This is a genomic window from Paraburkholderia phenazinium (assembly GCF_900100735.1).
Lineage (GTDB): Bacteria > Pseudomonadota > Gammaproteobacteria > Burkholderiales > Burkholderiaceae > Paraburkholderia > Paraburkholderia phenazinia.
In genome coordinates, this window is sequence record NZ_FNCJ01000013.1 from 1 (window position 1) to 113,312 (window position 113,312).

110 protein-coding genes and 1 tRNA gene are annotated in these 113,312 nt (G+C 62.9%); 41 read left to right on the forward strand and 70 right to left on the reverse strand.

Annotated elements, in window-relative coordinates:
• Nucleotides 1–490: 490 nt before the first annotated feature.
• Nucleotides 491–1,606, reverse strand: coding sequence for an AI-2E family transporter (locus BLQ92_RS25185; protein ID WP_090687879.1), 1,116 nt, complete (start codon nucleotides 1,604–1,606; stop codon nucleotides 491–493).
• 289 nt (nucleotides 1,607–1,895) lie between these two features.
• Here BLQ92_RS25185 and BLQ92_RS25190 point away from each other — a divergent pair, with 289 nt between their 5' ends.
• From BLQ92_RS25190 to BLQ92_RS25205, 4 genes are all read left to right on the forward strand, one after another.
• Nucleotides 1,896–3,110, forward strand: coding sequence for a DUF2863 family protein (locus BLQ92_RS25190; protein ID WP_090687883.1), 1,215 nt, complete (start codon nucleotides 1,896–1,898; stop codon nucleotides 3,108–3,110).
• Nucleotides 3,111–3,404: 294 nt separating this feature from the next.
• On the forward strand, nucleotides 3,405–4,268 hold the full coding sequence (locus tag BLQ92_RS25195; RefSeq protein WP_090688517.1) for a LuxR family transcriptional regulator: 864 nt from the start codon (nucleotides 3,405–3,407) through the stop codon (nucleotides 4,266–4,268).
• 144 nt (nucleotides 4,269–4,412) lie between these two features.
• Entirely contained in the window at nucleotides 4,413–5,087 is a 675-nt protein-coding gene (locus BLQ92_RS25200; protein ID WP_090687887.1) for an energy-coupling factor ABC transporter permease, read from the forward strand.
• A 172-nt stretch (nucleotides 5,088–5,259) separates the two neighbouring features.
• Nucleotides 5,260–5,913 carry a BspC domain-containing protein gene (locus BLQ92_RS25205; protein WP_090687890.1) on the forward strand — a complete coding sequence of 218 codons (654 nt, stop codon included), beginning with the start codon at nucleotides 5,260–5,262 and terminating at the stop codon, nucleotides 5,911–5,913.
• 263 nt (nucleotides 5,914–6,176) lie between these two features.
• On the opposite strand, the gene BLQ92_RS25210 is transcribed toward BLQ92_RS25205, so the two are convergent.
• Entirely contained in the window at nucleotides 6,177–7,331 is a 1,155-nt protein-coding gene (locus BLQ92_RS25210; protein ID WP_090687894.1) for a M14 family metallopeptidase, read from the reverse strand.
• 82 nt (nucleotides 7,332–7,413) lie between these two features.
• Complete coding sequence (gene yaaA, locus BLQ92_RS25215) at nucleotides 7,414–8,196, reverse strand: peroxide stress protein YaaA (RefSeq protein WP_090687898.1); 783 nt, start codon at nucleotides 8,194–8,196, stop codon at nucleotides 7,414–7,416.
• Between the two features lie 56 nt (nucleotides 8,197–8,252).
• On the opposite strand from yaaA, the gene BLQ92_RS25220 reads away from it, so the two are divergent.
• Nucleotides 8,253–8,753, forward strand: a complete 501-nt coding sequence (locus tag BLQ92_RS25220; protein ID WP_090687902.1) for a putative toxin-antitoxin system toxin component, PIN family — start codon at nucleotides 8,253–8,255, stop codon at nucleotides 8,751–8,753.
• 78 nt (nucleotides 8,754–8,831) lie between these two features.
• The gene (locus BLQ92_RS25225; RefSeq protein WP_090687905.1) at nucleotides 8,832–10,004 is read left to right on the forward strand and encodes a pyridoxal phosphate-dependent aminotransferase; all 1,173 of its coding nucleotides are present in this window, start codon (nucleotides 8,832–8,834) and stop codon (nucleotides 10,002–10,004) included.
• Nucleotides 10,005–10,152: 148 nt separating this feature from the next.
• On the opposite strand, the gene BLQ92_RS25230 is transcribed toward BLQ92_RS25225, so the two are convergent.
• A complete protein-coding gene (locus tag BLQ92_RS25230) occupies nucleotides 10,153–10,800 on the reverse strand; it encodes a glutathione S-transferase family protein (RefSeq protein WP_090687908.1) in 648 nt (215 codons plus the stop codon).
• Between the two features lie 126 nt (nucleotides 10,801–10,926).
• On the opposite strand from BLQ92_RS25230, the gene BLQ92_RS25235 reads away from it, so the two are divergent.
• The 6 genes from BLQ92_RS25235 (at nucleotide 10,927) to BLQ92_RS25260 (ending at nucleotide 17,299) form a co-directional block, all read left to right on the forward strand.
• Nucleotides 10,927–12,492 carry a 3-hydroxyacyl-CoA dehydrogenase gene (locus BLQ92_RS25235; protein WP_090687911.1) on the forward strand — a complete coding sequence of 522 codons (1,566 nt, stop codon included), beginning with the start codon at nucleotides 10,927–10,929 and terminating at the stop codon, nucleotides 12,490–12,492.
• Nucleotides 12,489–13,277, forward strand: a complete 789-nt coding sequence (locus BLQ92_RS25240) for an oxepin-CoA hydrolase, alternative type (protein ID WP_090687916.1) — start codon at nucleotides 12,489–12,491, stop codon at nucleotides 13,275–13,277. The genes BLQ92_RS25235 and BLQ92_RS25240 overlap by 4 nt, the downstream gene beginning before the upstream one ends.
• A 32-nt stretch (nucleotides 13,278–13,309) precedes the next feature.
• Nucleotides 13,310–14,029: a histidine phosphatase family protein gene (locus BLQ92_RS25245; RefSeq protein ID WP_090687919.1), complete on the forward strand. Its 720-nt coding sequence runs from the start codon at nucleotides 13,310–13,312 to the stop codon at nucleotides 14,027–14,029.
• Nucleotides 14,030–14,052: 23 nt separating this feature from the next.
• Nucleotides 14,053–15,159, forward strand: a complete 1,107-nt coding sequence (locus BLQ92_RS25250; protein ID WP_090687922.1) for a phosphotransferase — start codon at nucleotides 14,053–14,055, stop codon at nucleotides 15,157–15,159.
• Nucleotides 15,160–15,189: 30 nt separating this feature from the next.
• The gene (locus BLQ92_RS25255) at nucleotides 15,190–16,449 is read left to right on the forward strand and encodes an acyl-CoA dehydrogenase family protein (RefSeq protein WP_090687925.1); all 1,260 of its coding nucleotides are present in this window, start codon (nucleotides 15,190–15,192) and stop codon (nucleotides 16,447–16,449) included.
• Between the two features lie 148 nt (nucleotides 16,450–16,597).
• Entirely contained in the window at nucleotides 16,598–17,299 is a 702-nt protein-coding gene (locus BLQ92_RS25260; RefSeq protein ID WP_090687928.1) for a glutathione binding-like protein, read from the forward strand.
• A gap of 134 nt (nucleotides 17,300–17,433) precedes the next feature.
• On the opposite strand, the gene BLQ92_RS25265 is transcribed toward BLQ92_RS25260, so the two are convergent.
• The 28 genes from BLQ92_RS25265 to BLQ92_RS25400 form a co-directional block, all read right to left on the reverse strand.
• The gene (locus BLQ92_RS25265) at nucleotides 17,434–17,898 is read right to left on the reverse strand and encodes a MaoC family dehydratase (RefSeq protein WP_090687931.1); all 465 of its coding nucleotides are present in this window, start codon (nucleotides 17,896–17,898) and stop codon (nucleotides 17,434–17,436) included.
• On the reverse strand, nucleotides 17,895–18,353 hold the full coding sequence (locus tag BLQ92_RS25270; protein ID WP_090687935.1) for a MaoC family dehydratase: 459 nt from the start codon (nucleotides 18,351–18,353) through the stop codon (nucleotides 17,895–17,897). The genes BLQ92_RS25265 and BLQ92_RS25270 overlap by 4 nt, the downstream gene beginning before the upstream one ends.
• Nucleotides 18,354–18,387: 34 nt before the next feature.
• Nucleotides 18,388–19,524, reverse strand: coding sequence for an acyl-CoA dehydrogenase family protein (locus BLQ92_RS25275; RefSeq protein WP_090687938.1), 1,137 nt, complete (start codon nucleotides 19,522–19,524; stop codon nucleotides 18,388–18,390).
• 10 nt (nucleotides 19,525–19,534) lie between these two features.
• Nucleotides 19,535–20,728 carry an acyl-CoA dehydrogenase family protein gene (locus BLQ92_RS25280; protein ID WP_090687941.1) on the reverse strand — a complete coding sequence of 398 codons (1,194 nt, stop codon included), beginning with the start codon at nucleotides 20,726–20,728 and terminating at the stop codon, nucleotides 19,535–19,537.
• 48 nt (nucleotides 20,729–20,776) lie between these two features.
• Nucleotides 20,777–21,202: a DUF1178 family protein gene (locus tag BLQ92_RS25285; RefSeq protein WP_090687944.1), complete on the reverse strand. Its 426-nt coding sequence runs from the start codon at nucleotides 21,200–21,202 to the stop codon at nucleotides 20,777–20,779.
• Between the two features lie 248 nt (nucleotides 21,203–21,450).
• Nucleotides 21,451–22,041: an NUDIX domain-containing protein gene (locus BLQ92_RS25290; RefSeq protein WP_090687947.1), complete on the reverse strand. Its 591-nt coding sequence runs from the start codon at nucleotides 22,039–22,041 to the stop codon at nucleotides 21,451–21,453.
• Between the two features lie 41 nt (nucleotides 22,042–22,082).
• On the reverse strand, nucleotides 22,083–22,379 hold the full coding sequence (locus BLQ92_RS25295; RefSeq protein WP_090687951.1) for a DUF2818 family protein: 297 nt from the start codon (nucleotides 22,377–22,379) through the stop codon (nucleotides 22,083–22,085).
• Entirely contained in the window at nucleotides 22,379–23,851 is a 1,473-nt protein-coding gene (gene nuoN / locus BLQ92_RS25300) for an NADH-quinone oxidoreductase subunit NuoN (protein WP_090687955.1), read from the reverse strand. Before nuoN ends, BLQ92_RS25295 begins: the two co-directional genes overlap by 1 nt.
• Before the next feature lie 25 nt (nucleotides 23,852–23,876).
• Nucleotides 23,877–25,367: an NADH-quinone oxidoreductase subunit M gene (locus BLQ92_RS25305; RefSeq protein WP_090687958.1), complete on the reverse strand. Its 1,491-nt coding sequence runs from the start codon at nucleotides 25,365–25,367 to the stop codon at nucleotides 23,877–23,879.
• A 24-nt stretch (nucleotides 25,368–25,391) separates the two neighbouring features.
• A complete protein-coding gene (nuoL, locus tag BLQ92_RS25310; protein WP_090687960.1) occupies nucleotides 25,392–27,458 on the reverse strand; it encodes an NADH-quinone oxidoreductase subunit L in 2,067 nt (688 codons plus the stop codon).
• 18 nt (nucleotides 27,459–27,476) lie between these two features.
• Nucleotides 27,477–27,782 carry an NADH-quinone oxidoreductase subunit NuoK gene (gene nuoK / locus BLQ92_RS25315; RefSeq protein WP_090687962.1) on the reverse strand — a complete coding sequence of 102 codons (306 nt, stop codon included), beginning with the start codon at nucleotides 27,780–27,782 and terminating at the stop codon, nucleotides 27,477–27,479.
• A 20-nt stretch (nucleotides 27,783–27,802) separates the two neighbouring features.
• Nucleotides 27,803–28,513, reverse strand: a complete 711-nt coding sequence (locus tag BLQ92_RS25320; protein ID WP_090687963.1) for an NADH-quinone oxidoreductase subunit J — start codon at nucleotides 28,511–28,513, stop codon at nucleotides 27,803–27,805.
• Nucleotides 28,514–28,652: 139 nt separating this feature from the next.
• Nucleotides 28,653–29,141, reverse strand: coding sequence for an NADH-quinone oxidoreductase subunit NuoI (nuoI, locus tag BLQ92_RS25325; protein ID WP_012432383.1), 489 nt, complete (start codon nucleotides 29,139–29,141; stop codon nucleotides 28,653–28,655).
• 15 nt (nucleotides 29,142–29,156) lie between these two features.
• Nucleotides 29,157–30,215 carry an NADH-quinone oxidoreductase subunit NuoH gene (nuoH, locus tag BLQ92_RS25330; protein WP_090687965.1) on the reverse strand — a complete coding sequence of 353 codons (1,059 nt, stop codon included), beginning with the start codon at nucleotides 30,213–30,215 and terminating at the stop codon, nucleotides 29,157–29,159.
• On the reverse strand, nucleotides 30,216–32,549 hold the full coding sequence (nuoG, locus tag BLQ92_RS25335) for an NADH-quinone oxidoreductase subunit NuoG (protein ID WP_090687968.1): 2,334 nt from the start codon (nucleotides 32,547–32,549) through the stop codon (nucleotides 30,216–30,218). It lies immediately after the preceding gene.
• A 111-nt stretch (nucleotides 32,550–32,660) separates the two neighbouring features.
• Nucleotides 32,661–33,989 carry an NADH-quinone oxidoreductase subunit NuoF gene (gene nuoF / locus BLQ92_RS25340; RefSeq protein WP_090687971.1) on the reverse strand — a complete coding sequence of 443 codons (1,329 nt, stop codon included), beginning with the start codon at nucleotides 33,987–33,989 and terminating at the stop codon, nucleotides 32,661–32,663.
• Nucleotides 33,986–34,471, reverse strand: a complete 486-nt coding sequence (gene nuoE / locus BLQ92_RS25345) for an NADH-quinone oxidoreductase subunit NuoE (RefSeq protein ID WP_090687975.1) — start codon at nucleotides 34,469–34,471, stop codon at nucleotides 33,986–33,988. The genes nuoF and nuoE overlap by 4 nt, the downstream gene beginning before the upstream one ends.
• Nucleotides 34,472–34,605: 134 nt before the next feature.
• Nucleotides 34,606–35,859 carry an NADH-quinone oxidoreductase subunit D gene (locus tag BLQ92_RS25350; protein WP_090687985.1) on the reverse strand — a complete coding sequence of 418 codons (1,254 nt, stop codon included), beginning with the start codon at nucleotides 35,857–35,859 and terminating at the stop codon, nucleotides 34,606–34,608.
• 9 nt (nucleotides 35,860–35,868) lie between these two features.
• Nucleotides 35,869–36,471 carry an NADH-quinone oxidoreductase subunit C gene (locus tag BLQ92_RS25355; protein ID WP_090687991.1) on the reverse strand — a complete coding sequence of 201 codons (603 nt, stop codon included), beginning with the start codon at nucleotides 36,469–36,471 and terminating at the stop codon, nucleotides 35,869–35,871.
• A 20-nt stretch (nucleotides 36,472–36,491) separates the two neighbouring features.
• Entirely contained in the window at nucleotides 36,492–36,971 is a 480-nt protein-coding gene (locus BLQ92_RS25360) for a NuoB/complex I 20 kDa subunit family protein (protein WP_006052903.1), read from the reverse strand.
• A gap of 63 nt (nucleotides 36,972–37,034) precedes the next feature.
• Entirely contained in the window at nucleotides 37,035–37,394 is a 360-nt protein-coding gene (locus BLQ92_RS25365) for an NADH-quinone oxidoreductase subunit A (protein ID WP_074265311.1), read from the reverse strand.
• Between the two features lie 158 nt (nucleotides 37,395–37,552).
• Nucleotides 37,553–37,637: transfer RNA gene (locus BLQ92_RS25370), tRNA-Leu, on the reverse strand.
• 112 nt (nucleotides 37,638–37,749) lie between these two features.
• Nucleotides 37,750–38,127, reverse strand: a complete 378-nt coding sequence (gene secG / locus BLQ92_RS25375; protein WP_090687996.1) for a preprotein translocase subunit SecG — start codon at nucleotides 38,125–38,127, stop codon at nucleotides 37,750–37,752.
• An 81-nt stretch (nucleotides 38,128–38,208) separates the two neighbouring features.
• The gene (tpiA, locus tag BLQ92_RS25380) at nucleotides 38,209–38,988 is read right to left on the reverse strand and encodes a triose-phosphate isomerase (protein WP_090687999.1); all 780 of its coding nucleotides are present in this window, start codon (nucleotides 38,986–38,988) and stop codon (nucleotides 38,209–38,211) included.
• 238 nt (nucleotides 38,989–39,226) lie between these two features.
• Nucleotides 39,227–40,252: an NAD(P)H-quinone oxidoreductase gene (locus BLQ92_RS25385; protein WP_090688520.1), complete on the reverse strand. Its 1,026-nt coding sequence runs from the start codon at nucleotides 40,250–40,252 to the stop codon at nucleotides 39,227–39,229.
• 126 nt (nucleotides 40,253–40,378) lie between these two features.
• Entirely contained in the window at nucleotides 40,379–42,526 is a 2,148-nt protein-coding gene (gene pnp, locus BLQ92_RS25390; protein WP_175772595.1) for a polyribonucleotide nucleotidyltransferase, read from the reverse strand.
• A 316-nt stretch (nucleotides 42,527–42,842) separates the two neighbouring features.
• Nucleotides 42,843–43,115, reverse strand: coding sequence for a 30S ribosomal protein S15 (rpsO, locus tag BLQ92_RS25395; protein WP_090688003.1), 273 nt, complete (start codon nucleotides 43,113–43,115; stop codon nucleotides 42,843–42,845).
• A gap of 274 nt (nucleotides 43,116–43,389) precedes the next feature.
• Nucleotides 43,390–44,685, reverse strand: coding sequence for a branched-chain amino acid ABC transporter substrate-binding protein (locus BLQ92_RS25400; RefSeq protein ID WP_090688525.1), 1,296 nt, complete (start codon nucleotides 44,683–44,685; stop codon nucleotides 43,390–43,392).
• Nucleotides 44,686–44,841: 156 nt separating this feature from the next.
• Here BLQ92_RS25400 and BLQ92_RS25405 point away from each other — a divergent pair, with 156 nt between their 5' ends.
• The 3 genes from BLQ92_RS25405 (at nucleotide 44,842) to BLQ92_RS25415 (ending at nucleotide 47,929) form a co-directional block, all read left to right on the forward strand.
• Nucleotides 44,842–45,399: a hypothetical protein gene (locus BLQ92_RS25405; RefSeq protein ID WP_090688006.1), complete on the forward strand. Its 558-nt coding sequence runs from the start codon at nucleotides 44,842–44,844 to the stop codon at nucleotides 45,397–45,399.
• Nucleotides 45,400–45,635: 236 nt separating this feature from the next.
• Nucleotides 45,636–46,271 (forward strand): carbonic anhydrase, encoded by a 636-nt coding sequence (locus BLQ92_RS25410; RefSeq protein WP_090688009.1) that lies wholly within the window; start codon nucleotides 45,636–45,638, stop codon nucleotides 46,269–46,271.
• A gap of 80 nt (nucleotides 46,272–46,351) precedes the next feature.
• Nucleotides 46,352–47,929 (forward strand): SulP family inorganic anion transporter, encoded by a 1,578-nt coding sequence (locus tag BLQ92_RS25415; RefSeq protein ID WP_090688012.1) that lies wholly within the window; start codon nucleotides 46,352–46,354, stop codon nucleotides 47,927–47,929.
• 128 nt (nucleotides 47,930–48,057) lie between these two features.
• Here BLQ92_RS25415 and BLQ92_RS25420 read toward each other — a convergent pair whose 3' ends face one another.
• The 6 genes from BLQ92_RS25420 to BLQ92_RS25445 form a co-directional block, all read right to left on the reverse strand.
• Nucleotides 48,058–49,611, reverse strand: a complete 1,554-nt coding sequence (locus tag BLQ92_RS25420) for a 2-isopropylmalate synthase (RefSeq protein WP_090688016.1) — start codon at nucleotides 49,609–49,611, stop codon at nucleotides 48,058–48,060.
• Between the two features lie 386 nt (nucleotides 49,612–49,997).
• On the reverse strand, nucleotides 49,998–50,867 hold the full coding sequence (gene pssA, locus BLQ92_RS25425; RefSeq protein WP_090688021.1) for a CDP-diacylglycerol--serine O-phosphatidyltransferase: 870 nt from the start codon (nucleotides 50,865–50,867) through the stop codon (nucleotides 49,998–50,000).
• A gap of 23 nt (nucleotides 50,868–50,890) precedes the next feature.
• On the reverse strand, nucleotides 50,891–51,535 hold the full coding sequence (locus BLQ92_RS25430) for a phosphatidylserine decarboxylase (RefSeq protein WP_090688024.1): 645 nt from the start codon (nucleotides 51,533–51,535) through the stop codon (nucleotides 50,891–50,893).
• 135 nt (nucleotides 51,536–51,670) lie between these two features.
• Nucleotides 51,671–52,687, reverse strand: a complete 1,017-nt coding sequence (ilvC, locus tag BLQ92_RS25435; RefSeq protein ID WP_090688028.1) for a ketol-acid reductoisomerase — start codon at nucleotides 52,685–52,687, stop codon at nucleotides 51,671–51,673.
• 123 nt (nucleotides 52,688–52,810) lie between these two features.
• A complete protein-coding gene (ilvN, locus tag BLQ92_RS25440; RefSeq protein WP_074301882.1) occupies nucleotides 52,811–53,302 on the reverse strand; it encodes an acetolactate synthase small subunit in 492 nt (163 codons plus the stop codon).
• A 114-nt stretch (nucleotides 53,303–53,416) separates the two neighbouring features.
• A complete protein-coding gene (locus tag BLQ92_RS25445; protein WP_090688031.1) occupies nucleotides 53,417–55,180 on the reverse strand; it encodes an acetolactate synthase 3 catalytic subunit in 1,764 nt (587 codons plus the stop codon).
• Nucleotides 55,181–55,531: 351 nt separating this feature from the next.
• On the opposite strand from BLQ92_RS25445, the gene BLQ92_RS25450 reads away from it, so the two are divergent.
• The 10 genes from BLQ92_RS25450 to BLQ92_RS25495 all read left to right on the forward strand — a co-directional run bounded on the left by BLQ92_RS25450 (nucleotide 55,532) and on the right by BLQ92_RS25495 (nucleotide 62,984).
• Nucleotides 55,532–56,095, forward strand: coding sequence for an RNA polymerase sigma factor (locus tag BLQ92_RS25450; protein WP_090688034.1), 564 nt, complete (start codon nucleotides 55,532–55,534; stop codon nucleotides 56,093–56,095).
• On the forward strand, nucleotides 56,092–56,526 hold the full coding sequence (locus BLQ92_RS25455; protein WP_090688037.1) for a DUF3619 family protein: 435 nt from the start codon (nucleotides 56,092–56,094) through the stop codon (nucleotides 56,524–56,526). Before BLQ92_RS25450 ends, BLQ92_RS25455 begins: the two co-directional genes overlap by 4 nt.
• A gap of 16 nt (nucleotides 56,527–56,542) precedes the next feature.
• Nucleotides 56,543–57,292 (forward strand): DUF3106 domain-containing protein, encoded by a 750-nt coding sequence (locus tag BLQ92_RS25460; protein ID WP_090688040.1) that lies wholly within the window; start codon nucleotides 56,543–56,545, stop codon nucleotides 57,290–57,292.
• 50 nt (nucleotides 57,293–57,342) lie between these two features.
• Entirely contained in the window at nucleotides 57,343–57,873 is a 531-nt protein-coding gene (locus tag BLQ92_RS25465) for an RDD family protein (RefSeq protein ID WP_244106299.1), read from the forward strand.
• A 78-nt stretch (nucleotides 57,874–57,951) separates the two neighbouring features.
• Entirely contained in the window at nucleotides 57,952–58,896 is a 945-nt protein-coding gene (locus tag BLQ92_RS25470) for a UDP-2,3-diacylglucosamine diphosphatase (RefSeq protein WP_090688045.1), read from the forward strand.
• Between the two features lie 30 nt (nucleotides 58,897–58,926).
• The gene (locus BLQ92_RS25475; RefSeq protein WP_090688048.1) at nucleotides 58,927–59,958 is read left to right on the forward strand and encodes a glycosyltransferase family 4 protein; all 1,032 of its coding nucleotides are present in this window, start codon (nucleotides 58,927–58,929) and stop codon (nucleotides 59,956–59,958) included.
• Between the two features lie 20 nt (nucleotides 59,959–59,978).
• A complete protein-coding gene (locus BLQ92_RS25480) occupies nucleotides 59,979–60,653 on the forward strand; it encodes a diacylglycerol kinase (RefSeq protein WP_090688051.1) in 675 nt (224 codons plus the stop codon).
• Between the two features lie 195 nt (nucleotides 60,654–60,848).
• Nucleotides 60,849–61,574 carry a TetR/AcrR family transcriptional regulator gene (locus BLQ92_RS25485; RefSeq protein WP_090688054.1) on the forward strand — a complete coding sequence of 242 codons (726 nt, stop codon included), beginning with the start codon at nucleotides 60,849–60,851 and terminating at the stop codon, nucleotides 61,572–61,574.
• A gap of 2 nt (nucleotides 61,575–61,576) precedes the next feature.
• Nucleotides 61,577–62,161: an LOG family protein gene (locus tag BLQ92_RS25490; protein ID WP_090688058.1), complete on the forward strand. Its 585-nt coding sequence runs from the start codon at nucleotides 61,577–61,579 to the stop codon at nucleotides 62,159–62,161.
• A 76-nt stretch (nucleotides 62,162–62,237) separates the two neighbouring features.
• A complete protein-coding gene (locus BLQ92_RS25495; RefSeq protein ID WP_090688061.1) occupies nucleotides 62,238–62,984 on the forward strand; it encodes an SDR family oxidoreductase in 747 nt (248 codons plus the stop codon).
• A gap of 121 nt (nucleotides 62,985–63,105) precedes the next feature.
• Here the strand turns inward: BLQ92_RS25495 and BLQ92_RS25500 are convergent, their stop codons facing one another.
• The 16 genes from BLQ92_RS25500 to BLQ92_RS25575 form a co-directional block, all read right to left on the reverse strand.
• Nucleotides 63,106–63,741, reverse strand: coding sequence for a DUF924 family protein (locus tag BLQ92_RS25500; protein WP_090688063.1), 636 nt, complete (start codon nucleotides 63,739–63,741; stop codon nucleotides 63,106–63,108).
• Complete coding sequence (locus tag BLQ92_RS25505) at nucleotides 63,738–64,469, reverse strand: alanyl-tRNA editing protein (RefSeq protein ID WP_090688066.1); 732 nt, start codon at nucleotides 64,467–64,469, stop codon at nucleotides 63,738–63,740. The genes BLQ92_RS25500 and BLQ92_RS25505 overlap by 4 nt, the downstream gene beginning before the upstream one ends.
• Before the next feature lie 172 nt (nucleotides 64,470–64,641).
• Entirely contained in the window at nucleotides 64,642–65,052 is a 411-nt protein-coding gene (locus BLQ92_RS25510) for a group II truncated hemoglobin (protein ID WP_090688069.1), read from the reverse strand.
• Between the two features lie 53 nt (nucleotides 65,053–65,105).
• A complete protein-coding gene (locus tag BLQ92_RS25515; protein WP_175772607.1) occupies nucleotides 65,106–67,640 on the reverse strand; it encodes an ABC transporter permease in 2,535 nt (844 codons plus the stop codon).
• A 56-nt stretch (nucleotides 67,641–67,696) separates the two neighbouring features.
• The gene (locus BLQ92_RS25520) at nucleotides 67,697–68,308 is read right to left on the reverse strand and encodes a DUF4126 domain-containing protein (protein ID WP_090688072.1); all 612 of its coding nucleotides are present in this window, start codon (nucleotides 68,306–68,308) and stop codon (nucleotides 67,697–67,699) included.
• A gap of 300 nt (nucleotides 68,309–68,608) precedes the next feature.
• On the reverse strand, nucleotides 68,609–68,929 hold the full coding sequence (gene sugE, locus BLQ92_RS25525) for a quaternary ammonium compound efflux SMR transporter SugE (protein WP_090688075.1): 321 nt from the start codon (nucleotides 68,927–68,929) through the stop codon (nucleotides 68,609–68,611).
• Nucleotides 68,930–69,025: 96 nt separating this feature from the next.
• A complete protein-coding gene (gene kdpE, locus BLQ92_RS25530; protein ID WP_090688078.1) occupies nucleotides 69,026–69,724 on the reverse strand; it encodes a two-component system response regulator KdpE in 699 nt (232 codons plus the stop codon).
• Nucleotides 69,717–72,731, reverse strand: a complete 3,015-nt coding sequence (locus tag BLQ92_RS25535) for a DUF4118 domain-containing protein (RefSeq protein ID WP_244106300.1) — start codon at nucleotides 72,729–72,731, stop codon at nucleotides 69,717–69,719. The genes kdpE and BLQ92_RS25535 overlap by 8 nt, the downstream gene beginning before the upstream one ends.
• Nucleotides 72,732–72,946: 215 nt before the next feature.
• Nucleotides 72,947–73,525, reverse strand: a complete 579-nt coding sequence (gene kdpC, locus BLQ92_RS25540; protein WP_090688534.1) for a potassium-transporting ATPase subunit KdpC — start codon at nucleotides 73,523–73,525, stop codon at nucleotides 72,947–72,949.
• Between the two features lie 51 nt (nucleotides 73,526–73,576).
• On the reverse strand, nucleotides 73,577–75,661 hold the full coding sequence (gene kdpB / locus BLQ92_RS25545; RefSeq protein ID WP_090688080.1) for a potassium-transporting ATPase subunit KdpB: 2,085 nt from the start codon (nucleotides 75,659–75,661) through the stop codon (nucleotides 73,577–73,579).
• A gap of 30 nt (nucleotides 75,662–75,691) precedes the next feature.
• A complete protein-coding gene (gene kdpA, locus BLQ92_RS25550; RefSeq protein ID WP_090688086.1) occupies nucleotides 75,692–77,497 on the reverse strand; it encodes a potassium-transporting ATPase subunit KdpA in 1,806 nt (601 codons plus the stop codon).
• Complete coding sequence (gene kdpF, locus BLQ92_RS25555; RefSeq protein WP_063495262.1) at nucleotides 77,494–77,586, reverse strand: K(+)-transporting ATPase subunit F; 93 nt, start codon at nucleotides 77,584–77,586, stop codon at nucleotides 77,494–77,496. The genes kdpA and kdpF overlap by 4 nt, the downstream gene beginning before the upstream one ends.
• Nucleotides 77,583–77,696 carry a potassium ABC transporter ATPase gene (locus BLQ92_RS40770; protein WP_090688089.1) on the reverse strand — a complete coding sequence of 38 codons (114 nt, stop codon included), beginning with the start codon at nucleotides 77,694–77,696 and terminating at the stop codon, nucleotides 77,583–77,585. Before BLQ92_RS40770 ends, kdpF begins: the two co-directional genes overlap by 4 nt.
• A 272-nt stretch (nucleotides 77,697–77,968) precedes the next feature.
• Nucleotides 77,969–78,943: a quinone oxidoreductase family protein gene (locus BLQ92_RS25565; protein ID WP_090688093.1), complete on the reverse strand. Its 975-nt coding sequence runs from the start codon at nucleotides 78,941–78,943 to the stop codon at nucleotides 77,969–77,971.
• A gap of 60 nt (nucleotides 78,944–79,003) precedes the next feature.
• Complete coding sequence (locus tag BLQ92_RS25570; protein ID WP_090688096.1) at nucleotides 79,004–79,393, reverse strand: methylglyoxal synthase; 390 nt, start codon at nucleotides 79,391–79,393, stop codon at nucleotides 79,004–79,006.
• A gap of 87 nt (nucleotides 79,394–79,480) precedes the next feature.
• Entirely contained in the window at nucleotides 79,481–80,260 is a 780-nt protein-coding gene (locus BLQ92_RS25575) for an SDR family oxidoreductase (RefSeq protein ID WP_090688100.1), read from the reverse strand.
• A gap of 243 nt (nucleotides 80,261–80,503) precedes the next feature.
• On the opposite strand from BLQ92_RS25575, the gene upp reads away from it, so the two are divergent.
• Nucleotides 80,504–81,154 carry a uracil phosphoribosyltransferase gene (upp, locus tag BLQ92_RS25580; protein WP_090688103.1) on the forward strand — a complete coding sequence of 217 codons (651 nt, stop codon included), beginning with the start codon at nucleotides 80,504–80,506 and terminating at the stop codon, nucleotides 81,152–81,154.
• A 53-nt stretch (nucleotides 81,155–81,207) separates the two neighbouring features.
• Here upp and BLQ92_RS25585 read toward each other — a convergent pair whose 3' ends face one another.
• Nucleotides 81,208–81,630 (reverse strand): type II toxin-antitoxin system HicB family antitoxin, encoded by a 423-nt coding sequence (locus tag BLQ92_RS25585; protein WP_090688106.1) that lies wholly within the window; start codon nucleotides 81,628–81,630, stop codon nucleotides 81,208–81,210.
• A 69-nt stretch (nucleotides 81,631–81,699) separates the two neighbouring features.
• Nucleotides 81,700–81,876 carry a type II toxin-antitoxin system HicA family toxin gene (locus tag BLQ92_RS25590; protein WP_090688110.1) on the reverse strand — a complete coding sequence of 59 codons (177 nt, stop codon included), beginning with the start codon at nucleotides 81,874–81,876 and terminating at the stop codon, nucleotides 81,700–81,702.
• 518 nt (nucleotides 81,877–82,394) lie between these two features.
• Here BLQ92_RS25590 and BLQ92_RS25595 point away from each other — a divergent pair.
• From BLQ92_RS25595 to rng, 8 genes are all read left to right on the forward strand, one after another.
• Nucleotides 82,395–83,123: a YebC/PmpR family DNA-binding transcriptional regulator gene (locus tag BLQ92_RS25595; RefSeq protein ID WP_090688115.1), complete on the forward strand. Its 729-nt coding sequence runs from the start codon at nucleotides 82,395–82,397 to the stop codon at nucleotides 83,121–83,123.
• A gap of 144 nt (nucleotides 83,124–83,267) precedes the next feature.
• On the forward strand, nucleotides 83,268–84,542 hold the full coding sequence (gene purD / locus BLQ92_RS25600; protein ID WP_090688119.1) for a phosphoribosylamine--glycine ligase: 1,275 nt from the start codon (nucleotides 83,268–83,270) through the stop codon (nucleotides 84,540–84,542).
• A gap of 65 nt (nucleotides 84,543–84,607) precedes the next feature.
• A complete protein-coding gene (hemF, locus tag BLQ92_RS25605; RefSeq protein ID WP_090688122.1) occupies nucleotides 84,608–85,531 on the forward strand; it encodes an oxygen-dependent coproporphyrinogen oxidase in 924 nt (307 codons plus the stop codon).
• Nucleotides 85,532–85,610: 79 nt separating this feature from the next.
• Nucleotides 85,611–86,318, forward strand: a complete 708-nt coding sequence (locus BLQ92_RS25610) for a nicotinate-nucleotide adenylyltransferase (protein ID WP_244106306.1) — start codon at nucleotides 85,611–85,613, stop codon at nucleotides 86,316–86,318.
• Nucleotides 86,319–86,322: 4 nt separating this feature from the next.
• The gene (gene rsfS, locus BLQ92_RS25615; protein ID WP_090688130.1) at nucleotides 86,323–86,787 is read left to right on the forward strand and encodes a ribosome silencing factor; all 465 of its coding nucleotides are present in this window, start codon (nucleotides 86,323–86,325) and stop codon (nucleotides 86,785–86,787) included.
• 69 nt (nucleotides 86,788–86,856) lie between these two features.
• A complete protein-coding gene (gene rlmH, locus BLQ92_RS25620; RefSeq protein ID WP_090688133.1) occupies nucleotides 86,857–87,327 on the forward strand; it encodes a 23S rRNA (pseudouridine(1915)-N(3))-methyltransferase RlmH in 471 nt (156 codons plus the stop codon).
• Nucleotides 87,328–87,535: 208 nt separating this feature from the next.
• Nucleotides 87,536–88,165 (forward strand): Maf family protein, encoded by a 630-nt coding sequence (locus BLQ92_RS25625; protein ID WP_090688136.1) that lies wholly within the window; start codon nucleotides 87,536–87,538, stop codon nucleotides 88,163–88,165.
• Between the two features lie 9 nt (nucleotides 88,166–88,174).
• Nucleotides 88,175–89,644: a ribonuclease G gene (gene rng, locus BLQ92_RS25630; protein ID WP_090688139.1), complete on the forward strand. Its 1,470-nt coding sequence runs from the start codon at nucleotides 88,175–88,177 to the stop codon at nucleotides 89,642–89,644.
• 91 nt (nucleotides 89,645–89,735) lie between these two features.
• Here the strand turns inward: rng and BLQ92_RS25635 are convergent, their stop codons facing one another.
• The 4 genes from BLQ92_RS25635 to BLQ92_RS25650 all read right to left on the reverse strand — a co-directional run bounded on the left by BLQ92_RS25635 (nucleotide 89,736) and on the right by BLQ92_RS25650 (nucleotide 94,471).
• Nucleotides 89,736–91,535, reverse strand: a complete 1,800-nt coding sequence (locus BLQ92_RS25635; RefSeq protein WP_090688142.1) for a chloride channel protein — start codon at nucleotides 91,533–91,535, stop codon at nucleotides 89,736–89,738.
• On the reverse strand, nucleotides 91,532–91,954 hold the full coding sequence (locus BLQ92_RS25640; RefSeq protein ID WP_090688144.1) for a MarR family winged helix-turn-helix transcriptional regulator: 423 nt from the start codon (nucleotides 91,952–91,954) through the stop codon (nucleotides 91,532–91,534). The genes BLQ92_RS25635 and BLQ92_RS25640 overlap by 4 nt, the downstream gene beginning before the upstream one ends.
• 92 nt (nucleotides 91,955–92,046) lie before the next feature.
• A complete protein-coding gene (locus BLQ92_RS25645; protein WP_175772597.1) occupies nucleotides 92,047–93,213 on the reverse strand; it encodes an HPP family protein in 1,167 nt (388 codons plus the stop codon).
• Nucleotides 93,214–93,448: 235 nt separating this feature from the next.
• Nucleotides 93,449–94,471 (reverse strand): aldo/keto reductase, encoded by a 1,023-nt coding sequence (locus BLQ92_RS25650; protein ID WP_090688147.1) that lies wholly within the window; start codon nucleotides 94,469–94,471, stop codon nucleotides 93,449–93,451.
• Nucleotides 94,472–94,583: 112 nt separating this feature from the next.
• On the opposite strand from BLQ92_RS25650, the gene BLQ92_RS25655 reads away from it, so the two are divergent.
• Nucleotides 94,584–95,504: a LysR family transcriptional regulator gene (locus BLQ92_RS25655; RefSeq protein ID WP_090688150.1), complete on the forward strand. Its 921-nt coding sequence runs from the start codon at nucleotides 94,584–94,586 to the stop codon at nucleotides 95,502–95,504.
• Between the two features lie 139 nt (nucleotides 95,505–95,643).
• Nucleotides 95,644–96,384 carry a response regulator gene (locus BLQ92_RS25660; RefSeq protein ID WP_090688153.1) on the forward strand — a complete coding sequence of 247 codons (741 nt, stop codon included), beginning with the start codon at nucleotides 95,644–95,646 and terminating at the stop codon, nucleotides 96,382–96,384.
• Nucleotides 96,385–96,395: 11 nt separating this feature from the next.
• On the opposite strand, the gene BLQ92_RS25665 is transcribed toward BLQ92_RS25660, so the two are convergent.
• Nucleotides 96,396–96,662 carry a hypothetical protein gene (locus BLQ92_RS25665; RefSeq protein ID WP_090688156.1) on the reverse strand — a complete coding sequence of 89 codons (267 nt, stop codon included), beginning with the start codon at nucleotides 96,660–96,662 and terminating at the stop codon, nucleotides 96,396–96,398.
• A gap of 226 nt (nucleotides 96,663–96,888) precedes the next feature.
• Here BLQ92_RS25665 and BLQ92_RS25670 point away from each other — a divergent pair, with 226 nt between their 5' ends.
• From BLQ92_RS25670 to BLQ92_RS25680, 3 genes are all read left to right on the forward strand, one after another.
• Entirely contained in the window at nucleotides 96,889–97,401 is a 513-nt protein-coding gene (locus BLQ92_RS25670; RefSeq protein WP_090688539.1) for an arsenate reductase ArsC, read from the forward strand.
• Nucleotides 97,402–97,746: 345 nt separating this feature from the next.
• Entirely contained in the window at nucleotides 97,747–98,622 is an 876-nt protein-coding gene (locus BLQ92_RS25675) for an AraC family transcriptional regulator (protein WP_090688540.1), read from the forward strand.
• 2 nt (nucleotides 98,623–98,624) lie between these two features.
• Nucleotides 98,625–99,743, forward strand: coding sequence for an alpha/beta hydrolase family protein (locus BLQ92_RS25680; protein WP_090688160.1), 1,119 nt, complete (start codon nucleotides 98,625–98,627; stop codon nucleotides 99,741–99,743).
• 12 nt (nucleotides 99,744–99,755) lie between these two features.
• On the opposite strand, the gene aspS is transcribed toward BLQ92_RS25680, so the two are convergent.
• The 6 genes from aspS to BLQ92_RS25710 form a co-directional block, all read right to left on the reverse strand.
• On the reverse strand, nucleotides 99,756–101,027 hold the full coding sequence (gene aspS, locus BLQ92_RS25685) for an aspartate--tRNA(Asn) ligase (protein ID WP_090688163.1): 1,272 nt from the start codon (nucleotides 101,025–101,027) through the stop codon (nucleotides 99,756–99,758).
• Between the two features lie 299 nt (nucleotides 101,028–101,326).
• Entirely contained in the window at nucleotides 101,327–102,097 is a 771-nt protein-coding gene (locus BLQ92_RS25690; RefSeq protein WP_090688168.1) for an ATP-binding cassette domain-containing protein, read from the reverse strand.
• A complete protein-coding gene (locus BLQ92_RS25695) occupies nucleotides 102,097–103,095 on the reverse strand; it encodes an ABC transporter permease (RefSeq protein ID WP_090688171.1) in 999 nt (332 codons plus the stop codon). Before BLQ92_RS25695 ends, BLQ92_RS25690 begins: the two co-directional genes overlap by 1 nt.
• Nucleotides 103,095–104,189, reverse strand: coding sequence for a sugar ABC transporter substrate-binding protein (locus tag BLQ92_RS25700; RefSeq protein ID WP_090688174.1), 1,095 nt, complete (start codon nucleotides 104,187–104,189; stop codon nucleotides 103,095–103,097). Before BLQ92_RS25700 ends, BLQ92_RS25695 begins: the two co-directional genes overlap by 1 nt.
• A gap of 440 nt (nucleotides 104,190–104,629) precedes the next feature.
• Nucleotides 104,630–105,358: a FadR/GntR family transcriptional regulator gene (locus BLQ92_RS25705; protein WP_090688177.1), complete on the reverse strand. Its 729-nt coding sequence runs from the start codon at nucleotides 105,356–105,358 to the stop codon at nucleotides 104,630–104,632.
• 183 nt (nucleotides 105,359–105,541) lie between these two features.
• Nucleotides 105,542–105,928, reverse strand: coding sequence for a DUF488 domain-containing protein (locus tag BLQ92_RS25710; protein ID WP_090688180.1), 387 nt, complete (start codon nucleotides 105,926–105,928; stop codon nucleotides 105,542–105,544).
• A gap of 100 nt (nucleotides 105,929–106,028) precedes the next feature.
• Here BLQ92_RS25710 and BLQ92_RS25715 point away from each other — a divergent pair, with 100 nt between their 5' ends.
• Complete coding sequence (locus tag BLQ92_RS25715; protein WP_090688183.1) at nucleotides 106,029–106,571, forward strand: dihydrofolate reductase; 543 nt, start codon at nucleotides 106,029–106,031, stop codon at nucleotides 106,569–106,571.
• A gap of 11 nt (nucleotides 106,572–106,582) precedes the next feature.
• Here the strand turns inward: BLQ92_RS25715 and BLQ92_RS25720 are convergent, their stop codons facing one another.
• From BLQ92_RS25720 to BLQ92_RS25730, 3 genes are all read right to left on the reverse strand, one after another.
• Nucleotides 106,583–107,941, reverse strand: a complete 1,359-nt coding sequence (locus BLQ92_RS25720; protein ID WP_090688186.1) for an MFS transporter — start codon at nucleotides 107,939–107,941, stop codon at nucleotides 106,583–106,585.
• A gap of 127 nt (nucleotides 107,942–108,068) precedes the next feature.
• Entirely contained in the window at nucleotides 108,069–109,748 is a 1,680-nt protein-coding gene (locus tag BLQ92_RS25725; RefSeq protein ID WP_090688543.1) for an ATP-binding protein, read from the reverse strand.
• A 7-nt stretch (nucleotides 109,749–109,755) separates the two neighbouring features.
• Nucleotides 109,756–111,258, reverse strand: a complete 1,503-nt coding sequence (locus BLQ92_RS25730; protein WP_090688545.1) for an ATPase domain-containing protein — start codon at nucleotides 111,256–111,258, stop codon at nucleotides 109,756–109,758.
• Nucleotides 111,259–111,635: 377 nt separating this feature from the next.
• Between BLQ92_RS25730 and BLQ92_RS25735 the strand changes: the two genes are divergently transcribed.
• Entirely contained in the window at nucleotides 111,636–113,297 is a 1,662-nt protein-coding gene (locus BLQ92_RS25735; RefSeq protein ID WP_090688189.1) for a tannase/feruloyl esterase family alpha/beta hydrolase, read from the forward strand.
• Nucleotides 113,298–113,312 lie beyond the last annotated feature (15 nt).

Genomic DNA, 113,312 nt, shown 5'->3' on the forward strand with positions numbered 1-113,312 from the left:
CAAACTCTTCAGTTCAATTCCTGTTACTGTTTTCGGTTGTTTTACCAACCGGTCGCTCACTCAACGTACTGACGAATGATTAACCTGTCCAGAGACAGGAAAACCTTCCTTTCATTACTGTGTGAGACTTGATACTTTCGCTTGTCGACAGACTCCGAAGAATCCATCATCGCGTCGCCATCAAGCGCCCACACTTATCGGCTGTTAATTTTTAAAGATCGATTACGCACTCACCACCGAAACCGCACCAACTTCACCTACCCGGCACCGCTTCGTTCTGCGTCGCTGCATCAGCAGCAGAGAAACGAGATTATGAAGAACTTTCGCTACGCCGTCAACAGGTTTTTTCAACTTCCTGAACCTGCCCACTTCGCCGAAAGCCTTGCCACTGCTGGCTCTCCCGCTTCTCCGCGCTCCGTTTTCCGGAACGCGAAAGAACGAGATTCTAGCGAGCCGACCTGCAGCTTGCAAGCCCTATCGGGAATTTATTTCAAGGTGCCTTTTGAACCGGTCGCGCGTCGTCTACAGGCGTTGCTTCGACCTCCGGCGTCAAGCTTCGAGCAGTCGAAGAACCGATCGTCCAGTCATGCAAAACGGTGTAGGCAACGGCCAGCAACGTCGGTCCAATAAATACGCCAAGGAAGCCAAACGCGAACGCGCCGCCAAGAATCCCCAGCATCACCAGAATCAACGGCATGTCGCTGCTCTTGCCGATCAAGATCGGCTTGATCACGTTGTCCGACATACCCACCGCGACCACACCCCAGATCACCAGGAAGATCGCCCAGCCCGTCGCGCCACCGTGGTAAAGCCAGATTGCCGCGGGCAACCAGACAATCACCGGACCGCCCGGCACCACGGAAAGGAAAAAAGTCGCCAAGCCAAGCAACGCAGGCGCCGGCACGCCGGCAATCCAGCAACCGAAGCCAGCCAGCACCCCCTGCACCAGCGCGGTACCGAGAATGCCGTAGACGACGCCGCGCACGGTATTGCCTGCCAGCGCCAACAGATAATCGGCGCGCTCGCCAGTGATGCGGCGCATCCCGGCGTTCAACCATGCCGCGGCGCCCTCGCCTCCTGTATAGAAGAAGAACGCCAGCACAATACTGAGCGCAAGCAACCCCAATCCGTGTGTCACCGCAATGGCTGCAGCCAGAATCCACTTGCCGGCCGGCGCCGCCAAGGTTCGCATCTGCGCGATCAACTCCGAGTTGCCGCTCGTCAGATGCGCCCAGAAAGCCTCGATATTCGGACCCACCAGCGGTATCCGCCCAACCCAGTCCGGCAGCTCCGGCAACCCATCTTCAAATAGCTTTTGCACCAGCGCGACGATCTCATGCGCATGCGCGCCGAAAGCGAACCCCGCGTAAACGAACGGCCCAAGAACCACAATCAGGATAATGAAGACGATCAGCAATGCCGCCAGCTTGCGCCGGCCGCCGACCAGCGTGGTCAGCCTGCGATACAGCCCCCACGAGCTATAGCTGAGAATCGCCCCCCACAGCAACGCCGTGGTGAATGGCGCCAGCACCAGTAACGAGCCGCCCACCAGCACGATCAATGCAAACACAGCGGCAAGCCGCTCGATCAATTGGTCCGATTTCACTATGAATCCCCTCGATTGTTTCAGACCACAACGACGCCAACGCCCGCGCTCATTGACGCAGTGCTGGAGGTCGCCTATATGGAAGTCCGTCGCGCAGCAGCCCCTACCTTGGGTCAATCAGGTGGTCCACGTCAACCCGCCGATCGGCATATAGCGCGCCGCCAAGGCCCCCTCGACCACGCCTGCGCCATGCCGCGGACAGCCCGATTCATCCAGCATCACGCGCAATTCATGGGGCGGCACAGAAAAGACTAGAATATACGGTTCTGTGCACCCCATTTCTGGATTTATGCGCTCGCGAATCGCCAAACGTCTCCCCCCCGATGCCGACAAGCTTGTCGGTCTCTCGCTCGCGCTATTCGCGTCGGGCAGCCGCACCGAAGACCGCTTCTGGGAAGCGAAGCTCGATGCGCTGCTGGCCAAGATCGTCCGCAACGCCAACCAGACAACCCTGGATGCGGCGCTGGACCATCTTCAGCAGAATCATCCGGATGCCTACGGTGCGCTCGCCGACATGGCGGAAACGCATAGCGAATCGTTCATCGTCGAGCACGACGGCGTGCCGCATGAGGCATTGCTGATCGCCGCGCCCGTGCTGGCCTGGACCCGCTACGCGATCCCCTCCGGCCCGCTGAAGAGCGACGCCGCGGACGCTTTGCGCGCCCATCTGCAGGCACACGTCCTCGCCGCCGATACCCGCGTGGCGATGGCGCCGTTCCTGTACAGCATTGACCAGTTGCCGCGCCATCACGTCGAAACCTGGCGCATCGCGCAGCAACTTGCGCAGGCCGCGCTCGGCGGCGGCACGGCGAAAATCAACTTCGGCGAACTTCCTGAGACCTCGCCGATTCTGGCCGACCCGCGCTTCCTGCTGGCGGTGGTCGCGGCCCCCCTCGGCGCGCCAGTGTTCCGCTGGCAGGAAGAGGAGCACGGCAACCGCATCGAACGCGGCCAATGCCTCGAGCAGTGGGCCAGCCAGGGTGGCGCCAATCTGTCACTGGCTTTGCCCGGCTGCGAATTCGAGTGCCTGCTGCCGGACGCCTACTACTCGGCCTGCCGGGACGCCGATGAACGCGTGCGCCCGCATACCGTGCGCACCGCAGTACGCTACCTGTTCGACACCATCAGCGCCGCGCCGGGCGACCTGCGTGCGGTCGTCGCGGGTTTCGGCGAGCGCCGGATCGACGAATATCGCGTCGGCTTCACGCGCCGCGGCAGCAACGAGGTGATCTATGGCGTCGTCTGGCCCCTGTATGGCCGGGAGAACGGCGAATCGGGCATTGATGAAGAACCGCAAGAGACCAGCGCCGTCAACGGCCCGCTCGAAGAAATCGTCGCACTGCTGAAGGAAACCGGCGTGACCGATATCCGGCGTCATGCGGGCCGCTTCGAGCCTGAATATTGCGATGATTGCGGCGTGCCGCTATACGCCGACCCGCTCGGCGAAATCGTCCATGCGGAAATGCCGGAAGACGCCGAACCCGCACAACCGCATTTCCACTGATACGCCCTGCGGCGGTCTTGCCGGCCACGGCCCTGCACCCTAGCAGGCCTGGGCGGCGAGACCGCCCGCCAGACCTCTACGGCCCAATCGGCTTACGCTGATTGGGCCGTTTGCGTTTCCGCACGGCCGGGCGTCGGGGGTCCAGGCATGTCACTTGTCTTATGCCATCCGGCCAGGCCGTCAAAACGCAAGGAATTTGTCATCATGACGCTGGTGGCGCATCGCAATCAAACCGGCTTCCTCTGCCGCTCGCTAGCATCGCGCCATCACGATCGATTCATCTGGAGGCATGGCATGCGATTCTCGGTTCTCAACTCGGACGCGGAACGACGCGACGGACTCAAGGCACTGCTGCGGCAAATCGACCGCCAGGCGCGTTTTAATGAAGCACAAGACTGGCGCCAGATTGACCGCGCGCTGCGCCGGCAAACGCCGGATCTGCTAGTGATCGATTGGCAGGACTGGATGTCCTCGGCCGCCATCCTCCGCTTGCTCGCCGAACACCCCGGCCTGCGGATCGCCGTGCTCACGGGCGACACCTCACCCGAATGCGTGTGCGACCTGCTCGACAAAGGGGTGCTCGGTGTCGTCCCGCGGGACACGGACCCGCGCCTCATTGTGCGGGCACTCGAAATCGTCCTGCTTGGCGGCCACTACGTTCCAGCGGGCGCGCTGGCGCTGCCGCCTCCGCCGCCGCCCGAACCCGTCCCGCGCGAACCGGAGGTTGTCGTCAACCCACCGCCCAAGCGGGCCCGGCTCGCGAGCGGCCTGTCGCCGCGTCAGGAGCAGATCATGCGCTGCGTCCACATGGGCAGCACGAACAAGATGATCGCCCGCACGCTCGGCATCAGCGAAGGTACCGTCAAGATCCACCTGGCTAGCATCTTCCAGCAACTCGGCGCCCCTAATCGCGCCGCCGCCGTCGCCCTCTATAACGGCTGGCTGTCGGCCCAGCTCGAAGTGCTGCGCACCGATCAAAACAACCCGCCGCGACCGGTGATGGGTGAGCAGGGCGCCGTTCCGCTGCGCCGCCGCAACCAGCCGCCGTTCGCGTACCCGTTGCCGGCAAACGACGCCACGCAAGAGCAACTGATGGCGGCAGAACCAACGACGCCATTCGGCGAACCGGTCCCGGACGAATCAACCGAACCGGAGTGAGCCGGGCGCAAGGCCGCTCGCTGCTGGCCGCTTGCCGGCCCGTTCGACGGGAGGGTTTGACCGCCGACAGGAAATCCGCCCTCAGTCACCGCTGGCATGGAATCCGCTCACACCTTTTTCCATCCAACGAGTAATATGAGATTTATGGGTTTCCTCTACACACCGCTTCCGCTATGGGTCGCTGTCGGTGGCTGGGTCGCCACCGCGCTGCTGCTCGCGCTCGCGCTGTGGAAAAACCCTTTCAAACGACTGCAAGACGCGACCCTTCAACACGTCTGGCTGGCGATCATCGTTGCCGTCTCGGTGCTCTGGGCCAGCAATGCATGGCTCGACGACGGCACGGTGATGCATCTGCTCGGCGCAACGCTCGTGGTCACGCTGTTCGACTGGGGGCTCGCCCTCATCGCCATGGCCGCGGTCACTGGGCTTGCGGCGGTCGTGTTCGATGCTCCATGGCAGGGCATCGCGCTCACCTTCGTCATCTACGGTGCATTGCCAGTTGGCATCTCCGCCTTGCTGCAGCGCGCCTGCATAGCGTGGTTGCCGCGCAACCTGTTCATGTTCATCTTCGGCCAGGGCTTTGTCTCCCCCGCCATCGCGGTCGCGCTTACGGCAGGTGCTGCGGTGGGCACCCATATCGCCATCTCCGGTGGCTCGATGACCGTCGTACCCGTCGGTTATGCGTTCAGTGTGTTTCTGCTGGCGACTGGCGAGGCATGGTTCACCGGCATGTCCACGGCGCTGATCGCCGTCTACCGGCCGGCATGGGTCACGACATACGACGTGCGCCGTTACCGGCTAGGCGGCCCACGCATCTAGACGAGGCGGCCCCGGCGCGCCAGCAACGCCAGGCGGCAATCAGTCCGCATCGCGCACGCGTAATTCGAGACTGCGTACCACGACAGGGCAAAATATTTGTGTCAGGATTGAACTCCTTCCAGTCGTTGGGCATCTTACGTGCCTGATGTCTCAATAGCGTCTACCGAACTAGATGGATCGCACCAACGTACCGCGCCGATTGCTGCGGGTGGTCGGCCGGTTAGCGGCATGTGCAGCGAGTGCCTCGCTCATGTGTGCCGCTCCCGCATTCGCCGATCAGCTCGAACAGCACAACGAACTCGTCGATAAATTCGTCAACGACATGCATGCCGACCCGCTTGTAGCGGATTGCGCCGCGCATGGCAATTTTGTCGCCAGCACCTCCACCGCTTTCGACCACGTCGAATTCCCACCCAGCTCCTTCGATAGCGCGCACTCTTCGGTCACGCCGTGGAACGACTCGTTCGACGAAGGCAAACAGAAGGTCAAGGTCGACAACATCGTCACTGTGGAAGGGCTTGGCGTACGCCAGGACGGCAGTGGCGATCCGGCCGACCTGAAATTCCGCTGTGGCTATGTGGGCAACCAGATGCTCGCGTTTAGCTGGAACGATCCGGTGCCGCCAGCCAAACCGCGCGCCGAGCCGTCGTCCGTCAAAGGCAAACACAAAGGAGTCAAGGGCAAGCACTCCACCGGCAACAAATCAGCTACCAAGAAGTCGCCCGGCAAGAGTTCGAAGAAAGCCACCTCGAGCAAGTCGTCATCCAGTAAATCGAGCAGCCAAAAAGCGTCGGCGAAGAAGACGTCGGCGAAGAAGCCGCAGTGACGCCTTGACGCATTAGCGCGCGAGGACGCAGTTGCGGCGGCCGGCGCTCGGGTGCCCGCCGGAACGCCCGCCACCGGAATGCCGGCCACCGGAATGCCGGCCACCGGAATGCCGGCCACCGGAACGCCGGCCGATCCAAACGCTCAGACAAAAGCAAAGCGAGGCATGCGCTCAACGCACATGCCTCGCTTTTTGTTGCTACGAAAACCGTTACGGCGAATGCTCGTGAGCGACCCAACGCCGCTGCACCAGCATTAGCCGCGTCAGGCGAACCTCTCCACATGCCGCAAGATTGCCTGCAGCATCGCAGCGCCCAGCGATGCACTGCGCTCGCCATTCCAGCCTACCCGCTCATCCGGCAGATTCGCGTTGTCCTTGAACGGCATTTCGAGCGTCAGCGACAGACAACCGAATTCATTGCCGATGTATTTCGACGCCAGCTTCAGCGCATCTTCGCGATATTTGCTCGCTGCGTAGCCATACTTGTCCTGGAAGTCGGGACTCGCGTGTTTGAAGGCCTCGATAAACGCCTTCTGCTCCTCGCCCTGGCGCTCCGTAAAACCCGGCAACATTTCCGAGCCCGCCACGAACACATACGGCAGCGCCTCGTCGCCGTGAATGTCGAAGAACAGATCGCAGCCGGTCGCATGAATGGCGTCGCGCACCAGCAGCACTTCGGGGCTGCGTGCCGCATCGGGCTCCATCCACTCGCGATTCAGATTCGCGCCGGCGGCATTGGTACGCAGATTGCCGTGCACGCTGCCATCGGGATTCATGTTCGGCACGATGTAGAACACCGCGTGGTCGTAGAGCTTACGCGCGACCGGGTCGCCCGCCCAATCACCCCAACCGGCGAGGCGCTTCACCATGCCTTCGACGAACCATTCCGCCATTGTCTCGCCCGGATGCTGACGCGCGATGATCCAGATCTTCTTTTTCGGCGTCTCACCGGTTTGCGGCGTGCCGAGCGTGAGCAAGGACATCGGCCGGCCTTCGACGCTGAGGCCGAGTTCGGTCAGCGACGCCTGCGGCATCTGCTGCACGGCGCCCAGAAACTCCGAGTGACGCTCTTCGCTATACGGCTCGAAGTACGCGTAGTAGATACGGTCGAAGTCGGGCGTGTGGTCGATCGTCAGCACCCGGCCGTCGTACGAGGTCGGCACGCGGAACCAGTTTACGCGGTCGTAGCTCGCGGCCGCCTGATAGTCGCGCCAGCCTTCCGCGAACGCACAGTCCGCGGCGTTCTCGAAAGTCATCACGCAACGCTCGCCCTGCGCGCCGGACAGGCGGAAGTAGAACCACTGTGCAAACTCGGCGTGGCTGTCGGGCCGCACGCGCAGACGGATGTTGTCGGCCTGCTCGCAGGAAAGGACTTCGATCGCGCCTGCGTCGAAGTTGCTCGTAATGGATAGTGTCATGATGTTTTTCCCGGCTTAGGTGCCCATTGCAGTCGGTACGGTACGTTTCGCTTGCCCGCTCGAATCAGCGCTCATCTGGCGCTCACTCGGCAATACGCCGGCGGAATACGTAAGTCGAATCGTTCGATGCCTCGGCGTCGAACGCATAGCCCTCGCTATCGAAGCCCTGCAACTGCTCCGGCGCATCAAGGCGGTTCTCGACCGCATAGCGCGCCATCAGGCCACGGGCGCGCTTCGCGTGGAAGCTAATGATCTTGTAGCGTCCGCCCTTCCAGTCTTCGAACACCGGCGTAATCACCGGCGCGTCGAGCAATTTCGGCTTGACCGACTTGAAGTACTCACCCGATGCGCAGTTGACCAGCACCCGCGCAGCGCTCGCGTTCTTCTTTAATTGCGCATTCAGTGCCTGCGTGATGCGCTCGCCCCAGAACGCGTACAGATCCTTGCCGCGCGCATTGGCAAAGCGCGTCCCCATTTCGAGCCGGTATGGTTGCAGCAGATCGAGCGGACGCAGCAGCCCGTACAGGCCCGACAGCACGCGCACGTGCTTTTGCGCGAAGTCGAGATCGGCTGACGACAGGCTCTTCGCGTCGAATCCTTCATACACGTCGCCGTTGAACGCCAGCACCGCCTGCTTCGCATTGCTGGTGTCGAACTTGGGCGACCACTCGGCGTAACGCTGGAAGTTGAGCTGGGCGAGCGGATCGGAAATGCTCATCAGCGTGCCGATCTGCTGCGGCGACAGGCGGCGCAATCCACCGATCAATTCGGCGGCGTCATCGACAAAATCGGGGATCGTATGTTTCTTGACGTGCGGAGGGGTTTCGTAGTCGAGCGATTTCGCCGGCGACAGAACGATTATCATAGAGGCTTGCAGGCACGCCGTGCCTGGCGTTAATGACGAAAGCCAGATTGTAACGAATGCCCGCCTCCCCTGCCGCACCCGCACTGCGCGTGGTCCTCGATTCGAACGTATGGATCGACATCCTCGTATTCGACGATCCGCACACGCGGCCCATCCGCGCCGCCCTCGAGAGCGGCGCGCTCGTAGCGTTGATCGACGCCCGCTGTCTCGCGGAACTCACCTACGTGCTCGACTATCCGCAGTTCGCCAAACGCGAGGTCGACAAGTCGGCAGCGCTGGCCACGGTGACGCGCCTCGCGCAACGGGTCGAACCGCAGCCCACGCCCGCGGAGACGCCGGCCGACAATGCACGCCCGCTGCCGAAGTGCAAGGACCGCGACGACCAGAAGTTCCTTGAACTGGCCCACGCCGCGCAAGCCGACTGGCTGGTGTCGAAGGACCGCGCGGTGCTGAAACTGGCGCGCCGCATCGCCCGCGACTTCGATTTCCAGATCGCCCAGCCGGCGCCGTTCGTGGCCGCCTGCGCGCTGCAAGCCGAGGAGCCCGCGCCGGCCTGACGCGCGCGTTGCGCGCCGATTCCCTACAATCGAGCTTCACCCTGTCTTCAAGACCACCGCCTAAGCACCGATAGCGCCATGAATGCACCGCACGACACGCCGATGATCCCATCGTTTCCGTCCCGTCTGCCGGACGTGGGCACCACCATTTTCACTGTGATGAGCGCGCTCGCCGCGGAAAAAGGGGCCGTGAACCTCGGCCAGGGCTTTCCGGACTTCGGTTGCGATCCGCGGATCGTCGATGCGGTGGCAACGGCCATGCGTGACGGCCACAACCAGTACCCGCCAATGGCAGGCGCGGCGCCGCTGCGCCAGGCCATCGCGGACAAGATCGCCAGCCTGTACGGCCGCCGCTATGACGCGAACAGCGAAATCACCGTTACGGCGGGGGCCACCCAGGCGCTTCTGACCGCGATTCTGTGCACGGTGCACCCGGGCGACGAAGTAATCGTGATCGAGCCGAACTACGACAGCTACGTGCCCTCAATCGAGCTGGCGGGCGGCAAGCCGGTGTTCGTCACGCTGGAAGCGCCTGAGTACCAGATCCCGTTCGACAAGCTCGCCGCCGCGATCACGCCGAAAACCCGCCTGTTGCTGATCAACACGCCGCACAATCCGACCGGCACAGTCTGGCGCGCCGAGGACATGCGCAAGCTCGAAGAAATCGTCCGCGGCACCAACGTGCTGATTTTGTCGGATGAGGTCTACGAGCACATGGTGTACGACGGCGCGCCGCACGAGAGCGTCGCGCGCTATCCGGAGCTTGCGCAACGCAGCTTCGTGGCGTCGAGCTTCGGCAAGACCTATCACGTAACGGGCTGGAAGGTGGGCTACGTGGCCGCGCCCGCTGCGCTCACCGCCGAATTCCGCAAGGTCCATCAGTTCAACGTGTTCACGGTGAACACGCCGATGCAGGTCGGGCTCGCCGAGTACATGCGCGACCCGGCGCCGTATCTGGACCTGCCCGCCTTCTATCAGAAGAAACGCGATTTCTTCCGTGCCGGCCTCGCCAACACGCGCTTCAAGCTGCTGCCGTGCACTGGCACTTACTTCCAGTGCGTCGACTATTCGGCTATCAGCGACCTGCCCGAAGCCGAGTTCGCGCAATGGCTGACCGGCGAAATCGGCGTGGCGGCGATTCCGGTGTCGGCGTTCTATCACGAGTCGCATAACTCAGGTGTGGTGCGCTTCTGCTTCGCGAAGCAGGAAAGCACGCTCGCCACCGCGCTCGACCGGCTGGCGCGCCTCTAGGATGATACCCGCGATGCCGCGAACGAAACTGCGTTCTGCGCCATCGCAAGCGGCAGCGGCGCGCGCTTACGCGCCGCTGCCTTACGGAAGGGGTGCAAGCCGTTCAGGCCTATCGGACGAACGAGGCAATTCGAGCTGCACCAGCCCCTCACGCCTTCGCCGTTGCCGCGATATAAGCCTTGCGATCCGCCGTCACGCGCTGTGCCGCGGGCCGTTCGCCGATCACCTTCACATAACGCTTCCAGTCCACGCCGGCATCGAGCAGAAAGTCGCGGCCGTAGATGGTCTGCGTCGCCATGCCGACCAGCGGCAGGCTCACGAACGCAGCTATATCAGCCGCACCGAATTTGGCCCCGCGCAGAAACGGGTCAAACTTCGCGAGCCGCTTGAAGCCAGTGATATGACGCGTCAGCAGCTTTTCCACCCGTCCTTTGGTCGCATCGGTCACCGTGCCGCCGAAAAAGGCTTCCTTGTAGAGATCGCGCGCCACCAGTTCCAGGTGAAGGTCGACGAACGTAATCAGCTCGCGCTCTTTGGCGGCTTCCCACCGATCGGCGGAAAAAATCCCCTTCTCGGGAAAGCGCGCGTGCAGGTACTCGACGATCGCCTGCGATTCGCACAGGTCGCCCTGCTCGGTCTGAATGAACGGCACCTTGCCGAGCGGCGAGTGCATGAGCAGCGACTCTTCCTGGCTCGTCATCACGAAGGACTCCTCGAACGGAATGCCATGTTCGAGCAGCACGAATTTGACTTTGTTGTAGTAGTTAGACAGCGCAAAGCCGCACAGTTTGATCATCGGGTGTCTCCTTCTGACTGGTGGTCGGAACCGCTCATTGAAATCGAACCGGCGGCCTTTGTATCAATCATCCAGTAAATTGCACGATCGTGCTATTCTAAAATAACCATGGAGTCGAGTAACCCAATGACCTCTCGCAATTACAGCATCGAGACTATCGGCATTGTCGGAACAGGCGCGATGGGGCGCGGCATCGCACAGATCGCGGCGCTAGCGGGCCTGACGGTCCGTTTGTACGACACCAATCCGGCCGCCGTCGGTGCGGCGCGCGACTACCTCGCCGAGACCTTCGCCAAGCTCACCGCCAAAGGCAAGCTCGACCAGGCCCGCTCGCTCGCGGCGCTCGCCAACGTCACCGGCGCACAAACCGTCGGCGATCTCGCGGACTGCGATCTGGTGGTCGAGGCCATTGTCGAAAAGCTCGACGTCAAGCGTAATCTCTTTCGCGAACTGGAAACCGTCGTCAGCGGCCGTTGCGTGCTGGCGTCGAATACCTCGTCGCTGTCGATCACGGCGATTGCGGCGGGCTGCACCGACCCGTCGCGCGTGGTCGGCTATCACTTCTTCAATCCGGTACCGCTCATGAAGGTCGTCGAAGTAATCGACGGCTTGCGCAGCGACCCCGCCGCCGGCGATGCGCTGATGGCGCTCGCGCGCCGCATGGGCCACACACCGGTGCGCGCGAAGGATATGCCGGGCTTCATCGTCAATCACGCCGGCCGCGGCATGAATACCGAGGGCCTGCGCGTAGCGGGCGAAGGTGTCGCGAGCTTCGTTGAGATCGACCGCATCATGCGCGAGCAGGCGGGCTTTCGCCTCGGGCCGTTCGAACTGCTCGACCTGACTGCGCTCGATGTATCGCATCCGGTGATGGAATCGATCTATCACCAGTTCTACGAAGAGCCGCGCTTCACGCCGTCGCCGATTACCGGCACGCGGCTCGCGGGTGGCCTGATCGGCCGCAAGACGGGCGAAGGTTTTTATCGCTACGACGACGGCAAGCAGCAAGTGCCTGAAGAAGCGCCCGCGCCGACGGAATTGCCCACGCGCGTGTGGGTCAGCAAGCGCTACCCCGAAGCAAGCGAAGCTTTGCTGCAACTGATCGCCAAGACCGGTGTCGCGCTCGATGAAGGCGACACACCGGCCGCAGACTCGCTCATCCTCGTCACACCGTTTGGTCACGATGCGACCACGGCTGCCGTCGACGAAGGTCTCGATGCGCGCCGCGTCGTTGCCGTAGACACACTGTTCCCGCTCGTCGCCGCGCAACGCCGCACCTTGATGACCACACCTGCTACGACCCGTAGCGCACGCGACACCGCGCACGCGTTGCTGGCCGCCGACGGCATTCCCGTAACCGTGATCCGCGATTCGACCGGTTTCGTGGCGCAGCGCGTGGTGGCGACGATCGTCAACATCGGCTGCGATATCGCGCAGAAGCAGATTGCCACGCCCGAAGACATCGACCTCGCAGTCACGCTCGGTCTCGGCTATCCGCGCGGCCCGCTCGCGCTCGGCGACGCACTCGGCGCGCAAACCATTCTCACGATTCTGCGCAACATGTTCAGCGTGCTGGGCGACCCGCGCTATCGTCCGTCGCCGTGGCTCGCGCGGCGTGCGCAACTGGGTCTGTCGCTGACCCAGGGCGATGCAGCAGATGCTATCGATGCACAGCCGGAGAGCCAGTCATGAGCGCCGAACTGCTCACCTCGCGCCCCGCTGAAAGCGAATCGACACTCGTCCTGACGCTCTCTAACCCCGGTGCGCGCAACGCCCTGCATCCCGACATGTACGCGGCGGGCATCGAGGCGCTCGACAGCGCCGAGCGCGACCCATCGGTACGCGCCGTGGTTATCACGGGTGCGGACCAGTTCTTCTGCGCCGGTGGCAACCTGAACCGGCTGCTGGAGAATCGCGCGAAAGATCCTTCTGTGCAGGCACAAAGCATCGACCTGCTGGGCGAATGGATCGCGGCCCTGCGTTCGTCGTCGAAGCCAGTGATCGCAGCAGTCGAAGGCGCTGCGGCCGGCGCGGGCTTTTCGCTGGCGCTGGCGTGCGACCTGCTGGTCGCCGCCGACGATGCGAAGTTCGTGATGTCATACGCGCGCGTCGGCCTGACGCCGGATGGCGGCGGCTCGTGGTTCCTTGCCCAGGCGCTGCCCCGCCAGCTCGCCACTGAAGTCCTGCTCGAAGGCAAACCGATCGGCGCCGCACGCCTCCACGAACTCGGCGTGATCAACCGGCTCGCCAAACCCGGCACGGTGCGTGAGACCGCCATCGCCTGGGCCGACGATCTCGGCAAGATTTCGCCGAACGCCACAGCCCGCATCAAAAGCTTGATCGCCGCGGCCGGCACGCAGCCGCTCACCGATCATCTGGTGGCCGAACGCGACAACTTCGTCGCTTCGCTGCATCACGGCGACGCGCTCGAAGGCATCACCGCGTTCCTCGAAAAGCGTGCCCCCAAATACAAGTGAGCCCAACCCGCGAGCGAGCCAGCGAGACCGACATGCCTGAATACCAACTGCCGAAGCGGCGCCGCATCTACCTGATGCGCCATGGCGACGTGACGTACTTCGACGCCAGCGGGCGCGCCATCGACCCCGAAACGGTGCCGCTGAACGCCCACGGCCGCGACCAGGCGAGCGCCGCCGGACATGCGTTCGCTGCCCACCAGATTCGTTTCGATCGGGTGATCGTCAGCGGCTTGCCACGCACCGTCGAAACCGCACAGCGCGTGCTGGCCGAAACCCATCAGCACATCGATCTCGAAGTCGAATCTGCGTGGCAAGAGATTCGCGGCGGCAAACTGAGCGATATCCCGGCCACCGACATCGAAGCGGCGTTCCTCAGCGTATTCGATGGCGTGGTCCCCGAGAGCACACGCTTTCTTGGCGGCGAGACGATCGGCGAGCTGTTCGACCGTGTGCTGCCAGCGCTTGCGACACTGCGCGAGGATCCGTCGTGGGACACCGTGCTGCTGGTCCTGCATGGCGGCGTGAATCGCGCCCTCCTCTCGCACGCCGTCACGGCAGGCGGCCGCACCTTCTTCGGCCATCTGTCTCAAGCCACCGGCTGCATCAATGCGCTGGACGTAGGCGACGCTCCGCACGACTGGGTGCTGCGCATGCTCAACTACTCCCCGCCGTCGCCGCTGCATCGCGACGTGCGGAACACGACAATGGAAATGCTCTACGCCCAGTTCCTTCAATACAAGCGCGAGGCGTAGCGAACACTCAACTGGAGGAGACAATGGGCGAAGCCACGAAGACGGGCGAACCTGAGCACAAACCGGACTACTCTGCATTCGAGGGCACGCGTCCGGTTACCGAGCGGCAACGCTTCGACAGCGACGCGCTCGCTGCATGGCTGGCACAGCATGTAGACGGCTTTGCCGGGCCGCTCACCGTCGAGCAGTTCGCGGGCGGCCAGTCGAATCCCACCTTCAAGCTGATTACGCCGTCGCGTACCTACGTGATGCGTGCCAAGCCCGGACCCACGGCGAAACTGCTGCCGTCCGCGCACGCGATCGAGCGCGAGTACCGCGTCATGCATGCGCTCGCCGGCACGGATGTGCCGGTCGCGCAGATGCTCGCGCTGTGCGAGGACGAAAGCGTGGTCGGCCGTGCGTTCTACGTGATGGAGTTCGTCGAGGGCCGCGTGCTGTGGGATCAGTCACTGCCCGGCATGACGCCCAATGAACGCGGCGCCATCTACGACGAGATGAACCGCGTGATCGCGGCGCTGCATAGCGTCGATGTGGCCGCGATCGGTCTCGCCGACTACGGCAAGCCGGGCAATTACTTCGCGCGGCAGATCGGCCGCTGGAGCAAGCAGTATCTCGCCTCCGAAACCGAACCGATCGAAGCCATGACACGCCTGATCGAATGGCTGCCGCAGCATATGCCGGATGAGACCGGCGCGCGCGTCTCGATCGTCCACGGCGACTACCGGCTCGACAACCTGATCTTCCATCCGCATGAGCCGCGCGTGCTGGCCGTGCTCGACTGGGAGCTGTCGACGCTCGGCGACCCGCTCGCCGACTTCGCCTATCACTGCATGGCTTGGCACGTCGATCCGGCGCAGTTCCGCGGCATTGCAGGGCTCGACTGGGCCGCGCTCGGCATCCCCGACGAAGCGCAGTATGTGGTGCGCTACTGCGCGCGCACTGGCCTCGAAATTCACGGCGACTGGAACTTCTATCTGGCCTACAACATGTTCCGGATTGCGGCGATCCTGCAAGGCATCATGAAACGCGTCGTCGACGGCACCGCGGCGAGCGCCCAGGCGCTCGATGCAGGCCGGCGCGCAAGGCCCATGGCGGAGCTCGCCTGGCGCTACGCGCAGAAAGTGCGCTAACCGACACCCCCGTCATCCGCGAGGTTTCACATGAATTTCGATTACACCCTGAAGGTTCAGGCACTGCGCGAGAAACTGCTCGCCTTCTTCGACGAACACATTTATCCGAACGAGAGGGCTTTCGCCGACGAAATCGCGCGCAACCGCGCGAACGGTAACGCCTGGTTGCCGACCGAACTGATCGAGCAGTTGAAGCAGAAAGCGCGCGACGCCGGCCTATGGAATCTGTTCCTGCCCGACTCCGCACGCGGTGCCGGCCTGACGAACCTCGAATACGCGCCGCTCTGCGAGATCATGGGACGCGTGCCCTGGGCGCCGGAGGTGTTCAATTGCAATGCGCCCGACACCGGCAATATGGAGACCATCGAGCGCTACGGCAGCGCGGAGAACAAGCGCGAGTGGCTCGAACCGCTTCTGCAAGGCCAGATTCGCTCGGCATTCCTGATGACCGAGCCGGAAGTGGCCTCGTCCGACGCGACCAACATCCAGACCAGCATCGTGCGCGATGGCGACGACTATGTGATCAACGGCCACAAGTGGTGGTCGTCGGGCGCGGGCGACCCGCGCTGCAAGGTGTATATCGTGATGGGCAAGACGGACCCCGACGCGCCGCGCCACCAGCAGCAATCGATGATCCTTGTCCCGGCCGACGCTACCGGCATCACGGTGCATCGGCCGTTGACCGTGTTCGGCTACGACGACGCGCCGCACGGGCACATGGAGATCACGCTCGAAAACGTGCGCGTGCCGGCGTCCAACATGCTGCTGGGCGAAGGCCGCGGCTTCGAGATCGCCCAGGGCCGCCTCGGACCGGGCCGAATTCACCACTGCATGCGCCTGATCGGGCTAGCCGAGCGCGCGCTCGAACTGATGGCGAAGCGCTCGCTGCAACGTGTGGCATTCGGCAAGCCTGTCGCGGCCCAAGGCGTCACGCTGGAGCGTATCGCCGAAGCGCGCTGCATGATCGAACAGGCGCGGCTGCTGACGCTCAAGACCGCGTACATGATGGACACGGTCGGCAATAAGGGCGCGCGTGGCGAGATTGCGATGATCAAGGTGGTGGCGCCGAACATGGCCTGCCAGGTGATCGATTGGGCCATGCAGGCGCACGGTGCAGCCGGTCTGAGCGAAGACTTTCCGCTCGCCTATGCCTACACCTCGGCGCGCACGCTGCGCTTCGCCGACGGCCCGGATGAGGTGCATCGCAACGCCATCGCAAAGCTCGAACTGGCTCGTTATATGGATGCCGGTGCAGCAGCGCGCGTGGAGACGCCGATTACGCGCTCGTGATCATTCGGCACCGACCGCCACGCGGTGGCCCCGCGGCGGTCCGGCAGCCGCTCTGCAGCATTGCCCGATCTATGCTCTAATTTTTGCCTGCTTCGGCGCCGCGTGATGCGGCGCCGCTTCCATGCAAGTAACCTAAATCGGAGCCACGATGATCGACGTCTATAGCTGGGCGACCCCGAACGGCCATAAGGTTCACATCATGCTCGAAGAGACGGGGCTCGCGTATACCGCGCACCCGGTCGACATCGGCGCCGGCGACCAGTTCAAGCCTGAATTTCTCGCCATCAGTCCGAACAACAAGATTCCCGCCATCGTCGATCCGGACGGCCCGAAGGGCGCCGACGGCAAGCCATTCTCGCTGTTCGAGTCGGGCGCGATCCTGATCTATCTGGCCGAGAAAACCGGCAAGTTCCTGCCTGCCGATCCGGCCGGGCGCTACGCGACACTGCAGTGGCTAATGTTCCAGATGGGCGGCATCGGTCCGATGCTCGGGCAGACGCATCATTTCCGCATCTACGCGCCAGAACCGATCGAATACGCGATCAACCGCTATACGAATGAAACGCGGCGTCTGTATGGCGTGATGGACACGCAACTCGGCAAGACCCGCTATCTCGCTGGCAACGACTATACGATTGCAGATATTGCGTCGTTCCCCTGGACACGCTCGTGGCAAAACCAGGGTATCGAACTGGATGCGTTTCCGAATGTGAAACGCTGGCACGAAGAGATCGCCGCGAGACCGGCTGTGCTGCGCGGCGTCGAGGTGCTGGCTTCGGCGCGCAAACCGTTGATGGACGATAAGGCCAGAGAAGTGCTGTTCGGTGCGACGCAGTACGCCAAGCACTGAGATTCAGCGGAGAACGGATTGCGTGGACGGCAAAGAAGCCGTCGGCGCAATCCATAAGAGTCGTATCCCGCGCTGCGAATCTGTAGGGACGCTATTAAGGAGTGGCTACGAAACTGCCACTCGTCCGGCCAGCGCTAGAAGTAATGCCGCGTGATGAATTCTGCCACGCACACCGGCCACTCACTGCCCTGCCGTTCGAGCGACACGTTCCACACCACCTGCACGCCAGCCTCCTCCACATCGTCCACGCTCGCCACGGCGAACCGCGCCCGAATCTCGGAGCCGACCGGCACCGGAGCAGTAAACCGCACCCGGTTCAGACCATAGTTGACGCCCATCCGCTGCTTGAGCGTCACGGTCTTTTCCAGCAACCCCGGAATCAACGACAAGGTCAGAAAGCCATGCGCGATCGGCCCGCCAAACGGCGATTCGCGCCGCGCCCGTTCCGGGTCGACGTGAATCCATTGATGATCGCCGGTTGCATCGGCAAACCCGTTCACGCTCGCCTGCCCGATGCTCAGCCAATCGCTCACGAGCGGCTCGCCGCCCACTAGCGAACGGAGTGCCTGTGCATCGAGCGCGACCGCCTCGCGCTTCATGCGCTTGCCCCCGGATGCCGCAAGCCAAACAGCGCTTTCGAGCGCACGGTAATGACCGTCTCGCCGTGCTGGTTGATCCCCGCCCATTCGGTGGAGACGATGCCACGGTCCGGCTTGCTCGACGACACGCGCTTGTCGAGAACTGCATTCGTCATGCGGATCGTATCGCCGACCCGCACCGGCTTGAACCAGCGGATTTCATCGACACCCGGCGAACCCATCGACGTCGAGCCGGCCAGCACATTGCGCACCAACAGCCCCATCAACACCGAACAGGTATGCCAGCCGCTCGCGATCAGACCGCCGAACTGCGACTCCGCCGCAGCAGCGTCGTCGACGTGAAACGGCTGCGGATCGAACTGTTCGGCAAACCGAACGATCTCGTCATGGGTGAACGTATGCTCACCGCATTCGACCACCGATCCAACCTGCATATCCTCGAAACTCAATCCCATTCTGACACCTCACTTGTTCTGACTAGCCACGCGATCATACTTCAGCGGTAGCAAAACCGGGCAGCGTGGCAAAGCGCGCCAGGTGATGATCGACATCGCCGAGGGTGGTTTCGATGATCGCCAGACGTTTGAACAGATGAGCGGCCGCCACTTCGTTCGTCACACCCATGCCGCCGTGCAATTGCACCGCTTGCTGACCGACGAAACGTGCTGCCTGGCCTACCCGCACCTTCGCAGCCGAAACCGCACGGCGTCGTGCATCGGCATCGCTGCCAGCGTAACGCACCGTGGCCAGGTACGTTGCCGAACGCGCCTGCTCGGCGTGAATCAGCATCTCGACCATGCGGTGCTGCAGAGCCTGAAAGCGTGCGATCGGCTGACCGAATTGCTGGCGTGTCTTGGTGTATTCGACGGTGGCGTGATTCAGCGCGTCGAGCGCGCCGACGGCTTCCGCGCACAGCAACAGCGTGCCGTAGTCGGCGATCTGCTCGAGCGCCGCCGCGCCGGCGTGCTGGCCGCCAAGACGCCGCGCCGGTGTGCCTGCGAATGCCAATGACGCAGCCCGTTGGCCGTCGATGGTGCGGTAGTCGGTGACCTGCGTCCCGGCGGCGTCGCGTGCGACGACGAACAGCGCGATCTCGCCGTTCAGACGAGCGGGCACAATCCACTGGTCCGCCTGAGCACCGTGCAACACCACCGATTTCTTGCCGCTCAGTGCGTAATGCTCACCTTGCTGCGTAGCCGTCGTTTCGATTGCGAACAGATCGTAGCGGGCATGTGGTTCGTGAAACGCCACCGCGAGTTTGAGCTCGCCTTGCGCCGCGCGCTCGAGCAACGCGGCATCTGCGCCCTGCCCAGCGCCTGCCGAACCGGCAATGCGCAATGCCTCGATGCCCACCGCCGTCGCCCAGTACGGTTCAATCACCAGCGCGCGGCCCAGCTCCTGCATCACAACCAGCATATCGACAGGACTGCCATTGAAGCCGCCCTGCTCTTCCGGCACTGGCAAAGCAGTCAAGCCGAGTTCGGTGAAAGCTGCCCAATGCGTATCCGAAACACCCGCGTCCGAATAGACGATCGCCTGGCGCGCTTCGAAGCCGTAGTTCTTGTCCAGATAACGGCGCAGTGCGTCGGTGAATTGCTGTTGTTCGTCGGTAAAAGTGAAGTCCATGCGCCGCTCCTCAGAGTCCGAGAATCATCTGCGCGATGATGTTCTTTTGAATTTCGTTCGAGCCACCGTAGATCGACGTCTTGCGGAAGTTGAAGTAGTACGCGGCCAGCGGTGCGGCGTTATCGTCGCCGGCAATGCTGTGAGCGCGTTCGCCTTCGAGGAACGGCACATCGAACGGTGCCGCCATCGGTCCAACGGCTTCGAACATCAGTTCGGTCAAAGCCTGCTGGACTTCGGTGCCCTTGATTTTCAGCATCGACGCTTCCGGTCCCGGCCCGCGCCCGCCCGTCTCATTGGCGACCACGCGCTGAACGGTCACTTCCAGCGCCATCAATTCGATTTCGAGACTCGCGACCTTCGCAGCGAACACCGGGTCGTGCAGCAGCGGCTTGCCATTCTTCTGTTCGAGCGCGAGACGCTTGAGGAACACGAGTTCGCGCTTCGACTGGCCGACGCGCGCAATACCGGTGCGCTCATGACCGAGCAAATACTTCGCGTAAGTCCAGCCGCGATTTTCTTCGCCGACCAGATTCTCGAGCGGCACCTTCACGTCCTCGAAGAACACCTCGTTGACTTCGTGATCTTCGTCGAGCGTGATGATCGGGCGCACGGCGATGCCCGGCGTCTTCATGTCGATCAGCAGGAACGAGATGCCCTCCTGCTTTTTCGCCCCGCTGTCGGTGCGCACGAGGCAGAACATCATGTCGGCGTGCTGGCCGAGCGTGGTCCACGTCTTCTGGCCGTTGACGACATAGTGATCGCCGACGCGCTCGGCGCGCGTGCGCAGCGACGCCAGATCCGAGCCCGACCCCGGTTCGGAATAGCCCTGGCACCACCAGTCCGAGCCGTCCAGAATGCGCGGCAAATAGTGGCGCTTTTGCGCTTCATTGCCGTATTTCATCAGCACGGGTGCGACCATCGAAACGCCGAACGGCAGCACGGTCGGTGCGCCGACGCGGGCGCACTCTTCGTCCCAGATGTGCCGTTGCGTGGCGTCCCAACCCGGGCCGCCGTATTCCTTGGGCCAGGCGACGACCGACCAGCCGCGCGTGCCGAGCAGCTTGTGCCAGTTCGCGAAGTCTTCGCGATTCAGACGCTTGTGATTGAGTACTTTGTCGCTCAGCTCGCGAGGCAAATTCGCTTCGAGCCAGGCGCGGATATCGGCGCGGAACGCGTCGTCAGCGGGGGAATAATCCAGATTCATGCGCAGTGTCTCCTGGCCGCGGCTGCCCGCCGCCAGTGAGCCGCTGCGCTATTGCAACGGTTCCTTCAGAACGGCCGGGATCGGCAACGGCATCACTTCAATGCCTTCTTCGACCAAGGCTTTCGCATCTTCCGCTGTGGTGACACCGCGAATGTTGCGAGCGGGCGCTTCGTTGTAGTGAATGCGCCGCGCTTCCTCGGCGAAGCGGTCACCCACGTTCTCGGTCTTTTCCAGTACCTCGCGCAGCGCGTGCATGACGCGCGCCTGCAACTCCCCAGCGCCCGCAGGGGCTGGCGCCGCGGTCGCACCCGACAGGTTCAGTCGGGGCGCCGACGGCAAACGGCTCACTTCGGTCGCGCTGCAAATCGGGCATTCGACGAGCTTGCGGGACAACTGCGACTCAAAGTCTTCGGCGGAAGCAAACCAGCCTTCAAACCGATGGCCGTGCGGGCACTGTAAATCGAGGACCTTCATGTGGAATCAGGGCTTGCGTATGAGTTTAGCTCAAAATGGAAATTTGTGAACGGTCGTTCGTAAATTTTGCGAGGGGCGACTTTGGCACGTGGCTTTGGCACATTCCCGCATCTGGGAACAATCGAGCGTGCGTGCGCGATTCTAACGCTTTGGCGCGATGCTCGCCGATGCACCATAAATGACAACGGCAGCCGCGCGGGCTGCCGTGGTTTCCTGGGTGCCGGTTTGGGGCACCCCTTTGCCGTCAATCAGTTGGGCTCGGGCTCAGCGGCGGGCCATGCGCCCGACAACACCTTCTCCAGCCAGAACGTGCCGATAATCGTCTTCACGTCGGTGATCTTGCCGGTGCGCACCCATTCGGAAACCTCGGGCACGGTCGCCGTGAACAGTTCGAGGAACTCGCCATCATCGAGCTTGCGCTCGCCAGCGGTCAGCCCGCGTGCGAGGTAGATGTCGATAAACTCGGTCGAATACGAAATGATCGGATGAATCCGCGTCAGAAAAACGTATTCGCGCGCCGTATAGCCGGTCTCTTCGTGCAACTCGCGCTTGGCACAGGCGAGCGCGCCTTCGTTCGGATCGAGCTTGCCGGCCGGATACTCATACATCACCTTGCCGATCGGATAGCGGTACTGGCACTCGAGCAGCACGCGGCCGTCGTCGAACAGCGGGATCACCATCACGGCGCCCGGGTGTTTGACGTACTCGCGTGTTGCGCTCTTGCCGTCCGGCAAGCGCACGGTATCGCATTTGAGCGTGAGAAACGGGCCCTGATGGAGCGTCTTGCTCTCGAGACAGGTCTCGGTAAGCGCTGCGTCGTGATCGGGAAGTTCAGCCATGTGCAACCTCAGGACAGCGTGGTGCGCGACGGCTCGAGCCGTCAGCGCCGTTTGACGAGATACTGGAAGGTAAAGCCGGGAAACGCGAACACCAGGAACAGGCTGAAGGTGATCGCGTAGAACTGCCAGCCTTGCTCGAAGCGATTACCCGCGCGCGCTTCAAGCATGAAGCCGAATGCGCCCACCACGAAGTACAGCGCAATCAGCTCGGCAATCCGCAGCCACGCACTCTTCTTCTCCGTCTTGAGCGGCACGAAGGCGAAGAGGCGTTGATTCAGGAACGGCAGGTTGGCGCCCGCAAGCGCCAACAACACAATAAACCAGCCAGCAGCGGACATCAGAGCGGCAGCGTATGGGTGATCGCTTGCAAGCAAACCTTCAGCAGCGGGTCCGGCACGATGCCGAGCACCAGCACCGCGAGGCCGTTCAGCGCGAGCAGTGCACGATTGCACGTATCGGCCTGGATCGGCGTGGTGTCGAGCGGGTCGTCGAAGTACATGAGCTTGACGATCCGCAGGTAGTAGAACGCGCCGAACAGCGAGGTAATGACGGCCAGCACGGCCAGCCACGTCAGACCGGCGTTCATCGTCGCTTGCAGCACGGCGAGCTTCGCGTAGAAGCCGACTGCTGGCGGAACGCCCGCGAGCGAGAACATCATGATCATCATCACGAACGCGAACACCGGGCTACGCTGATTCAGGCCCTTGAAGTCGTCGAGCGTCTCGGCTTCGAAGTCGCGGCGGGCCAGCAGCATGACGATACCGAAGGTGCCGAGCGTCGTCACGAGGTAGACGATGCTGTAGAACATCGCCGAACCGTAGGCGCTCGCGGCGCCGGCCGTCTTGCCGTCTACGACCCCCGCCAGCAGGCCGAGCAGCACGAAGCCCATGTTGGAGATCGCCGAGTAAGCGAGCATCCGCTTGACGTTACGCTGCACGATACCGGTGATGTTGCCGACGATCAGCGAGAGCGCCGCGAGGATCACCAGCATTTCCTGCCAGTCGACTGCCAGCGGCAACAGACCCATCACGAGGAAGCGCAGGCCCCATGCGAAGGCCGCAACCTTCGGGCCACCGCCGGTCAAGAGCGTCATGGCAGTCGGTGCGCCCTGATACACGTCAGGCACCCACATATGGAACGGCACGGCGCCCATCTTGAACGCCACGCCGGCCACGATGAAGATCACGCCGAACAACAGAACCACGTCGTTGATACGGCCCGAAGCCACCGCCTTGAACACTTCGTTGATGTCGAGCGATCCCGTTGCACCGTAGAGCATCGAGATGCCGTACAGCAGGAAACCGGAAGCCAGCGCGCCGAGCACGTAGTACTTCATGGCCGCTTCGTTCGACTGGGCCGCGTCGCGGCGCAGTGCGATCACCGCATACAGCGACAGCGACATCAGTTCCAGACCGAGGTACAGCGTCAGGAAGTTGTTGCCCGAGATCATCACCAACTGGCCGAGCAGCGAGAACATCCCCAGCAGGAAGAAGTCGCCGCGGTACAGCTCGCGATCTTCAAGATACTTGCGCGAATAGATGATCGACACCGTATAACCGAGCGAGACCACCGCCTTCATCGTGCTGGCGAAAGCGTCCACCACGTACATATGCCCGAAGAAGTAATGCACTTGCGGGTCGAAAGCGTTCACGCCGAACCAGACGCCGGCAATCAGCGTCGAGAACAGGGCGATGAAATACGTGGTGCGTCGGGCCGCCTGGCCGAAGAACGTGTCGTTGAGCCACGCGAGAACTACGGCGAGCATCAACAGGCCGTCGGGCAACAGGGCAGTCATAGGTGCGTTTTGCATGGTGTTTAAATTCCTCCGCTCTGCGTTACTGAGGCAACGGCAGTTTCGACTGCGCAACGTGGGAGAGGAGGTTTTCCACGGATACGTGCATCACATCGGTAAAGGGCTTCGGATACAGGCCCATGAACAGCGTCAATGCGGCCAGCACGATCAGCATGAAGAACTCGCGATTGTTGATATCGAGCAGTTTCTTCACGTGGTCGTTTGCCACCGCGCCAAAATACACGCGCTTGTACATCCACAGCGTGTAGGCCGCGCCCAGAACGAGCGTGACCGCGGCGCCGCCTGCAATCCAGAAGTTGTACTGGACCGCAGCCAGAATCACCATAAATTCGCCGACGAACCCGGATGTTCCCGGCAGGCCGCAGTTGGCCATTGCGAACAGCATCACCAGCGCCGCGAACTTCGGCATCGTGTTGACGACGCCGCCGTAATCGGCGATCTGGCGCGAGTGCATCCGGTCATACAGCACGCCGATACACAGGAACATCGCGCCCGAGACAAAACCGTGCGAGATCATCTGCACGATCGCGCCTTCTGCACCAAGCTGGTTAAAGATGAAGAAGCCGAGCGTGACGAAGCCCATGTGCGCGATCGACGAATACGCCACCAGCTTCTTCATGTCGGACTGCACCATCGCAACCAGACCAATGTAAATAACCGCAATCAGCGACAGTGTGATGACGACCGGCGCCAAAAAGTGGCTTGCATCCGGCGTGATCGGCAGCGAGAAGCGCAGGAAACCGTACGCCCCGAGCTTCAGCATGATCGCCGCCAGCACCACCGAGCCGCCGGTCGGCGCTTCCACGTGGGCGTCAGGCAACCAGGTGTGGACCGGCCACATCGGCACCTTCACCGCGAAGGCGAGGAAGAACGCTATGAACAGCAAAATCTGCGGCGTCATGGCGATCTTCGTGGTCTGCCAGGCCGCCAGATCGAAGGTGCCCGTCTGCGTGTACAGGTACAGCAGTGCGACCAGCATCAGCAGCGAGCCCATCAGCGTGTAAAGGAAGAACTTGAACGCCGCGTACACGCGGTTCGCCCCGCCCCACACGCCGATGATGATGTACATCGGGATCAGCGTCGCTTCGAAGAACACATAAAACAGCATCCCGTCCGCTGCGCTGAACACGCCGACCATGATGCCCGAGAGGATCAGGAAAGAGGCGAAATACTGCCCCACGTTCTTCGTAATGACCTGCCATCCGGCGATCACCACGATCACCGTGATCAAAGCGGTCAACACCACGAACCACATCGAGATGCCGTCGACCCCGAGGTGGTAGGCAATGCTGAAGCGGTCGATCCAATGCACATTCTCGACGAACTGCAGATCCGCCGTGCTCGAATCGAAGCTGGTGAACAGCGGAATCGTGACGATGAAACTGAGAACCGAACCCACCAGCGCCAGCCAGCGCGCCGGGCCAGGATTCTTGTCAGAACCGATAGCAAGAACCAGCAGGCCAAACAAAATCGGCAACCAGATGGCAATACTTAAAATCGGATACGTGTGCATTGTGTGGTGTCCCCTCGCCTTCTCTTATTTGCCGCCAAGCGTTACAAACAGGGTCAGGAGCCCCAGCATGCCAATGATCATGGCAAACGCGTAGTGGTAGATGTAGCCCGACTGGAGGAAGCGGATCACGCCGGCAAACCAGCCGATAAAGCGCGCGCTGCCATTGACGATACCGTCGATGACCACCACGTCGCCCTCTTTCCAAAGGCCCCGGCCGATCGCCACCGCGCCGCGTGCGAACACGACTTCGTTGATCTTGTCGAGGTAGTACTTGTTATCGAGCAGCGTATAGATCGGGCCAAAGGCGCGGCGCACAACCGCCGGCAGGTCCGGACGCTTCAGGTACAGGAACCACGAGGTCACGACACCGGCGAGCGCCAGCCAGACCGGCAGGCCCGACACCGAGTGCAGGCCCATCAGCGCCCAGCCCTGGAATTCTTCGGCCATCTCCGACACTGCCGGGTGGTTCGCGCCGATGTAGATCACCTTGTCGAACACCACGCCGTGCGCGAAGAAGTCGCCGAACAGCAGCGGACCGACTGCAATCGCGCCGATGATGACCGACGGAATCGCCAGCAGCACCAGCGGCACCCACACCACCCACGGGCTTTCGTGCGGCTCGTGTGCATGGCCGTGATCGTCGTGGCCATGGCCATGATCGTCGTGACCGTGCGCAGCGTGAGCAGCAGCTTCGATCGCCATCGGCGATTCCGGATGCTTCGGCTTGCGGAAACGCTCTTCGCCGTGGAAGACCAGGAAGTACATACGGAACGAGTACAGCGCCGTGACGAACACGCTCGCCACCACCGCGAAGTACGCGAAACCCGAACCCGGCAGATGCGACAGCTTCACTGCGTCGATGATCGAGTCTTTCGAGTAGAAGCCCGAGAAGAACGGCGTGCCGATCAGCGCCAGCGAACCGATCAGCGACGTGATCCACGTGATCGGCATGTACTTGCGCAGGCCGCCCATGTTGCGCATGTCCTGATCGTGGTGCATGCCGATGATCACCGAACCCGCGCCGAGGAACAGCAGCGCCTTGAAGAACGCGTGCGTCATCAGGTGGAACATGGCGACCGGGTAAGCAGAGACGCCGAGTGCCACAGTCATGTAACCGAGCTGCGATAGCGTGGAATACGCCACCACCCGCTTGATGTCATTCTGGACAATCCCGAGGAAGCCCATGAACAGTGCGGTAATCGCGCCGATGATCGTAACGAACGACAGCGCCGTATCCGACAGTTCGAACAGCGGCGACATGCGCGTGACCATGAAGATACCGGCCGTCACCATGGTTGCTGCGTGAATCAGTGCGGAAATCGGCGTCGGGCCTTCCATCGAATCCGGCAGCCAGACGTGCAGCGGGAACTGCGCCGACTTACCCATTGCGCCGATGAAGAGGCAAATACACGCCACCGTCAGCAGACCCCAACTGGTGCCCGGGAAATTCATCGCCGCGAGTTCGTGGCTCTTCGCGAACACGTCGCCGTAGTTCAGCGAGCCGGCAAACGCCAGCAACAGGCCGATACCGAGCAGGAAGCCGAAGTCGCCGACGCGGTTGACGATGAACGCCTTCATGTTGGCGTAGATCGCACTTTCACGCGTGAAGTAGAAACCGATCAGCAGGTACGACACCAGACCCACCGCTTCCCAGCCGAAGAAGAGCTGCAGCAGGTTGTTGCTCATCACGAGCATCAGCATCGAGAACGTGAACAGCGCGATGTACGAGAAGAAGCGCTGGTAACCGTCGTCGTCGGCCATGTAGCCGATCGTGTAGATGTGCACCATCAGCGACACGAAGGTCACCACGCACATCATCATCGCCGTGAGCGAGTCGACGAGGAAGCCGATTTCGAACTTCAGCTTGCCGACCGACATCCACTCGTAGATCGTCGCGTTGAAGCTCGCGCCGTTCATCACGTCGAAGAAGACGATGGCCGAAAGAATGAAGGAGATCGCGACGCCGAGAATCGTGACCGTGTGGGCCCCTGCGCGCCCTACCGCGCGGCCGAACAGCCCCGCAATCAGGGAGCCGGCCAGCGGTGCAAGCGGTACCGCCAGCAACAGGTTTTCGTTGAGTGTCGTTGACATAACAGTCTTGCCTCGAGATTAACCTTTGAGCTGATCGAGATCCTCGACATTGATCGTGTCGAGGCTACGGAACAGGGTCACCAGAATCGCCAGGCCGATTGCCGCTTCCGCTGCTGCAACCGTCAGCACGAAGAAGACGAAGATCTGGCCATGCACGTCGCCGAGGTAGTGCGAGAACGCGACGAAATTGGTGTTCACCGCCAGCAGCATCAGCTCGATCGCCATCAGGATAATGATGACGTTGCGGCGGTTCAGGAAGATGCCCACAACGCTGATCGAAAACAGGATCGCGCCGAGCACAAGGTAATGGGCAAGGGTCAACATAATTTCTCTCCTGTCTCCTCTCAGCTATTTTTAGCCGTTGCTGCGGCTGCCGATGCAGCCGCGGCGGCCGCAGCTTCTGCTGCAGCGGCTGCTTCTTCCGCCGCGATAGTAGCCGCGGTCTTTTCCGAAGGCATCTTCACCACGCGCACGCGGTCTTGCGCACGCACCTTGACCTGATCGCTCACGCGCTGGCGCTTGCTGTCCTTGCCGTGGCGCGTGGTCAGCGCGATGGCGGCAATAATCGCCACCAGCAGCACCAGACCTGCGACTTCGAACGCGAAGATGTAGTCGGTGTAGATCACTTTACCGATCAGGCGCGTATTCGACCAGCCCGCCATCGCGCTGCCGGCTGCAACCGTCGTATCGCGCAGCGGCGTCACCGTCGCGCCGAAGCCGTGCCAGAGGATCAGCGCGGTCTCGATCACGATGATCCCGCCCACGATGGTCGCCATCGGCACGAAGCGTTTGAAGTCGCGTCGCAGCACGTCGATGTTGATGTCCAGCATCATCACCACGAACAGGAACAGCACCATCACCGCGCCCACATACACCAGCACCAGCAGGATCGCGAGGAACTCCGCCTGCAGCAGCATCCAGATGGCCGCCGCGTTGAAGAACGCGAGCACCAGGAACAGCGCGGACGCCACCGGGTTGCGCGAGGTGATCACCTTCAGCCCGGACACCACCAGGAGCAGAGCGAAGATGTAGAACAGTACGGTCGTGAATTCCATGATTACCGGTTCATCGTTAGGCCATCGTCAGGCATTGTTCTTTGGCGCATTCGCACCACGCTACAGCGGTCAAGCAGCAGCCTACGGCCTGACTGCAGGCCGGTACAACCTAAAACGTCAAACTAAAGCGTTTTCGACATCAACGATACGGCGCATCGGCTGCCTTGTTCGCGGCGATTTCCGCTTCGTAGCGATCGCCCACGGCCAGCAGCATGTCCTTCGTGAAATACAGGTCGCCGCGCTTCTCGCCGTGATACTCGAGAATGTGCGTCTCGACGATCGAATCGACCGGGCAGCTCTCTTCGCAGAAACCGCAGAAGATGCACTTGGTCAGGTCGATGTCGTAACGCGTCGTGCGACGGGTGTTGTCCGCGCGCGTTTCCGATTCGATCGTAATGGCGAGTGCCGGGCACACCGCTTCGCACAGCTTGCAGGCGATGCAGCGCTCTTCGCCGTTTTCATAGCGGCGCAGCGCGTGCAGCCCGCGGAAACGCGGCGAGATCGGCGTCTTCTCCTCGGGGAACTGCACCGTGACCTTGCGCTGGAACGTATAACGTCCGGTCAGCGCGAGGCCCTTGAGCAGTTCCGTCAGGAAGAAGGTCTTGAAAAAGTTTTGGATTGCGGTCATGAGTTCGTCCGCCCTTTATTTCCAGATATTCAACGGCGACATGATCCAGAAGCCGACTACGATCAGCCACACCACGCAGACCGGAATAAACACCTTCCAGCCCAGACGCATGATCTGGTCATAACGGTAGCGCGGGAACGTGGCGCGTGCCCAGATGAATACCGACAGCAGCAAGAACACTTTCAGCACCAGCCAGAAAATGCCCGGGATGAACGACAGGAAGCCAAACGGTGCGCTCCAGCCGCCAAGGAACAGCGTTGATGCGAGCGCCGAGATGACGATCATGTTGATGTACTCGGCGAGGAAGAACAGCGCGAACGCCATCCCCGAGTAATCGATCATGTGACCCGCGACGATTTCCGACTCCCCTTCCACCACGTCGAACGGGTGGCGGTTCGTTTCGGCGATGCCCGAGATGAAGTAGACGACGAACATCGGCAACAGCGGCAGCCAGTTCCACGAGAGGAAGGTCACACCGTAGCTGGCGAAGATGCCGCGTTCTTGCGACGTGACGATGTCCGACAGATTCAGGCTGCCCGAGGTCATCAGCACGACGACCAGCGCAAAGCCCATCGAAATTTCGTACGACACCATCTGCGCGGCGGCGCGCATGGCGCCGAGGAATGCGTACTTCGAGTTCGACGCCCAACCGGCGAGAATCACGCCGTACACGCCGATCGACGAAATCGCCATGGCGTACAGCAGGCCCGCGTTGATGTCGCCGAGCACCGCGCCCGCCTGGAACGGAATCACCGCCCAGACCGCGAAGGCCGGCACCACCACCATGATCGGCGCGATCAGGTAGATCCAGCGGCTCGCCTGCGCGGGCTGAATCACTTCTTTCAGCAACAGTTTCAGCACGTCGGCAATCGGCTGCAGCAGACCTGCGGGGCCGACGCGGTTCGGACCGAGACGCACGTGCATCCAGCCGATCAGCTTACGTTCCCACAAAATCAGGTAAGCCACGCACAGCAGGATCACGACGGCCACGACCAGGATGCGCACCAGTGCCCACACCGTGGGCCATGCCGCACCGAGAAGTTGAGTGCCGCCCGAGTTGATCGATTCGAACATTTACGCCTTCTCCACCAGCAGTTCACCGAACAGGCTGCCCAGCGCTGCACCGGCAGGCGTGGCCGCCGATACGCGGACGACCGTCTCCGCAAGATTTGCATCGCGCACGGCCGGCAACTGGACCGAGTGCTCGCCCTGGCGCACGCGCACCGCGTCGCCGCTTTTCAGACCCAGCTTGTCGAACAGTGCAGCCGGCAGGCCGACGGTGTTCGCGGCGCGTGCAGCCGCCGTCAGATGCAGCGATTCCGCACGACGCACCAGCGGGTCGGCGTGGTAGATCGGCACATCGGCGATGCGTTCGAACGCGCCTTCGGCCGCCTTCTGCGCCGTGCCGCGAGCGACTGCCACACCCGTCTGGTTCGACAGGCGCGCGCTCAGATCGCCGTCGCCCAACGCTGCTGTGCGTACTTCTTCCGAGGTATCGAAGTCGAAACCGGGCACGCCGAGCAGGCTGCCCAGCACGCGCAACACCTTCCATGCCGGACGCGTGTCGCCGAGCGGGCGCACTACGCCGTTGAAGGTCTGGACCGTGCCTTCTGCGCTGACGAAGGTGCCGGCCGTTTCCGTGAACGGTGCGATCGGCAGCAGGACGTCGGCGTAGTCCGCACCGGTCTGGAACGGCGACAGCACGACAACCATTTCAGCCTGGTTGAGCGCAGCCAATGCCTGCGCCGGGTTGGCCGTGTCGAACTCCGGTTCGACGTTGAGCAGCACATAACCCTTGCGCGGCTGTTCAAAGGCTTCGCGAGCATTCAGGCCGCCCTCGCCAGGCAACGCACCGACGAGGTGAGCACCCACCGTGTTCGCCGCTTCCGTGAGGAAGCCGAGCGTCGCGCCGGTGGTCTCTGCGATCCATTGGGCCGTAGCATGAAGACGCGCAAAGTCCGGATGACGGACCACGCCGTTGCCGAGCAGCACGAAGCGCAGATCGCCCGAGGCGAGCGACGCTGCTACCGCACGCGCAGCATCCGAAGGCTTCGCGCCGGCAAACGCCTGCGGCAGCGCGACGCCGCGTGCTTCGAGAATGGCGGCAGCGATGCCAGCCAGTTCGTCGAACCATGCCGACGGAGCCGCAACCACGCGCCGTGCTTGCGGGATCAGCGCGTCGTCATTGGTAGCTTGCACGAAGGTCAGTTCGGCGCCGTTCTTGGCAGCCTGACGCAGACGCGCAGCGAACAGCGGATGATCGCGGCGCAGATCCGAGCCGATGATGAGCGCAGCGTCGACGTTCGACAAATCAGCGATCTTCGTGCCGAGCCACGGCGCGCCATTCACTGGCGCCGAGAAATCGGACTGGCGCAGGCGGAAGTCGACGTTAGGCGTGCCGACCGCTTGCGCGAACTGCTTCAACAGGAACAGTTCTTCGACGGTGCTGTGGGCGCTACCGAGTGCGGCCAGCGCTTCTGCGCCGCGGTCGCCCTTGATGCCCTTCAGACCCTTGACGACGTAGTCGAGCGCAGTCTGCCAGTCGGTCTCGACCCACTTGCCGCCTTGCTTCAACATAGGCTGCGTGAGGCGTTCCGGGCTGTTCAGGCCTTCGTACGAGAAGCGGTCCTTGTCCGAGATCCAGCATTCGTTGATTGCTTCGTTCTCGAACGGCAGCACGCGCATCACGCGGTTGTTCTTGACCTGCACCACGAGGTTCGCGCCGACCGAATCGTGCGGGCTCACCGACTTGCGGCGCGACAGTTCCCACGTCCGGGCGCTGTAGCGGAACGGCTTGCTGGTCAGTGCGCCGACCGGGCACAGATCGATCATGTTGCCCGACAGTTCGGAGTCGACCGTCTTGCCGACGAACGAGGTAATTTCCGAATGCTCGCCGCGGCCCAGCATGCCCAGTTCCATTACGCCGGCCACTTCCTGGCCGAAGCGGACGCAACGCGTGCAGTGAATGCAGCGCGTCATTTCTTCCATCGAGATCAGCGGGCCGACGTTCTTGTGGAACACCACGCGCTTTTCTTCGCTGTAGCGCGAGGACGATTTGCCGTAGCCCACCGCCAGATCCTGCAACTGGCACTCGCCGCCCTGGTCGCAGATCGGACAATCGAGCGGGTGGTTGATCAGCAGGAATTCCATCACGGCTTGCTGACCCTGCACGGCCTTCTCGGACTTGGTGCGCACGATCATGCCCGCCGACACCGGCGTGGCGCATGCAGGCACGGCCTTCGGCATCTTTTCGACGTCGACCAGACACATCCGGCAGTTGGCCGCAATCGACAGCTTCTTGTGATAGCAGAAGTGAGGAATGTACGTGTCGACCTTATGCGCAGCCTGGATCACCATGCTGCCTTCAGGCACCTCTACTTTCTTGCCGTCTATTTCAAGTTCAACCATGATGGTCAATCTTCCTTAACCTGTTACCGCTCAATCGTTCGCCCGTTCATTCGCCACATGGCGATGAATCCCGCGGTTGACGCTTCTGGTGTCTGGGCCGCTTATTGCTGTTTAAGCCGCCACCGTTTCCGAAGCCGTTGCTGCGCCGGCATGACCGCCTACGAGGCAGCGCTTGTTGGCGACGTGATATTCGAATTCATCCCAGTAGTGCTTGAGCATGCCGCGCACGGGCATGGCCGCTGCATCGCCGAGCGCGCAAATCGTGCGGCCCATGATGTTGCCAGCCACTGAGTTCAGCAGGTCCAGATCTTCCTGGCGCCCCTGGCCATGTTCGATACGATGCACGACGCGATACAGCCAGCCGGTGCCTTCGCGGCACGGCGTGCACTGTCCGCAGGACTCTTCGTAATAGAAGTACGACAGACGCAGCAGCGAACGGACCATGCAGCGCGTCTCGTCCATCACGATCACCGCGCCCGAACCGAGCATCGATCCCGCCTTGGCGATCGAGTCATAGTCCATGTCGGTATGCATCATCATCTCGCCCGGGATCACCGGCGCGGACGAGCCGCCAGGAATCACGGCCTTGATCTTCTTGCCGCCGCGCATGCCGCCGGCGAGTTCCATCAGCGTCGCGAACGGCGTGCCGAGCGGAATTTCGTAATTGCCAGGACGTTCGACGTCACCCGAGACCGAGAAAATCTTGGTGCCGCCGTTGTTCGGCTTACCCATTTCCAGGTAATTCTGCGGGCCGACCGCCAACAGGAACGGCACGGCCGCAAACGTCTCGGTGTTGTTGATGGTGGTCGGCTTGCCGTACACGCCGAAGCTCGCCGGGAACGGCGGCTTGAAGCGCGGCTGGCCCTTCTTGCCTTCCAGCGACTCGAGCAGCGCGGTTTCTTCGCCGCAGATGTAGGCGCCGTAACCGTGGTGCGCATGGAGCTGGAACGAGAAGCCCGAGCCCATGATGTTGTCGCCGAGAAAACCCGCGCGGCGCGCTTCTTCCAGCGCCGCTTCGAAGCGTTGATACACCTCGAAGATTTCACCGTGGATGTAGTTGTAGCCGACCGTGATACCCATCGCGTAAGCGCCGATCACCATGCCTTCGATCAGGGCATGCGGATTCCAACGCAGGATGTCACGGTCTTTGAACGTACCCGGCTCGCCTTCGTCCGAGTTACAGACGAGGTACTTCTGCCCCGGGAACTGGCGCGGCATGAAGCTCCACTTCAGGCCGGTTGGGAAGCCCGCACCGCCGCGGCCGCGCAGACCCGACGCCTTGACGTCGGCAATCACCTGCTCGGGCGGAATCTTCTCTTCCAGAATACGGCGCAGCTGGGCGTAACCGCCGCGCGACACGTAGTCTTCGAGATGCCAGTTGTCGCCGTTCAGGCCGGCGAGAATCAGCGGTTTGATGTGACGATCGTGGAGAGACGTCATTTCGAAAGTTCCTCGAGCAGCTGGTCGATCTTCGCGCGGCTCATGAAGCTGCACATGCGGTGGTTGTTCACCAGCATCACCGGTGCGTCGCCGCACGCGCCCATGCATTCGCCTTCTTTCAAGGTGAACTTGCCGTCTGCCGTGGTTTCGCCGAAGTCGATGCCGAGCTTCTGCTTCAGGTACTCGGCAGCGCTTTCCGAGCCGCCGTCCGGACCGAGCTGGCACGGCAGGTTCGTGCAGAGCGTGATCTTTTGCTTACCGACCGGCGCCGTCTCGTACATCGTGTAGAAGGTCGCAACCTCCTGCACGGCGACGGCGGGCATGCCGAGATAGTCCCCGACGAACTGCATCAGTTCGGGCGACAGCCAGCCATGCTCTTCCTGAGCCACGGCCAACGCCGCCATGACGGCGGACTGTTGCTGACCGGCGGGATACTTCGCGATCGCACGATCGATTTCTTTCAGGCCTTCAGCTGAGATCATTTTCAGACACGACTCTTTCAATTCCTACCGAACGAAAACCTGTCGCGTGCTGCAGGTTGCGACAGACCCGGCGTTCCTTTGCTTGACGCGCGCCCACTACGGCTGCGACGCGCACGCCACGATGAAAACCGCTCTTAACGATCGATTTCGCCGAACACGATGTCCTGGGTGCCGATAATCGTCACGGCATCCGCAATCATGTGACCACGCGCCATTTCGTCGAGCGCGGACAGATGCGCATAACCCGGCGCGCGGATCTTCAGGCGATACGGCTTGTTGGCGCCGTCCGAGACCAGATAGATGCCGAACTCGCCCTTCGGATGTTCGACAGCTGCGTACGCCTCGCCTTCCGGCACATGGAAGCCTTCCGTGAAGAGCTTGAAATGGTGAATCAGCTCTTCCATGTTCGACTTCATACCGACGCGCGACGGCGGCGCAACCTTATGATTGTCGATCATTACGGGGCCCGGATTGTTGCGCAACCACTCAATGCACTGTTTCGCAATTCGTGTCGATTGACGCATTTCTTCGACGCGAACCAGATAGCGGTCGTAACAATCGCCGTTCACGCCAACCGGAATGTCGAAATCCAGCTTGTCATAGACTTCGTAGGGCTGCTTCTTGCGCAGGTCCCACTCGATGCCCGAACCGCGCAGCATCGCGCCGGTCATGCCGAGCTGCAACGCACGCTCCGGACTCACCACGCCGATCCCGACCAGACGCTGCTTCCAGATCCGGTTGTCGGTGAGGAGGGTTTCGTATTCGTCGACACAATGCGGGAAACGGGTGAAGAAATCGTCGATGAAGTCGAGCAGCGAACCTTGACGGTTCTCGTTCATCTTCGACAGCGCCTTCGCGTTGCGGATCTTCGATGCCTTGTACTGAGGCATCACTTCCGGCAGGTCGCGATACACGCCGCCCGGACGATAGTAAGCCGCGTGCATCCGGGCGCCGGACACCGCTTCGTACACGTCCATCAGGTCTTCGCGTTCGCGGAACGCATACAGAAACACCGCCATCGCACCGACGTCGAGCGCATGCGAGCCGATCCACATCAGGTGGTTCAGCACGCGCGTGATTTCGTCGAACAACACGCGAATGTATTGAGCGCGCACCGGCACGTCGATGCCGAGCAGCTTTTCGATGGCCATCACGTAGCCGTGCTCGTTGACCATCATCGACACGTAGTCGAGACGGTCCATATACGGCACGGACTGGATGAAGGTCTTGGTTTCCGCGAGCTTTTCAGTGGCGCGGTGCAGGAGGCCGATATGCGGGTCGGCGCGCTGGATCACTTCGCCGTCGAGTTCGAGCACGAGGCGCAGCACACCGTGCGCAGCCGGGTGCTGCGGGCCGAAGTTGAGCGTGTAATTCTTGATCTCTGCCATGGCGTTCTCTTAGTGTTTCAGACCGCCATAGCGATCCTCGCGGATCACGCGCGGCGTGATTTCCCGCGGCTCGATCGTCACAGGCTGATAGACGACGCGCTTCTCTTCCGGGTCGTAACGCATTTCGACGTAGCCGGAGATCGGGAAATCCTTGCGGAACGGGTGACCGATGAAACCGTAGTCGGTCAGGATACGGCGCAGGTCCGGATGACCCTCGAAGACGATGCCGTACAGGTCGAAGGCTTCGCGCTCGTACCAGTTGGCCGAATTCCAGATATCGACCACCGACGGGATCAGCGGCACATCGTCGTCCTGCGCGAACACGCGCACACGCAGGCGCCAGTTGTTCGACACCGACAGCAGATGCAGCACCGCCGCGAAACGCGGACCGTCGTATGCGCCGTCACCGTAGGTCTGATAGTCGATACCACACAGGTCGACCAGTTGCTCGAAGCGCAGCGACAAATCGTCGCGGAGGCGCGTCGCAATATCTTGATATTCTGCAGCACTCACGACGATCGTGAGCTCGCCGATTGCTTCAGTGACGCTCAGCAGGCGGCCGCCAAAGGCCGCCTCGAGGTTCGCTTTCAGGGTCTCGAGTTTGCTTGCCATATAGTGGGGAGGCTCTGGCCTTATTGACGGGCGATAGTGTTGGTTCGGCGGATCTTCGCTTGTAGCTGGATCACGCCATAGACCAGCGCTTCTGCGGTCGGCGGACAACCCGGCACATAGACGTCGACCGGCACGATCCGGTCACAGCCGCGCACCACCGAATACGAGTAGTGATAGTAGCCGCCGCCGTTCGCGCACGAGCCCATCGAGATCACCCAGCGCGGTTCGGCCATCTGGTCGTAGACCTTGCGCAGAGCGGGCGCCATCTTGTTGCACAGCGTGCCGGCGACGATCATCACGTCCGACTGACGCGGACTCGGACGAAACACAACGCCGAAACGGTCGAGGTCATAACGGGCTGCACCCGCATGCATCATCTCGACCGCGCAACACGCAAGACCGAACGTCATCGGCCACAGGGAGCCGGTGCGCGTCCAGTTGATCAGCTTGTCAGCCGTGGTGGTGACAAACCCTTCCTTCAAGACCCCTTCGATACTCATTTGCTTTCCACTCCAGACGGGGCGGCTAGCGTTGGCCGCCCACGCAAACCGGCGATTAATCCATCATTCCCAGTCCAGACCGCCTTTCTTCCAGATGTAGGCAAAGCCCAGCAGGAATTCGAGCAGGAAGATCATCATTGCCATGAAGCCGGGCCAGCCGATGTCGCGCAGGGCTACGCCCCACGGGAACAGGAACGCGGTTTCAAGATCGAAAATGATGAAGAGAATGGCGACGAGATAGTAGCGCACATCGAATTTCATGCGCGCATCTTCGAATGCTTCGAAGCCGCACTCGTAGGGTGCGTTCTTCTCGGTGTCGGGCCTGTTCGGACCGAGGATCTTGCCAATACTGACCAGTGCTACGCCTAAACCAGTGCCCACCAGGAGGAACAACAAGACGGGGTAATAGGCTGCGAGGTTCAAGACTATCCTCAATCGGTTGGTTCTGAGTGCCGCCAGGGACAGGATCACCCGGCACGAAACTACTTCGGCGCGCTTGACGCTGCAACTTTAACGCAAACACCAGCCAGAAGCGAAAATGCCAGCCGAAGCGAAGCAAGCGGCTGGCATCTAGATAACATTGGTGCCGACGGCGAGACTCGAACTCGCACAGCTTTCGCCACTACCCCCTCAAGATAGCGTGTCTACCAATTTCACCACGTCGGCACTACTGCAATCCGGGAAATCAACTTGTAAAAACCGCGAATCGCTTCAAGACTTAGATTGTAACTGGTTCAAACAATTTGTTCAACGCACCACAACCACTTTTCAAGAAAAATTATTTCGGCACGTCCTGGCCCGGCGTCGACGCGGCGACAGCCGGCACCGCAACCGATGCGCCAGCCGGTGCAGCAGCGGACGAAGCCACCACCGGAGCGGTCGCTACCGCGCCGAGCAAGCCTGCAGAAGGCTTGGCGTGATACGAACCGAGGTAGGTCAGCGTCAGCGTGGTGATAAAAAAGATCGCTGCGAGCACCGCGGTGGTACGCGACAGGAAGTTCGCCGAACCCGTCGCACCGAACAGACTGCCCGACGCGCCGCTGCCGAAAGCAGCGCCCATGTCGGCGCCCTTACCGTGCTGCAGCAACACGAGGCCAATGACCCCAAGCGCCGACATCAACTGAACGACGATAATCAATGTTTTCAAAACCAGCATCACACTCACCTGAGTCTTTATTTAATCGCGTGGCACAAGGCGCGCCGCGCGCAATGGGTCTTGCTCACCCGGGCATCCTGCTTACTGCGTGACGCTCACCGCGCCAGCCGCCTTGCAGATTGCCAGGAAATCCTGATCCTTCAACGACGCGCCGCCAATCAGGCCACCGTCGATGTCCGGCTGACGGAACAATTCTTCCGCATTCTCCGGCTTCACGCTGCCGCCATACAACAGGGGTACATCAGCGACCGCAGCCCCTTTCGCCGCGAGACGCGCGCGCAGGAATGCGTGAACATCCTGTGCCTGTTGCGACGTGGCGCTCTTGCCGGTGCCGATCGCCCAAACCGGCTCGTAAGCGACGACGATACGCGCCGCTTCTTCGGGCGACAACTTCGCCAGCACTTCATCCAGCTGCGCACCCACCACCTGCTCGGTCTCGCCCGCTTCGCGCTCTTCCAGCGTTTCGCCGACGCAGACGATCGGGGTCAAACCCGCTTCGAGCGCACGCTGCGTCTTGACGGCCACCAGCTCCGAGCTTTCGCGATGATAGGCGCGGCGCTCCGAGTGCCCGACGATTGCGAGCGTTGCAGCGAAATCCACCGCCATCGGCGCAGCCGTCTCACCGGTGTAGGCGCCGCTCGTGAAAGCCGACACATCCTGCACGCCCCAAGCTACCCGGCTGCCTTCCAGCAGCGCCTGCGCCTGCGCGAGATACGGACCCGGCACACAGACGCCGACTTGCACGCTGTCCGGCAATGCGCCGGCACCCTGCGCTACGGCCTGAAGCAGAACCGCGTTCCCGGCAAGCCGCCCGTGCATCTTCCAGTTACCGACTACCAGTTTCGCTCGTTGTTTTGACATCGTCTCGTCTTGTCGTGGCGGCGGATTCGGGTTGCGCCGGATTTGCACCTCATCTGCAACCTTACTGCCCGCCTTTCGAATTCATGCGGCGCACGCAAAACGCGCAATTTTACTGTGAGCAGGCGGATCGGGTCAAACTGCCAGTATCAAAGCAAGCTTGTCAACCTGACCCTCTCACGCGTGCGCGGGCGCCTATACGGCTCTCACCAAGGCGGCCACGCAGGCCGCCGCTACTCCGTCAGCCGGCGGCCTGCGCCGTGCCCCAATCCAGCATGATCTTGCCGACGTGCGTGCTGCTTTCCATCAGCGCATGCGCTTCGGCGGCCTGCGCGGCCGGAAACACCTGATGGATCACCGGCTTGATGCGGCCGTCTTCGAGGTGCGGCCACACGCGCGCCTTGAGTTGAGCAGCGATCTTCGCCTTGAACTCGACCGGCCGCGGACGCAGCGTCGAACCGGTCACCGTCAGGCGGCGCCGCAGGATCTCGTGCAAATTCAACTCGGCCTTCGCGCCGCCCAGCGTCGCGATCAGCACGATCCGGCCGCCGTCGGCCAGCGCGCTCAACTCGCGCGGCACATAGCTGCCCGCCACCATATCGAGGATCACGTCGACACCGCGATCGTTCGTCAGCGACTTGAGGACTTCGACGAAGTCTTCGGTTTTATAGTTGATTGCACGTTCGGCGCCGAGCTGCTCGCAGGCGCGGCACTTGTCGTCCGACCCCGCGGTGGCGAACACGCGAAAGCCCAACGCATGCGCGATCTGGATGGCCGTCACGCCAATGCCGCTCGAACCGCCCTGCACCAGCAAGGTTTCGTTCTGCCCACCCTCGCCCGCGCCCAGTTGCGCGCGTTCGAAGACATTGCTCCAGACGGTAAAGAAGGTTTCCGGCAACGAAGCCGCTTCGATATCCGAGAGACCCTTCGGCACCGGCAGACACTGCAGGAGCGGCGCGGCCGCATATTCTGCGTACCCGCCGCCGGCCAGCAACGCGCAGACCCGATCGCCAATCTTCAGGCCAAACGGGTTGTGCTTCTCGTCGATCGTCCCACCGACAATCTCCCCCGCCACTTCCAGCCCCGGCAGGTCCGACGCGCCCGGCGGCGGCGCGTAGCCGCCCTTGCGCTGGAACACGTCCGGACGATTCACACCGGAGGCGGCCACCTTGATCAGCACTTCACCCGCTTTCGGCTGCGGCGTGGGCCGCTCAGCGAGCTTCAAGACTTCCGGCGCACCGAATTCAGTAATTTCGATCGCTTTCATCTGCGTCACCTCCAAGGTTTGGATTGCGTTGCACACCCGCGGTTCGCGCCGTTTGCAAGGCAATCCACCCTCATGAAAAACGGCCGGCGCGCCTTCACGCTGCCGGCCGTTGCCTACCTTACCGCATTACTGCGGAGTCGGTTCGCTTTGCGGTGCGCCCGACGCGGCGTCGTTCAGCAACGCCTTCGCCGACAAGCGCACACGGCCCTTCTCGTCCGTCTGGATGACCTTGACCTTCACCTGCTGGCCATCCTTCAGGTAGTCGTTGATGTCCTTGATACGCTCGTTGGCGATCTCGGAGATGTGCAGCAGACCGTCCTTGCCCGGCAGGATGTTCACGATCGCGCCGAAATCGAGCAGCTTGAGCACGGTGCCTTCGTAGACCTGGCCCACTTCGACTTCCAGCGTGATGTTCTCGATACGCTTCTTCGCTTCGGCCATGCCTTCGCTGCTGGTGCTGGCGATGGTGACGACGCCGTCGTCCGAGATATCGATGGTCGTGCCGGTTTCTTCGGTCAGCGCGCGGATCACCGAACCACCCTTGCCGATCACGTCGCGGATCTTTTCCGGATTGATCTTGATGGTGATCATGCGCGGTGCGTAGTCCGACAGCACCGTGTTCGCGCCCGAGACAGCCGAGGTCATCTTGCCGAGGATATGCAGACGGCCTTCCTTCGCTTGCGCGAGGGCGACCTGCATGATTTCCTTGGTGATGCCCTGGATCTTGATGTCCATCTGCAGTGCGGTCACGCCTTGCTCGGTACCCGCCACCTTGAAGTCCATGTCGCCGAGGTGATCTTCGTCGCCGAGGATGTCGGTCAGCACGGCAAACTTGTTGCCTTCGAGGATCAGGCCCATGGCGATGCCGGCGACGTGCGCCTTCATCGGCACGCCGGCGTCCATCAGTGCGAGGCAGCCGCCGCACACCGAAGCCATCGACGACGAACCGTTCGATTCGGTGATTTCCGAAACGACGCGGATCGAGTAGCCGAATTCGTCTGCGCTCGGCAGGCAAGCAGCCAGCGCGCGCTTCGCGAGACGGCCGTGACCGATTTCACGGCGCTTCGGCGAACCGACGCGGCCCGTTTCGCCGGTCGCGAACGGAGGCATGTTGTAATGGAGCATGAAGCGCTCGCGGTACTCGCCTTCGAGCGCGTCGATGTTCTGCTCGTCGCCTTTCGTGCCGAGCGTTGCGACCACCAGAGCCTGGGTTTCGCCGCGCGTGAACAGCGCCGAGCCGTGGGTACGCGGCAGCACGCCGGTGCGGATTTCGATCGGGCGCACGGTGCGCGTGTCGCGGCCGTCGATACGCGGTTCGCCGTCGAGGATCTGCGTACGGACGATCTTCGCTTCGATGTCGAACAGCACGTTGCCGACCGTTGCCTTGTCGGCTGCGACCGTGCCGGCTGCTGCGGCTTCTTCTTCCAGCTTGGCCGAGGTGGCTGCGTAGACTTCCTTCAGCTTGGCCGAACGCGCTTGCTTGTCGCGGATCTGGTACGCGGCGAGCAGGTCGGCTTGCGCCAGTTCCGTCACGCGAGCGATCAGCGGCTCGTTCTTGGCGGCCGGTTGCCAATCCCATTCCGGCTTGCCGCCTTCGCGAACGAGTTCATGGATCGCGTCGATTGCGACCTGCATCTGGTCGTGACCGTACACCACCGCGCCGAGCATCACTTCTTCGCTCAGTTGCTGCGCTTCCGATTCGACCATCAGCACGGCACGCTCGGTACCGGCGACGACGAGATCAAGCGCCGATTCCTTGATCTGGGCGCGCGTCGGGTTCAGGACGTATTCGTTGTTGATGTAAGCCACGCGTGCTGCACCGACCGGGCCGTTGAACGGCAGACCCGACACGGCAAGCGCCGCCGACGCGCCGATCAGCGCGGGGATGTCAGCGGGGATTTCCGGGTTCAGCGACAGGACGTGGATCACGACCTGGACTTCGTTGTAGAAGCCTTCCGGGAACAGCGGGCGCAGCGGGCGGTCGATCAGGCGCGAAATCAGCGTTTCGCCTTCCGACGGACGGCCTTCGCGGCGGAAGAAGCCACCGGGGATCTTGCCGGCTGCGTAGGTCTTTTCGAGGTAGTCGACCGTCAACGGGAAGAAGTCTTGACCCGGCTTGGCGGTCTTGGCGCCGACCACAGTGGCCAGCACAACGGTATCTTCGACGTCGACAATCACAGCACCGCTTGCCTGGCGAGCGATTTCGCCCGTTTCGAGGCGAACGTTATGTTGTCCCCACTTAAATTCTTTGACGATTTTATTGAACATAGTCATTTTGTCACTCCATCGTTATGCCGCGCGGACCAGAAGCGGCGCGGCAACGCCAGGACCGGTGCCACATGGGAAGATGAGTGTTATGCCATTCCAGAGAACCACGCCCTACGTCGAGTACGTGCGCGAACCGCTGGAATGACACAAAGCTCTGCCCTGAAGCCCGGCTGTGTTGAGCGTTGCCCGCCGCATGAACCGTCACGCTACCGCGGGCAACTATCGGTGCACCTCACATGAAGCGCACCGTTCAAAAACAAAATGCCTGTATCAGTGAAACTGACACAGGCATCTTGCTGAGAGCGCCTTACTGCGCGCCCAATTACTTACGCAGACCCAGCTTCTCGATCAGTGCGCGGTAACGGTCCGCGTCCTTACCCTTCAGGTAGTCGAGCAGCTTACGACGACGGCTCACCATGCGCAGCAGACCGCGGCGGCTGTGGTGGTCTTTCGTGTGGGCCTTGAAGTGAACGGTCAGTTCGTTGATGCGGGTGGTCAGCAGAGCGACCTGAACTTCGGGGGAGCCGGTGTCGTTAGCAGCGCGTGCAAATTGCGCAACGACTTCGGACTTCTTGCTTGCTTCAACTGCGGACATATCAATTTCCTTGAGAACTAGACAGGCGGTCACGGAAGAAAGGCCGTGCCGTGGATTACAACGAGGGGCGTATTGTAGCACAGCCTGTACGGGCCGCGAACCCTGCTGTGACGGCCGGGATTCGCGGGCGCCGGCTCAAGGTGGCACGGCGAGCCGGCCCGTGGCTGAAGAGCGCCGCCGGGGGCCGCGTGGGGCAGCGCGCCTCGGCCGGAGGCAGCCCACATGGCCGCGGCTCAACGCAATGCCTAAGGGCCAATACCTAAGGGCCAATGCCTCAAGGCCGCGTCATATGACAGGTCGTGGCCGGCACGGTCCGCTCGGGCCGCAGCGCCAGCACCGTGCGGAAGCCATAGCCGGAGCCCTCGTTATCAAAGCGCACGCCCGGCGTGCCGGCCTTGTCCATCTCCATCACATAAAGGGGCTGGATCATTTGATGGTCGTCGGCGCGCATCCACGACGGGTGGAAGCCGTTGTCGAACTTCATCCCCTCCAGCGCTTTCGCAACTGCCGCGGGCTGGGCGCTGCCCGCCTTGTTCATGGCTGCGGCAAGCATCTCGACCAGCAGCTCCATGCGCAGCACCGGGTAGTCGTCCTGAGCGGCCGGGTAGCGGGCGCGGAAGGCCTTGTACCACGCGTCCGAGGCCGCGCCACCTGCATTCGGATGCCAGTCGGCCACCGCGATCACCCGTTTCACGCCAGCGTCGCCAAGCGCAGCCGGGGCGCCCAGGCTGTTGCCGTAGAAGGTGTAGAACTTGGTGTCGAGGCCCTGCTCCCGGGCGGCTTTAACCAGCAAGGTCAAGTCGTTGCCCCAGTTGCCCGTGACGACCGCATCCGCGCCGCTCGCGCGGATCTTGGCGATATACGGCGCGAAGTCCTTCACCCGGCCAATCGGATGAAATTCATCTCCGACGATCGCAATGTCCGGGCGCTTGGCCGCCAGCGCCAAGCGCGCCAGCGCGCTGACGTCATGGCCGAACCTGTAGTCCTGGTTCAGCAGATAGACCTTCTTGACCGACGGATCATGCTGGATCACATCCGCGAGCGCGTCCATGCGCATGCCGGCGTGGGCGTCGAAGCGGAAGTGCCAGAAACTGCAGGCGGCATTGGTCAGCGCGGGGTCGTCGGCGGAATAGTTGAGGAACACTTCCTGATTGTCGGGCTCGCGGCTGTTCTGCTTCTCGATCGCGCCGATCAGCGCCGCCGCCACCGCCGAGCTGTTGCCCTGCAGGATGTAGCCGATATGGCGATCCGCCGCGGCGCGCAACTGCACCAGCGCCTCCTCGGTGCTGCCCTTGCTGTCCAGCACGACCAGTTCGAGCGGATGCGCGCCGTCGGCCAGCTTGACGCCGCCGTGTGCGTTCACCTGCTCGACGCCGAAGCGCAGATTGCGCTCCACCGCCGCCCCGGCGTTCGCGAAGGGGCCTGACATGCCTTCGATCAGCGCCAACTGGACCGGTTTGCCGGCAGGCGCCGGGCTCGATGGTGTGCCCTGCCCATGCGCCGCCTGCCCGGCGGTCAGCGCCAACGCCGCCAGCGCCGCAGCCGCGACGCGTCCCCACTTCGCCGCCATGCGCAGCTCCTCTGAATCGTCCGAAGCGCGGATCATAGGGCGCGCGGTGTGGAATAAGCAAGCACGGCCGCTCGTTAACACTGTGTCGCCGCCCCGCGTGTCAAAATATTGCGTCTCGATGATAAAAACCACCATCCAATGCCATCGGAGGAATTCATGCTTACCCGCCTCACATCCGCATTCGCGACGACCAGCGCGTCGGCACGGCGGCGCGGGCATCTGCGGCGCGCTGCGCTGGCCAGCTTCACCGCCCTGCTGCTCGCGGGCTGTGTTCAGCCATGGCAGCAGTTCCAACAGGGCGCGGACGAGTCCACCATCGTCGCCAAGCTTGGCGCCCCGCGCGAAGTCTACGACCTGCCCAACGGCGGCAAGCGTCTGATGTGGCCGACCCAACCCATGGGCGAAACCACCACGGCCGCCGACATCGACGGCTCGGGCAAGATCGTCAGCGTGCGCCAGGTGTTGCAGCCCAACGAGTTCTATAAGGCAGAAATCGGCAAGTGGACCAAGAGCGATGTGCTGGTCAACTTCGGCCGCCCGGAAGAAACCTCGTACTTCCCGCTGATGAAACGCGAGGTCTGGACCTATCGCTATCTGGAAGACAACGTCTGGTACATGATGTACAGCTTCTATTTCGACGATCAGGGTTTGCTCAGGACTACGCAGAAATCACCCGATCCGCTGCACGATCCGGATCGCCGCAGCTTTTTCTGAGCCTGGGCGCGCGCTTCGCGCCTCGTTCCAGCAGCCGTTTTTCCGCCAAGCCGCCCTCCCGGGCGGCTTTTTCATTTATGGCGCATAACGGCGATTTTTGTTCGCGCACAGCGGGTTTATTTTCTGATAGAAAGGCAATCGTAAGAATTAAACGACGTTGCACCATGCCACCTGCATCGCTGCCAGGCGGGCGTGAAGTCAACGTCGAACTCGCTTGACTTCCGGAGCCGCTATCGATGAACCGCCCCAAACGCCTGCTGGTCGCCAATGTTGCCTGGGCGCATGAAACCGCCGCCCGCAACCCTGAATTCTTCCGCGAACTCGCGCGAGGTCAGAATCCCCACGTGCTATGGATCGGCTGCTCGGACAGTCGCGTGCCGGCCGAAACGATCACACACTGCGAGCCGGGAGATCTATTCGTACACCGCAACATCGCCAACCTGTTTCATCCCGGCGACGACAACTCGGCGAGCGTCCTCGAATACGCGGTACGGGTGCTCAAGGTCGAGCATGTGATCGTCTGCGGGCATTACGGTTGCGGCGGGGTGCGCGCGGCGTTGCTGCCGCCCGACCCAGGTCTGCAACACGTGAATCGCCGCATCGCGCCGTTATGCGCGCTGGCCGAGCGTCATTGCGCCGAACTCGATGGTCAGCGCAATGAGCGCTCGCGCGTCGATCGCCTCGCCGAGCTGAACGTGCGCGAACAGGTGCGCCAGTTGCGTGCGAGCCCGATCGTCCAGCAAGCCGATTCGCCACCGCTCGTGCACGGCTGGATTTTCGCGCTCGAGGATGGCCGCATCAAGGTTCTGACCTCGGGATACGCAGCGGACGACGCCATGACCTGTACGGCGAGCGCAGACAGCGCTGCGTAGCGCGGCGCCGGGCTTCGTTTCGTCCCGTTTTCTTCGCGTTCCTTGTACACGCGGTAATCCACCTCACCTGCACGACCCATATGAATCTTCGATCTTTCTTCAACACGTTTCAGCGCGACCTGCTGGCGGGCACCGTCGTGTTTCTCGTGGCGCTGCCGCTGTGCCTCGGCATTGCCAACGCTTCCGGCGTCGAGCCGTTTGCCGGCCTCGTGTCCGGCATCGTCGGCGGACTGGTGGTGGCCGTCCTGAGTGGCTCGCGGCTGAGCGTCAGCGGCCCGGCGGCGGGCCTCGTCGTGATCGTCGTCGACGGTATCGCGCAGCTTGGCAGCTTCGCGGCGTTTCTGCTCGCGGTCCTGTTGTCGGGCGTCATCCAGTTCGGTTTCGGCATGCTCAAGGCGGGCCGCTTTGCGGCCTATGTGCCCTCGCCGGTCATCAAGGGCATGCTCGCTGCCATCGGCGTGCTACTGATCGTCAAGCAATTGCCGCTTGCGCTCGGCATCCCGGCCTCGCATGCGGCGCCAGCCGCTGCGCAGAACACGGCGGCGCTCGGCATTTCGACGCCGCTCGGCTCGATCTCGCTCACCGCCGCCGCGATCACCTTGCTGTCGATGGCCATTCTGGTCGGCTGGGAAACCCGCGCGCTGCGCCGCTTCACGCTGGTACGGTTAATACCGGCGCCGCTGGCCGTGGTCCTGCTGGGCATCGGCTCGACGTTACTGCTGGGTCTGCTGACACCGGGACTCGCGCTGCCTGCCGAACATCGCGTTGCACTGCCGCCGCTCGAATCGTTCGCGGCCTTGCAAGTGGCGCTGGAATGGGTCGACTTCGGTCCGCATTTCGCGCAACTCGTCAATCCTGACGTCTGGCGCGTAGCTATTACGCTGGCGATCGTCGCGAGTCTTGAAACGCTGCTGAGTCTCGAAGCGGTCGAGCAGATCGATCCGCAGCGCCGGGCCGCACCGCCGGATCGTGAACTCAAGGCACAAGGAGTGGGTAATCTGATCGCAGGCGCGATCGGCGGCCTGCCGATCACCTCGGTGATCGTGCGCAGTTCCGCCAACGTTCATGCGGGCGCGCAGAGCCGGCTGTCGGCGATCATCCACGGCGTGCTGCTGCTCGTCAGCGTGTTCGCGCTCACCAGCGTCATCAATCTGATTCCGCTCGCCTGCCTCGCGGCGATCCTGATCTTCACCGGCTTCAAGCTGGCCAAACCATCATTGTTCATCGCCATCGCACGGCAAGGTTTCGCGCCGTTTGCGCCCTTCATCGTCACGCTGGTGGGCGTGCTGGCGACCGACCTGCTGATCGGCATCGTGCTCGGCATACTGTGCAGCGTGTTGCTCGCGCTCTATGCGAACCTGCGCAGTCCGATCATGCTCGCGCAGCACGGCGATCACTATCTGCTGTCGTTTCGCAAGGACGTGTCGTTTCTCGGCAAAGTGCCGCTCAAGCACTATCTGCAACAGATCCCGGACGGTGCGACGTTGATCGTCGATGCGACGCGAGCCGATTTCGTCGATCACGACGTGCGCGAGTTGCTCGATACGTTTGTGGCCGATGCGCCGCGGCGCCAGATCGCCGTCGACGTGCGGCATCAGGTTCAGGCCCAGGCCCGCGCGGCACGCGGCTGGTCGATGCGGCGGCCGGCGGCGGAGTAGCAGTGAAGCGACGAGCGTCAAGCCGGATCGAACCCACCGCGCGGTAAAAAAGAAGCCCTGTGCTTTTCACGGCACAGGGCTTCGACGCGGTTCACAGCAGCGGATCAGGACGCCATCCGCTGCACGGCTTACACGCCTTCCGAGCGTTGCGGATTCAGCTTGTCGACGTTCGAATACAGCTTGTTGAGCGCCGAAATATAAGCCTTCGCCGAAGCCGCGACGATGTCCGGATCGGTGCCGACGCCGTTGACGATGCGCCCGCTCTTCGACAGCCGCACCGTCACTTCGCCCTGCGCCTGGGTGCCGGTGGTGATGGCGTTCACCGAATACAGCAGCAGCTCCGAGCCGCTGCCGACTTCCGTTTCGATCGCGTTGAGCGTCGCATCCACCGGGCCGTTGCCGCGCGCTTCGCCGGTCACTTCCTTGCCTTCGACCGTGAACACGACGCGCGCATGCGGCTGCTCGCCGGTTTCCGAGTGCTGCGACAGCGACAGGAACTTGTAGTGTTCTTTTTCCTGCGCCTCTGCGGATTCTTCGGTGACGATCGCGATGATGTCTTCGTCGAAAATCTCCGACTTGCGATCCGCCAATTCCTTGAAGCGGGCAAACGCCGTGTTCAATTCGCCTTCGCCGTCCAGCGACACGCCGAGTTCCTGCAGGCGCTGCTTGAACGCGTTACGGCCTGACAGCTTGCCGAGCACGATCTTGTTCGCGCTCCAGCCCACATCTTCGGCGCGCATGATTTCGTAGGTGTCGCGCGCCTTCAGCACGCCGTCCTGGTGGATGCCCGATGCATGTGCAAACGCATTCGCGCCGACCACGGCCTTGTTCGGCTGCACCACGAAACCGGTGATCTGCGAGACGAGTTTCGAAGCCGGCACGATTTGCGTCGTGTCGATGCCAAGATCGAGGCCGAAGTAGTCCTTGCGGGTCTTCACCGCCATGACGATTTCTTCGAGCGAGGTATTGCCCGCGCGCTCGCCGAGTCCGTTGATGGTGCACTCCACCTGACGCGCGCCGCCGATCTGCACGCCGGCGAGCGAGTTCGCCACCGCCATGCCGAGGTCGTTATGGCAGTGCACGGAGAACACCGCCTTGTCCGAATTCGGAATCCGCTCACGCAGCGTCTTGACCAGTTGACCGTAAAGCTCCGGAACGCCGTAGCCGACCGTATCCGCGATATTGATGGTGGTCGCGCCTTCGGCAATCACGGCTTCCAGCACGCGGCACAGGAAATCCATGTCCGAGCGGCTGCCGTCTTCTGGCGAGAATTCCACGTCATTGGTGAACTTGCGCGCAAATCGCACCGCCAGCTTGGCCTGCTCGAACACCTGATCCGGCGTCATGCGCAGCTTCTTTTCCATATGCAGCGGCGACGTTGCGATGAACGTGTGGATGCGGAAATGATCGGCGGGTTTGAGCGCGTCAGCGGCGCGCTGGATGTCCTTGTCGTTGGCGCGGGCGAGCGAACAGACGGTGCTGTCCTTGATCATCGAGGCAATCGTGTGGATCGCGTCGAAGTCGCCGTTCGAGCTGGCCGCAAAGCCGGCTTCGATGATGTCCACCTTCATCCGCTCCAATTGCTTGGCGATGCGGATTTTTTCTTCCTTCGTCATCGACGCACCGGGCGATTGCTCGCCATCGCGCAACGTCGTGTCGAATATGATCAGTTTGTCTGCCATCTCGGGTCTCCTGGGAGGATTCGGTCGATCGTGGGATCGAAAAGCGGAATTCGGCTGTTTGCGCCACCGCAGGCGACGCCAAACAACGAACGAGGCAGACGGGGGGCGAAAACGATCAGCGCGGTAGGGGCGCTAGCGCTAGCACGCATAGCGGCGCGCCGGCTTGAAGAGACAGGAAGGGGAACTGAAAAGTAACCATCTGGTGACTATAGCGATATTCGCATAATCGCGCAATTGGCTTGATTCCTGCCCCAAAGACGGGCAGGCCGGCGTATGCCACAACGAAAAACGGCAGCCCGGAGGCTGCCGTTTTGCTCTTCTCTTCTCTTCTCTTCCCTGCCCTGCCGGCAAGCTGCGTTCAGCGGGCAAGCAAGCAGGCCGGCGGGTCACCGCTCGCGCTGTACCGAGCGTGCCGGATTGGCTCTGCCCCGCAAGGTCTGATAGCCCCAGAACACGTAGCCGGACAGGCCATACAGGACGAACAGGCCGAACAGCATCAGCGGCGGGTCCGACGACACCAGCACGAACGCCATCACCACCAGCAGGATGACGCCGAACGGCACCCGGTGCCGCACGTCGAGCGCCTTGCCGCTGTAGAACGGTGCATTCGACACCATAGTCACGCCGGCGTAAATGGTCAGCACGAAGGCGACCCACGGCAGCCAGACCAGCTTGACCGGCACGCGGTTGTCGGTGGCAAGCCACACGAAACCGGCAATCAGCGCCGCGGCCGCCGGACTCGGCATGCCCTGGAAGAAGCGCTTGTCGACCACGCCGATGTTGGTGTTGAAACGCGCCAGACGCAGCGCCGCGCCCGAACAGTAGACAAACGCCGCGAGCCAGCCCCAGCGGCCCAGGTCCTTCAGCACCCATTCGTACATGACGAGCGCCGGCGCGACGCCGAACGACACCATGTCCGAGAGGCTGTCGAACTGTTCGCCGAATGCGCTTTGCGTATGCGTCATCCGCGCGACGCGGCCGTCCATGCCGTCGAGCACCATGGCGACGAAAATCGCAATCGCGGCGACCTCGAAGCGCACGTTCATGGCCTGCACCACCGCGAAAAAGCCGCAGAACAGCGCTGCGGTGGTAAACGCGTTGGGCAGCAGGTAAATGCCGCGCTTCCTCAGAAACTGCTGGCGCGCGGCACGGCGGCTGTCGATCGGCACAGCTTCCTGCGCCATCGGCTTGTTGCGGCGAAACGGCCGCGGCTGCGGAGCCGCGTTGTTACGGGGACGACGCTTGAATGCGGCCATCGGAAAACCTCCTTTGTGCCGCTTTACAGTTCGAGTTCAGCCAGAATCGTCGACGACGCCGAAACCTTTTCGCCAATCGACACGCGCGGACGGCTGCCCACCGGCAGATACACGTCGACGCGCGAACCGAAGCGGATGAAGCCGTAGCGTTGACCGCGCGTGAGCGGTTCGCCGGCACGCACGTAGCAGAGAATGCGGCGGGCGATCAAGCCGGCGATCTGCACCGAGGTCACCGTATGGCCGCTGGCAGTTTCGATCACCAGCGCGTTACGCTCGTTTTCGGTCGACGCCTTGTCCACAGCGGCGTTCAGGTACGCGCCCGGGAAATATTCGACCTTCGAAATCGCACCGTCCACCGGCGAGCGTTGCGAGTGGACATTGAACACGTTCATGAACACGCTGATTTTCAGCGCTTCACGATTGGCATACGGATCGTGCGCCGTTTCGACGGCGACGATGCGGCCGTCAGCCGGGCACAGCACGGCGTTGGGCTGCGAGGGGATGGGACGAGCCGGATCGCGGAAAAACTGTACAACGAAGATCAGCAGCAGCCAGAACGGCCAGGCAAAGCCGAATCCCGCGAAGGCATGGATCAACAACGCAACGACGGCCGCGATGGCGATAAAAGGCCAGCCTTCGCGCGCGATGATCGGATGAGGGTAATTCATGGATGGATTGGCTTCTGTATTTTTGTAAAACCGTAGGATAGCAAAAGCCGCCCAGGGTTCAGCACCCTTGGACGGCTTTTTGACATGTCAGACGCGTGCGGGAGTCCGCCGCGCCCGACAAGAGTGACAACTGGCTTAGTTCTTCGACTGGTCGACCAGCTTGTTCTTGGCGATCCACGGCATCATCGCGCGCAGCTTCGAACCGACCTGTTCGATCTGGTGCTCAGCCGTCAGGCGGCGGCGCGATTGCAGCGTCGGCGCACCAGCCTTGTTTTCGATGATGAAGCTCTTCGCATACTCGCCCGTCTGAATGTCGGTCAGCACTTGCTTCATCGCCTTCTTCGTTTCAGCCGTCACGATCTTCGGACCCGTCACGTACTCGCCGTATTCGGCGTTGTTCGAGATCGAGTAGTTCATGTTGGCGATGCCGCCTTCATAGATCAGGTCGACGATCAGCTTCAGTTCGTGCAGGCACTCGAAGTACGCCATTTCCGGCGCGTAGCCCGCTTCCACCAGCGTTTCGAAGCCAGCCTTGATCAGGTCGACCGTACCGCCGCACAGCACGGCTTGTTCGCCGAACAGGTCGGTTTCGGTTTCTTCGCGGAAGTTGGTTTCGATGATGCCGGCACGGCCGCCGCCGTTCGCTGCTGCGTACGACAGTGCGATGTCACGTGCTGCGCCCGACTTGTCTTGTGCGACCGCGATCAGGTGCGGCACGCCGCCACCTTGCGAGTACGTACCACGCACCGTGTGGCCCGGCGCCTTCGGCGCGATCATGATGACGTCGAGGTCGGCACGCGGGATCACTTGACCGTAGTGCACGTTGAAGCCGTGCGCGAATGCCAGCGCAGCGCCTTGCTTGGCGTTGGCGTGCACTTCCTTGGCATAGACTTCGGCGATCTGCTCGTCCGGCAGCAGCATCATGACAACGTCTGCGCCCTTCACGGCTTCCGCCACTTCCTTGACTTGCAGGCCGGCGTTCTCAGCCTTGCTCCACGATGCGCCACCCTTGCGCAGACCGACCGTCACCTTCACGCCGCTTTCGCTCAGGTTCAGTGCGTGTGCATGGCCTTGCGAGCCGTAGCCGATGATGGTGACTTGCTTGCCCTTGATGAGGGAGAGGTCGGCGTCCTTGTCGTAGAAAACTTTCATGTCTGTTCCTTGGCTAAATTCGGTGAAATCGGTGAAATTCAAATAATGCGTGGGTGTTGCATGGCCGGGTGGGTGCAGGCACTGCCCGGCCTCGATCAATAGATAGAAAGACTAAATCCGGCGTCAAACCTTCAGAATGCGTTCGCCGCGACCGATCCCCGAGCTGCCCGTGCGGACCGTTTCGAGAATCGCGGTGGCGTCGAGCCCTTCAATGAAGGCATCGAGCTTGTCGCTCGCGCCTGTCAGTTCGATCGTATAGGTCTTTTCGGTGACGTCGATGATACGGCCGCGGAAGATATCCGACATCCGTTTCATCTCTTCACGTTCCTTGCCGACCGCCCTTACCTTGATCAACATCAGCTCGCGCTCGATGTGGGCGCCCTCGGTCAGGTCGACCACTTTCACCACCTCGATCAGGCGGTTCAAATGCTTCGTGATCTGTTCGATCACGTCATCCGAGCCAATGGAAACGATGGTCATGCGCGACAGCGAATGGTCTTCGGTCGGAGCCACCGTCAAGGTTTCAATGTTGTACCCGCGTGCGGAAAAGAGGCCGACCACGCGCGAGAGCGCGCCCGGTTCGTTTTCCAGCAGGACGGAAATAATGTGTCTCATGGTTTCGCTTCTTCCAGATGTTTTGTCGACGTATGCGAGCCGGTTCGCGCCGCTTCGTCCGCCCTCGCCTTTTGTGGAGGCGCGCAGGGCGAAGCCGACGCTATAGAACCGTCGTTATAGATCTTCCGAACCGAGCAGCATCTCAGTGATGCCCTTACCGGCCTGAACCATCGGCCAGACGTTTTCGGTCGGATCGGTCTGAAAGTCGAGAAACACCGTGCGGTCCTTCAGGCGCAGCGCTTCCTTCAGCGCCGGCTCGACGTCCGCGGTCCTCTCAATCCGCATGCCGACATGGCCGTAGGCCTCGGCGAGCTTCACGAAATCCGGCAGCGCATCCATATAGGAATGCGAATAGCGCTTGCTGTACTCGATCTGCTGCCACTGGCGCACCATGCCCAGATAGCGGTTGTTCAGCGAAATGATCTTGATGGGCGTCTCGTACTGCTTGCAGGTCGAGAGTTCCTGGATACACATCTGGATCGAGCCTTCGCCCGTGATACAGAGCACGTCGTCGTCCGGGTGCGCCATCTTCACGCCCATCGCCGCCGGCAGGCCAAAGCCCATCGTGCCGAGACCACCGGAATTGATCCAGCGGCGCGGCTTATTGAAGCGATAGAACTGCGCCGCCCACATCTGGTGCTGGCCGACGTCCGAACACACGAAGGCATTGCCGTCGGTCAGCTCGTAGGCCTTTTCCACCACGTACTGCGGCTTGATGATGTCGCTCTTGCGATCGAACTTCAGGCAGTCTTTGGCGCGCCAGGCTTCGATGTCCTTCCACCAGTCAGCAAGCGCCGCGGTGTCGGGGCCATGTTCGGCCGTCTGCAACTGCTCGATCAGCTCTTTGAGCACTTCCTTGACGTCGCCGACGATCGGAATGTCGACCTTGACGCGCTTGGAAATGGAGGACGGATCGATGTCGATATGGATGATCTTGCGCGGCCGCGACGCGAAGTGCGCCGGATCGCCGATCACACGGTCGTCGAAGCGCGCACCAATGGCGATCAGCACGTCGCAGTGCTGCATGGCCATGTTGGCTTCGTAGGTGCCGTGCATGCCGAGCATGCCGAGGAATTTCTTGTCGCTCGCGCGGTAGCCGCCCAGACCCATCAACGTGTTGGTGACCGGGTAGCCGAGCAGATCGGCGAACTGGTTCAGCTCACGCGCCGCATCCGCGAGGATGATGCCGCCGCCGGTGTAGATATACGGACGCTTCGCGCCGAGCAGCAAGGACACAGCCTTGCGGATCTGGCCGGAGTGGCCCTTCGTCACCGGGTTGTACGAACGCAGCGAGACCGTCTTGAGCGGCTCGTACTGGCAAGGCGTCTTCGACACGTCTTTCGGAATGTCGATCAGCACCGGGCCGGGCCGGCCAGTACGGGCGATATAGAACGCTTTTTTGACAGTCGCGGCGAGGTCGCGCACGTCCTTCACGAGGAAGTTGTGCTTCACGCAGGGACGCGTGATGCCGACCGTGTCGCACTCCTGAAACGCATCCTGGCCGATGGCGGCCGTAGGCACCTGGCCGCTGATCACCACCAGAGGAATCGAATCCATGTAGGCGGTAGCGATGCCGGTCACCGCATTGGTGACACCGGGGCCGGAGGTCACGAGACAGACGCCGACCTTGCCCGTGGAACGCGCATAGGCGTCCGCGGCATGGACTGCGGCTTGTTCGTGGCGCACGAGGACGTGCTGGAATTTGTCCTGCTTGTACAGCTCGTCGTAGATGTAGAGTACCGAGCCGCCAGGATAGCCCCACACAAACTCGACGTCTTCGTCGGCCAATGCGCGCATGAGCACGGTGGCGCCGATAGAGTCAGTTTCGCGATGGGAAGTCGTATCCGACGTGGAGAATTCCGCGCTGGGCATATTCATTCATTCACCTTTCGAAATTTCGGCAAAAATTTGATCGGGTGCTCTCTGCCGGGCTTGTGGCTCGGGTTCAAGCGGCGCGTCCACTTTGACAGGTGAGCTTCTTGGGCCACACCTCAAATGAGACAAGTCACTTATGTTGCGAACCGTCGAAGATATCTGCTGAGCGCGGGATGGTCAAGAAAATATTTCCGTAGCACCTGCAACCGCGCCACGGAAAGGGTCGAAAAATTGCCATAAGTATCAATACCGCTGCGTGTTTTTCCCCAGCGGGCCGAAAGTTTGTTAGCATCCGCCAGTTTTACGACAATTTCGATCGATTACGCGCACGCTCGCTGCGCCGACCCCCAACGGATGGCATCAGACAAGGAACTCGCCGATTTTCTGGCGGGCGTCGAAAGGCGCGCGTTCAAGCAGACGGTCTACGCCGTGCGGGACGACGACGCCTCGCTCGACATCGTGCAAGACGCGATGATCAAGCTCGCCGAAAAATATGGCGACCGTCCAGCAGCCGAACTTCCGCTGCTGTTTCAGCGTATTCTGCAAAATGCGATGCACGACTATTTTCGTCGGCAGAAAGTGCGCAATACTTGGGTCAGCCTGTTCTCCTCGCTCGGCAACGCCGAGGACGACGAATTCGACCCTTTGGAGACATTCGAAGCACAAGAAGGCTCGGTAGGTGCCGAGAGTAGCGAACAGAGGCTGGAGCGCGAACAAGTCTTACAGTTGATTGACGACGAGATCCAAAAATTACCGACACGTCAACGGGAGGCGTTTCTCATGCGTTATTGGGAAGATATGGATGTCGCCGAGACTGCTGCTGCGATGGGCTGCTCCGAAGGCAGTGTGAAAACACATTGCTCGCGGGCCACTCATACGCTGGCACAAGCGCTCAAGGCCAAAGGAATCACGCTATGAGCTCCTCTCTCGATACTAAAGAACTCGAGTTTGCAACGCAGATCCGCCGCGCGCTCGATGAAAACGCTGCCAGCATTTCCCCCGCCGCCGTCGACCGGCTCGCCGTGGCGCGCCGCGCCGCGCTCGCCCGCAAAAAGCCCGAGCCGGTTGCCGCGCCGGTGTTCGTGCCGGCCTTTGCCGGCGCCGCCGGGGCCCTCTCCGGCATGCCGCAAGCCGAAGCCCCGCAGCGCCGCCGTTCGCCGCTGCGCCGCTTTGCGCTCGCCTGGCCGCTGGCCGCACTGGTGGTGAGCCTGGTGGCGATCGCCTACTGGGAAGACCAGCAACGCACCGCTGAACTCGCCGATATTGATGCAGCCATGCTGAGCGACAACCTGCCGCTCAACGCCTATCTCGATCACGGCTTCAACGCGTATCTGTCGCGCGCGCACTGAGCGGGAGACTCTACGGGTGAGCTATAAGCGCGGCCTCGCCGTTGTTTTCGGGTGCGCAATCGCGGCCCTGGTGTCCTTTGCTGCAACCTATCCACGCTTCTACCCGAGCGCCCCGACGGTCGCGGCGCCCGGCAGTGCCGGCGTGCCTGCCAAGGCCGCCGCGCCGGCCTTGGGCGTCGATCTACCGGGCCTGCCCAGCGCGAGCCCCTTGTCCTGGACACGGCTCACCGACGCCGAGCGTCTTGCACTCGCTCCGTTCGCCACTGTCTGGGACACCTTCAGCGACGAACGTAAGCGCAAATGGATCAAGATCGCCTCACGTTATTCGAAGTTGACGCCTGAACAACAAAAGGGCCTGCAAGAGCGCATGACCGAGTGGGTCCGCCTCACGCCTGATCAGCGCCGCGTCGCGCGCGAAAACTATCAGGTCTCGAAAGAGCTGCCGCGCGAAGCCCGCGAAAAAGCATGGAAGGCCTACCAGCAACTGCCGCCCGAACAGAAGGAGCGGCTCGCCGCGAGCGAGCGCAAGCGCCGGCCTACGGTTGTCAGCGCACCGCCGTCGGGCAAAAGCGAGCTGAAGGATATCGAACGCCTCGTCAACGAGCGCGAGCATACGGCGAGCGGCGTGGTCGCCACGGCCGCCGCATCGGGCAGCGGGGCAGCGGTGCCGGTCGGGCCGGCAATTCCCGCCGCCGGCAGCTTTGCCCCCGCCACGCCGGTGCCGGTCTCGCCGCGCGAAGCCCCGTCGCTTTACAACGGTTCGTAAGCACGGCGCGCCCGGCCCGCCGTCCTCCCATCGTGCCCTCCGCGCCCACCGTGCCTCCTTCGCCCACCACGCCCATACCGTCCGCTCCAGTGCCCCCGGCCACGCCTTCGGTGCGCCGCCGGCTCGCGACGATGCTCTACGAAGCTGTGATCCTGTTCGGTGTGGTGTTCCTCGCCGGCTATCTGTTCAGCACGCTCACTCAGCAACGCAATGGCCTGACGCATCACAACCTGCTGGCCGGCTGGATCGGTTTCGTGGTCGGTCTGTACTTTGTGTGGTTTTGGACCCACAGTGGTCAGACCCTGCCGATGAAAACCTGGCGGCTGCGGGTGGTCGCCGCAGACGGCTCGCCGCTCTCGGCGCCACGGGCGATCGTGCGCTACGTGCTGGCATGGCTGTGGTTCCTGCCGCCGCTGGCGCTGCATCCCCTCTTCGGCCTGTCGCTCCCGCACACGCTCGTGCTGGCGGCCATCTGGTTCGTGCTATGGGCCGCCACGGGGCGCCTCGGCGCCAATCGCCAGTTCCTGCATGACCGGCTCGCCGGCACCCGCATCGTCGCCGTCGCCTCCCCTTCCGCGTAATAAGAACTTCTCATGACTGTCACGGCACAGTCACGTGCGGATGGCGCAATACGGGCACTGCAACTCGACGCGTGAGCCATGGACCCCAACACGTCCGCGACTTCCTTGTTCCGCCAGACTGGCCCGAGCGTCGACCCCGTCGCTTTCCGGCCGGACTCTGCCTCCTTCGGCGCCGGCCTGCCGCTGCCACTGCCGCCACTCTCCTCGGAGCCGCAACCCGGCCGTCACGACGACGACCATGAGGAGCCGCACCGCTACCGCACGATCTGGCTGTCGGATATCCATCTGGGTTCGAGCGGCTGCCAGGCGTCGTACCTGCTCGACTTTCTGCGCCACAACGACTCGGAATATCTGTACCTGGTCGGCGACATCATCGACGGCTGGCAGTTGAAGAAAGGCTGGTACTGGCCGCAGGCCCACAACGACGTGGTGCAGAAGATTCTGCGCAAGGCCCGCAAGGGCACCCAGGTGGTGTATATCCCCGGCAACCACGACGAAGCGGCACGCCAGTTCTGCGACCTCGCCTTCGGCGACATCCACGTACGCGGCGAGGCGTTTCACACCACCCTCGCCGGCAAGCGCCTGTGGATCGTGCACGGCGACCTGTTCGACGGCGTGATCCAGCACGCCAAGTGGCTCGCCTACCTCGGCGACACGCTCTACACGCTGATCCTCGTGCTGAACCGCTGGTTCAACCGCATCCGCAGCCGCCTCGGCTTCCAGTACTGGTCGCTGTCGCAGTACCTGAAGCATCAGGTGAAGAACGCGGTGAACTTCATCTCGTCGTTCGAACGCGTGATGACCGATGAAGCGCGCCGCCGCGGTTGCGACGGTGTGGTCTGCGGCCATATCCACAAGGCCGAGATTCGCGACATCGACGGCGTGCTGTATTGCAACGACGGCGACTGGGTCGAAAGCCTGTCGGCGCTCGTCGAGACCTTCGAAGGTGAACTCAAGGTGATTTACTGGACCGTGATGCGTGCGCCCGAGGTCAGCGCGCAAAAGGCCCGGGCGACCGCGTAGTCCTTTTTAACTTCTATTGGGCCAACACCGATGAAGATCATGATCGTCACCGACGCATGGGAGCCGCAGGTCAACGGCGTGGTACGCACGCTGAAGAATACGACCCGCGAGCTCGCCGCACTTGGCCACCGCGTCGATCTCTTGACGCCGCTCGAATTCAAGACGATCCCCTGCCCGACCTACCCCGAGATCCGCCTCTCGCTGTTCCCGAAGCGCAAGCTTCGCGAGCGCATCGACGCATTCGCGCCGGACGCCCTGCACATTGCCACCGAAGGCCCGCTCGGCATGGCAGCGCGCGCCTACGCGATCCAGCACAAGCTGCCGTTCACGACCGCCTATCACACGCGCTTTCCGGAATACGTGCAGGCGCGTTTCGGCATTCCGCTCGCCGCCACCTACAAGTTTCTGCACTGGTTCCACAAGGCATCGCTGGCGGTGATGGCGCCGACACCGGTCGTCAAGGCCGACCTCGAGAAGTTCGGCTTCACGAACGTGGTGCTATGGACGCGCGGTGTCGACCTTGATATCTTCCACCAGATGGATTCCAAGGTACTCAATACGGCGCGGCCGATCTTCCTGTACGTCGGGCGCGTGGCGGTCGAAAAGAACGTCGAAGCGTTTCTCAAGCTCGATCTGCCCGGTTCGAAATGGGTCGCAGGCGAAGGCCCGGCGCTTGCCGAGCTGAAGTCGCGCTATCCGCAGGCGAACTATCTGGGCGTGCTGACCCAGGCCGAACTCGCCAAGGTGTATGCCGCCGCTGACGTGTTCGTGTTCCCGAGCCGCACCGATACCTTCGGCCTCGTGCTGCTCGAAGCGCTTGCCTGCGGCACGCCGGTCGCGGCGTATCCGGTCACCGGCCCGATCGACGTGCTGGGCGACGGCGGCGCTGGCGCGATGCACGAAGACCTGCGCGAAGCCTGCCTCGAAGCGCTGAAGATCGACCGCGACCATGCACGTGCATGGGCTGAGCGCTTCTCGTGGAAAGCCGCCTCCGAGCAGTTTGCCACCCACCTGAAACCGCTGCCGCGGCCCTCGTTCCGCGAGGAGAGCGCGGCCGCCTAACCCGCCCCGCCAAGCAGCCCATGCGAGCAAGAGCCTCCAGCGTCCGGCGCACGCCCCAGCGCGCGCTGCGTTCCGTCGACACCGAAGCGACCGGCATCGAGCCGTTCGACGACGTGCACGAACCCAGCGCGCCAACCGCGGCGGACGGCACGCTCGACGACGCGCGGCGGCCCCGGCCGCTGCCGCACAATCCGCAGCCGGGTTCGGGTTCGGCCTCGGCCGATACCCGCGCGGACCCGGCTCAACACGCCGACGCCCACGAACCGCTCGGCCCGGACGATCCCCTCGCCCCGCTGCCGTTCAATCCCTATAAGGGCAATCGTGGCGTCACGCGCGCGTGGCACGCGATGAAAAACTCGCTGGCGGGTTTTCAGGTCGCGATCCGCGAGGAAAGCGCGTTCCGCCAGGAGCTGACGCTCGCGGCGATCCTCGTGCCGTGCGGGGTGATCGTGCCGGTCGATCCGGTCGGGCGCGTGCTGCTGCTCGGCTCGGTGCTGCTGGTGCTGATCGTAGAATTGTTAAATTCGAGCGTCGAGGCCGCGATTGACCGCATCTCGCTCGAGCGGCACGAATTGTCGCGGCGTGCCAAGGATCTCGGCAGCGCCGCCGTGATGGTGGCCTTGGGCATGTGCGTGATGACGTGGGCGCTGATTGTCGGCCCTCTTGTGGTGCATTGGATTAAAGCGTGGCTGTAGTGCTTGCGGCACGCTTATACGTACAGGTAAGCGCCACATAAAGGGTACAAACAAGCCCCACGGCGTGAAAACCCTGAGTTCGACCTTGATATGAGAACGGTCGGTTTATAATCGGCCGGCACACTCACATACCAACCGCGTCAGGGTGGACCACGCAGTCGCGCGGCCAACCCGGCGCTCTCAGGGCCGGACGACATGGAAGCCAAACCTCCCCGCCGCACCCGCGAACGGATTCTCGAACTGTCGTTGAAGCTATTCAACGAGATCGGCGAGCCGAACGTCACGACAACGACGATCGCCGAGGAAATGGAAATCAGTCCGGGCAACCTGTACTACCACTTCCGCAACAAAGACGACATCATCAACAGCATCTTCAGCCAGTTCGAGCAGGAGATCGAAAAGCGTCTGCGCTTTCCGGACGATCACCGCGCGACGATCGACGAGATGTGGTCCTACTTGCAGTACATGGTCGATTTCACGTGGCGCTACCGCTTCCTGTACCGCGACCTGAACGATCTGCTGGCGCGTAACCGCACGCTGGAGACGCACTTCAAGCAGATCATCAGCCACAAGGTGCGCTTTGCGAGCCAGTTCTGCGAGCAACTGGTCGCGGACGGCGAAATGGTGGCGACCCCCGACGAGTTGCATGTGATTGCGACCAACGTCGGGGTGATCGGCACGTACTGGCTGTCGTACCAGTTCGTGATGAATCCGCGCAAGTACAACGAACAGGAAGCAATCCGCGCCGAACTGCATCAGGTCAGCGTGCAGATCGTTTCGCTGATGGCGCCGTATCTGCGCGGCCGCTCGCGGCAGCTCTTCGACGACCTCATTTCGGGCAAGCTGCCCAAGCGCGAGTTCTACGACTACCTGCCGCCCAAGGAAGGCGCTGCGCCTCGCAACGAACCGAAGGACGTTTGAACATGAAGTCGGTGTGTGTGTACTGCGGCTCCTCCGACGGGGCCAAACCGCTTTACGCCGAGGCCGCACGCGGCTTCGGCCGCGCTCTGGTCGACGCCGGCCTGGCGCTCGTCTATGGCGGCGGCAAGGTGGGCCTGATGGGCGTGATCGCCGACGAGGTGATGGCCGCAGGCGGCCGTGCGATTGGCGTGATTCCCGAGTTGCTCGTCAACAAGGAAGTCGGCCACAACGGCCTGACCGAATTGCACGTCGTGCCCGACATGCACCAGCGCAAGAAGATGATGGCGGACCTCTCGGACGCGTTCGTCGCCATGCCCGGCGGCGCCGGCACGCTCGAAGAGCTGTTCGAGGTCTACACGTGGGCGCAACTCGGCTATCACCAGAAACCGGTGGCGCTCCTCAACATCGACGGCTACTACGATCCGCTGATCGCGATGCTCGAACATACGGTGCAGGAAGGCTTCATGCGCCGGACCTATTTCGACATCCTGCAGGTCGATGCCGATCCGGCGGGCCTGATCGCCAAACTGCGGGGCTACCAGCCGCCGCCGAAAGACAAGTGGGCCGGTAGCCGCGACGTGGTTTGAGCACGGCGCTGGATCGGCTCGGTATCGTCTAGTACAGCCCGACGCTACGCAGCGGGCTGCATGACCGAAGGCAACCATGACAAAAGTCGTTCTGATCACGGGCGCAAGCCGCGGCATCGGCCGCGCGACGGCGCGTTTGCTGGGCGCACACGGCTGGTCGGTCGGCGTGAACTACGCGCACAACGAAGCCGCTGCGCAGGAAACCGCCGCCGAAGTGGGACGCGCTGGCGGTCATGCCCGGGTAATCCGGGGCGACGTGGCACAGGAAGCGGACGTGATCGCCATGTTCGACGCCGTCCAGCATGCCTTCGGGCGGCTCGATGCGCTGGTGAACAACGCCGGCATCGTCGCCCCGTCGATGCAGCTCGCCGACATGGACGCCGCGCGCCTGAAGCGCCTGTTCGACGTCAACGTGCTCGGCGCCTATCTGTGCGCCCGCGAAGCCGCGCGGCGCATGTCGAAAGACCGTGGCGGCGAAGGCGGCGCGATCGTCAATGTTTCGTCGGCGGCCTCGCGCCTCGGCTCGCCCAACGAATATGTCGACTACGCCGGGTCGAAAGGCGCCATCGATACCCTGACCATTGGTCTTGCCAAGGAGCTCGGTCCGCAAGGCGTGCGGGTCAACGCCGTGCGGCCAGGGCTGATCGACACTGAGATTCACGCGAGCGGCGGCCGTCCCGAGCGCGCGGCGGTACTCGGTTCGCAGACGCCACTGGGCCGCCCCGGCAGCGCCGAGGAAGTCGCGGAAAGCATCGTTTGGCTGCTGAGCGATGCAGCGTCGTATGTGAACGGCGCACTGCTCGATGTGAGCGGCGGGCGCTAAGCGGCGGCGCCGGTTGCATGGGTCGCTAAGGGAGTTTGCGCCGGTGACGCACGACGCGGACCAATAAGAGGAAACGCGCCGTCGGGTCTGGCAGGCACAGCAACACGCCGCGCCCCCTGGTTCAGAACGACGAGCCTGGTTTGCGCAGGAACACCAACTCTTCTTCCGTGGACGGCCGGCCGAGCAACACGTTGCGATGCGGAAACCGCCCGAACCGCTCGATCACCCCTGCATGTCTTAACGCCGAACGGTAGTAACTCGCACCCGCCGGCTCCGCCTCGAACGGTTTGAACAGGCGCACTGCCTCATGCTGGCTAGCCGCCGTTTCGTCGTGCTCGAACGGCAGATACGCGAAAGCACGATGAAACAGATCCGGCAACAACAGGTCGGCGCCAGTTTCAACCATTTGCCTGGTAATCCTCAATGCTTGCCCATCTGCCGCAAACGCGCGCGCGGTCCCACGATAGAGATTGCGCGAAAACTGGTCGAGCACGATGACGAGCGCCAGCGCCCCAAGCGGTGTGCAGGTCCACGCGTCCAGATCACCCTGCAGCGCCGCCGCGTGCAGCACGCCGAAGCGCTCGTGCAACATGGCGTCGAACGCGGCATCGCGCGCGAACCACGCCTTTCTGTCGTGCCCATAGGTTGCCGAACCGGGCGTCCCGAACCAGCAGTCGAGCACCGCCCGGGCGAGCGCGTCGAGTGCGGCGTAGTCTTCCGCCACGTCGTAGGCCGCGGGACCGGATAAGCCGCTCATGCGAACTCAAGCACCAGCCGGCGCGTACGGGCGCTCTTTTTCTCGAGCTTACCGACACGCACAGCGCCGATTTCTCGCGTATTGCGCACATGGGTGCCGCCGCACGGCTGTAAATCGATGCCTTCGATGCGCAACAGACGCACGCAGCCGAGCCCCATCGGTGGCTTCACGCTCATTGTGCGGACAAGCTCGGGACGCTCCGCCATTTGCGCGTCGGTAATCCATTCAGTGATGACGCCATGCGCCCCGCCGACCAGTTCCGCGAGCCGCGCATCGACCTGCTCTCGCTCGATCGGCTCAACCGTCGCGAAGTCGAGCCGCGCATAGTCACTGGTGATGCTGCAGCCGTCTACCGGATACGGCAGCACTGCGCACATCAGATGACTGGCCGTATGCAGGCGCATATGGCGATAGCGGCGCGCCCAGTCGATCTGCGCCGTGACGCGCATACCCGCCGCAAGACCCGCGAGCAGCGCTTCTTGCCCAGGCGCAGGGACGTGCACCGCATCGTCGGGCGTCGCGCCCTCGAATTTCGCCTTGCGTGTATCCGCGATCTCGACGCGGGTGCCGTCCGCCAACGTCAGCACGCCGCTATCGCCGGCCTGACCGCCGCCGAGCGGATAGAACACGGTCTGGTCGAGATGGATGCCCTGCTCGTCGATCGCGGTGAGCGTCGCTTCGCACTGCGTCAGGTATGCGTCGTCACGGAAAAGTGCACGCGTAGTCATGGTTCGGACCTCTTTCCGGTATTGCTGCAAAAGGTCATTATGCCGACCCGATAAGCCGCGAGGAAGCTGGCCAAACAGCCAATCGGACACGCCGTCAGCGTCACTGTACTGGTCGATTCGCCGGGCCAGTCGGACGCCTCCACGGGCTGCGGATCCCGGCCCGCCGCCCCCGTCAACCCGGCCGGTTGCGCATCCAGTCAGCTGTGTCGAAGAACGAGTGCAGCAGGCGTTCGCGCAGCGGCTCCGCAAGACCCACGTCTTCCATCGCCCACGCCATGCAGCGCAGCCACTGGTCGCGCTCACTCGACGCAATCGCAAACGGCAGATGCCGCGCACGCAGACGCGGATGGCCAAAGCGGCTGATGTAGTGGTCCGGTCCGCCTAGCCAGCCGCACAGGAACCAGAAGAATTTGTCGCGAGAGCCCTCGAGGCTCGGCGGATGCAGGGCGCGGATGCCTGCGAATTCGGGCTCGAGGTCCATCAGGTCATAGAAACGGTCGATGAGTTCGCGCACGCGCGCCTCGCCGCCCACCAGTTCGAAGGCCGTCGGTTGGGCCGGCGCTTCGTCGATTGGATCGGTCATACGGTCAACTGCAACCTGCAAAAGGAATCGAAAAAGGAATGCTGTGGTATCGCTCAAGCGTCGCGCAGCGACTGCAGCGCGGGCCGCGCCAGCACATGACGCAGGCTCAGCCAGCCGCCCACACCCGCACAGGCAATGCCTGCCGCGATACCCGCCGGCAGCAGCCACGGATCGAAGTTCAGGTAGAAGAAAAACACCCGCGTGGCAAGCTGCCAGCCGATCACCTGCGCACCCACCGCCGCCATCAGCCCAGCCAGCGCCCCCACCGCGACGAACTCCGCCACCTGCACGGCACGCACCTGCTGGTGCGAGGCGCCGAGCGCGCGCAGCAGCGCGGATTCTCGCATACGCTCGTCACGCGTGCCGGCGAGCGCCGCGTACAGCACCAGCACACCGGCCGCGAGCGTGAAGGCAAACAGGAACTGCACCGCGCCGATCACCTGCTCCAGCATGCGTTGCATCTGCGCGAGAATCGGGCCGACGTCGATCACTGTGAGGTTCGGATAAGCGGCGATCAGGCCATCGATGGTCACGCTCTTCTCCGGCGGCAAATGGAAACTCGTGATAAAGCTGGCCGGGAAATCCTGCAGCGCGGCGGGCGGCATCAGCACGAAAAAGTTGACCTTGAACGAGCCCCAGTCGAGCTTGCGCACGCTCGTCACAGGTGCATCGATCTGCAAGCCCGTCACGTCGAAGCGCAGCGTGTCGCCGGGCTTCACGTGAACCAGTTTGGCGAGGCCTTCCTCGATCGAGATCTGCGGCGTCTTCGTGTCGCCGTACCAGTTGCCCGCGACGATGCGGTTGTCGTCGGGCAGGCTCGTCGTATAGGACAGGTTGAATTCGCGGTCGACGAGGCGTTTCGCGTCGTCGCTCTTGTACTGGTCCGGATTGACCGGTTTGCCGTTGATCGAGATGAGGCGGCCGCGCACCATCGGCGCGAGCGCGACATCAGGCACGCCGTGGCTCGTGAGGTACTGCATGACGCCCGCGCGCTGATCGGGCTGGATGTCGATGATGAACTGATTCGGCGCATCGGGCGGCGTCGATTTGCGCCAGCCGGCTACCAGATCGTTGCGGGTCATCGCGATCAGCAACAGGCACATCAGACCGATCCCGAGCGCGGTGATCTGCAACGCGCTCGCGCTGCTGCGCCGCTCGAGCGAAGCCAGCGCGTAGCGCCAGCCGATGCCCAGATTGAAGCGCTCGCTGCGCACGATGCGCGAGCCGCCCCACAATGCGACCCGGGCGAGCGCAGCGAACACCAGCATGCCGCCGGCAAAACCGCCGGCCACGATCCCACCCAGTTTCAACTCGCCGGCCGCCACGATCAGAAGCCCCGCGAACAGCGCGATCCCCAGTGCGTAGGCGGCCCAGGCGGTGCGCGCTTCCTCGCCCCACTCGCGGCGCAGCACGCGCACCGGCGGCACCCGCGTCAAGGGCAGCAGCGGCGGCAACGCGAACCCCAGCAGCAACACCAACCCCGCCGCGATGCCTTCGAGTGCGGGCCACGCCGTGGGGTACGGCAGCACCACGTCGATCAGGCTGCCGAGCCAGCTCAGCAAGGCCAGATGTCCGGCATAGCCAAGCAGCACGCCGACCGCCCCGCCAATCAGACCGAGGCCAATGAACTCCAGCAGGAACAGCGAGCGCAGCGTGCGCTGGCTGACGCCCAGACAGCGCATCACGGCACAGCCATCCAGATGCCGGCGCATGTAGCGGTGTGCCGCCATCGCAATCGCCACGGCCGCCAGCATCGCTGTCAGCAGTGAAACGAGCGTCAGAAAATGCCCTGCCCGATCGAGCGTTTCGCGCACCTGCGGCTGGCCGTCCTTCAGCGATTCGAGTGCGACCCCGCGCATCTTGCCGTCGTCGACGCGGGCATGCGCAAAGGCGGCGAATTTCTCCACCGGCGCCTGAGCACCGGCCACCAGCAATCGATAGGTGACGCGGCTGCCGAACACGATCAGTCCGGTCGACGCCACTTCGTCCTCACGCAACATCAAGCGCGGCGAGAAATTGACGAAGCCGAAGCCGCGGTCCAGTTCGCGCGTGATGATCGCGCCGATCGTAAAGCTGCGGCTGCCGACTTTCACGCTATCGCCGACATGCACTTTCAGCGCATCGAGCAGCGCCTGATCCACCCAGACCGTGCCGGGTGCGGGAATGCCTTGGGCCGGATGATCGGGAGCGCCGGGCGCCGTCGTGATGCGTAAGGCGCCACGCAGCGGATACGCCAGCGACACCGCCTTGAGCGCCGCCAGCCGCGAAACCGGCTGGGCGCCCATCGTACTGATCATGCTGGGGAAGATGGTGGTGGTCGCCATCCGCAGACCGAGCGCTTTGGCTTCGGCCGTGAATTGCGGATCGACGGGGTGGTCGGCGCGCACGATGAAATCGGCGCCGATCATGCGCCGGGCGTCGCGCTCGAGCCCCTGATGCAAACGGTCGGCGAGGAAACCGACGCTTGAGAGGGCCGCCACTGCCAGCACCAGCGCGAGCAGCAGCATCGTCAGTTCGCCGGCACGCCAGTCGCGCTCGGCCATGCGCGCCGCCTGGCGCACCAGATCGGCCCAGCTAAAACGCCGCATCGGCGCGCCCCGCACAACCGGCACGGCCGGCGCCGGCGAAACCCGTGCCTGATCGCTCAATCGTGCCGGCTCCTGACGAGGCGCGACACCATGTGCGTGGCCATGCCGCGAAAGCCGCCCTGCACGCCGCGCCACAGACGCGGCAGCGCCCAGCTCGCCAGCATCAGAAAGCCGATCAACAGCAGCAGGAACAATACGGGTACGAAAAGCGCCAGCAGCAGACCGCCGAACACAAGCCCATCCTCGGCGGTCGAAGTCACAACATTCGACACCGGTTCAGGCGAGAGATTGATGAGTGCGCGCGTGCCGGCCTTGGCCAGGTGCGCGGTGCCGGCGAGCGTGCCGCCTGCCAGCGCGGCCACGGTCAGGAGCGCCGGATCGGCATGGCCGAGCGCACCGGCGGCCAGCACCGCGCCGGCCGGAATGCGAATAAAGGTATGGATGGCGTCCCACAGCGAATCGAACGCGGGGATCTTGTCGGCCAGAAACTCGGTGACCGTCAGCACGCCGGCGACCCCGATTACCCACGGCGAAGCGAGCGCGGACAAGGTGTCGGGCAGGTGGATCAGGCCGAGCCGCGCAAACACGCCGGCTACCAGGACCGTGAGATAGAGGCGCAGGCCACTGCCCCAAGACAGGCCCGCTGCGAGCGAAAGTGATTCAAGCATGGCCGCCTCCAGGCGCGCTGCGCGTGCCGCGCGCTCCGGGCAGCGGAACGCCTCCGCGCCGAAGCCGCCAGACCCGCGCCAAGCCGGACGCGGGACAAGTTCAAATTGAGATCGACTTCATTATAGCCACGTTAATTCGCAGACCGCAGAGCGGACTGCAATTTGTGGTTGTAATAGTGGCTAACACTGACATGCGCTAGCCACTTGGGCCGCCCGGAAGCCGGTTACGGAAACCCGCCATGGCGTGCTGCGCACTGCGGGGCGCTGCAGGTGCAGAAGAATGGCCGCCTCAGCGCCGCATCAATGGCCGGAGGAGAGTTTCAGTCCGATCAGGCCGACTACGATCAGCGCCGCGCTCGCTACCCGCGCCACCGTCAACGCTTCACCCATTATGACGATGCCAAAAATAAACGCGCCCACCGCGCCGATCCCGGTCCATACCGCATAGGCGGTGCCGAGCGGCAACTGGCGCATAGCCATGGCAAGCAGCACGAAACTGCCGAGCGCGGTCACCACGGTGAACACGGAGGGCCACAGGCGGGTAAAGCCTTCGGAGGTCTTGAGACCGGCCGCCCACGCGACTTCGAGCAAACCGGCAATCAGCAGAAGAATCCAGGACATAAGACGACTCCATGGGTTAGATGGGGCCGTCCCCGTTCGATCTGAATGCGCAAGGTTGTCCTTACGTTCTGTAATTATATCAAGATTGGAGGATCCTCACGCCGCCCCGACGAGCCGGTATCCGACCCCCGTTTCGGTGACGATATGTTCCGGCTGCGCCGGATCGCGTTCCAGCTTCTGCCGCAAATGCGCCATGTAGATGCGCAGGTAGTGGTGGCTCTCCACATGCGACGGTCCCCACACGTCGCGCAGCAACTGGCGGTGCGTCAGCACGCGGCCCGCATGCCGCACGAGGGTGGCCAGCAGCCGGTACTCGATCGGTGTGAGGTGGACCGGCGCGCCATCGCGGCTCACCTGGCGCAGCGCCAGATCGACCGTCACTGCACCGAAGTGGACCTGTGGCGATTCGTTGGCGCCGCCCTGGTTGCGGCGGCGCATGTGGGCGCGAATCCGCGCCATCAGTTCCGACACGCCGAACGGCTTGGTCAGGTAGTCGTCGGCGCCGGCGTCGAGCGCGGCCACCTTCTCGGCCTCCTGGGTGCGCGCCGACAACACGATCACCGGCAGGTCGCTCCAGCCACGTAGTTCGCGGATCACGTCGAGGCCGTCGGTGTCGGGCAGGCCCAGATCGACGATCACGAGGTCGGGTTTGCGCGTGGCGGCTTCGACGAGCCCCTGCTTGCCGGTCTCGGCGTCGTGGACGACGATGCCCTCGCCTTCCAGCGAGGCACGCACGAAACGGCGAATCTGTTTTTCGTCTTCGATCAGGACGACGGTAATGCTCGGGTCACTCATGGGTGGGCTTCGATGTCTGCTTAGGGGACAACTCGGGTGACAACTCAGATGTCAGCTTAGGTGGCAACACAGGTGACAAATCAGATGACAACTCAGGGGACGATTCGGGCGACGGCTCAGGGCTTACGCTGGACGACAACGCGGCGTCCGGGTTATCCGGCGCAGCGACGGGAGCAGCGATGGCACGCGCTTCATGCTGACCGCGCGACAGGGCGTCGTCTGCTTCGTTAATCTCTGAATCGTCGTCGAGCGCTTCCGGCGCGGGCGGCGGGGTTTCTACCGGCAAGTTGAACCAGAAGCGCGCGCCCTCGACACGGCCGTCGCGCGACATCCGGTTCAGTGCGCCGATAGTACCGCCATGCGCTTCGACAATGGCGCGGCAAATCGCCAGGCCCAAACCGATACCCGGTTTGGCCGACTCTTTCTCGCCGCGGGTAAATTTCTCGAACACCCGCGCCTCCATGCCGACGGGCAGCCCCGGACCGGTATCGTCGACGGTGACGCGGACGAACGGCTTGCCGTCCTCGTCGATCACATCCGCACCGATCGTGAGCGGCGTATCGGCCGGCGTGTACTTGGCCGCGTTCTCGAACAGGTTCGAGAAAAGCCGCTCCATCAGCACCGCGTCGAGTTGCAGCAGCGGCAGATCGGAGGGCAATTTCACCTGCACCGGGTGATCAGCCAGCACACGGCGGCAGGCTCGCAGCGCAGCACCCACCGTCTCTTCCAGCAGCGACCACTGGCGGTTCAGTTGCAGGCCGCCGGCTTGCAAGCGCGCCATGTCGAGCAGATTGGTGACGATGCCGGTCATGCGCAGCGCCTCTTCGTGGATCGCCTCGACCAGATCGTCGCCAGGCTGCTTGACTGCCTGGCCTTCGCGAGTCTGCGCGAGCATCGACGAGAAGCCGACGATCGTCGTGAGCGGCGTGCGCAGGTCGTGCGAAATCGCCGACAGCAGCGAATTGCGCAAGCGCTCCGACTCCATGTTGACGAGTGCGTCGCGCGCGATGTCGACGTAGTGGACGCGCTCCACGGCGAGCGCAATCTGCGCGGCAAACGCGTCGAGCATACGCTGCTGCTCGGGCACGGCGAGTTCGCGTTCATCGCGCATCACCACTGCCAGCACGCCGCGCGTGCGCATCGGCGCCTTCAGCGGCAGATACAGTGCCGCAGCGGCAGGCAGCGTGTCGGTGCCATGACCGGCCGGCTTCTGCTGGTCGTACACCCACTGCCCCACGTCGATATCGAGCGCTTCGCCTTCCAGCGTAATCGCCGCGTCGGGGTCTTCGATTTTCTGCTTCACCTGATCCGCGCTGTCTGGCAGCAGGATCGCCACGCGCGCGCCGAACACCTCGCTCACGTGACGGCTGCCGATGCCGACGATCTGTTCCATCGTCAACGCCGCGGCCAGTTCGCGCGCCATCGCATACATTGCGCCGGTACGCTGTTCGCGGCGCCGCGCCACGCTGGCCTCGCGGCGCAGGCTCGAGGTCAGATGGCTGATCACCAGCGACGTGAGCAGCATGCTGAAGAAGGTCAACAGATACTGTGTGTCCGAGACCGAGAACGACATGCGCGGCGGCACGAAGAAGTAATCGAAGGCCGCCACGCTGACAAACGACTGCACCACCCCCGGCCCGCGGCCCAGCTTCACGGCGGTGAAAATCACGCCGAGCAGGTACAGCATCACCAGGTTGGTCAGGTCGATATGGGCGAACAACTGGCTGGCCACCACCGTGATGCCGAGGCAAATGGTCAGCGCCCAGCCGTAGGCGCCCGGCGGCGAGCGGCGCTCGCGCGCCGCGGTCAATGCCTCGCGCCAGGCGTTCACGCCCTCGTCGAGAGTGGTGCGGCGCTCGAGGCCGTCGCGCTCCGAGGTCGCGCGAATCAAGGTCAGATCGAGGTCGCCCGCGCGTTCGGCGATGCGGTCGCCGAGCGGGCGGCGCAGCCAGCGCCCGACGCCGGTGCGCGCCGAAGCACCCGCCACCAGCTTCGAGACGTTACGCACCCGCGCATAGCCGATCAGGGCTGCGACAGCGTCAGTGCCGGCCAGCGTGGCCGTTTCCGCGCCGAGTTCGGCTGCGAGCCGCAGCGCGTTCAGCGTACGTTCGCGACGCGCGTCGGGCAGGCGTTGCAGTTTTGGTGTTTCGACATACACCGCGAGCCAGTCGGCTTTGAGACTGGCGGCAAGGCGAGCGGCCGCGCGCACCAGGACCGGCGCTTCCGGACCCGGCCCGACGCACACCAGCAAGCGTTCGCGTGCCTGCCAGATACGCTGGATCGAACGGTCGGCGCGGTACTCGCGCATCTGTGCATCGACGCGGTCGGCGGTGCGGCGCAACGCCAGCTCGCGCAGCGCGATCAGGTTGCCCTTGCGAAAGAAGTTGCGTACCGCACGCTCGGCCTGCTGCGCCATGTAGACCTTGCCGTCGCGCATGCGGTCGAGCAGTTCCTCGGCCGGCAAGTCGACCAGCGTCACTTCGTCGGCGCGATCGAACACGCGGTCCGGGACGGTCTCCCACACGCGGATGCCGGTGATCTGGCCGACCACGTCGTTGAGGCTTTCGAGGTGCTGGACGTTGACCGTGGTGTAGACGTCGATGCCCGCATCGAGCAGCTCGTAGACGTCCTGCCAGCGCTTCAGATGGCGTGCGCCCTGCACGTTCGAATGCGCGAGTTCGTCGACGAGGATCAGTTGTGGCTTGCGGGCCAGCGCGGCGTCGAGATCGAACTCGGCGAGCTTGCGGCCACGGTATTCGAAATGCGCGAGCGGCAGGACATCGAGACCTTCGAGCAGCGCCGCGGTTTCGCCGCGGCCATGGGTCTCGGCAATCCCGACCACCACATCCACACCTTCGTCGCCGCGCCGCTTGGCGGCCTGCAGCATCGCGTACGTCTTGCCCACTCCGGCCGACGCGCCGAAGAATATCTTCAGCTTGCCGCGCTGGCGCTTTTCTTCGTCGCGTTGCAGCTTGTCGAGCAACTCGTCTGGATCGGGTCGGTTCATGCGTTCTGATTTAAGTTCTGTTCGATGCCAGCCTCAATGGGACCAAGAGGCTGCATCAGGTACATGGTGGCACGGTAGTGACTTCACCGCAAACGGCGACCCCCGGAAGGCCGGCCCCCGCAAATGGCGGCCACAAAGTGCAGCCACGAAACACCGCGCCACAAATGGCAAAGACGGCGCCACCCCGGGCGCCGTCCTTGTCCTCCCTCACTCTCTTAGCCTTGATGCGCGGCGTCGAGTGCGAGATTCAGTTGCAGCACGTTGACACGCGCTTCGCCAAGCACGCCGAACTGACGGCCGCTCGTGTAACGGTCGACCAGCGCCTGCACGTCGTTCGGCGACATCTTGCGCGCCTTCGCAACGCGGTCGATCTGGTAAGCCGCCGCAGCCGGGGTGATTTCCGGATCGAGGCCGCTCGCTGACGACGTCACGAGATCGACCGGCACCGGCTTCGACATATCGGTGCCGGCTGCCTTCAACGCATCGAGACGGCCTTTGATCTCATCGGCCAGCGCCGGGTTGGTCGGGCCGAGGTTCGAGCCACCCGAGTTGGCCGCGTTATACGGCATCGGGCTGGTAGCCGACAAGCGGCCCCAGAAGTACTGCGGCGCGTCGAACTGCTGGCCGATCAGCTTCGAGCCGACTACCTTGCCGTTCTGTTCGATGATGCTGCCGTTGGCCTCGTCGTGGAATGCGGTCTGGCCAATGGCGGTCATCACGGCCGGATAAGCGAGTCCCGTGATTGCCGACAGTACGGCAAAGATCACGATAAGCGGACGAAAAAGTTTCATGATTGGCAATCCTTTTAGACGCGTCCGGCAGACAACGCTGCCGGACGCACCCTGTTAAACCCAGCCGAACGCGGCCAGCACCATGTCGATCAGCTTGATGCCGATAAACGGCACGATGATCCCGCCCAGGCCATACACCAGCAGATTGCGGCGCAGCAGGATCGAGGCGCCCAGCGGCCGGTACTTCACACCCTTCAGTGCCAGCGGAATCAGCAGCACGATGATCAGTGCGTTGAAGATCACCGCCGACATGATTGCGGAAGCCGGCGTCGCCAGATGCATCACGTTCAGCGCGTTCAGCGCCGGATACGTTGTAGCGAATGCCGCCGGGATGATCGCGAAGTACTTGGCGACGTCGTTGGCAATCGAGAAGGTCGTCAGCGAGCCGCGCGTCATCAGCATCTGCTTGCCGATTTCGACGATCTCGATCAGCTTGGTCGGATTCGAATCGAGGTCGACCATGTTGCCGGCTTCTTTCGCTGCCTGGGTGCCGGTGTTCATCGCCACTGCCACGTCGGCTTGCGCCAGCGCCGGAGCGTCGTTAGTACCGTCACCGGTCATCGCCACCAGACGGCCTTCGGCCTGGTGCGCGCGGATCGTCGACAGCTTGGCTTCCGGAGTCGCTTCCGCGAGGAAGTCGTCCACACCGGCTTCCGCAGCAATCGCGGCAGCGGTGAGGCGGTTATCGCCCGTCACCATGATGGTCTTGATACCCATCTTGCGCAGTTCGGCGAAACGCTCCTTGATGCCGCCCTTGACGATGTCCTTCAACTCGATCACGCCAAGCACGCGTGCGCCCTGCTCGCCCTTCTCGGCCACCACCAGCGGCGTGCTGCCGCGGCGTGCCACTTCAGCGACGGCGTTGTTCACTTCAGCCGGATAACGGCCGCCGTTCGCTTCGACGTAGTTCTTGACCGCATCGGCTGCGCCCTTGCGGATCTCACGACCCGGGAGGTCCACACCGCTCATCCGCGTTTGCGCGGTAAAGGCGAGGAACACAGCGTGCAACGACGCCATGTCGCGAGCGCGGATGTTGAAGCGCTGCTTGGCGAGCACCACGATGCTGCGGCCTTCCGGCGTTTCGTCCGACAGCGACGACAGTTGCGCAGCGTCAGCGAGCGTTTCTTCGGTCACACCCGGCGCCGGCACGAAGGTCGAAGCCTGACGGTTGCCGAGCGTGATCGTGCCGGTCTTGTCGAGCAGCAGCACGTCGACGTCACCCGCAGCTTCCACGGCACGGCCCGAGGTCGCAATCACGTTCGCCTGCATCATGCGGCTCATCCCCGCCACGCCGATGGCCGACAGCAGGCCGCCGATGGTGGTAGGAATCAGGCACACCAGCAGTGCCACCAGCGCGGTGATCGTCACCACGTGGCCGGCCTTGGCCGCTTCGACCGAGAACATCGAGAACGGCAGCAGCGTCGCGGTAGCGAGCAACATGACGATGGTCAGCGCGACCAGCAGAATCGTCAGGGCGATTTCGTTCGGCGTCTTTTGACGCTTCGCGCCTTCGACCATCGCGATCATGCGGTCGAGGAAGGCTTCGCCCGGATTGGCCGTGACGCGCACGACGATCCAGTCCGACAGCACCCGCGTGCCGCCCGTCACCGACGAGAAGTCGCCGCCCGATTCGCGGATCACCGGTGCGGATTCGCCGGTGATGGCCGATTCGTCCACCGACGCGACGCCATCGATCACTTCGCCGTCAGCCGGGATCACGTCTCCGGTTTCCACCAGCACGACGTCACCCTTGCGCAGATCCGTCGCCGTCATGATGCGGATCGGCGCCTTCGGATGCGGTTCGTTGAGCTTCTTGGCCATCACGTCTTTCTTCGCACTGCGCAGCGACGCCGCCTGGGCCTTGGAACGGCCTTCAGCGAGCGCTTCCGCGAAGTTGGCGAACAGCACCGTGAACCACAGCCACAGCGTGACCGCGAGGATGAACCCCGCAGGCGCTTCGGCCTGGCCGCCCAGCGCGGCGATCCAGAGGATCGTCGTCAGGATGCTGCCGACGTACACGCAGAACATCACCGGGTTACGGAACTGCGTGCGTGGCGTGAGTTTCTTGAATGAGTCCACGATCGCCGGACGCACTAGCGTCGGATCGAACATGGACCGCGTTGCATTATGTTCAGTCATTGAATCCTCGTTTTTCCCGTTTTGCCCGTTTTAGTGGCCGGCGATCATCATCAGATGTTCGACGCCGGGGCCGAGAGCGAGCGCGGGCACATAAGTCAGTGCGCCGACGAGCAGCACGGTGCCGAGCAGCAACACCACAAACAGCGGACCATGCGTAGGCAACGTGCCACCGGTGACGGCCAGGCGCTTCTTGCCTGCCAGCGAGCCGGCGATCGCCAGCACCGGCACGATCGTGCCGAAGCGGCCAAACCACATCGCAATGCCGGTCAACCAGTTGTAGAACGGCGTGCTCACCGTCAGGCCGGCAAACGCGCTACCGTTGTTGTTCGCAGCCGAGCTGAACGCGTAGAGAATTTCCGAGAAGCCGTGCGCACCTGGGTTGGCGATACCCGCCTTGCCCGCATCGGTCAGCACCGCAATCGAGGTACCCACCAGCACCAGCATCGGCGTGAGCAGCACGACGATCGACACCATCTTCATCTCATACGCTTCGATCTTCTTGCCGACATATTCAGGCGTGCGGCCGATCATCAGGCCGGCGACGAACACCGCGAGCAGAGCGAACACGAGCATGCCGTACATACCGGAGCCCACGCCGCCGAAGATCACTTCGCCCAGCTGGATCAGCAGCATCGGATACAGGCCGCCGAGCGGGGTCAGCGAGTCGTGCATTGCATCGACCGCACCGCACGATGCCGCCGTGGTGGCGACCGTGAAGATGCCGGTCTGCGCGATGCCGAAACGGGTTTCCTTGCCTTCCATGTTGCCGCCCGACTGCAGCGCGCTAGCGGACTGGTCGACGTTCAGCGAGGTCAAGGTCGGATTGCCGGCCTGCTCCGCGCTGATTTCGCCCACCACACAAGCGGTGAACGCAATCGTCATCACGGCGAGGACGGCGATACCCTGCTTGCGGTCCGCGATCATCCGACCGAACACCAGGCACAACGAAGCCGGGATGATCAGGATCGAGAGAATCTGCAGGAAGTTGCTGAACGGCGTCGGGTTCTCGTACGGGTGTGCCGAGTTAGCGTTGAAGAAGCCGCCACCGTTGGTGCCGAGCATCTTGATCGCTTCTTGCGACGCCACCGGTCCCATCGCGATGGTCTGCGTCGTCACCTTGGTGTCGACCGTCACCGCATTGCCCTTCGCGTCCTTCACCGGGTTGCCTTGCGCATCGAGCTTCGGCGCCGCATAGGTCGTGGTTTGCAGCGTCGGCACGTCCTGATACGACTTGAAGTTCTGGATCACGCCCTGGCTCATCAGCAACGCAGCGATGATGGCGGCCATCGGCACCAGCACATACAGCGTCGCACGCGTAATGTCGACCCAGAAGTTACCGATGGTTTGCGCCGAATGGCGTGCAAAACCACGGATCAAGGCGATCACGACTGCGATGGCGGTAGCTGCGGACAGGAAGTTCTGCACCGTGAAGCCGAGCATCTGCGCCAGATAGCCGGTGGTCTGTTCAGGCGTGTAATCCTGCCAGTTCGTGTTGGTCACGAAGCTCACAGCAGTATTGAAGGCGCTGTCCACCGACATCGGACCGAATTGCTGCGGATTGCCCGGCAGCCAGCCTTGAATACGCAGCAGCAGGTACAGGAACAGCGTGCCGAGCACGTTCAGCGCGATCGTAGCGATCGCGTAGTGCTTCCAGCCCATCTCGGCCGATGAATCGACGCCCGCGATGCGATACAGCAAGCGCTCGAGCGGACCGCCGAAGCGGATCACTCGAGAGGTGCCATCCATCACGCGCGTGATATAGCGCGAGACCGGCACGGCAAGTGCAAGCAGCACGACCACATAAATGACCGTTTGCAGGACATTGTTGGAGTTCATTCAATGTCCTCCGCGCGCAGCAGCGCATAGACCAGGTAAGCGAACAGCAGCGCGGTGGCCGCGCCCGATAACCACAGAATCCAGGTCATGAGCGTGCTCCCTGGCCACGCCGGAACTGCATCAACTTCTCGCAGCCGGCAATCAAAGCAAAGGTCAGCGCTGCGAATAGCACTATCCCCCCGACGTACACCACATCCATTTTGTGTTCTCCAGTAGCGGACTTTGGATGGGTAGAACGTTATGCCGAAGTGCGTAAAGGCCTGGTCAAAGGTAGTGGTAGCGGTATAAAAAACGCGTAAACAAAAAAGGCCGTTCCGGCTGGTGCGGAACGGCCTCAGGCCTGTCGGAGCTGGCGTTGCGGGAATCGAGGGGGAATCGCGCCGGCCCTGCTGCAGCGCGGAATTTTTATATGCCCGCCTGGCGTGCCTTTATTGCTCAGCTATTGGGCGGTTATGCCTCGTGATTGCACGGTTACGGTAACAGGACCGTCGAACCCGTGGTGCGGCGTGCTTCGAGTTCGGTATGCGCTTTGGCTACATCCGCGAGCGCGTAGCGCTGGTTGACGCTGGTCTTGACCTTGCCCGACACCAGCACATCGAACAGTTCGGCCGCCATCGCTTCGTAGTCGCTGCGTTTGGCGATATAGGTAAACAGCGTCGGCCGGGTAAAGAACAGCGAGCCGCGTCCGGCGAACTCCGAGGAGTCGATCGGCGGCAGCGGGCCCGACGCGTTGCCGAAGCTCACGAACATGCCGAGCGGCGCAAGGCAGTCGAGCGAGGCCGTAAAGGTATCTTTGCCGATCGAGTCGTACACCACCGGCACGCCCGCGCCATTGGTGATCTCACGCACGCGCCTGGTGAAGTTCTCGCGGGTGTAGACGATCGCATGGTCGCAGCCGTGCGCCTTGGCGATTGCCGCCTTGTCGTCCGAACCGACCGTGCCGATCACCGTCGCGCCGAGCGCTTTGGCCCACTGACACACCAGCAGGCCGACGCCGCCGGCTGCGGCCTGGATCAGGATCGTGTCGCCGGCTTTCACCCGGTACGTCCGGCGCAGCAGATACTGCGCGGTCAACCCTTGCAGCATCACTGAAGCGGCGTCTTCGTAGCTCAGCGCAGCGGGCAGCTTGACGGCCTGGACGGCCTGCAGCAGGCGTTCCTGGGCATAGGCGCCGGGCGGGCGCGCCACATAGGCGACGCGATCGCCAACCTGCAGGCCAGTTACACCCGCGCCCACCGCCGTGACCTCGCCAGCGCCCTCCATCCCCAGTCCGCCCGGCAGCGGCTGCGAGTACAAGCCGGTGCGGAAATAAACGTCGATGTAGTTCAGCCCCACCGCGTGCTGCTTGAGACGGATCTCGCCGTTGCCGGGCTCGCCTACTTCGACGTCGACCCACTTCATCACTTCGGGACCGCCGGTCTTATCGTAACGAATTGCCTTGACCATCATTGTCTCCTCCCTCGTTATTGCGTGAATGTTTTGCCCGCAGCGCCGCGCACAGCCCGCTCAGACTTTCTCCGCGAGCCGCAGCGCCAGCACATCAAGAATCATCCGCGCGGTCGAGATGTTGGTCGCGCACGGCACGTTATGGACGTCGCAGGCGCGCACCAGTGCGTTGATGTCCGGTTCGTGTGGCTGCGGCGTCATCGGGTCGCGCAGGAAGATCACCATATCGACGTGCCCCTCAGCGAGTTGGGCGCCGATCTGCAGGTCGCCGCCGTGCGGGCCGGAGAGCATTCTTTCGACATTCAGCCCATGCGCTTCTGCAATCCGCGAGCCGGTCGTGCCGGTGGCGACGATGTCGCAACGCCTGAGCGTGTCGACGTACTCGCCGGCCAGCTCGACGATGGCGTCTTTCTTATGGTCGTGCGCAATCAGCGCGATGCGGGTGGTCATTGACGTAAGACTCCAGATGCTTGGGGTGTTGTTGTGGTTATGGGGATGATGCCGTGGCCGGATGGCGCCCGCTCAGAACGTATGCGATCAAAACGTTCCCGGATAAGTGCCGCCGTCGATCAGCCAGTTCTGCCCGGTGATGTATCCAGCATGCACGCTGCACAGAAACGCGCAGGCCCGGCCGAACTCATCGCGGTTGCCCAGGCGGCCCGCCGGAATCGTCGCCGTGCGCAGCTTGCGGGCTTCCTCGACGGAGATGTGTTGCGCCTTGGCCTGAGCGTCGAAGGTGACGGCGATGCGGTCGGTGTCGAACAGTCCGGGCAGCAGGTTGTTGACCGTCACGCCGTCGCGCGCCACCTTGCGGGCGAGGCCCGCGACAAAGCCGGTCAGCCCCGAACGCGCGCCGTTCGAGAGGCCCAGCACGTCGATCGGCGCTTTCACCGCTGAACTGGTGATATTGACGATCCGGCCAAAGCCTTGTGCGCTCATATGGTCGATGGTCGAGCGGATTAGCTCGATCGGCGTCAGCATGTTGGCTTCGAGGGCGCGGATCCAGTCGTCATGGGTGAAGTTGCGGAAATCACCCGGCGGCGGCCCACCCGCGTTGTTCACGAGGATATCCGGCTGCGGACAGGCGGCGAGCGCCGCCGCGCGGCCTTCAGGCGTGGTGATGTCGCAGGCAACCGTCTTGACCTCGACGCCGCTTTGCGCGCGGATCGCGGCGGCAGTCGCCTCGAGCGTCTCAGCCGTGCGGGCGACGATCACCAGATTCACGCCCTCCGCGGCCAATGCCTCCGCGCAACCGCGGCCCAAACCCTTGCTGGCCGCGCAAACCAGCGCGGTGCGTCCTGCGATTCCCATGTCCATGTCTTTGTCCTTTTGATGTTGCGGTGTTGCGACCATGCTCGCGCTGGTCTGCGGCGGCCCGCACAGGCCCTTCCCCCCGATTCTAGAAGAATCGGTGCCCGACTGCCGCCGGCCTCGCCGCAATCTCCGGTATCTTCGGGCGGGACTTTCGGTAAACTTGCAGCCGTGGCGCGCCTGCCTGCCGGTCATTCCGGTCAAACGGGCCGCCGACCGATTCCTCTTGCCGCCGCTAGCGCCCCCGCCATGACACAGGACAGCCGTTTCCCCAATCTTTTCATCCTCGATCACCCGCTGATCCAGCACAAGCTGTCGCACATGCGCGACCGGGACACCTCGACACGCACGTTCCGCGAACTGCTGCGCGAGATCACGCTGCTGATGGGCTATGAAATCACCCGCAACCTGCCGATGACCACGCGCCGCGTCACCACCCCGCTCGTCGAGATCGACGCGCCGGTGATTGCCGGCAAAAAACTGGCGATCGTGCCGGTGCTGCGGGCCGGCATCGGCATGTCGGACGGGCTGCTGGAGCTGATTCCGTCGGCGCGCGTCGGCCATATCGGCGTGTACCGGGCGGACGACCACCGGCCGGTCGAGTATCTGGTGCGGCTGCCGGATCTGGAAGACCGGATCTTTATCCTGTGCGATCCGATGGTCGCGACCGGCTACTCGGCGGTGCACGCGGTGGACGTCTTGAAGCGCCGCGGCGTGCCGGGAGAAAGCATCATGTTCCTCGCGCTGGTGGCCGCCCCGGAAGGCGTCAAGGTGTTCCAGGACGCCCATCCGGACGTGAAACTGTACGTGGCGTCGCTGGATTCGCATCTGAACGACCACGCGTATATCGTGCCGGGCTTGGGCGATGCCGGCGACCGGCTGTTCGGGACCAAGAACTGAGATTGCAGGGCCGGCGGCGTGATGCGCACCGCGCGCCGCCGCTGGGCGACTCGTCAGGCAGGTACGATCGACAATTCGAGCCGCTTTCCCAAGGCCGCCAAGGCTGACGCGATGGTATCGATCTTGGTTACGTGCCCGAGATCGATTACGCGTTGAATATCCTGTGGACGCGTATGCAGGCGCCTCGCCAACTCTGAAGGCGACACTTTTTGCGCCAGCATTTCGTTTAGCAGCAACACCTTGGCCGCCAGGCTGGCGGGCAACTCGATCAACTCTTCGCCCCGCCGCGCCTTGGACGGCAGCGGCACACGGCGTTTGTCTTCAAAGTAAAAATCCATCGCCGTAGCCAACGCGTCGGCGGCCATGTCGCGCGCTTCTTCGAGCGTCGCTCCAGACGTCAACGCCTCGGGAACGTCGCGAAACGACACCGTAAATCCGGCTTCGTCTGCTTCGATGCGGGCGGGATAGCGAAACATAGGTAACTCTCCGTGGTCCCTTTCCGGGAAAAGCTTGGGTGGTGAGGAAGCCCCGGGTGGGGCTTGCCTTCATTTGCAGTTCAACTGTCTGAGAATTGCTCTTCGAAGCGGCTCCGATATCTCATGAGACGGATGTCTCGGCAGCGTGGTCTGCCGACCGTTCAGATACACCTTCAAATGCTTACTGCCTTGTTCGAAAGTCGCTCCCTGGTCAGCGAGCCAACGTTTGAACTCGCTTTGCTTCACCGTACCCCCGTGTCCGTGAACACATCGCCATATTAAACATAAATGTTTAATATTTCAACGACTGACGACGCTCCTCCGAGGAAGCTGAAGCATTCCCGGGTATGCCAAAAGGAATACCTTGTATGGTGATTTACCTACCCAATCCTCCCTTTTACCTACTTCTACCCCACTGCCGCCCCCCCGCGGCATGATAAAATTCGCATCCGCTCATCGAGCGGCTCAACTTGCACAATCGCCCGGCGCATCGCGCCTTTGCGGGGCCGCGCAAGCCGGCATGGCGCTTTTCACGCTTTAGCCGCCGGCGGCCAGCCTCCCCCGCCCCAACTGCGCTGCAGGCTCGCGGTTGGCGGCCAGCGGTCCGCGGGACCCAGTCCAGACCGGTCCGGTCCCGATTGCCGGGTGCTACAGGTTCAAGGTGAAAGCGGACTGACATCGAGGCGCGCCTTCGCAAGCGCCCGACATCGCAACGACAATTGCACAATGCGTGCGCCCCACTGGCGCGCGCGATGGAGAAAGGTATGGCGGGTCATTCGAAATGGGCCAACATCAAGCATAAAAAAGCAGCGGCCGATGCCAAGCGCGGCAAGGTCTGGACGCGGCTCATCAAGGAAATTCAGGTGGCCGCCCGCATGGGCGGAGGCGATATCGACTCGAACCCGCGTCTGCGGCTCGCCGTCGAAAAGGCGTATGACGCCAACATGCCGAAAGACAACGTCAACCGCGCGATCCAGCGTGGCGTAGGCGGCGTCGATGGCGCAAGCTATGAAGAAATCCGCTACGAAGGCTACGGCATCGGCGGCGCGGCAGTGATCGTCGACACCATGACGGACAACCGCACCCGCACCGTGGCGGAAGTGCGTCACGCATTCTCGAAGAACGGCGGCAACATGGGCACGGACGGCTCGGTGTCGTTCATGTTCGATCACGTCGGCCAGTTCCTGTTTGCGCCGGGCACGGCGGAAGACAAGCTGATGGAAGCGGCGCTCGAAGCCGGCGCCGACGACGTGGTGACGAACGACGACGGCAGCATTGAAGTGCTGTGCCCGCCGAACGATTTCCCGAAGGTGAAGTCCGCGCTCGAGGCCGCCGGCTTCAAGGCGGAGCTGGCTGAGGTGACGATGAAACCTCAGACGGAAGTGGAGTTCACCGGCGACGACGCAGTGAAGATGCAAAAGCTGCTCGACGCGCTCGAAAATCTCGACGACGTGCAGGAAGTCTATACAAACGCTGCGATCGCCGACGAGTAAGCGCCTCGCGGGCGCGCCTCAAGGCAGCACCCGCAGGCCCTCGCGGCAGGTAGCACGTGTCTTGCTCGCTGTCTGTTTTACGGATATCCACGGCTCGCGCTCACGCGCGGGCCGTTTATGGTTTTTAAGTCTTCGGGGAATCACATGAAGTTACTCGTCGTCGGTTCCGGCGGTCGCGAACACGCGCTCGCATGGAAGCTCGCGCAATCGCCGCGGGTCCAGCTCGTCTACGTGGCTCCAGGCAATGGCGGCACCGCCCAGGACGAGCGTCTGCGCAACGTCGACATCACCGATCCGGCTGCGCTCGCCGATTTCGTCGAGAAAGAACAGATCGCCTTCACGCTGGTCGGGCCGGAAGGGCCGCTCGCTGCCGGCATCGTCAACCTGTTCCGCTCGCGTGGCCTGAAGATTTTCGGACCCACGAAGGAAGCTGCGCAGCTCGAAAGCTCGAAAGACTTCGCCAAGGCGTTCATGAAGCGCCATGCGATTCCGACTGCCGAATACGAAACCTTCGCTGACGTCGCTGCGGCGCACGCCTACCTCGACGCCAAGGGCGCGCCGATCGTCATCAAGGCCGACGGCCTCGCCGCCGGCAAGGGCGTGGTGGTCGCGCTGACGCTCGAAGAAGCGCATGCCGCCGTAGACATGATGCTGTCGGACAACAAGCTGGGCGATGCCGGCGCGCGCGTTGTGATCGAGGAATTCCTCGCCGGCGAAGAAGCGAGCTTCATCGTGATGGTGGACGGCAAGCACGTGCTGCCGCTTGCCTCGAGCCAGGATCACAAGCGTCTGCTGGATGGCGATCAGGGCCCGAACACGGGCGGCATGGGCGCCTATTCACCCGCGCCGATCGTCACGCCGCAACTGCACGCCCGCGTGATGCGCGAAATCATTTTGCCCACCGTGCAAGGCATGGAGAAGGAAGGCATCCGCTTCACCGGTTTCCTGTACGCGGGCCTGATGATCGACGCGCACGGCAACCCGAAGACGCTCGAGTTCAACTGCCGGATGGGCGACCCGGAGACGCAGCCGATCATGGCGCGTCTGAAGGGCGACTACTCGAAGGTGGTGGAGCAGGCGATCGCCGGCACGCTCGATACGGTCGAACTGGAATGGGACCGCCGTACCGCGCTCGGCGTGGTGCTGGCCGCGCACAACTATCCGGACAGCCCGCGCAAGGGCGACCGGATCAGCGACATTCCGGCCGAAACCGACGATTCGGTGACGTTCCATGCCGGCACCACCCTGACCGACGGCAAGCTGACCACCTCGGGCGGTCGTGTGCTGTGCGTGGTCGGGCTGGCGGATTCCGTGCGTAGCGCGCAATCTGTGGCGTACGAGACCATCAACCAGATCTCGTTCGACGGCATGCAGTATCGCCACGACATCGGCTATCGGGCGCTGAACCGCAAACATTAACCGGGCCGCGCCCCAACCCGACGAACCCGCGGCGCGCCCGGCGCGCCGCCCTTGACGCAGCATTCATGACCGATTCGAACTACGACGTACAGGCTGTACGTAGCTGGCTGCAAGGCCTGCAGACGCACATCGCCGACACGCTCGGCGCGTTCGACGGCACCCCGTTCGCCACCGACGCCTGGCAACGCGCCCCCGGCGAGAAGCTGCGCGGTGGCGGCATCACGCGGATCCTGGAAGGCGGCCAGTTCTTCGAGCGCGCCGGCATCGGTTTTTCCGACGTCGCAGGCGACGCGCTGCCGGGTTCGGCAAGCGCCGCCCGCCCGCAGCTCGCCGGACGCGGCTTCGAGGCGATGGGCGTGTCGCTCGTGCTGCACCCGCACAATCCGTACTGCCCAACGGTGCATATGAACGTGCGCCTCCTGATCGCCACCAAGGCGGGTGAAGCGCCGGTGTTCTGGTTCGGCGGCGGCATGGATCTGACGCCGTACTACGGCTTCGAGGAAGACGCGCAGCATTTCCACGGCGTCTGCCGCGACGCGCTGCAACCTTACGGCGCCGAGCTGTATCCGCGCTTCAAGCGCTGGTGCGACGAGTATTTCTTCCTCAAGCACCGCAACGAAGCGCGCGGGATTGGGGGGATTTTCTTTGACGATTTCTCGGAGCCGGGCTTCGAACAATCGTTCGCGATGCTCAAAAGCGTCGGCGACGCGTTCCTCAAAGCGTACCTGCCGATCATCGAAAAGCGCCGCAGCATGCCGTACGGCGAGGCTGAACGTGATTTCCAGGCGTACCGGCGTGGCCGCTACGTCGAGTTCAACCTGGTCTTCGACCGTGGCACACTGTTTGGGCTGCAGAGCGGCGGACGCACCGAGTCGATCCTGATGTCGATGCCGCCTGTGGTGAACTGGCGCTACAACTGGCAGCCGCAGCCGGGCACGCCCGAAGCGCGCCTTTATAGCGATTTTCTCGTGCCGCGCGAGTGGGTTTGAAGGCACTGAAGGCTCTGCGGGCCTCGCCCGCGAGCCAACCGAGCCACCCGCTGGCGCCGTCACGACAAAGGATTCTCACCTGAACGCGAACGCTCACCCCGTTGCCCTGCCCCGCCGGATCGGCCTGCTGGGCGGCACTTTCGACCCGATCCACGACGGCCATCTGGCGCTTGCGCGCCGCTTCGCCGAGGTGCTGAACCTGACCGAGCTGGTGCTGCTGCCAGCCGGCCAGCCCTGGCAGAAACCGGAAGTCTCGCCGGCCGCCGACCGCCTCGCGATGACCCGCGCCGCGGCCGGCTCGCTGGAACTGCCGGGCGTGAAGGTGAGCGTCGCCACCGACGAGATCGAACACGAGGGTCCCACCTACACGGTCGAGACCCTGCAACGCTGGCGCGAACGTGAGGGTCCAAAGGTGTCGCTGTCCATGCTGATGGGCGCCGACCAGCTCGTGCATCTGGACACCTGGCGCGAATGGCGCCGTTTGTTCGAGTTCGCGCATATCTGCGCGGCGACCCGTCCCGGCTTCGAGCTCGCCTCGATTCCGCCGGTTGTCGCCGCCGAGATCGCCGCACGTCAGGCTCGCGCCGACGTGTTGCAAGCAACACCCTGTGGTCATCTGCTGATCGATACCACGCTGGCCTTCGACGTTTCGGCCACCGATATCCGTGCGCATCTGCGCGAACGTCTTGCCCAGCATGCCGGCGGCCAGCAACAGAACGAGGCCGCGAGCCATGTCCCCACTGCGGTGTGGGACTATATTCTTCAACATCATCTGTACCACCGGTAACCCTATGGATATTCGCAAACTGCAACGCGCGATCGTCGACGCCCTCGAAGACGTGAAAGCGCAAGACATCAAGGTGTTCAACACCAGCCACCTGACCGGACTGTTCGACCGCGTGATCGTCGCCTCCGGCACCTCGAACCGCCAGACCAAGGCGCTCGCATCCAGCGTGCGCGAAAAGGTCAAGGAATCGGGCGGCGAGATCATCAGCACGGAAGGTGAAGACGTGGGCGAATGGGTGCTGGTCGATTGCGGCGACGCAGTCGTGCACATCCTGCAACCGGCGCTGCGCCAGTACTACAACCTCGAAGAAATCTGGGGCGACAAGCCGGTGCGCATCAAGCTGACGAGTTCGAGCCCGTTCGGCGGCGCCCGCGCCAGCGAGCCGCTCGACGAGGACGAGGAAGACGAGGAACCGGCTGCCAAGCCTGCGCGCAAGACGCCGGCACGCCGTCGCTCGCCTGGTCAATAAGCGCGTCGATCAGCACGTGAGCGGTTTTCCGTACACAACGTTGACCTACCGCACGCGATTGCATCCGCGATGAAGCTCCATATCCTCGCTGTCGGCCACAAGATGCCGGACTGGATCGCCACCGGCTTTGACGAGTACGCCAAGCGCATGCCGCCCGAGCTGCGCATCGAACTGCGTGAGATCAAGCCCGAGCAGCGTTCGTCGGGGCGGCCAGCCGAGAGCGTGATGGCGGCTGAGCGCGTGAAGATCGAAGCCGCGTTGCCGAAGAACGCGCGCATCGTCGCGCTCGACGAACGTGGCAAGGATTGGACCACCATGCAGCTCGCCACCGCCCTGCCCGGCTGGCAGCAGGACGGGCGCGACGTGGCATTCCTGATCGGCGGGGCCGACGGGCTCGATCCCGACCTCAAGTCGCGCGCCGACATGCTGCTGCGCGTCTCCAGCCTGACGCTGCCGCACGCCATGGTGCGCGTGCTGCTTGCCGAACAGCTTTACCGCGCGTGGACCATCACGCAAAATCACCCCTATCATCGCGTGTGAGCGCGCGACGCCGCTGACATCCTGACCGCCTGCGGCCGCTGAATGCCGTGGCGCGTCTTGGGTTTAGCGCCTCGTGTCTTGCAGTTCGTCGCCACACGCCCGTGCGCGGCGAGCAGACGCGCTGCTCCAAATGTGCCTGTGAGGTGCGCCTTTTTGCGCACCTCATGCGCGCGCATCCTTCACGCAACACGCCTTACCGAGACCCTTTATGGCAACGCCCGCTGCTGCACTGCATCCGTTCGTCTACCTTGCCTCCCAAAGTCCGCGCCGCCGGGAGTTGCTGCAACAGCTCGGCGTACGCTACGAACTGCTGCTGCCGCGTCCCGACGAGGACGCCGAAGCGCTCGAAGCGGAATTGCCCGGCGAGCTCGCACACGACTATGTAGTACGGGTATGCGAAGCCAAGGCACTGGCCGCGCGTGCACGGCTTGTCGCCGGTGGCCACATCGAGGCGCCCATCCTGGTTGCGGACACAACCGTCACGATCGATGATGCGATCCTCGGCAAGCCCGCCGACGCCGACGATGCCATCGCCATGCTCACGCGCCTCGCCGGACGCGAACACGAAGTGCTGACGGCGCTCGCGGTCGTCGACGCCGATGGCAAGCTGCTGCCCACGGCCCTGTCGGTGTCGCGAGTGCGTTTTGCTGCAGTGCAAGCGAGCGCACTGCAACGCTATGTCGCAAGCGGCGAGCCGCTCGGCAAAGCAGGCGCCTATGGCGTGCAAGGGCGCGCGGCGGAGTTTATCGAGCGTATCGAGGGGTCCTATTCAGGTATCATGGGTTTGCCTCTTTTTGAAACCGCTGCACTCCTGCGTGCAGCGCGCCTCGACTTCTAGAACAACACCATGAATGAAGAAATCCTGATCAATGTCACGCCGCAGGAAACGCGCGTCGCGCTGGTCCAGCAAGGCGCCGTCCAGGAACTTCACGTCGAACGCACCCTGTCGCGCGGGCGCGTCGGCAATGTCTATCTCGGCAAGGTGGTTCGCGTGTTGCCGGGCATGCAGTCGGCCTTTATCGATATCGGCCTCGAGCGCGCCGCGTTCCTGCACGTCGCCGATATCTGGCACCCGCGTCTTGCCGGAGAGCCGCAGCATCAGGCCACCCATCAGCCGATCGAGAAGATCGTCTTCGAAGGCCAGACCTTGATGGTTCAGGTCGTCAAAGACCCGATCGGCACCAAGGGCGCGCGGCTGTCCACCCAGGTGAGCATCGCCGGACGCACGCTGGTCTATCTGCCGCAGGAACCGCATATCGGCATTTCGCAGAAGATCGAAAGCGAAGCCGAGCGTGAAGCGATCCGCGCGCGCCTGACTGCCGTGCTGCCCGCTGACGAGAAAGGCGGTTATATCGTGCGCACGATTGCCGAAGATGCCACCAGCGAGGAGCTGGCCGGCGACGTGGCCTATCTGCGCAAGACGTGGGCGACCATCGTTTCGCAGGGCCAGCGCATGCCGCCCACGAGTCTGCTGTATCAGGACCTGAACCTGGCGCAACGCGTGCTGCGCGACTTCGTCAATGACGAGACCACGCGCATCCAGGTCGATTCGCGCGAGACGTTTCAGATGCTGTCCGATTTCGCGGCGGAGTTTACGCCGGCGGTGTCGTCGAAGCTGCATCACTACACCGGCGAGCGGCCCCTCTTCGATCTGTACAACATCGAAACGGAAATTCAGCGGGCCTTGTCGCGGCGTGTCGATCTGAAGTCGGGTGGGTACCTCGTGATCGACCAGACCGAGGCGATGACGACCATTGACGTGAACACCGGCGGCTACGTCGGTGCGCGCAATTTCGACGATACGATCTTCAAGACCAACCTCGAAGCGGCGCATACGATCGCCCGGCAATTGCGGCTGCGCAATCTGGGCGGCGTGATCATTATCGACTTCATCGATATGGAGAACACCGAGCATCGCGATCAGGTGCTCGGCGAGTTGAAGAAGGCGTTGTCACGCGATCGTACGCGGGTGACGGTGAATGGTTTCTCGCAGCTTGGGCTAGTGGAGATGACGCGCAAGCGGACCCGTGAGTCGCTCGCGCATGTGCTGTGCGAGCCCTGCCCGGTGTGCCAGGGTAAGGGGCAGGTGAAGACGGCGCGCACGGTGTGCTACGACGTGCTGCGTGAGATTCTGCGCGAGTCGCGCCAGTTCAATCCGCGCGAGTTCCGCGTGGTGGCTTCGCAGCAGGTGATCGATCTGTTCCTCGAAGAGGAATCGCAGCATCTGGCGATGTTGATCGATTTCATCGGCAAGCCGGTGTCGTTGCAGGTGGAGTCGAATTTGAGCCAGGAGCAGTACGATATTGTCTTGATGTAGTCCTGGTCGCGCTGCGCGGTCCAGTTGCGCGCATGATCTGCCGGCAATGACGGATCAGCGCGCTGACCCACTCACCCGGGATCTACCCTGTTCATCCTGTCCGCCGCACCGGCGGGAAGCGCTTTGTGTTCCGGTTAAACGTGACGCGCCGGAACCGCTCTTTCTTGTGCTCTTCGTCAAAATGCGCAAGAGACGGCTTGATCAGATCGCTTCGCGAAACGATCCCTATCAGCCGCAAAGTCTCCTTGTCGGCCACAACGGGCACCCGCTCAAGACCGTGGACCGCGAGCCGCGTGGCGATCAACCTGCAGGTCTCATCGGGCAAGGCGACAACCGGCGCGCTGCCGATGAACACGTCAGCTATGCGCGAGTCGAGTGTCAAGGCAGTTCCTTCGTCACGAAAACGCTCGAGCCCGGCGCGATCGACCATGCCAATCACCAAGCCATCCTTGACCGCCGGATAGGCCCGATGCGTTTGTGTGGTGCCAAAGAAGGTCGCCAGCGCCTCACTCACCGGCAGATTGGCGTCGATGGTCTCGACGGAACTGGACATCACCTCGTCGACGTAATGCCGCTCGAGCGGATCGACGCCATACTCACGGTAGATGTGATAACCACGACGAGCGATCTTCTCCGTCATGATGGAGCGCCGCATCACCACCGTGGCAAAACCATGCGCCACCAACGTAGCCGCAAGGAGCGGCAACAACGCGTTGCTATCGTGCGTCAGGCCAAATGCGAAGACGATAGCCGTGAGCGGCGCGCCAAGAGTTGCACCCAGCATTGCCGCCATGCAGACCAGCGGCCACAGCGCCGGTTCACCACCTGGCAGCACGTGGCTGAGCACGGTACCAAGTCCCGCACCCAGCATAAGCAGCGGAGCGAGCACCCCACCCGAGGTGCCGGAACCCAGCGCCACCACCCAGATAATCGCTTTCACAATCAGGATCGCGACAGTGACCTGCAACAAAATATGTTGGTGCAGCAAGTCACCGATCACGTCATAACCCACGCCGAGCGCACGCGGCTCGATAAACCCGCCGATCCCCACCACAAGGCCACCCAGCGCGGGCCACCACATCCAGTGAATGGGCAGCTTGCCGAACAGATCCTCGGTCTTGTACAGCGCCGCGGACAGGCCTGAAGCCAGTGCGCCGCTCAGCAGCCCAGCAATCACGCACGACACGAGCGACAGCGCATCAGGCGGCGCCGTTTCGAGGGGAAACAGCGGACCCGTGCCAAAGAATGCAGCGCGCGCAAAACCCGCAACCGCACAGGCCAATGCGACTGGCAAGAAGCTGCGCGGCCGCCATTCGAACAACAGCAGTTCAACCGCCAGCAACACCGCCGCCACGGGCGTACCGAAGACGGCCGTCATACCGGCAGCAGCGCCCGCTACCAGCAACGTCTTGCGTTCCGCCGACGTGACCTTCACACATTGCGCGATCAGCGAACCAAGCGCACCGCCGGTCATGATGATCGGGCCTTCAGCGCCAAACGGTCCGCCACTGCCGATCACAATGCCGGACGACAGCGGCTTCAAAATCGCGACTTTCGGCGACATGCGGCTCTTGCCGAACAGGATGGCTTCGATCGCTTCCGGGATACCGTGACCGCGGATTTTCTGCGAACCGTAGCGCGCCATCAGACCCACAATCAGGCCACCTGCCACCGGTATCAGGATCACCCATGCGCCGAGTGTGTTCAGCGCCGGCGAGCGATCCGCGAACGAAAACGAACCGAAGAAAAACAGGTTCGTGAACAGATGGATCAGGCTGAGCAGCACGAACGCCGCAAGGGTGCTGAGTGCACCAATCCCCGCCGCAAGCATGGAGATTCCAGGAAGTCGCGCGTTAGACGAGAAGTCGCGCTTATGGGTGTCGTGGTTCATGATTCGTCAACGTCGATCCGGGGAACGTTAAAGGCGCCTTCGAGAGACTTCAGTTCGGCACGATGCATTTCAGCGAGGCGGGACAGCACCTGCTCGCCCGCTTTCAGCAGATGCACCTCAACCTGGCGGCGATCGGCCTCGCTGATCCTGCGCTGGACCAGATCAAGCGCCTCGCAACGGGACACCAGCGCAACCACCCCGTGATGCTGGGACTGCAGGCGCTCGGCGAGCTCTCCGATAGTCGCCCAGTCGCGGTCCGGATATCCCTTGATGTGCAGCAGCAACAGATACTGCAGAGGTGTAATCCCTTCGCCCTGCGCGGCCTGCTCGGAAAAACGTTCAAAGCGTCGCATCTGATAGCGAAACTCGGACAGTTGCTCGAAGTCCGTCTTGGTCAAGCCGCGCTTGAGTGTTTTCATCGGAGTTCCGTCACGATGGGGAAAGGCCAATTATATCACTTTGTGATATTTATACCCGCGTCCACGTTTGACCGGAGGAACAGAGGCCGCACCTACGCTGCGCGTCGCGGCTCGGTATATGACTGGCGGTACAGGCCAGCGATCAGATCCGCCTCGGTGATCATCCCGGTGAGACGTTCCTCGGCATCCAGCACCGGAATATGGTGATGCCCGTCATTGGCAAACAGGGGCAACAGTTCCACGAACGATGTCGTCATCGCAACAGTACGCACGTCGGGGTTCATCAGTGCACCGACGACTGGCGCCGAGTGCATCGCTGGCTTGAACCAGTGATGCAACAGATACGGCAGAACGGACACGCTCCCAAGGTCCTGTCTGTCGACGAGATCAGTCCGCGTCACAATGCCGATCACGCGCCGGTTCGCATCAATGACAGGGAGCGCCTTGATGCTGCGCTGCTTCAGCAGACCCCATGCCTCAGAAGCCCGCGTCGTCGCCGACACGGCGACCACAGGGCTCGACATGATGTCTGCGCAGGTCAGCTGGCCAACCGTGCGGGCGTAGGCCTGCAACTGGACATCGAGCAACAGCGATTCGAGATCGTCGAGATCGATGTCCAGCAATTCACCGCGCCGATTCAGCACCGCCTCGAGGTCCGCGCGCGTAAAACCTTCCTTGGGCGCCGCTTGAGATCCTGCCGGACGCTTGCCTGGGCTCTGCTGTGCGACGTGCGGATAACGATGCCCTGTGACCGCGTGGTACACGATCGCGACAATCAGAAGCGCTGCGGACTGCATAGCAATTGGTTCAGCGACAAAGCGGTACCCCAAAGCATGTACGGCTGGACCACCGAGAACCGCAGTCAACGCAACCGCACCTGACGGCGGGTGAACACAGCGCAGCGCAAACATCACGCAGATCGCAAGCGCGACGGCGAGCGCGGCGGCGCTGACCGGATCGCCGATCCAGCGCGCGCACGCAACGCCGACCGTTGCCGAGACGAGATTACCGCCAATGATGGACCACGGTTGTGCGAGCGGACTTGCAGGAACCGCAAACAGCAGCACGGCCGACGCGCCCATTGGCGCTACGAGCAGCGGGATGCTTGCGGCCGGTCCGAGCACGAAGTGCATGGTCCCGCCGGTAAACGCTATCCCGAGCAAAGCACCGAGGCACGATCTCAGGCGTTCCGGCCAGCGGATCGCGATGGGACTGGGAACGAAGCTGGAAAACCAGCGAACCACCGCATAGAAGGACAAGATCGGACCAGGACTGTGGATTAATAGCATGACGCGGGACGGGACCAAACGTTAAGGTCAAACCCTCCCAAGGCGAACGAATGTGTTGTCGCGACTATTATATATCATGTTGTGATACATACAATTCTGTCGAGCAGTAAACAAGTAGCGCATCAAAACAAAAGGGCCGGGCGGCAGAACAAACTTCGTTCTGCCGCCCGGCCCACGTCCTGCCGGACACACAGGTCAACGAAGCTTAGCCCCCGTGACCATGACTGCCCTGCTCGCTATCCAGATGCGCCATCTGCGCAGCCGCATAACGCTCGCCTGCCGCCGCGCCGTTCGGCACCGCCTCAGCAATCGCGGCGAGATCTTCGCGGGTCAACTGCACGTCCGCCGCACCGAGCGCTTCCGCCAACCGCTCACGCTTGCGTGCGCCAACCAGCGGCACGATATCGCTGCCTTGCGCGGCGACCCAGGCAATCGCGATCTGCGCAACAGTCACGCCTTTCGCCTGCGCTACCTTGCGCAGCGCCTCGACCAGTGCGAGATTGTGGTCGACGTTCTCGCCCTGGAAACGCGGGCTCATCGCACGGAAATCGCCCTTACCGGCAGACTCCTTGGTCCAGTGCCCGCTGATCAGACCGCGCGAGAGCACCCCGTACGCCGTCACACCAATCCCAAGCTCGCGGCAGACCGGCAGAATTTCAGCTTCGATGCCGCGCGAAATCAGCGAATATTCGATCTGCAGATCACTCACCGGATGCACCGCAGCCGCGCGGCGAATAGTCGATGCGCCCATTTCGGAGAGCCCCACATGCCGCACAAAACCGGCCTTGATCATGTCGGCGATCGCGCCCACCGTATCTTCGATCGGCACATTGGGATCGAGCCGCGCCGGACGGTAGATGTCGATATGATCGACGCTCAGCCGCTGCAGCGAATACGCGAGAAAGTTTTTCACCGCCGCAGGTCGCGCATCGTAGAGCGACCAGCCGCCGGCGGGATCGCGCATCGCGCCGAATTTCACGCTGATGATCGCCGCGTCGCGGCGCGACGGCGGCGCGCTTTTCAGAGCCTCGCCGATCAGCAGTTCGTTATGGCCCGAGCCGTAGAAATCGCCTGTATCGAGCAGCGTAATGCCTGCTTCCAGCGCGGCGTGGATGGTGGCAATGCTCTCGGCACGGTCGGCGGGACCGTACATGCCCGACATCCCCATACAACCCAGGCCCAGTGCTGAGCTTTGCGGCCCGGTCTTACCCAGTTGAAGTTGCTTCATGATCGTCCTCGGTAGGTGCGCCGCATGTGAGGCGCTTGACCCGAAGTATCTGCGCAATTGCTGCGTGCGATAATCCACCTCAATTCGAATAGCCTGTGCGGAAAAGCGAACAATGCAGGAACCTGATCTTTCCGATCTGAAAGCTTTCATCGCCGTCACCCAGGCCCGCGGCTTCCGGCATGCGGCGTCGACGCGCGGGGTATCGGCTTCGTCGCTGAGCGAGGCGATTCGCCGGCTGGAGCAACAATTGGGCGTGCGTTTGCTCAACCGCACGACCCGCAGCGTCACGCCCACCGAAGCGGGGCAACGCCTGTTCGAGCGGCTCGCGCCGGCCTTCAGCGAGATTGCCACCGCGCTCGATGCCGTCAATCTGTTTCGCGAGAGTCCCACCGGCACGCTGCGCCTGAACGTGCCGTCGATCGCCGCACGCGAGATCCTGCCCGCCCTGCTCACGCGCTTCCTCGCTGCTCACCCGGGCATCACCGTGGACGTCGGCACCAACGACACCTTTATCGATATCCTCGCCGCGGGTTACGACGCCGGCATTCGCTACGACGAGCGTCTCGAGCGCGACATGATCGCGGTGCCGATCGGCCCTCGCGTGCAACGCTTCGTTGCTGCCGCGGCGCCGTCCTACCTCACGGCGCGTGGCACGCCGCAGCATCCGCGCGAACTGGTGGACCATGCGTGTATCGGCCATCGCTTCGATAGCGGTGTGCTGGCAGTCTGGGAATTCCATCGCGGCGAGGAAATGGTGCGGATCGAACCCAACGGCCCCTTGATCGCCTCGCTGATCGAACTCCAGCGCGGCGCCGCCATCGACGGACTCGGGATCGTCTATACGTTCGACGAGTTTTTACGGCCGGCTATCGAGAGCGGCAAACTGGTGCCGATACTCGACGACTGGTGGCAGTCTTTCAGCGGACCGTTCCTCTACTATCCGAGCCGCTCCCACATGCCAGGACCGCTGCGCGCATTTGTGGATTTCATTCTGGACCGCTTCCCGGCACCCACAAAAAATTTCCGTCCATAGCAACGGATTTGGCTGGGCTAACCCGTTAAAGGACTCAAAGGCGGATGCGTCCCATCCTGCCGGTCTCTGCGCAGCATCGGGACGCCGCTCAGCCGGCTATCTGCGCGAGCAATCTGTCCTTTGCCTGAATCGGGATGCCATGACCACTCGAATCCTTCTCGTCGACGACGACCTGGACCTGCGCAGCCTGCTGTGTGAATACCTGGGACGCCAAGGTATCGAGGTCACCACCTTGCATGACGCCGGCGCGCTGCAGCAGCGGCTCGAACGCGAACGGCCGGATGCGATCGTGCTGGACGTATTGATGCCCGGGGTCGACGGGCTGACCGCGCTTGGGCGGCTACGCGCGTCCGGCGACGATATCCCGGTCATTATGCTGACCGGCCGCAACGATGACGTGGACCGCATCGTCGGACTGGAAATGGGCGCTGACGATTACATCAGCAAGCCGTTCAACCCGCGCGAGCTGGTGGCGCGCGTCGAGGCCATCTTGCGACGCCGCCGCGCCTTGCCCGCGCCGGCCGCGCCGGAGCAACGCCTGCCGTTCCGCTTCGGCCGCTTCACACTGGACTTCCAGTCGCGCACCCTGAGCGCCGGAAACCGCACGATGATCCTGTCCGCCACCGAATTCGCCCTGCTCAAGGTGTTCGTCAATCACGCGATGCGCACCCTGACCCGCGAACGTCTGATCGGCCTGCTGTACGGTCCGGAAGGCGAGCATACCGATCGCGGGGTCGACGTGCAGGTCTGGCGTCTGCGGCAAATCCTCGAAGCCAATCCGTCCGCCCCGCGCCTGATCCAGACGGTCCGCGGCCGTGGCTATGTTTTCGTTCCTGACGGCGAACAACATGCTCAGGTGCAACCGTCCGCCCTGGTCTAGACTTGCGCGTCTTACGGACGCCGGCCGTCTCTGCCCTGGCGTTGCGGTCCACCGCGGTAATGATTTTCGAAGGTTTCGTGCATGCGCTTGAGCAACGCAAGGTACGGACTGCCACGTTCTGTGCCGACCAGTTGCGCGGCGCTCGTATTCACCTCATCCCATAACCGTTCGAATTTTTCTCGTGCTACGGTCACGGGTAACCTCGAGGCCATCAGGTCCATAAAGTCCTTCTCGATTGCCTCCGGCATACGTGCCGGCTTTGCCGTGGTCTCTGGCATGGTGAGGTCCAAACACGTTTCAGATTCTCTGCCGCCGTGGCCGGGCCGCCTTCCGCATTCGCGGCGGCGGCCCGGACTCACGACGGGAGCGGCAGAGCAGGACGCGCTTCGCTGCAATCGCGGTGCAAGCTTGTCGGCTGTCCGGGTCATTGTACTGTCACGCAAGTGCAAGACTGGATCGGCAGAATCCCGGTCACAATGAAAAGACATGCAACGGGGCAAGGGCGTGACTACAAAATATAAAGTGCTGTTTCTCTGTCGTGAGAATTCAGCACGCAGCATCATTGCCGAAGCGCTGCTACGCGAGCTGGCGGGGCACCGGTTCGAGGTATTCAGCGCGGGCGCGGAGCCTGCAGCGCGGGTTCATCCGCTGGCGATTGCGCAACTGCGCCCCGGCATCTCCGAGATCGGCCGGCTCGCCCCTAAGAGCTGGCTCGAGTTTACCGGTGAGTGGGCGCCGCGCATGGACCTGATCGTCGCGCTGGATGAGCGGGTGTCCGAGTATCACGCGCCGGCGTTTCCGGGCGCACCGCTGTTCGTCAACTGGGAGTTTGCCGATCCGCTCGCGGAAGGCATGACCCCGGAGGAGCGCGCCCGCTCGTTCGAAAAGGTCTTCTGGCAGATCGTGCGCCGGGTCACGCTGTTCATGGAGTTGCCCCGCTACGCCGTGCCTGCAGTCCCGGCTGCAGCGGGCCTGGAGCGCGTGGCCCAGGACAGCGACATCGTCTGCCCGGGTTAAGCGCAGCATTGGCGGCATGGCGCCTCGGGCGCGTCCCGAGCCAGTCGTTACTTAATCCGTGACCGCCTGGCGAGGCGCCGCGACCCTGCAAATGCACGTTCCCGTCGCGCACTGCACAAACTCAATCGTTTCAGCCACTTGCGCCGTTTTCCCGGGAATTGTCCACAGCTTTGCGAACAGTTTATGTGGACAACTCGGAGGTCAGATCGGCGAGGTGGCACTTCCCATGCAGTTGCACTTCGGTCAAACGGCGTGCTGACGTCGCTCGTGGCCACGGCGAAGGCATCAAAAATCAGCAAGTTCTGCACCGCCGTCGGTCGTCTAACGGACTATCCTACGACCACCATGAAGCCCAGCACAGAACGTGACTACCATCGCCGGATCGCCCGCGTGATCGAGGCGATCCTCGCCGATCCAGGCGCACCCCACACGGTGGAAAACCTCGCCTCGGTCGCGCATCTCTCGCCTTTTCACTTCCACCGTATCTACCGCGCGCTGACCGGCGAGAGCATCGTCGAAACCGTGCAGCGCGTGCGGCTCGCTCGGGCGGCCCATCGTCTGACAGTCGCGGGCGATTCGGTGACCACCATCGCGGGCAAGGCGGGCTACGAGAGTCCGCAAGCGTTCTCAAGGGCGTTTCGCGGCTTTGCCGGCGTCAGCCCGAGCACCTTCCAGATGCGGCAACGACGCCTGAGCACTCTCCACGCAAGTGGGCCACGGATCGCAGACGCAAGTCCTGCAATTCCCGACGAGGATTTGCAGTGCGTCGAGCTGGTCGAGCTCGCTCCGATCGAGGTACTCTGTCTGCGCCACGACGGGCCCACCGCCACCATCAACCAGACCTTCAAAAGCTTGGGGCAGATGCTGGGCTGCACCCCGAGCGAAGCGCTCGCCCAAGGCACGATCGGCATGTGTTCCGGGGATCCCGAAGAGCCAGGCAGCTTCCGTTACCTGGCAGCCATCCTCCGGGACGCCAGCATGTCCGCGCCCAGCCCGGTCGAAACCGTGCGGATCGAGGGCGGCCTGTATGCGTCCCACCGGCTGGTCGGCCCCTACGCGCTGATCGCGCCGGCGTTTCAGGCGCTCTACGGCGGCTGGCTGCCACAAAGCGGCTACGAAGCCGACGACCGGATGGCGCTCGAGTTCTATCGCAGCCGGCCTTCCCCCGAGCGGCAGACCGAAAACGTCACCGACCTGATGATTCCCGTTCGCAAGGACTAAACATGCTTCGTCGCTACTTCGCCGCCGTCACCCTCATCACGGCGTGTTGGACTAACGCAGCCACAGCCGCCGACAACGACAACCCTGCGCCCTATCACGTGGGTGCGGCCATGCGGGTCTTTCATCCCACTGTCGCGCGTAATTGGCGCGGTGCGCAGACCGAGGCGCTCATCACGAACATCTGGTATCCAGTGGATGCCAACATACCTGAAGCAGCCCATACGATCGACGAGCGCGGTCAACCGCTCTTCGAAGGGCATGCCCTCACGAACGGCGCCCCCCTCTCCGCCGCTCACGCAAAGTATCCGCTCGTGCTGTTGTCGCACGGGACCGCCGGCACGGCCGCCAGCCTCGACTGGTTGGCCTCGTCGCTCGCCGCAAACGGCTATATCGTGGCCGGCGTCAATCATCCGGGCAACAATGGCCTGGAGCGGCTGACACCCGATGGCTTCATGCTGTGGTGGGAGCGCGCCACCGACCAAAGCGAGGTGCTCGATGGCCTGCTCGCCGATCCGCTGCTGGGTAAGCGTATCGACACCGCGCGCATCGGCGCGGCGGGATTTTCGCTCGGCGGCTACACGGTGCTCGAACTGGCGGGCGCACGAACCGACCTGCAAGGATTCCTGAACTTCTGCGCTTCGCCCGCCGCAGATGCGATCTGCCATCCACCCGAGATGCAACGTCTGCAAGGCGGCGTCCCCGCGCCGGCCCAGCCCTCGCCGGACATGTTGGCCTCCATGGCACGCTCGGGCGCTTCGTACCGCGATACGCGGATCAAAGCGGTCTTTGCCATCGCGCCGGCATTGGGCGAGGCCTTCAACCAGGCATCCTTCGCGGGGGTGGAGATTCCCATCTCGCTGCTGGCCGGCACCAATGACGTGACGGTTCCGGTTAAAACCAACATCCAGCGCGTGGCCGGTTTCATGCCCAACGCCAAGGTCACCTTGCTGCCGGGTGCGACGCACTACACGTTTATGGACACCTGTGTGCCGGCGGTGGTCGAGCGTCTCGCAAGAATTTGCCAGGATCCTCCGGGGGTGGACCGCGACGCCATCCATACCCAAGCGAGCCAGACAGCGCTCGACTTCTTCAGTCGCACGCTGTCGGCAAGCCCGCAGTAGCCCGAGCAGACCTCAAGGCACGAGGCGTTCCGGGTCGCGTGGTACGAACGCCGCCTCCTTGACATTGGCAAGACCCAAGATCCGCATGATCACCCGTTCGACGCCCAGACCGAAGCCACCGTGCGGCGGGCAACCGTAGCGAAAATTGTCGAGGTAATGCGTGATGGAGTCTAGCTCGATGCCCTTCTCGGCGGCCTGCTGGCACAGCACATCGTAACGATGCTCGCGCAGCGCGCCGGTGGTGATTTCAATGCCCCTGAAGATGAGATCGAAGCTCTTCGTGATGCCCTGCTCCCGGTTCCACGCGTGATAGAACGGGCGCTTGGCGATCGGATAGTCGCTCACGAAGATCAGGTCGGAGCCGAGCACTTTATACAGCATGCTTTCGCCCTCGTCGGGCAGGTCTTGCGCTGGGCCGAGGCGCATGCCGTGTGCAGAGAGAAGCGCTTTGGCCTCAGCGAGAGTCAGATGTTTGACGCTTGGCTCAAGCGGCAGGTCGACACCGAATAGCGCTTTGACCTCCGCTGCAAACTGTCCGAGTTTCGCAAAGGCGTGGCACAGCATCTGCTCCTCGAAGGCCATGACTTGCGCGGTTTCGAAGGCCCAGGCGAATTCGACGTCCAAGCCGGTAAACTCGGTCATATGCCGGCTGCTGCGGCTCTCCTCCGCGCGGAACACCGGTCCGATCTCGAACACGCCCTCGAGCCCCGACGCAATGCCCATCTGCTTATAGAACTGCGGCGATTGCGCAAGAAAAGCCTGGGTTTCGAAATAGCTGACGCGAAACACCTGGGCGCCGCTTTCACTGGCGTTACCCATCAGCTTGGGCGTGTGCAGTTCGGTGAAGCCCCGCCCTAGCGCGAACTCGCGGCAAGCGAATTCGAACGCACTGCGCAGACGCAACATGAGCTGCCATTTGGGTGCCTTGAGATCCACGACACGATGGTTAAAGCGCAGGTCGACGCTGCTCGTCTCGGTGACCGGAAATGGCTGCGCCCGGGAAAACACCTCGACCGAGCGGACCTGAAGCTCCACGCCCGAGGTCTTGCTTTGCGCGGCTCTCACGACCACGCCAGTGGCCGCGAAGGTCGAACCGGTGAGCAACTGTCCCACCTGAACATGCTGTGCGACCGACGCCTTGTCAATGACCAGTTGCAACGTGCCGGTGGCGTCGTGGGCGAGCAGGAACTGCAGGTTCTTCTGGTCCCTCAGTACATCGAGCGTCAGATACAGCGTTACCACTTCACCGATACGGTGCTTCACGTCGTCGACTAACGTCCTCATGGTTCTCTGCCTTGATGAAAAGCGTGCGGAAATAAAAAAAGGCACTCAGTTCGTGAGTGCCTTTGGCTTGACGGTGCTTATTTTTCAACAGACAAATAATCTCCTGTCACCCAAAGGCGACAAATTATTATTCAGGTCGAGACGGCTAAAACGGCACATGGTCTGGAGAAAAATAGTCAACGAAGCGGATCGAATGTTGGCCTGGCGGTATGCCGATGGAACTCAGGCCGGCAAGCTAACGCGATCTAAGGTAACAAACTTTTGATGAAAGCGCAAAACGTGTAGCGTAGACGGCCCAGTCAATTCTCCGCCGTGCGCATAGCCCGGTATTCGCGCCGCACGATCTCCATCAGTTCCGCGACCGAGGTGCTGGCCGCTTCCTTCTCGTAGGTCACGCGGCCGCGCTGCATCAGCATGACGCGGTCCGCAATATCGAGCGTCTGCGCGTAGTTGTGCATGATCATCACGATCGACAAGCCGCCCTTCTCCTTCAGGCGCAGCACCAGATCGATAATCAGGCCGGCTTCGCGCGCGCCCATCGCGGCGAGCGGCTCGTCGAGCAACAGGATCTTTGCGTTCGAATTCACGGCGCGCGCCACGGCAATCGCCTGGCGCTGCCCGCCCGAGAGCTGCTCGACCGGCAGATCCACCGAAGGCACGCGCACACCGATCTCTTCGAGACATTCCGCTGCGCGTTGCCGCATCGCCCGGTTGTTCAGCAAGCGAAACGGCCCCGGCCGAATGATCTCGCGGTTGAGGAACATGTTGTGATAGATACTCAGCGAGTTCGCGAGCGCCAGATCCTGATAGACGCATTCGATGCCGAGTGAGCGCGCATGATCCACCGAGCGCAGCAGCGTCTCCTCGCCGCCGATAAACAGCGTGCCGCTGGTCTGCTGCTGAAAGCCGGTGAGAATCTTGATGAGGGTCGACTTGCCCGCGCCGTTGTCGCCGAGCACGCCAAGAATCTCGCCCTGCTTGAGCGTGAGCGTCACGCCGTCGAGCGCGGTGACGGCGCCAAAACGTTTGACGATATTTTCGCCACGCAGCGCTTCCGGCGCCTCGGCCATCACAACTCTCCCTTGCGTGCGAGACGGACCACGTGGATGTTGAAGATCATCGCCGCCAGAATCGCCGCGCCGAGAATCATGTTGAAGGTAAACGCATTGATGCCGATCAGCGTGAACCCGTCGTTCAGAATGCCGAGCACGGCGGCGCCGATCAGACCGCCGATGATCGTGCCCGAACCACCGGCCAACGGTGTGCCGCCGATCACGGCCGCCGCCACGGCGAGGAACATGATCTGATTGCCGCCTGCCTGCGGGTCGATCGAGGTAATGCGAAAGCCTTCGAGAATGCCGGTAAAACCCGCCAGCACCGCAGCCAGCACGAAGTTGCCGAGCTTCAACCGCTTCACATGGATACCCGCCTCGCTTGCGCCAAGCGGATTCGCTCCGGATGCGATCGTATGCAGGCCCCAGCGGGTATTGCGCAATAGCACGTGCATCACCGCTGCAATCGCAATCGTCCAGATGATTTCGCTATAGCCCCAGGCCCCCATGAAGGCCGAGAAATTTTCGTCGCCGGGCGGCGACACCGGCGTGCCGCGTGAGATCGTCAGGGTAAAGCCGTTGACGAAAAACAGCGTGCCGAGCGTGGTCACAAAAGACGGAATGCGCAGATAGACGGTCACCGCACCGTTGACGAGCCCCACCAGCGAGGCGGCCGCCACGCCGAGTAGCAAAGCGATCCAGGTGGGTGCGCCGGCTTCGTGCGCGAAATGCATGATGAACGGGGCAAACGCAAACACCATCCCCGCCGAGAGATCGATCTCTCCGCCGATCATCAGCATGATTTCGCCGCAGGCGATGATTGCCACCGGCGCGATGAACTGCGACAGGTTTTCGAGGCTCGCACTCGTCAGCAGAAAATCGTGATTGGCGGTTTCGAAGTAGGCACACAGAATCAGTGCCACCGCCAGAATCCGGATCTCGCTCGAGCGCCCGAGCGCGCGAGGCCAGCGCCTCGCACGCCCGGTGGACTTGGTAGTCTCTCCCACGGACGACATTACGACTTGATCCCGCCACTGCGCGGCACGATCTGCGGCTTGGTGCTCTTGCCTTCGTAGCGCGTTTCAGTATTCAGATACGGATCCACCGTGCCCTTGGTAACGAACTTCAATCCCGTGTTGACATTGGCCGGTCCCACCAGGCCGCCAGAGGCGAGGAACGTGAACGCCTCGACCACCGTATAGAAACCTTGCACGTAAGGCTGCTGGTCGATCGTGAAGTCGAGAAAGCCGTCGTGGATCAACTGCACCGTGCGCGGCAGCAGATCGAAGCCGCCGCCATGCACGCCCTTGGCCGGCAGATTGGACTCCTTCATCACCTCGGCCACGCCCTGGGTGCTGCCCGCGTCGACGGCGAACATGCCTTTCAGGTCCTGATGGCCCAGGTAGAATGACTTGATCTTCGAGAGCTCTTCGTTGACCGTCGCGCCGGTGGCAATCATCTGCGCGTCGATCTTCTTTCCGGATTTCTTGATCGCGTCCATCGCACCGTCGAGGCGCGGCTGAATGTTGAGCTGGCCCGGGGTGGCGATGAAGAGCGCGACGAGACCGCTATCGACGAGGCTCGCAATCCGCTCGCCCATCTGGTAGCCGGACAGATACAGATCCTGGCCGATGTACGCGAGGCGTGGATTGCTGCTGCCGCGCGGCGCGTCGGCGTTATACGCAAAGACCGGAATACCGGCGTCGAGCGCTCTTTGGATTGGGCCGTCGAAAGCCTTCGGATCGACGATCGGCACCGCAATCGCGTCGGCCTTGGCGGCGATCGCCGCATTCACCGCGTTAACCATTTCGCCGACGTCGGCGTTGGCCGAACCGGTCCACTGGTAGTCGAAGCCCAGCAATGCTGAGGCATCCTCAATACCGTATTGCGTTGGCACGAAGAACGGATTGGTCGTCACGTGATTGACGAACACAATCTTCCAACGCTTGTGCGAGGGAAAGGGCGCAGCGTCGGCTGCCAGCGCCGGGGTCGCCACACCGCCGAGCATGGCCATCGCCGCAGCGAGGCCCGCACCTTGCAGCAGGCCGCGACGCATGCCCTGTACTTCACCCTGTTGTTCCTGCTTGTTGTCTTTCCGCTCCTCGGCCATGTCAATCTCCCGTCTCTCAGTTGTTCAACCCTCACTGTTCATGACGGCGCAGGCCGGGAAAGCGCCGTTGCCGGGCATCACCACGCCCAACGGAACCCGCTTGCATCAACGCATGCGTTCCCGCATGACGATCCACAGAAAATCCTATATCACGGGTCTGCACCTCATAATCGATGTATACCCTTAACTAGTCGGACTATTTATTAGCATGTCGAATGGCAGGCCACGGCACGCACGGCGGCCGTATTGCGACGCGATCGTGATTGGGCCAAGCTTGCAGAATGACAGTGTTGCAGTGCGAAAAACCCCATAAACGACACGCGGTCAGCATAAGCGGAAGCGCTCGTCAGCGGCGCAAACGCTTCTGAAATCCCACATTTCGGGGTAAGCGTGAGTATGGCAAGCCGGATAAATAGTATGACTATCTACAAAGGGCAGGTTTAAGCGGGATGACCGCGGCCGACTTCGAGAATGCTCTCGGCATCGGCGCTCGCGTTTTCGAGCTGGACGAGGCTCGCCTGGCGCGCACCGAGCGGGTCGCGGCTCTGGATGGCGGTGAGAATCGCCTTGTGACGCGGCAAGGACAACGCATGCGTGTCCGGATGGCGGCTCGTCAGCTTGATCGATTCCGACAGCGCGAGCGACAGCATATTGCCGATGTGCGCGAGCAGGTCGTTGTGGGTGGCCGCCATGATGGCGCGGTGAAACTCGAGGTCCGGCTCGAGCAGCGCGCTGGCGGTCGGCGCGCGCTCCATGCGCTCGTAGGCCGAGGCGATGCGGGTGAGATCGTCGCTGGTCGCGGCCGTTGCAGCGAGCGCGGCGGCAGCCGGCTCGATAACGCGGCGCACCGTGAGCAGCGAGCGAAAGAATTCGCCTTCGGGCACGCTGCTTAAGGTCCAGTACAACACGTCGGGGTCGAGCATGTGCCAGTCTTCACGCGACCTCACCACGCTGCCCACGCGCGGCTTGGATACCACCAAGCCCTTCGCCACCAGCACCCGCGTCGCCTCGCGCAGCACCGGGCGGCTCACACCGTAGCGCTCGCATAGGTCGGCTTCGGCAGGCAGGCGCTGGCCCGGCCTAACCTTGCCGCTGACGATATCCATGCCGAGCTCCTGCACGATCCGTCCGTGCAGGCTCTTGCGTTGTTGCAGATGACGATAATCCATATGAAGAGATCACGAGCCGTGCACGCTTCGTTCTTGAGGCGGCCGGCCCAGCGCGTGGGACAACCCCGGGGCCTTTGCCGTAGCGCGTCGTGCTGAGCCACGGATGGCGGATAGGTGTGCGATCAAGCATAGCACGCACAATCGGCCCGTATGGCAGGCTCGTAAACGCTCAGAGGCACCGCGTCACTTGATCAGCGCGCCGCGCTCGCTGAGGAGCTGGCGCAGAATGCTGCGATGGCAACGGCTCTCGTCGTCGCAATAGCAACCGACCGAAAAGTTCGTGGTCTGCGACATGGCCGCGAGCAGGTCCAACACTTTGCTGGTGTCGCTTTCGTTCATCTCGGCGCGATAGCTGCGCGCGAACTTGTCCCAGTCTGCCTGGCTGACCGCCGCTTTGCCTTGCGCCATCAAAGACGCGCTTGGCGACAGGTTGGGCAGCCAGACATCGTAATAGTCGCGCGTGGCGAATTCCGCCTTGGGCACGCCACGCGGCGGCCGCCGCACGGTGCCGATGCGCAGCCCTTCGTCTTGCGCCCGTTGCGTGCCAAGCTGCACGATGCGAATCGCCATGTTGCCAGTCTCCCATTTGTAAAGCGTTTGAGATGCCCTGATGCTCGCCAAGCGGTGCGATCGTTAGAATGATCCCCTATCCAGGCAGCGAGACAACACCATGCTAAACGGCAAGCGTATTGCAATAGTGGCGGCAATGGCAAGAAACCGGGTGATCGGCGCAGCCAACGATATTCCATGGAAGGCCCCCGGCGAGCAGCGGCGCTTTCGCGAACTGACCCAGGGACAACTGGTGGTGATGGGCCGCCGCACGTATGAGTCGATTGGCCGGCCTCTGCCTAACCGCGATGTGCTGGTGATCGGCTCGCGCGCTGTCGACGCCGAGCGGGTGGTGACATGCCGCTCGCTGGAACAGGCCATCCAGACCATTGATGGCGATACGCGTGACGAGATTTTTATCGCGGGCGGCGAGCAGATCTATCGCCTGTTTCTACCGTATGCGGACACGTTCTACCTGACAGAAGTCGATCTGGAACCCGTCGGCGACACCGTGTTTCCTGAGTTGCCGTCCGGCTTCGGGTGTGTCGAGCGGGTTCGCGTCGATGGCGAGCCCGCTTACACCTTCCTGACTTTCAGACGTGTCGCCAAGCAGAACGAAAACGCGAACGACAGCGAGCCTGAGCGACCTGAGCCGCTCCGTTAGCAAGCCCCTCGCTAAACGTGGTGGGCCGCCTCACCAGCCGTCCCTGGCGCCGTTCCCGTGATCGAGCCCGGCGCGTCCTCCAGCGCCGTGTCGTGATGCAGCAGCAACACCGCCGCCACGCCCACGAGTCCCGCTCCGGATAGACACAACAGTCCCGCACCGAAGCCACCGGTACTATCCTTGATCCAGCCCATCGCATAGGGACCAAAGAAGCCCGCCAGGTTGCCGAGCGAATTCACCGCGGCAATGCCGCAGGCCGCCGCCGCACCAGACAGGAATGCCGCCGGCAGCGTCCAGATCACCGGCAGGCAACCGAAGATGCCGAAGCCCGCCAGCGAAAGCGCGGCCATCTTCAACACCGGGTTATCCAGTCCCGCCGCCGCGCCGATCCCTCCCGCGGCCACCAGCAGCGCAATCGCCACATGCCACTTGCGTTCGAGCTTGCGGTCCGAATGGCGCCCCCACAGCACCATACTGATCACGCCGACCACGTAAGGCAAGGAGGTAACGAAGCCGGTCTGCAGGTTGCTCAGACCGAACGCCTTGACAATCTGCGGCAAGAAGAAACTCAGACCGTAATTGGTTGCGTTCGCACCGAAATAGATCAGCGCAATCGCCAGCACGCGCGGATTGAACAAGGCCTCGCGTACGCTGAAATTGCGCACCGCCTCGCGCTTGGCGCGCTCCTGGGCGAGCCGGCTGACCAGCCACTCGCGTTCGTCGGTCTTCAACCAGCTTGCATCGGCAGGCTTGTCGGTCAGATAGAACAACACCACGACCGACAACAGCACGGCTGGCGCCGCCTCGAGCAGATACACCCATTGCCAGCCGGCCATACCGCCCAGGCCATTCAAGCCGAGCAAGGCGCCGGAAACCGGCGCGCCGATCACGGTGGAAAGCGGAATCGCCGCCATGAAATAGCCGACCACCCGAGCGCGATACATGGCGGGAAACCAGAGCGTCAGCAGAAAGATGATGCCTGGGAAAAACCCGGCCTCGGCGACGCCCAACAGCACCCGCAGCGTATAGAAGACATGAGCGGCCGACATGCCCGTGTAGCGCGCAATGCCGGGAATGAATGCCATCGCGCCGGCGAGTATGCCCCACGTAAACATGATGCGGGCAATCCAGCGCCGCGCGCCGAATTTCTCCAGCAGCAGGTTGGACGGCACCTCGAAGAAAAAGTAAGCGATGAAGAAGATGCCTGCGCCGAAGCCGAACGCACTCGCCGACAGGCCCAGGTCCTTGTTCATTTGCAGCGCGGCAAACCCTACGTTGACGCGGTCCAGATAAGCCACGAAATAGCAGACGACCAGAAACGGCACAAGCCGGGCCGTCACACGCGCCAGAGTACGGGTCTCAATCTCCATGAACGCTCCCCTTAACGAGAAATCACTATGTGGGTCAGCAACGCTTAGGCGGCGATTCGCCCAGGTAGCAAAAGAGTAGTCGTCAGAAGGCAGGCCGCAAAGCGATTTCTGCTGGCCGCCTGCGCCGCTAGCCGATCAGGCTCAGCCGCACCGTTCTGGCCAGTTCGTCCAACTGAAACGGCTTGCGCAGGATGCTGCAGCGCCACACCGCCAGACGCGAGATATCGGCATCTGCATATCCTGTCGCGAGAATCACCGGAAGATCGTCACGCACCTTGCGCGCCGCCGCGATCACATCGATACCGTTCATGCCCGGCATCGCGAAGTCGACCATCAGCAAGTCCGGGTGATCGCCGGCGAGCCGCCCCAGACCAGTCCGGCCGTCGGGCGCTTCGGTCACCACATAGCCGAGCATCTTCAGCGAATCGACCAGCATGCCCCGCACCTCGTTGTCGTCCTCCACCACCAGGATCCGCTTGATACCCTCCACCTTCTGCTCCACCGCGGATACTGTTTCGGACTCCGACACGGCCCGCTCACGTATCGGCAACCATAGTTGCACCGTGGTGCCGCGTCCCTCTTCGCTCTCGATACGCGCCGTGCCGCCAGCCTGGCGGGTAATCCCATACACCTGGCTCAGGCCCAGCCCGGTGCCCTTGCCGATCGGCTTGGTGGTGAAGAACGGATCGAACACGCGCGAAATCACGTCTGCCGGAATCCCCGTGCCGGTATCGCTGAACTCGGCGACCACGTAGGCGCCGTCGGCCAGCGTGGAGTCCGGCGCCACGCGCTGGCCGACCCGCACCGCGAGCTTGCCACCGCCGGGCATCGCGTCTCGCGCATTGATGGCAAGGTTGAGAATCGCCAGTTCGAGCTGGTTGGCATCCGCCTCGGTCCACAGCTCTTCGGCATCGAAGTGGGTCGCGAACTGAATGGACGAGCCGAGCGAAACCGTGATGATGTCGCGCATCCCTTGCAGCAACGCGACCACATCCACCGCTTTCAGATCGAAATTGCTGGTGCGCGAAAACGTCAGCAATTGCCCGGTCAGTTTGGCGCCACGTTCGGTGGCGCGCTTTGCGGTCGCCGCCATGGTGCGTACGCGCTCGTCGACGCTGATGCGTGCGATCAGTTCGGCATTGACCATGATCACGTTGAGCAGGTTATTGAAGTCGTGCGCGATCCCGCCGGTCAGTTGTCCCAGGGCTTCCATCTTTTGCGACTGCACCAGCACCGCCTGGACCTTGGCGCGTTCGTGGATTTCCTTCATCAGACGGTCGTTGGCAGAGGCCAGTTCGTGCGTGCGCTCGGCAATCCGGCTTTCGAGCGAATCGTTCAGTTGCACCAGCGCCGCCTGGGCGCGGATGCGTTCCGCAAGATGCCGGCGCGACACGTCGAGATGCTGCCGTGAATCGTATTGCCGGTTGCGTGCGCGCAATGACGAGGCAACGGCGCGGCGCAGCGTTTCGGAATTCAACGGCCGCTCGAGCACGACCACGTTGCCGAGCCGCTCGAGCACCTGCAGGCTGTGCGCAGAGCGTCTCCCGACACGATTGCCTGCGAGCAGGATGATGGGGAAATCCGACCACGCGGGCTGGTTCTCCAGCCAGCCGAACAGTACCGGAGCCTCGTTGCCGGCCAGCGCCTCTTCGGTTATCAATGCGGTGCCTGCCCCGCTGCCCAACTCGGCTGTCAGCGCGCGCGTATCGCTACAACGGACGCACTCGCGGCTGTCCTTGGTCAGCACCTCGGCAATCACGTCCGCATCGCGGCCGAACGGGGCCAGGATCAGGACGCGACGCTCCATGGTTTGATTAGCCGACACGAGCGATAACATGATCGGTGTTGGACAACAGTGCCGTGCTGCCCTTGTATGACGGCAGGCCGGTCAGCACACCGTCGAAATCGCGCAAGGCCTCGCCCACCTCGACGCCGTCGCTGCCGAGCCGGAACTGGCGGATCGAGCGCTCATGCGGGTTCGCGCGGCTCTTGACGGCGGCCACCGCCGTCAGCACTTCCCCGTTGTGCTCGAAGTAACGGAACAGCACGACGACATCGCTCAGGTAGCTGATGTCGATATCGTTCTGCACCTCGCCGATGATGCCGTGCTGGCCCAGCACCAGCATCGTGACGACGCCTTGCTGGTTCAGGTACCCCAACAGCTCATGCATCTGCAGCAGCAGGAAGCGCTCGCCCGGCATGGCCTGCAGGTAGGCGTTCAGACTGTCGATCGCCACAAACTTCATGTGCCGTTGCTCGACCGCATCGCGCACATCGCTCGCAAATTCGCCCGGCGACAGTTCCGCCGGATCGATCTGCCGCACGGTCAAGCGGCCCGAGTCGACATGCGGCCTGAGATCCATGCCGAGATTGGCGGAGCGCAGCAACAGCGTATTGAGCGTCTCGTCGAACAGATAGTAGATACAACGCTCGCCGCGATTCAACGCAGCAATCAGGCACGACACCACCGTGGTGGTTTTGCCGACCCCCGACGGCCCGATCATGAGCGCGCTCGTGCCCGGGATCAGGCCGCCGCCGAGCAGCCTGTCGAGCCGCTCGTTGCCCGTGCTGAGCACATGCGTATCGAAGTCGGCATGGTGCTCGGCCGCCACGAGGCGCGGATAGACCCTGATGCCGCCCGTGTCGAGCGTGAAGTCGTGATAGCCCTCGCGGAACTTGATGCCGCGCATCTTGGCAATCCGCAGGCGGCGCCGGTTGCCGCCGTAGTCGTGCGCCATGCTGTCCAGACTGATCACGCCGTGCGCGATGCTATGCAGTTGCAGGTCGCCGGGTTCCGACGAATTGTCGTCGAGCAGCAGCACCGTGCATTCGCGCGTCGCCAGGTAGCGCTTCAAGGCAAGAATCTGGCGCCGGTAGCGCAGCGGATTCTGCGAGAGCAAGCGCAGCTCGGACAGGCTGTCGAGCACGATCCGCACGGGCTTGAGTTCGTCGACGTGCTGGATGACGTCGCGCACCGTCTCGCCTAGCTCCACTTCGGCGGGCTGCAAGACGGTTTGCTCGTAGCGCGGGTCGAGCCCTTCGTCCGACAGCAGTTCGACGATCTTGAACCGGCTGACGTCCCAGCCGTGGCTGTGTGCGACTGAAATCAGCTCGGCTTTCGTTTCGGACAGCGTGATATACAGGCCTCGCTGCCCCTCGGAGGCGCCTCTCAGTAAAAACTGCAACGCCAAGGTAGTTTTACCCGTGCCTGGGGCGCCTTCGACAAGATACATGCGCTCTGGCGTCAAACCACCGCCCAGAATGTCGTCGATTCCGTCGATCCCTGAAGAGAGGCGCGCTGCGCGCTGGTTAGCCATGTGCTCAATCATGATGAAAACGTCATGATGCGACGTGGTAGTGAAAATGTCGCCGCCCGGGGAAACGCGTTGTGGCGCTCGTTTTGCCGGACGGCGCGACTGATCGAGCAAGTTGCGGGCCACGCGACGGCGGCGACGCGTCAGCGCGGCGTGTGGCCGGGGGCGCGCGTGCAGCGGGTCGCATGCGTGGCTGCATGCGAGGCCGCACGGCCGTGAGCGGCGTTCTTCGGGATTGACTACATTGGCGATTGGGCTTTCAATCGTCGCATGATCAAGCTCCCCACCATTCACGGGCCGACCGCCCGAGTGCAGCGAGCCGGCGGCATTGCACGGCTCGCGCAGCGGCCGCCGGCAGTCGTGAGTGGCGCCGCGCACGGATGAGCGCGCGACGTGCGGTCCATGCGCTGCTAGGTGCGACGCTGCTGCTCGCGCCGCTCGCCGCAGCCGCGCTATCGAAACAGGCTGCGTTAGCGGCCCAATGCGGTGCGCTCGCCGGCGTCACCATTCCCGCGCAACGAATCGCATTGCCGACCCGTGGCGCGCAGATCGACAGCGCTGCGATGGTGGCCGCCACGGCCCCCGGCAACCAGAGCGGCGAATATTGCCGCGTCACCGGCAGCATCAAGGCGCTCCAGCCGGGCACGCCCGATGTCCACTTCGACCTGAACCTGCCGGTGCGCTGGAACGGCCGCGCATTGCAGATCGGCGGCGGCGGGTATGACGGCGTGGTGGTAAGCGGCACCGGCGTAACGCCGTTTTCGCCGGATCATGCGCCGCTCGCGCTCGGCTATGCGACATTCGGCGACGACTCCGGCCACACCGGCAATTCGGCGCTGGCCGACTTCGGTCTGGTCAACGAGGCGGTGATCAATTTCGGCTTCGCACATCTGAAGAAAACCCACGACGTCGTGCTCGCGCTGATCGAACGCGTGTATGGCCGGCCGCCCGAGCGGATGTATTTCGGCGGCGGCTCGACCGGTGGCCGCGAAGGCTACACGGTGATGCAGCGGTTTCCGGACGACTACGACGGCGTGATCGCCAATTCACCGGCCCTCAACTTTTCCGGCGTGCGCCTCTTAGGCATCGCGCTCGGACGGGCCGAATACGGTGTGGCGGGCGGCTATGTGCCGCCCGCGCTGCTGGAGCGGGTCTACCAACGCAGTCTTGAAGTCTGCGACAAGCTCGACGGCGTCGCCGACGGCATCGTCAGCGACGTGGCGGGATGCCGAAAGCATGAGCAGGAAATAATCGAATCGCTCCGCTGCGCGAGCGCAGGTGCTGCAGGCCGCACAGATGCCGCCGCCTCCGGCAGCAGCGCCGAATGCCTCACCGAGCCGCAGATTGCGACGCTGCGCGTGCTGCGCGACGGTCTGGCGCTACCCTATCCGCTTGCCTGGAACGCGGAACACTACGCCGGCTACAACGTGTTCCAAGGCACGCGCCTGACCGGCATGCTCGGCCTCGGGCACGAGCCGGCACGCCTGCCGCTGCCAGGCTTCCTTGCCAATGGCTATCTGTTCACCCAGGGCGACAGCTACGCCTGCTATTTCGTCACTCAAAATGCGAAGTTCAACTCGCTCAGCTTCGACCCGGCGCATCCGGGCCGCTACCAGCAGCAGCTATTTGGCCTGTCGCAGACGATCGGCGCCATGGACACCGATCTGTCACGCTACATTGCGCGCGGCGGCAAACTGATCACGCTGCAGGGGCTCGCCGACGAAGTCATCAGCCCGAATCAGACCATTGCCTACTACGACGCGCTGATCGCGCGTTTCGGCAGCGACAAGGTCGATTCGTTCATGCGCCTCTATATGGTGCCTGGCTACCAGCACGGCAATGGCGTGTTCATCCCGTCGGTCGATCTGCTCGGCGCACTCGATAACTGGGTCACGCGCGGCGTCTCGCCGCAGACGCTGACGGCCACGGATATCGCCGCTCCGAGCAACGGACGCACGCGTCCCTTGTGCAGGTATCCGATGTTTCCGCGCTACCTCGGCAAGGGCAATGTCAACCGGGCGAGCAGCTTCGTCTGCGCCTGACCGTAAGCGAACTGG

Coding starts and splice junctions, on each gene's coding strand:
- BLQ92_RS25230 (WP_090687908.1), bottom strand. CDS start 10,800: ATGATCAAACTGTGCGGCTTTGCGCTGTCTAACTACTACAACAAAGTC.
- BLQ92_RS25205 (WP_090687890.1), top strand. CDS start 5,260: ATGGATCGCACCAACGTACCGCGCCGATTGCTGCGGGTGGTCGGCCGG.
- BLQ92_RS25640 (WP_090688144.1), bottom strand. CDS start 91,954: ATGAAAACACTCAAGCGCGGCTTGACCAAGACGGACTTCGAGCAACTG.
- rpsO (WP_090688003.1), bottom strand. CDS start 43,115: ATGTCCGCAGTTGAAGCAAGCAAGAAGTCCGAAGTCGTTGCGCAATTT.
- BLQ92_RS25650 (WP_090688147.1), bottom strand. CDS start 94,471: ATGAAGCAACTTCAACTGGGTAAGACCGGGCCGCAAAGCTCAGCACTG.
- secG (WP_090687996.1), bottom strand. CDS start 38,127: ATGCTGGTTTTGAAAACATTGATTATCGTCGTTCAGTTGATGTCGGCG.
- kdpF (WP_063495262.1), bottom strand. CDS start 77,586: ATGACCTGGATTCTGTGGTTATCGGGCGCGGCCACCGCGCTGCTGTTC.
- BLQ92_RS25290 (WP_090687947.1), bottom strand. CDS start 22,041: ATGGCTGAACTTCCCGATCACGACGCAGCGCTTACCGAGACCTGTCTC.
- BLQ92_RS25510 (WP_090688069.1), bottom strand. CDS start 65,052: ATGACCGATCCAATCGACGAAGCGCCGGCCCAACCGACGGCCTTCGAA.
- BLQ92_RS40770 (WP_090688089.1), bottom strand. CDS start 77,696: ATGGATGTGGTGTACGTCGGGGGGATAGTGCTATTCGCAGCGCTGACC.
- nuoK (WP_090687962.1), bottom strand. CDS start 27,782: ATGTTGACCCTTGCCCATTACCTTGTGCTCGGCGCGATCCTGTTTTCG.
- BLQ92_RS25210 (WP_090687894.1), bottom strand. CDS start 7,331: ATGACACTATCCATTACGAGCAACTTCGACGCAGGCGCGATCGAAGTC.
- BLQ92_RS25200 (WP_090687887.1), top strand. CDS start 4,413: ATGGGTTTCCTCTACACACCGCTTCCGCTATGGGTCGCTGTCGGTGGC.
- BLQ92_RS25305 (WP_090687958.1), bottom strand. CDS start 25,367: ATGCACACGTATCCGATTTTAAGTATTGCCATCTGGTTGCCGATTTTG.
- kdpA (WP_090688086.1), bottom strand. CDS start 77,497: ATGAACTCCAACAATGTCCTGCAAACGGTCATTTATGTGGTCGTGCTG.
- ilvC (WP_090688028.1), bottom strand. CDS start 52,687: ATGAAAGTTTTCTACGACAAGGACGCCGACCTCTCCCTCATCAAGGGC.
- BLQ92_RS25195 (WP_090688517.1), top strand. CDS start 3,405: ATGCGATTCTCGGTTCTCAACTCGGACGCGGAACGACGCGACGGACTC.
- BLQ92_RS25595 (WP_090688115.1), top strand. CDS start 82,395: ATGGCGGGTCATTCGAAATGGGCCAACATCAAGCATAAAAAAGCAGCG.
- nuoN (WP_090687955.1), bottom strand. CDS start 23,851: ATGCAAAACGCACCTATGACTGCCCTGTTGCCCGACGGCCTGTTGATG.
- BLQ92_RS25420 (WP_090688016.1), bottom strand. CDS start 49,611: ATGGCAGACAAACTGATCATATTCGACACGACGTTGCGCGATGGCGAG.
- nuoF (WP_090687971.1), bottom strand. CDS start 33,989: ATGACGTCTCTCCACGATCGTCACATCAAACCGCTGATTCTCGCCGGC.
- BLQ92_RS25635 (WP_090688142.1), bottom strand. CDS start 91,535: ATGAACCACGACACCCATAAGCGCGACTTCTCGTCTAACGCGCGACTT.
- rlmH (WP_090688133.1), top strand. CDS start 86,857: ATGAAGCTCCATATCCTCGCTGTCGGCCACAAGATGCCGGACTGGATC.
- BLQ92_RS25280 (WP_090687941.1), bottom strand. CDS start 20,728: ATGAATCTGGATTATTCCCCCGCTGACGACGCGTTCCGCGCCGATATC.
- BLQ92_RS25735 (WP_090688189.1), top strand. CDS start 111,636: ATGAGCGCGCGACGTGCGGTCCATGCGCTGCTAGGTGCGACGCTGCTG.
- BLQ92_RS25480 (WP_090688051.1), top strand. CDS start 59,979: ATGCGAGCAAGAGCCTCCAGCGTCCGGCGCACGCCCCAGCGCGCGCTG.
- nuoL (WP_090687960.1), bottom strand. CDS start 27,458: ATGTCAACGACACTCAACGAAAACCTGTTGCTGGCGGTACCGCTTGCA.
- BLQ92_RS25675 (WP_090688540.1), top strand. CDS start 97,747: ATGAAGCCCAGCACAGAACGTGACTACCATCGCCGGATCGCCCGCGTG.
- yaaA (WP_090687898.1), bottom strand. CDS start 8,196: ATGATAATCGTTCTGTCGCCGGCGAAATCGCTCGACTACGAAACCCCT.
- hemF (WP_090688122.1), top strand. CDS start 84,608: ATGACCGATTCGAACTACGACGTACAGGCTGTACGTAGCTGGCTGCAA.
- BLQ92_RS25255 (WP_090687925.1), top strand. CDS start 15,190: ATGAATTTCGATTACACCCTGAAGGTTCAGGCACTGCGCGAGAAACTG.
- BLQ92_RS25275 (WP_090687938.1), bottom strand. CDS start 19,524: ATGGACTTCACTTTTACCGACGAACAACAGCAATTCACCGACGCACTG.
- BLQ92_RS25715 (WP_090688183.1), top strand. CDS start 106,029: ATGCTAAACGGCAAGCGTATTGCAATAGTGGCGGCAATGGCAAGAAAC.
- BLQ92_RS25450 (WP_090688034.1), top strand. CDS start 55,532: ATGGCATCAGACAAGGAACTCGCCGATTTTCTGGCGGGCGTCGAAAGG.
- BLQ92_RS25585 (WP_090688106.1), bottom strand. CDS start 81,630: ATGTTTCGCTATCCCGCCCGCATCGAAGCAGACGAAGCCGGATTTACG.
- BLQ92_RS25190 (WP_090687883.1), top strand. CDS start 1,896: ATGCGCTCGCGAATCGCCAAACGTCTCCCCCCCGATGCCGACAAGCTT.
- ilvN (WP_074301882.1), bottom strand. CDS start 53,302: ATGAGACACATTATTTCCGTCCTGCTGGAAAACGAACCGGGCGCGCTC.
- kdpB (WP_090688080.1), bottom strand. CDS start 75,661: ATGACTGAACATAATGCAACGCGGTCCATGTTCGATCCGACGCTAGTG.
- BLQ92_RS25495 (WP_090688061.1), top strand. CDS start 62,238: ATGACAAAAGTCGTTCTGATCACGGGCGCAAGCCGCGGCATCGGCCGC.
- BLQ92_RS25695 (WP_090688171.1), bottom strand. CDS start 103,095: ATGTCGTCCGTGGGAGAGACTACCAAGTCCACCGGGCGTGCGAGGCGC.
- nuoE (WP_090687975.1), bottom strand. CDS start 34,471: ATGATCTCAGCTGAAGGCCTGAAAGAAATCGATCGTGCGATCGCGAAG.
- BLQ92_RS25270 (WP_090687935.1), bottom strand. CDS start 18,353: ATGGGATTGAGTTTCGAGGATATGCAGGTTGGATCGGTGGTCGAATGC.
- purD (WP_090688119.1), top strand. CDS start 83,268: ATGAAGTTACTCGTCGTCGGTTCCGGCGGTCGCGAACACGCGCTCGCA.
- BLQ92_RS25245 (WP_090687919.1), top strand. CDS start 13,310: ATGCCTGAATACCAACTGCCGAAGCGGCGCCGCATCTACCTGATGCGC.
- BLQ92_RS25285 (WP_090687944.1), bottom strand. CDS start 21,202: ATGAAGGTCCTCGATTTACAGTGCCCGCACGGCCATCGGTTTGAAGGC.
- BLQ92_RS25680 (WP_090688160.1), top strand. CDS start 98,625: ATGCTTCGTCGCTACTTCGCCGCCGTCACCCTCATCACGGCGTGTTGG.
- BLQ92_RS25665 (WP_090688156.1), bottom strand. CDS start 96,662: ATGCCAGAGACCACGGCAAAGCCGGCACGTATGCCGGAGGCAATCGAG.
- tpiA (WP_090687999.1), bottom strand. CDS start 38,988: ATGTCAAAACAACGAGCGAAACTGGTAGTCGGTAACTGGAAGATGCAC.
- BLQ92_RS25535 (WP_244106300.1), bottom strand. CDS start 72,731: ATGAACCGACCCGATCCAGACGAGTTGCTCGACAAGCTGCAACGCGAC.
- BLQ92_RS25705 (WP_090688177.1), bottom strand. CDS start 105,358: ATGGATTATCGTCATCTGCAACAACGCAAGAGCCTGCACGGACGGATC.
- BLQ92_RS25690 (WP_090688168.1), bottom strand. CDS start 102,097: ATGGCCGAGGCGCCGGAAGCGCTGCGTGGCGAAAATATCGTCAAACGT.
- BLQ92_RS25430 (WP_090688024.1), bottom strand. CDS start 51,535: ATGAATTACCCTCATCCGATCATCGCGCGCGAAGGCTGGCCTTTTATC.
- BLQ92_RS25700 (WP_090688174.1), bottom strand. CDS start 104,189: ATGGCCGAGGAGCGGAAAGACAACAAGCAGGAACAACAGGGTGAAGTA.
- nuoG (WP_090687968.1), bottom strand. CDS start 32,549: ATGGTTGAACTTGAAATAGACGGCAAGAAAGTAGAGGTGCCTGAAGGC.
- upp (WP_090688103.1), top strand. CDS start 80,504: ATGACACAGGACAGCCGTTTCCCCAATCTTTTCATCCTCGATCACCCG.
- BLQ92_RS25240 (WP_090687916.1), top strand. CDS start 12,489: ATGAGCGCCGAACTGCTCACCTCGCGCCCCGCTGAAAGCGAATCGACA.
- nuoH (WP_090687965.1), bottom strand. CDS start 30,215: ATGTTCGAATCGATCAACTCGGGCGGCACTCAACTTCTCGGTGCGGCA.
- BLQ92_RS25360 (WP_006052903.1), bottom strand. CDS start 36,971: ATGAGTATCGAAGGGGTCTTGAAGGAAGGGTTTGTCACCACCACGGCT.
- BLQ92_RS25475 (WP_090688048.1), top strand. CDS start 58,927: ATGAAGATCATGATCGTCACCGACGCATGGGAGCCGCAGGTCAACGGC.
- BLQ92_RS25405 (WP_090688006.1), top strand. CDS start 44,842: ATGCTTACCCGCCTCACATCCGCATTCGCGACGACCAGCGCGTCGGCA.
- BLQ92_RS25570 (WP_090688096.1), bottom strand. CDS start 79,393: ATGACCACCCGCATCGCGCTGATTGCGCACGACCATAAGAAAGACGCC.
- BLQ92_RS25455 (WP_090688037.1), top strand. CDS start 56,092: ATGAGCTCCTCTCTCGATACTAAAGAACTCGAGTTTGCAACGCAGATC.
- rng (WP_090688139.1), top strand. CDS start 88,175: ATGAATGAAGAAATCCTGATCAATGTCACGCCGCAGGAAACGCGCGTC.
- BLQ92_RS25220 (WP_090687902.1), top strand. CDS start 8,253: ATGCCCGCCTCCCCTGCCGCACCCGCACTGCGCGTGGTCCTCGATTCG.
- BLQ92_RS25410 (WP_090688009.1), top strand. CDS start 45,636: ATGAACCGCCCCAAACGCCTGCTGGTCGCCAATGTTGCCTGGGCGCAT.
- BLQ92_RS25520 (WP_090688072.1), bottom strand. CDS start 68,308: ATGCTTGAATCACTTTCGCTCGCAGCGGGCCTGTCTTGGGGCAGTGGC.
- BLQ92_RS25415 (WP_090688012.1), top strand. CDS start 46,352: ATGAATCTTCGATCTTTCTTCAACACGTTTCAGCGCGACCTGCTGGCG.
- BLQ92_RS25625 (WP_090688136.1), top strand. CDS start 87,536: ATGGCAACGCCCGCTGCTGCACTGCATCCGTTCGTCTACCTTGCCTCC.
- BLQ92_RS25470 (WP_090688045.1), top strand. CDS start 57,952: ATGGACCCCAACACGTCCGCGACTTCCTTGTTCCGCCAGACTGGCCCG.
- BLQ92_RS25320 (WP_090687963.1), bottom strand. CDS start 28,513: ATGGAATTCACGACCGTACTGTTCTACATCTTCGCTCTGCTCCTGGTG.
- BLQ92_RS25660 (WP_090688153.1), top strand. CDS start 95,644: ATGACCACTCGAATCCTTCTCGTCGACGACGACCTGGACCTGCGCAGC.
- BLQ92_RS25400 (WP_090688525.1), bottom strand. CDS start 44,685: ATGGCGGCGAAGTGGGGACGCGTCGCGGCTGCGGCGCTGGCGGCGTTG.
- pnp (WP_175772595.1), bottom strand. CDS start 42,526: ATGACTATGTTCAATAAAATCGTCAAAGAATTTAAGTGGGGACAACAT.
- nuoI (WP_012432383.1), bottom strand. CDS start 29,141: ATGACCGCAATCCAAAACTTTTTCAAGACCTTCTTCCTGACGGAACTG.
- sugE (WP_090688075.1), bottom strand. CDS start 68,929: ATGTCCTGGATTCTTCTGCTGATTGCCGGTTTGCTCGAAGTCGCGTGG.
- BLQ92_RS25385 (WP_090688520.1), bottom strand. CDS start 40,252: ATGAAAGCGATCGAAATTACTGAATTCGGTGCGCCGGAAGTCTTGAAG.
- kdpE (WP_090688078.1), bottom strand. CDS start 69,724: ATGAGTGACCCGAGCATTACCGTCGTCCTGATCGAAGACGAAAAACAG.
- BLQ92_RS25250 (WP_090687922.1), top strand. CDS start 14,053: ATGGGCGAAGCCACGAAGACGGGCGAACCTGAGCACAAACCGGACTAC.
- BLQ92_RS25655 (WP_090688150.1), top strand. CDS start 94,584: ATGCAGGAACCTGATCTTTCCGATCTGAAAGCTTTCATCGCCGTCACC.
- BLQ92_RS25730 (WP_090688545.1), bottom strand. CDS start 111,258: ATGGCTAACCAGCGCGCAGCGCGCCTCTCTTCAGGGATCGACGGAATC.
- BLQ92_RS25720 (WP_090688186.1), bottom strand. CDS start 107,941: ATGGAGATTGAGACCCGTACTCTGGCGCGTGTGACGGCCCGGCTTGTG.
- BLQ92_RS25355 (WP_090687991.1), bottom strand. CDS start 36,471: ATGGCAAGCAAACTCGAGACCCTGAAAGCGAACCTCGAGGCGGCCTTT.
- BLQ92_RS25565 (WP_090688093.1), bottom strand. CDS start 78,943: ATGGTCAAGGCAATTCGTTACGATAAGACCGGCGGTCCCGAAGTGATG.
- pssA (WP_090688021.1), bottom strand. CDS start 50,867: ATGGCCGCATTCAAGCGTCGTCCCCGTAACAACGCGGCTCCGCAGCCG.
- BLQ92_RS25350 (WP_090687985.1), bottom strand. CDS start 35,859: ATGGCAGAGATCAAGAATTACACGCTCAACTTCGGCCCGCAGCACCCG.
- BLQ92_RS25515 (WP_175772607.1), bottom strand. CDS start 67,640: ATGCGGCGTTTTAGCTGGGCCGATCTGGTGCGCCAGGCGGCGCGCATG.
- BLQ92_RS25725 (WP_090688543.1), bottom strand. CDS start 109,748: ATGGAGCGTCGCGTCCTGATCCTGGCCCCGTTCGGCCGCGATGCGGAC.
- rsfS (WP_090688130.1), top strand. CDS start 86,323: ATGGATATTCGCAAACTGCAACGCGCGATCGTCGACGCCCTCGAAGAC.
- BLQ92_RS25235 (WP_090687911.1), top strand. CDS start 10,927: ATGACCTCTCGCAATTACAGCATCGAGACTATCGGCATTGTCGGAACA.
- BLQ92_RS25260 (WP_090687928.1), top strand. CDS start 16,598: ATGATCGACGTCTATAGCTGGGCGACCCCGAACGGCCATAAGGTTCAC.
- BLQ92_RS25575 (WP_090688100.1), bottom strand. CDS start 80,260: ATGGACATGGGAATCGCAGGACGCACCGCGCTGGTTTGCGCGGCCAGC.
- BLQ92_RS25295 (WP_090687951.1), bottom strand. CDS start 22,379: ATGTCCGCTGCTGGCTGGTTTATTGTGTTGTTGGCGCTTGCGGGCGCC.
- BLQ92_RS25710 (WP_090688180.1), bottom strand. CDS start 105,928: ATGGCGATTCGCATCGTGCAGCTTGGCACGCAACGGGCGCAAGACGAA.
- BLQ92_RS25505 (WP_090688066.1), bottom strand. CDS start 64,469: ATGACTACGCGTGCACTTTTCCGTGACGACGCATACCTGACGCAGTGC.
- BLQ92_RS25445 (WP_090688031.1), bottom strand. CDS start 55,180: ATGAATATGCCCAGCGCGGAATTCTCCACGTCGGATACGACTTCCCAT.
- BLQ92_RS25265 (WP_090687931.1), bottom strand. CDS start 17,898: ATGAAGCGCGAGGCGGTCGCGCTCGATGCACAGGCACTCCGTTCGCTA.
- BLQ92_RS25500 (WP_090688063.1), bottom strand. CDS start 63,741: ATGAGCGGCTTATCCGGTCCCGCGGCCTACGACGTGGCGGAAGACTAC.
- BLQ92_RS25490 (WP_090688058.1), top strand. CDS start 61,577: ATGAAGTCGGTGTGTGTGTACTGCGGCTCCTCCGACGGGGCCAAACCG.
- aspS (WP_090688163.1), bottom strand. CDS start 101,027: ATGAGGACGTTAGTCGACGACGTGAAGCACCGTATCGGTGAAGTGGTA.
- BLQ92_RS25225 (WP_090687905.1), top strand. CDS start 8,832: ATGAATGCACCGCACGACACGCCGATGATCCCATCGTTTCCGTCCCGT.
- BLQ92_RS25485 (WP_090688054.1), top strand. CDS start 60,849: ATGGAAGCCAAACCTCCCCGCCGCACCCGCGAACGGATTCTCGAACTG.